The organism is Streptomyces sp. NPDC043861 (assembly GCF_056435905.1).
On sequence record NZ_JBWKDP010000001.1, the window covers coordinates 57,672 to 173,014 of the forward strand.

At 70.5% G+C, this 115,343-nt stretch carries 82 protein-coding genes and 3 pseudogenes (1 of these 85 only partly in view); 49 read left to right on the plus strand and 36 right to left on the minus strand.

Annotation, left to right across the window (positions count from 1 at the left end; all coding sequences use genetic code 11):
• From AC068D_RS00200 to AC068D_RS00210, 3 genes are all read left to right on the plus strand, one after another.
• Positions 1–635, plus strand: partial view of an arginine deiminase gene (locus tag AC068D_RS00200; RefSeq protein WP_478820635.1) — the 3' portion only. 616 nt of this gene lie to the left of the window's left edge; 635 of the gene's 1,251 nt are visible here — the last part of the coding sequence; its start codon lies off the left edge, out of view; it ends in the stop codon at positions 633–635.
• A 61-nt stretch (positions 636–696) separates the two neighbouring features.
• Positions 697–1,722, plus strand: coding sequence for an ornithine carbamoyltransferase (gene argF / locus AC068D_RS00205; RefSeq protein WP_478820636.1), 1,026 nt, complete (start codon positions 697–699; stop codon positions 1,720–1,722).
• A 172-nt stretch (positions 1,723–1,894) separates the two neighbouring features.
• Complete coding sequence (locus AC068D_RS00210; RefSeq protein WP_478820637.1) at positions 1,895–3,349, plus strand: amino acid permease; 1,455 nt, start codon at positions 1,895–1,897, stop codon at positions 3,347–3,349.
• On the opposite strand, the gene AC068D_RS00215 is transcribed toward AC068D_RS00210, so the two are convergent.
• Positions 3,273–3,815, minus strand: coding sequence for an ATP-binding protein (locus tag AC068D_RS00215; RefSeq protein ID WP_478820638.1), 543 nt, complete (start codon positions 3,813–3,815; stop codon positions 3,273–3,275). The two genes, AC068D_RS00210 and AC068D_RS00215, sit on opposite strands and share 77 nt — an antisense overlap.
• A gap of 447 nt (positions 3,816–4,262) precedes the next feature.
• Between AC068D_RS00215 and AC068D_RS00220 the strand changes: the two genes are divergently transcribed.
• Both AC068D_RS00220 and AC068D_RS00225 read left to right on the plus strand, forming a co-directional pair.
• Positions 4,263–5,090 carry an enoyl-CoA hydratase family protein gene (locus AC068D_RS00220; RefSeq protein WP_478820639.1) on the plus strand — a complete coding sequence of 276 codons (828 nt, stop codon included), beginning with the start codon at positions 4,263–4,265 and terminating at the stop codon, positions 5,088–5,090.
• Positions 5,075–7,378 (plus strand): annotated as a pseudogene (locus AC068D_RS00225) (bifunctional salicylyl-CoA 5-hydroxylase/oxidoreductase); the annotation flags it as partial. The gene AC068D_RS00220 and the pseudogene AC068D_RS00225, both read left to right, overlap by 16 nt.
• A 130-nt stretch (positions 7,379–7,508) precedes the next feature.
• Here the strand turns inward: AC068D_RS00225 and AC068D_RS00230 are convergent.
• Both AC068D_RS00230 and AC068D_RS00235 read right to left on the minus strand, forming a co-directional pair.
• On the minus strand, positions 7,509–8,324 hold the full coding sequence (locus tag AC068D_RS00230; protein WP_478820640.1) for a PaaX family transcriptional regulator: 816 nt from the start codon (positions 8,322–8,324) through the stop codon (positions 7,509–7,511).
• Positions 8,325–8,328: 4 nt separating this feature from the next.
• A complete protein-coding gene (locus tag AC068D_RS00235) occupies positions 8,329–9,948 on the minus strand; it encodes an AMP-binding protein (RefSeq protein ID WP_478820641.1) in 1,620 nt (539 codons plus the stop codon).
• Positions 9,949–10,074: 126 nt separating this feature from the next.
• On the opposite strand from AC068D_RS00235, the gene AC068D_RS00240 reads away from it, so the two are divergent.
• Together AC068D_RS00240 and AC068D_RS00245 are read left to right on the plus strand one after the other, a co-directional pair.
• Entirely contained in the window at positions 10,075–11,250 is a 1,176-nt protein-coding gene (locus AC068D_RS00240; protein ID WP_478820642.1) for an acyl-CoA dehydrogenase family protein, read from the plus strand.
• Complete coding sequence (locus AC068D_RS00245; protein ID WP_478820643.1) at positions 11,247–11,645, plus strand: RidA family protein; 399 nt, start codon at positions 11,247–11,249, stop codon at positions 11,643–11,645. The genes AC068D_RS00240 and AC068D_RS00245 overlap by 4 nt, the downstream gene beginning before the upstream one ends.
• Positions 11,646–11,949: 304 nt before the next feature.
• Here AC068D_RS00245 and AC068D_RS00250 read toward each other — a convergent pair whose 3' ends face one another.
• Positions 11,950–13,329, minus strand: coding sequence for an aminopeptidase P family protein (locus AC068D_RS00250; RefSeq protein ID WP_478821365.1), 1,380 nt, complete (start codon positions 13,327–13,329; stop codon positions 11,950–11,952).
• A gap of 226 nt (positions 13,330–13,555) precedes the next feature.
• On the opposite strand from AC068D_RS00250, the gene AC068D_RS00255 reads away from it, so the two are divergent.
• From AC068D_RS00255 to AC068D_RS00300, 10 genes are all read left to right on the plus strand, one after another.
• Entirely contained in the window at positions 13,556–15,937 is a 2,382-nt protein-coding gene (locus tag AC068D_RS00255) for a collagenase (RefSeq protein WP_478820644.1), read from the plus strand.
• Between the two features lie 55 nt (positions 15,938–15,992).
• Positions 15,993–17,165 carry an NAD(P)/FAD-dependent oxidoreductase gene (locus AC068D_RS00260; protein WP_478820645.1) on the plus strand — a complete coding sequence of 391 codons (1,173 nt, stop codon included), beginning with the start codon at positions 15,993–15,995 and terminating at the stop codon, positions 17,163–17,165.
• On the plus strand, positions 17,162–17,476 hold the full coding sequence (locus AC068D_RS00265; protein ID WP_478820646.1) for a (2Fe-2S)-binding protein: 315 nt from the start codon (positions 17,162–17,164) through the stop codon (positions 17,474–17,476). Before AC068D_RS00260 ends, AC068D_RS00265 begins: the two co-directional genes overlap by 4 nt.
• Positions 17,457–18,983: an FAD/NAD(P)-dependent oxidoreductase gene (locus AC068D_RS00270; RefSeq protein ID WP_478820647.1), complete on the plus strand. Its 1,527-nt coding sequence runs from the start codon at positions 17,457–17,459 to the stop codon at positions 18,981–18,983. The genes AC068D_RS00265 and AC068D_RS00270 overlap by 20 nt, the downstream gene beginning before the upstream one ends.
• 192 nt (positions 18,984–19,175) lie before the next feature.
• Entirely contained in the window at positions 19,176–20,078 is a 903-nt protein-coding gene (locus AC068D_RS00275; RefSeq protein WP_478820648.1) for a dihydrodipicolinate synthase family protein, read from the plus strand.
• 27 nt (positions 20,079–20,105) lie between these two features.
• Positions 20,106–21,107: a proline racemase family protein gene (locus AC068D_RS00280; RefSeq protein WP_478820649.1), complete on the plus strand. Its 1,002-nt coding sequence runs from the start codon at positions 20,106–20,108 to the stop codon at positions 21,105–21,107.
• A gap of 98 nt (positions 21,108–21,205) precedes the next feature.
• The gene (locus AC068D_RS00285) at positions 21,206–22,222 is read left to right on the plus strand and encodes a proline racemase family protein (protein ID WP_478820650.1); all 1,017 of its coding nucleotides are present in this window, start codon (positions 21,206–21,208) and stop codon (positions 22,220–22,222) included.
• Entirely contained in the window at positions 22,219–23,178 is a 960-nt protein-coding gene (locus AC068D_RS00290) for an ornithine cyclodeaminase family protein (protein ID WP_478820651.1), read from the plus strand. Before AC068D_RS00285 ends, AC068D_RS00290 begins: the two co-directional genes overlap by 4 nt.
• Positions 23,179–23,218: 40 nt before the next feature.
• Positions 23,219–23,926, plus strand: coding sequence for a GntR family transcriptional regulator (locus AC068D_RS00295; protein ID WP_478820652.1), 708 nt, complete (start codon positions 23,219–23,221; stop codon positions 23,924–23,926).
• Between the two features lie 825 nt (positions 23,927–24,751).
• Positions 24,752–26,299, plus strand: a complete 1,548-nt coding sequence (locus AC068D_RS00300) for an MFS transporter (protein WP_478820653.1) — start codon at positions 24,752–24,754, stop codon at positions 26,297–26,299.
• A 49-nt stretch (positions 26,300–26,348) separates the two neighbouring features.
• On the opposite strand, the gene AC068D_RS00305 is transcribed toward AC068D_RS00300, so the two are convergent.
• Positions 26,349–26,744, minus strand: a complete 396-nt coding sequence (locus tag AC068D_RS00305; RefSeq protein WP_478820654.1) for an ATP-binding protein — start codon at positions 26,742–26,744, stop codon at positions 26,349–26,351.
• A 255-nt stretch (positions 26,745–26,999) separates the two neighbouring features.
• On the opposite strand from AC068D_RS00305, the gene AC068D_RS00310 reads away from it, so the two are divergent.
• Positions 27,000–28,187, plus strand: a complete 1,188-nt coding sequence (locus AC068D_RS00310; RefSeq protein ID WP_478820655.1) for a sensor histidine kinase — start codon at positions 27,000–27,002, stop codon at positions 28,185–28,187.
• A gap of 239 nt (positions 28,188–28,426) precedes the next feature.
• Here AC068D_RS00310 and AC068D_RS00315 read toward each other — a convergent pair whose 3' ends face one another.
• From AC068D_RS00315 to AC068D_RS00330, 4 genes are all read right to left on the minus strand, one after another.
• Positions 28,427–29,080: a response regulator gene (locus AC068D_RS00315; RefSeq protein WP_478820656.1), complete on the minus strand. Its 654-nt coding sequence runs from the start codon at positions 29,078–29,080 to the stop codon at positions 28,427–28,429.
• Between the two features lie 88 nt (positions 29,081–29,168).
• Positions 29,169–29,990 carry an FAD:protein FMN transferase gene (locus tag AC068D_RS00320; RefSeq protein ID WP_478821366.1) on the minus strand — a complete coding sequence of 274 codons (822 nt, stop codon included), beginning with the start codon at positions 29,988–29,990 and terminating at the stop codon, positions 29,169–29,171.
• A gap of 31 nt (positions 29,991–30,021) precedes the next feature.
• Entirely contained in the window at positions 30,022–30,468 is a 447-nt protein-coding gene (locus tag AC068D_RS00325) for an FMN-binding protein (RefSeq protein ID WP_478820657.1), read from the minus strand.
• A gap of 71 nt (positions 30,469–30,539) precedes the next feature.
• Positions 30,540–31,925: a ferredoxin reductase family protein gene (locus AC068D_RS00330; protein WP_478820658.1), complete on the minus strand. Its 1,386-nt coding sequence runs from the start codon at positions 31,923–31,925 to the stop codon at positions 30,540–30,542.
• 174 nt (positions 31,926–32,099) lie between these two features.
• Between AC068D_RS00330 and AC068D_RS00335 the strand changes: the two genes are divergently transcribed.
• From AC068D_RS00335 to AC068D_RS00345, 3 genes are all read left to right on the plus strand, one after another.
• On the plus strand, positions 32,100–32,849 hold the full coding sequence (locus AC068D_RS00335; RefSeq protein ID WP_478820659.1) for a response regulator transcription factor: 750 nt from the start codon (positions 32,100–32,102) through the stop codon (positions 32,847–32,849).
• Complete coding sequence (locus tag AC068D_RS00340) at positions 32,846–34,300, plus strand: sensor histidine kinase (protein WP_478820660.1); 1,455 nt, start codon at positions 32,846–32,848, stop codon at positions 34,298–34,300. Before AC068D_RS00335 ends, AC068D_RS00340 begins: the two co-directional genes overlap by 4 nt.
• A 588-nt stretch (positions 34,301–34,888) precedes the next feature.
• Complete coding sequence (locus AC068D_RS00345) at positions 34,889–41,317, plus strand: DUF7507 domain-containing protein (protein ID WP_478820661.1); 6,429 nt, start codon at positions 34,889–34,891, stop codon at positions 41,315–41,317.
• A gap of 163 nt (positions 41,318–41,480) precedes the next feature.
• Here the strand turns inward: AC068D_RS00345 and AC068D_RS00350 are convergent, their stop codons facing one another.
• The 3 genes from AC068D_RS00350 to AC068D_RS00360 form a co-directional block, all read right to left on the minus strand.
• Complete coding sequence (locus AC068D_RS00350; protein ID WP_478820662.1) at positions 41,481–41,747, minus strand: Imm32 family immunity protein; 267 nt, start codon at positions 41,745–41,747, stop codon at positions 41,481–41,483.
• Positions 41,748–42,091: 344 nt separating this feature from the next.
• Positions 42,092–43,621, minus strand: a complete 1,530-nt coding sequence (locus AC068D_RS00355; RefSeq protein WP_478820663.1) for a UDP-N-acetylglucosamine 1-carboxyvinyltransferase — start codon at positions 43,619–43,621, stop codon at positions 42,092–42,094.
• 587 nt (positions 43,622–44,208) lie between these two features.
• On the minus strand, positions 44,209–45,378 hold the full coding sequence (locus AC068D_RS00360; RefSeq protein WP_478820664.1) for a low temperature requirement protein A: 1,170 nt from the start codon (positions 45,376–45,378) through the stop codon (positions 44,209–44,211).
• Between the two features lie 304 nt (positions 45,379–45,682).
• Here AC068D_RS00360 and acnA point away from each other — a divergent pair, with 304 nt between their 5' ends.
• Positions 45,683–48,409 (plus strand): aconitate hydratase AcnA, encoded by a 2,727-nt coding sequence (gene acnA, locus AC068D_RS00365; RefSeq protein WP_478820665.1) that lies wholly within the window; start codon positions 45,683–45,685, stop codon positions 48,407–48,409.
• Between the two features lie 75 nt (positions 48,410–48,484).
• Here acnA and AC068D_RS00370 read toward each other — a convergent pair whose 3' ends face one another.
• The 3 genes from AC068D_RS00370 to AC068D_RS00380 form a co-directional block, all read right to left on the minus strand.
• Positions 48,485–49,417 (minus strand): FG-GAP repeat domain-containing protein, encoded by a 933-nt coding sequence (locus tag AC068D_RS00370; RefSeq protein WP_478820666.1) that lies wholly within the window; start codon positions 49,415–49,417, stop codon positions 48,485–48,487.
• A 202-nt stretch (positions 49,418–49,619) separates the two neighbouring features.
• A complete protein-coding gene (locus tag AC068D_RS00375) occupies positions 49,620–50,831 on the minus strand; it encodes an aromatic ring-hydroxylating oxygenase subunit alpha (protein WP_478820667.1) in 1,212 nt (403 codons plus the stop codon).
• 477 nt (positions 50,832–51,308) lie between these two features.
• Positions 51,309–55,136, minus strand: a complete 3,828-nt coding sequence (locus AC068D_RS00380; protein WP_478820668.1) for a GH92 family glycosyl hydrolase — start codon at positions 55,134–55,136, stop codon at positions 51,309–51,311.
• Between the two features lie 489 nt (positions 55,137–55,625).
• On the opposite strand from AC068D_RS00380, the gene ngcE reads away from it, so the two are divergent.
• The 9 genes from ngcE to AC068D_RS00425 all read left to right on the plus strand — a co-directional run bounded on the left by ngcE (position 55,626) and on the right by AC068D_RS00425 (position 67,853).
• Positions 55,626–57,074 carry an N-acetylglucosamine/diacetylchitobiose ABC transporter substrate-binding protein gene (gene ngcE, locus AC068D_RS00385; protein ID WP_478820669.1) on the plus strand — a complete coding sequence of 483 codons (1,449 nt, stop codon included), beginning with the start codon at positions 55,626–55,628 and terminating at the stop codon, positions 57,072–57,074.
• A 187-nt stretch (positions 57,075–57,261) separates the two neighbouring features.
• Entirely contained in the window at positions 57,262–58,185 is a 924-nt protein-coding gene (locus AC068D_RS00390) for a carbohydrate ABC transporter permease (protein ID WP_478820670.1), read from the plus strand.
• A 1-nt stretch (position 58,186) separates the two neighbouring features.
• Positions 58,187–59,110: a carbohydrate ABC transporter permease gene (locus AC068D_RS00395; protein WP_478820671.1), complete on the plus strand. Its 924-nt coding sequence runs from the start codon at positions 58,187–58,189 to the stop codon at positions 59,108–59,110.
• Positions 59,111–59,259: 149 nt separating this feature from the next.
• Complete coding sequence (locus AC068D_RS00400) at positions 59,260–60,459, plus strand: ROK family transcriptional regulator (protein ID WP_478820672.1); 1,200 nt, start codon at positions 59,260–59,262, stop codon at positions 60,457–60,459.
• 120 nt (positions 60,460–60,579) lie between these two features.
• The gene (locus tag AC068D_RS00405; protein ID WP_478820673.1) at positions 60,580–61,692 is read left to right on the plus strand and encodes a substrate-binding domain-containing protein; all 1,113 of its coding nucleotides are present in this window, start codon (positions 60,580–60,582) and stop codon (positions 61,690–61,692) included.
• 194 nt (positions 61,693–61,886) lie between these two features.
• Positions 61,887–62,675, plus strand: a complete 789-nt coding sequence (locus AC068D_RS00410; RefSeq protein ID WP_478663519.1) for an ATP-binding cassette domain-containing protein — start codon at positions 61,887–61,889, stop codon at positions 62,673–62,675.
• Entirely contained in the window at positions 62,672–63,967 is a 1,296-nt protein-coding gene (locus tag AC068D_RS00415) for a sugar ABC transporter permease (protein WP_478820674.1), read from the plus strand. The genes AC068D_RS00410 and AC068D_RS00415 overlap by 4 nt, the downstream gene beginning before the upstream one ends.
• Before the next feature lie 243 nt (positions 63,968–64,210).
• Positions 64,211–66,166: a 1-deoxy-D-xylulose-5-phosphate synthase gene (gene dxs, locus AC068D_RS00420; protein ID WP_478820675.1), complete on the plus strand. Its 1,956-nt coding sequence runs from the start codon at positions 64,211–64,213 to the stop codon at positions 66,164–66,166.
• A gap of 160 nt (positions 66,167–66,326) precedes the next feature.
• On the plus strand, positions 66,327–67,853 hold the full coding sequence (locus tag AC068D_RS00425; RefSeq protein WP_478820676.1) for an amino acid permease: 1,527 nt from the start codon (positions 66,327–66,329) through the stop codon (positions 67,851–67,853).
• A gap of 34 nt (positions 67,854–67,887) precedes the next feature.
• Here AC068D_RS00425 and AC068D_RS00430 read toward each other — a convergent pair whose 3' ends face one another.
• On the minus strand, positions 67,888–68,274 hold the full coding sequence (locus AC068D_RS00430; RefSeq protein ID WP_478820677.1) for a PIN domain-containing protein: 387 nt from the start codon (positions 68,272–68,274) through the stop codon (positions 67,888–67,890).
• Positions 68,275–68,388: 114 nt separating this feature from the next.
• On the opposite strand from AC068D_RS00430, the gene AC068D_RS00435 reads away from it, so the two are divergent.
• Positions 68,389–69,546, plus strand: coding sequence for a PLL family lectin (locus AC068D_RS00435; RefSeq protein WP_478820678.1), 1,158 nt, complete (start codon positions 68,389–68,391; stop codon positions 69,544–69,546).
• A gap of 95 nt (positions 69,547–69,641) precedes the next feature.
• On the opposite strand, the gene AC068D_RS00440 is transcribed toward AC068D_RS00435, so the two are convergent.
• Positions 69,642–70,601 (minus strand): hypothetical protein, encoded by a 960-nt coding sequence (locus AC068D_RS00440; protein WP_478820679.1) that lies wholly within the window; start codon positions 70,599–70,601, stop codon positions 69,642–69,644.
• Between the two features lie 62 nt (positions 70,602–70,663).
• On the opposite strand from AC068D_RS00440, the gene AC068D_RS00445 reads away from it, so the two are divergent.
• From AC068D_RS00445 to AC068D_RS00465, 5 genes are all read left to right on the plus strand, one after another.
• Complete coding sequence (locus AC068D_RS00445) at positions 70,664–71,872, plus strand: CapA family protein (RefSeq protein WP_478820680.1); 1,209 nt, start codon at positions 70,664–70,666, stop codon at positions 71,870–71,872.
• A gap of 240 nt (positions 71,873–72,112) precedes the next feature.
• Positions 72,113–74,341, plus strand: a complete 2,229-nt coding sequence (locus AC068D_RS00450) for a HAMP domain-containing protein (protein WP_478820681.1) — start codon at positions 72,113–72,115, stop codon at positions 74,339–74,341.
• A gap of 6 nt (positions 74,342–74,347) precedes the next feature.
• Positions 74,348–76,210, plus strand: coding sequence for a poly-gamma-glutamate synthase PgsB (gene pgsB / locus AC068D_RS00455; RefSeq protein WP_478820682.1), 1,863 nt, complete (start codon positions 74,348–74,350; stop codon positions 76,208–76,210).
• Positions 76,207–76,689, plus strand: coding sequence for a poly-gamma-glutamate biosynthesis protein PgsC/CapC (locus AC068D_RS00460; protein WP_474299714.1), 483 nt, complete (start codon positions 76,207–76,209; stop codon positions 76,687–76,689). Before pgsB ends, AC068D_RS00460 begins: the two co-directional genes overlap by 4 nt.
• Positions 76,690–76,711: 22 nt before the next feature.
• Positions 76,712–77,782 (plus strand): C40 family peptidase, encoded by a 1,071-nt coding sequence (locus AC068D_RS00465; RefSeq protein WP_478820683.1) that lies wholly within the window; start codon positions 76,712–76,714, stop codon positions 77,780–77,782.
• 269 nt (positions 77,783–78,051) lie between these two features.
• Here AC068D_RS00465 and AC068D_RS00470 read toward each other — a convergent pair whose 3' ends face one another.
• Both AC068D_RS00470 and AC068D_RS00475 read right to left on the minus strand, forming a co-directional pair.
• The gene (locus AC068D_RS00470) at positions 78,052–80,181 is read right to left on the minus strand and encodes a 3-hydroxyacyl-CoA dehydrogenase NAD-binding domain-containing protein (RefSeq protein ID WP_478820684.1); all 2,130 of its coding nucleotides are present in this window, start codon (positions 80,179–80,181) and stop codon (positions 78,052–78,054) included.
• A complete protein-coding gene (locus tag AC068D_RS00475) occupies positions 80,178–81,404 on the minus strand; it encodes a thiolase family protein (RefSeq protein ID WP_478820685.1) in 1,227 nt (408 codons plus the stop codon). The genes AC068D_RS00470 and AC068D_RS00475 overlap by 4 nt, the downstream gene beginning before the upstream one ends.
• A 71-nt stretch (positions 81,405–81,475) precedes the next feature.
• Here AC068D_RS00475 and AC068D_RS00480 point away from each other — a divergent pair, with 71 nt between their 5' ends.
• A complete protein-coding gene (locus AC068D_RS00480) occupies positions 81,476–83,041 on the plus strand; it encodes an MFS transporter (protein WP_478820686.1) in 1,566 nt (521 codons plus the stop codon).
• 309 nt (positions 83,042–83,350) lie between these two features.
• On the opposite strand, the gene AC068D_RS00485 is transcribed toward AC068D_RS00480, so the two are convergent.
• From AC068D_RS00485 to AC068D_RS00495, 3 genes are all read right to left on the minus strand, one after another.
• Positions 83,351–84,631 (minus strand): HRDC domain-containing protein, encoded by a 1,281-nt coding sequence (locus AC068D_RS00485; protein WP_478820687.1) that lies wholly within the window; start codon positions 84,629–84,631, stop codon positions 83,351–83,353.
• 79 nt (positions 84,632–84,710) lie between these two features.
• Positions 84,711–85,373: a response regulator transcription factor gene (locus tag AC068D_RS00490; protein WP_242330499.1), complete on the minus strand. Its 663-nt coding sequence runs from the start codon at positions 85,371–85,373 to the stop codon at positions 84,711–84,713.
• Positions 85,374–85,631: 258 nt separating this feature from the next.
• Positions 85,632–86,303 carry a DUF3000 domain-containing protein gene (locus AC068D_RS00495; RefSeq protein WP_478820688.1) on the minus strand — a complete coding sequence of 224 codons (672 nt, stop codon included), beginning with the start codon at positions 86,301–86,303 and terminating at the stop codon, positions 85,632–85,634.
• Between the two features lie 91 nt (positions 86,304–86,394).
• Here AC068D_RS00495 and hemE point away from each other — a divergent pair, with 91 nt between their 5' ends.
• Positions 86,395–87,507: a uroporphyrinogen decarboxylase gene (gene hemE, locus AC068D_RS00500; RefSeq protein ID WP_478820689.1), complete on the plus strand. Its 1,113-nt coding sequence runs from the start codon at positions 86,395–86,397 to the stop codon at positions 87,505–87,507.
• 447 nt (positions 87,508–87,954) lie between these two features.
• On the opposite strand, the gene AC068D_RS00505 is transcribed toward hemE, so the two are convergent.
• Together AC068D_RS00505 and AC068D_RS00510 are read right to left on the minus strand one after the other, a co-directional pair.
• A complete protein-coding gene (locus AC068D_RS00505; RefSeq protein WP_478820690.1) occupies positions 87,955–89,367 on the minus strand; it encodes an FAD-dependent oxidoreductase in 1,413 nt (470 codons plus the stop codon).
• Positions 89,368–89,395: 28 nt separating this feature from the next.
• Positions 89,396–90,457, minus strand: a complete 1,062-nt coding sequence (locus AC068D_RS00510) for a DUF4349 domain-containing protein (protein ID WP_478820691.1) — start codon at positions 90,455–90,457, stop codon at positions 89,396–89,398.
• Between the two features lie 49 nt (positions 90,458–90,506).
• Between AC068D_RS00510 and hemG the strand changes: the two genes are divergently transcribed.
• Complete coding sequence (gene hemG / locus AC068D_RS00515) at positions 90,507–91,940, plus strand: protoporphyrinogen oxidase (protein WP_478820692.1); 1,434 nt, start codon at positions 90,507–90,509, stop codon at positions 91,938–91,940.
• Positions 91,941–91,944: 4 nt separating this feature from the next.
• Complete coding sequence (gene hemQ / locus AC068D_RS00520) at positions 91,945–92,658, plus strand: hydrogen peroxide-dependent heme synthase (RefSeq protein WP_478820693.1); 714 nt, start codon at positions 91,945–91,947, stop codon at positions 92,656–92,658.
• Between the two features lie 249 nt (positions 92,659–92,907).
• Here the strand turns inward: hemQ and AC068D_RS00525 are convergent, their stop codons facing one another.
• The 6 genes and pseudogenes from AC068D_RS00525 to AC068D_RS00550 form a co-directional block, all read right to left on the minus strand.
• The gene (locus AC068D_RS00525) at positions 92,908–94,527 is read right to left on the minus strand and encodes an alpha/beta hydrolase (protein WP_478820694.1); all 1,620 of its coding nucleotides are present in this window, start codon (positions 94,525–94,527) and stop codon (positions 92,908–92,910) included.
• Positions 94,528–94,612: 85 nt separating this feature from the next.
• The gene (locus AC068D_RS00530; RefSeq protein WP_478820695.1) at positions 94,613–95,428 is read right to left on the minus strand and encodes a TIGR04222 domain-containing membrane protein; all 816 of its coding nucleotides are present in this window, start codon (positions 95,426–95,428) and stop codon (positions 94,613–94,615) included.
• A gap of 758 nt (positions 95,429–96,186) precedes the next feature.
• On the minus strand, positions 96,187–97,224 hold the full coding sequence (locus AC068D_RS00535) for a TIGR04222 domain-containing membrane protein (protein WP_478820696.1): 1,038 nt from the start codon (positions 97,222–97,224) through the stop codon (positions 96,187–96,189).
• Positions 97,221–98,528, minus strand: a complete 1,308-nt coding sequence (locus AC068D_RS00540; RefSeq protein WP_478820697.1) for an MbnB/TglH/ChrH family RiPP precursor modification enzyme — start codon at positions 98,526–98,528, stop codon at positions 97,221–97,223. Before AC068D_RS00540 ends, AC068D_RS00535 begins: the two co-directional genes overlap by 4 nt.
• A gap of 329 nt (positions 98,529–98,857) precedes the next feature.
• Positions 98,858–99,598 (minus strand): annotated as a pseudogene (locus tag AC068D_RS00545) (DUF4142 domain-containing protein); the annotation flags it as partial.
• Between the two features lie 131 nt (positions 99,599–99,729).
• On the minus strand, positions 99,730–100,446 hold the full coding sequence (locus AC068D_RS00550) for a peptidyl-tRNA hydrolase (RefSeq protein WP_478821367.1): 717 nt from the start codon (positions 100,444–100,446) through the stop codon (positions 99,730–99,732).
• Between the two features lie 81 nt (positions 100,447–100,527).
• Between AC068D_RS00550 and AC068D_RS00555 the strand changes: the two genes are divergently transcribed.
• Together AC068D_RS00555 and AC068D_RS00560 are read left to right on the plus strand one after the other, a co-directional pair.
• Complete coding sequence (locus AC068D_RS00555) at positions 100,528–101,205, plus strand: AIM24 family protein (RefSeq protein ID WP_478820698.1); 678 nt, start codon at positions 100,528–100,530, stop codon at positions 101,203–101,205.
• Positions 101,193–101,501: pseudogene (locus AC068D_RS00560) on the plus strand (ATP-binding cassette domain-containing protein); the annotation flags it as partial. The gene AC068D_RS00555 and the pseudogene AC068D_RS00560, both read left to right, overlap by 13 nt.
• A 370-nt stretch (positions 101,502–101,871) precedes the next feature.
• On the opposite strand, the gene AC068D_RS00565 reads toward AC068D_RS00560, so the two are convergent.
• Positions 101,872–102,813: a polysaccharide deacetylase family protein gene (locus AC068D_RS00565; protein ID WP_478820699.1), complete on the minus strand. Its 942-nt coding sequence runs from the start codon at positions 102,811–102,813 to the stop codon at positions 101,872–101,874.
• 164 nt (positions 102,814–102,977) lie between these two features.
• On the opposite strand from AC068D_RS00565, the gene AC068D_RS00570 reads away from it, so the two are divergent.
• Positions 102,978–104,399, plus strand: a complete 1,422-nt coding sequence (locus tag AC068D_RS00570) for a S1 family peptidase (RefSeq protein WP_478820700.1) — start codon at positions 102,978–102,980, stop codon at positions 104,397–104,399.
• 352 nt (positions 104,400–104,751) lie between these two features.
• Here AC068D_RS00570 and AC068D_RS00575 read toward each other — a convergent pair whose 3' ends face one another.
• The 4 genes from AC068D_RS00575 to zapE all read right to left on the minus strand — a co-directional run bounded on the left by AC068D_RS00575 (position 104,752) and on the right by zapE (position 108,856).
• Positions 104,752–105,621, minus strand: a complete 870-nt coding sequence (locus AC068D_RS00575) for a PPK2 family polyphosphate kinase (RefSeq protein ID WP_478820701.1) — start codon at positions 105,619–105,621, stop codon at positions 104,752–104,754.
• Between the two features lie 130 nt (positions 105,622–105,751).
• Positions 105,752–107,158, minus strand: coding sequence for an alkaline phosphatase PhoX (locus tag AC068D_RS00580; RefSeq protein WP_478820702.1), 1,407 nt, complete (start codon positions 107,156–107,158; stop codon positions 105,752–105,754).
• Between the two features lie 131 nt (positions 107,159–107,289).
• Positions 107,290–107,715, minus strand: a complete 426-nt coding sequence (locus AC068D_RS00585; RefSeq protein ID WP_478820703.1) for an OsmC family protein — start codon at positions 107,713–107,715, stop codon at positions 107,290–107,292.
• A 61-nt stretch (positions 107,716–107,776) separates the two neighbouring features.
• Positions 107,777–108,856, minus strand: a complete 1,080-nt coding sequence (gene zapE / locus AC068D_RS00590; protein ID WP_478820704.1) for a cell division protein ZapE — start codon at positions 108,854–108,856, stop codon at positions 107,777–107,779.
• Between the two features lie 78 nt (positions 108,857–108,934).
• Between zapE and AC068D_RS00595 the strand changes: the two genes are divergently transcribed.
• The 5 genes from AC068D_RS00595 (at position 108,935) to AC068D_RS00615 (ending at position 112,817) form a co-directional block, all read left to right on the plus strand.
• Positions 108,935–109,696, plus strand: coding sequence for a pyrimidine reductase family protein (locus AC068D_RS00595; protein WP_478820705.1), 762 nt, complete (start codon positions 108,935–108,937; stop codon positions 109,694–109,696).
• Between the two features lie 104 nt (positions 109,697–109,800).
• The gene (locus AC068D_RS00600; RefSeq protein WP_478820706.1) at positions 109,801–110,271 is read left to right on the plus strand and encodes an indole-3-glycerol phosphate synthase; all 471 of its coding nucleotides are present in this window, start codon (positions 109,801–109,803) and stop codon (positions 110,269–110,271) included.
• A gap of 42 nt (positions 110,272–110,313) precedes the next feature.
• Positions 110,314–111,708, plus strand: a complete 1,395-nt coding sequence (gene murC / locus AC068D_RS00605) for a UDP-N-acetylmuramate--L-alanine ligase (RefSeq protein ID WP_478820707.1) — start codon at positions 110,314–110,316, stop codon at positions 111,706–111,708.
• 45 nt (positions 111,709–111,753) lie between these two features.
• Positions 111,754–112,161: a peptide-methionine (R)-S-oxide reductase MsrB gene (msrB, locus tag AC068D_RS00610; protein WP_478820708.1), complete on the plus strand. Its 408-nt coding sequence runs from the start codon at positions 111,754–111,756 to the stop codon at positions 112,159–112,161.
• A 278-nt stretch (positions 112,162–112,439) separates the two neighbouring features.
• Positions 112,440–112,817, plus strand: coding sequence for a VOC family protein (locus tag AC068D_RS00615; RefSeq protein WP_478820709.1), 378 nt, complete (start codon positions 112,440–112,442; stop codon positions 112,815–112,817).
• 130 nt (positions 112,818–112,947) lie between these two features.
• Here AC068D_RS00615 and AC068D_RS00620 read toward each other — a convergent pair whose 3' ends face one another.
• Positions 112,948–114,618 (minus strand): alpha/beta hydrolase, encoded by a 1,671-nt coding sequence (locus AC068D_RS00620; protein WP_478820710.1) that lies wholly within the window; start codon positions 114,616–114,618, stop codon positions 112,948–112,950.
• Positions 114,619–115,343: the final 725 nt, after the last annotated feature.

Sequence of the window (115,343 nt, forward strand, 5' to 3'; positions counted from 1 at the left end):
ACTGGTCGGAGGGGCAGGACGACTACCCGTCCACCATCGAGGGCGGGGACGTCCTGGTCATCGGCAATGGCGCCGTGCTGATCGGGATGAGCGAGCGCACGACCCCGCAGGCCGTGGAAATGCTGGCGCGCGGGCTCTTCGCGGCCGGGTCCGCGCGGACCATCGTGGCGCTGGACATGCCCAAGGGGCGGGCGTTCATGCATCTCGACACGGTGATGACGATGGTGGACCACGACACGTTCACCCAGTACGCGGGCCTGGGCATGCTGCGCTCCTACACGATCGAACCGGCGGAGGGCGAGCACGGTGTGGGCCTGCGCGTCAGCGATCATCCGCCGGAGCACATGCACAGCGCCATCGCCGCCGCGCTCGGCCTTCAGGACATCAGGGTCCTCACGGCGAAGCAGGACGTGCACGCGGCGGAGCGCGAGCAGTGGGACGACGGCTGCAACGTCCTCGCCGTCGAGCCGGGGGTGGTCGTGGCCTACGACCGCAACGTCACGACCAACACCCATCTGCGCAAACAGGGCATCGAGGTCATCGAGATCCCGGGCAGCGAGCTGGGCAGGGGGCGCGGCGGCCCGCGCTGCATGAGCTGTCCCATCGAACGGGATGCGGTACCCCGGTCCGTATAGCAATACAGGTGTTCGTATAGACTTCCATGGTCCTCGTGTTCGCGACCCAGGAGCAGCCACCATGGCGACACCACTCGAAGGCCGCCACTTCCTCAAGGAGCTCGACTTCACCGCCGAGGAGTTCCTCGGCCTCGTCGAGCTGGCCGCCGAGCTCAAGGCCGCCAAACGTGCAGGCACGGAGGTCCAGCGGCTGCGCGGCAAGAACATTGCGCTGATCTTCGAGAAGACCTCGACGCGCACGCGCTGTGCCTTCGAGGTCGCCGCCGCCGACCAGGGTGCGTCGACGACCTGTCTGGATCCCTCCGGCTCCCAGATGGGTCACAAGGAGTCGGTCAAGGACACCGCCCGTGTGCTCGGGCGGATGTACGACGGAATCGAGTTCCGCGGGGACAGCCAGGAGACCGTCGAGGAACTCGCCGCGCATGCCGGCGTGCCGGTCTTCAACGGTCTGACGAACGACTGGCACCCCACCCAGATGCTCGCCGACGTGTTCACGATGACCGAGCACTGCGCCAAGAGCATCGACGGTGACGGGATCGCCCTCGCCTATCTCGGCGATGCCCGCTTCAACATGGGCAACTCCTACCTCGTCACCGGCGCACTGCTCGGCATGGACGTACGCATCGTCGCCCCCAGGGCCTACTGGCCCGCGGGGGACGTCGTCGACCAGGCGCACCGGCTGGCCGAGTCCAGCGGCGCCACGCTCACCCTCACCGAGGACATCGCCGAGGGCGTCCGGGGTGCCGACTTCGTCGCCACCGACGTATGGGTCTCCATGGGGGAGCCCAAGGAGGTGTGGGACGAGCGGATCAAGGCCCTCGCCCCGTATGCGGTGACCATGGACGTGCTGCGCGCCACCGGCAACGCGAACATCAAGTTCCTGCACTGCCTGCCGGCGTTCCACGACCTCGGCACCGAGGTCGGGCGGGGCATTCACGCGAGCCACGGCCTGACCGAGCTCGAGGTCACCGACGAGGTGTTCGAGTCCCCGTACTCGGTCGTATTCGACCAGGCGGAGAACCGGATGCACACCATCAAGGCCGTACTGGTCGCCACACTGGCGGGCAGCCCGCAGCCGAACGGATAGCTATACGGGAATTTGCGGGGTCATGCGGCATTCGGGTTACCATCTCCCCGATGATCGCCAGACCGGTGGGGTCCGGGCTCACAAAGCCCGGACCCCATTCTGCTGCGACGCCCCCGCTCACTGCTGCACCAACCTTGCAGCGCCCCGCACCACCCTGAAAGCGAACCACCCCATGCGCATCAAAAGCCCCGCCCAACTAGTCGCCGAATCCGGCGCCGACCGCGAGGGGCACGGCCTCAAGCGCACCATGGGGCTCTTCCAGCTCGTCTGCTTCGGCGTCGGCGCGATCGTCGGCACCGGCATCTTCGTCGGCCTGTCCGACAGCGTCGCCGAGGCGGGCCCCGCGGTCGTCGTCTCCTTCGCCCTCGCCGCGGTCACCTGCATCTTCACCGCCTTCTCGTTCGCCGAGCTGGGCAGCGCGATCCCGGTGTCCGGATCCTCGTACTCCTTCGCCTACGCCACCCTCGGCGAACGCGTCGCCTTCCTCACCGGCTGGTGCCTGCTGCTGGAATACGGCGTGTCCGTCTCCGCGGTCTCCGTCGGCTGGGGCCAGTACCTCAACGAACTGCTCGACAGCCTCACCGGACACCAGCTGCCCGCCGCGCTCTCCAGCCCGCCCGGCGACGGCGGCATCGTCAACATCCCGGCCGTCGTCGTGATGCTGCTCGCCGCGACGCTGCTGGTCCGCGGTATCCGGGAGTCCGCGCGTGCCACCGCGGCGATGGCCGTGATCAAGCTGGCCGTCCTGGTCCTGTTCTGCGCGGTCGCGTTCACGGCGTACCGCTCGGGCAACCTGTCGCCGTTCGCCCCGCAGGAGCTCATGGGCATCACCTCCGGTGCCTCGCTCGCCTTCTTCTCCTACATCGGCTTCGACGCGATCACCACGGCCGGCGAAGAGGTCAAGAACCCGCGCCGCAACATCCCGCTCGCGATCATGATCTGCATCGGTGTCGTCACCCTGCTCTACTGCACCGTCGCGCTCGCCGCCATCGGTGCCATGTCCGCCGACGACGTCGCCGACAAGCCGGCCGCCCTCTCCTTGATCGTCGACAAGGTCACCGGCTCGGCCGTCGGCGGCGGGATCATCGCCTTCGGCGCCGTCGTCGCCATCGCCTCCGTCGTCCTCGCCGTGATGTACGGACAGACCCGGATCCTGATGTCGATGTCACGCGACGGGCTGTTCCCGCGGGTCTTCCAGAAGGTCTCCCCGCGCACCTCCACCCCGGTCGCCAACACCTGGATCGTCGCCGCCGTCTTCGCCGTCCCGGCGGCCGTCGTGCCCCTCGACGTCGTGATGAACCTGACGACCATCGGCACCCTCGCCGTCATGGCCGTGGTCAACGTCGCCGTGATCGCGCTGCGCCGCCGCCACCCGGACACCACGTCGTCGTTCCGGGTGCCGCTCTTCCCGGTCAGCCCCGTCCTCGGCGTGCTCTTCTGCCTGTATCTGATGTGGGGAACGGGCTGGACGACATGGGTCCAGTTCGCGGTGTTCCTCGTCGCCGGTGCGCTCGTGTACGCGCTGTACGGGCGACGTAACTCGCGGCTCGCTACGACCGCGCCCCCGGCGAGCGCGGAGCAGGCACCCCGGGAACGGCAGCCGGAGCCGGAACCGCAGGAAGCGTGAACCAGACCGCCTTGCCGTGAGACGTGGGGCGGTGCCCACAGGCCGAGCTCAGGGCGCGGATGAGCAGCAGTCCGCGCCCGTGCTCCTGCCACGGGTCGGGCACGAAGTCCGCCGGCGGGCGGGTCAGGTCCCCCGGCGGTGCAGGGTCGTGATCGTGCACCTCGACCTGGCAGCCCGTCGGCAGGAGCTCCACGACCAGCTGGATCGGCTCGTCGCCCCTGGTGTGCTCCACCGCGTTCGCGACGAGCTCGGCCGTGAGCAGCTCCGCCGTGTCGCTGTCGGCCCGTGCCTCGAGCTCGGCGAACGCCCTGCGGATCAGGGCGCGCGCCAGGGGCACGGCCTCTGTGGTGTGGGGCAGCGCGAGCCGCCAGGCGGTGATCGTCGCGGCCGCCTCGGTGGCGGGGGCGTTGCGCAAGGCGGATTCCGTTCGCGGTGCTCCGTGCTTTCTGGTATCGGGGGCAACCATACGAAACGGAAATAGGCGATCAAGAGCCCCCCGCCCGTCCGGACGGGGACCTGTGGCCCACCTGATACGCGACCTTTGCCGACCCGCGACCGTGTGACGGTCCGTCGGCCGCCACGCAGCCATCCTGCGCATCCTCCGACGCCCCCGGGCCGGCCCTCCCACACCTCCGGAAGCGCCCTCCGGTGGCCCGCCCCGGCGGGCCGCCCGGCCCTCGCCCGCCGTCCGCCCAGGCCGCTCCGGCCCCGTCGCCCCGCGCATGAGACCCGCCCGACCGGCTGCTCCGCCGTGGCCGCGGCACCGTCCGTGCTCCCGCCACCAATCCGTCGCGCCGACCGCTCCCCATCTGCATATCGCCTCGTTCATATCGCGCTCTCGTGACGAGAGTCACGCAGAAGTGATAGCTTCGTGGGGCAGACTCCGGTCACCAGCCCGAGGGAGGCCGCGTCCATGAGCCCCTTTCCCAGCTCGGCGCCCCGTACCGAACAATGGCGCCATCTCCGCCTGACCAGGCAGGACGGCGTCGCCACCGTCACCCTCGACCGGCCCGAGAAACTCAACGCGCTCACCTTCGGCGCCTACGCCGACCTGCGCGACCTGCTGGCCGAACTGTCCCGGGAACGGTCCGTGCGCGCCCTCGTCCTCGGCGGCGAAGGGCGCGGCTTCTGCTCCGGCGGCGATGTCGACGAGATCATCGGCGCCACCCTCTCCATGGACACCGCCCAGCTCCTCGACTTCAACCGGATGACCGGACAGGTCGTACGAGCCCTGCGCGAATGCCCCTTCCCGGTGATCGCCGCCCTGCACGGCGTCGCCGCCGGCGCGGGCGCCGTCCTCGCCCTCGCCGCGGACTTCCGTATCGCCGACCCGACAGCCCGCTTCTCCTTCCTCTTCACCAAGGTCGGACTCTCCGGCGGCGACATGGGCGCTGCCTATCTGCTGCCGCGCGTCGTCGGCCTCGGCCACGCGACACGGCTCCTCATGCTCGGCGAACCGATCCGAGCCGTCGAGGCCGAACGGATCGGACTGATCAGCGAGCTCACCGCGGAGGGCGAGGCGGACAAGACGGCCGCGGCCCTCGCCCGACGCCTCGCCGACGGCCCCGCCCTCGCCCACGCCCAGACCAAGGCGCTGCTCACCGCCGAGCTGGACATGCCGCTCGCCGCCGCCGTCGAACTGGACGCCGCGACCCAGGCCCTGCTGATGAACGGCGAGGACTACGCCGAGTTCCACGCCGCCTTCACCGAGAAACGACCCCCGAAATGGCAAGGGCGCTGACCATGGACCCGGCCCGGCCCGCACTGCGCGTCGCCGTCATCGGCGGCGGCCCCGGCGGCCTGTACGCGGCCGCGCTGCTCAAGCGGCTCGACCCCGCCCGGGAGATCACGCTCTGGGAGCGGAACGGCCCGGACGACACCTTCGGCTTCGGCGTCGTCCTGTCCGACGAGACCCTCGGCGGCATCGAACACGCCGACCCCGCCGTCTACCGGGCGCTCCAGGACGAGTTCGTCCGCTGGGACGACATCGACATCGTCCACCGCGGCCACACCCTCACCTCGGGCGGACACGGCTTCGCCGCACTCGGCAGGCGCCGGCTCCTGGAGATCCTCCACGACCGGTGCGCCACGCTCGGCGTACAGTTGCGGCTGCGCACCGAAGCCCCACCGGCGGCCGAACTCGCCGCCACCCACGACCTCGTCATCGCCGCCGACGGTGTGCACAGCACCACCCGCAACGCCCACGCCGACGTCTTCACGCCCCGCATCACCACCCACCGCTGCCGGTACATCTGGCTCGCCGCCGACTTCGCCTTCGACGCGTTCCGCTTCGAGATCGCCGAGACCGAACACGGAGTGATGCAACTCCACGGCTACCCCTACTCACCCGACGCGTCGACCGTCATCGTCGAAATGCGCGAGGAGGTCTGGAGGGCCGCAGGGCTCGACGAATGCGACGAACAGCAATCCGCCGAGCGCTGCGCCAAGGTCTTCGCCGATGCGCTCGGCGGCCGCCCGCTGCGCGGCAACAACTCCGCCTGGACCGCATTCCGCACCGTCGTCAACGACCACTGGTCGCACGGCAACACCGTGCTCCTCGGCGACGCCGCCCACACCGCCCACTTCTCCATCGGCTCCGGCACCAAACTCGCCGTCGAGGACGCACTGGCCCTCGCCGCCTGCATCGAGGAACAGCCCACCCTCCCCGACGCACTCGCCGCCTACGAAGCCGAGCGCCGGCCCGTCGTCGAATCGACACAGCGGGCGGCAGCCGCCAGCCTGCGCTGGTTCGAGGAACTCGACACCTGTCTCGACCAGCCACCACGCCAGTTCGCGTTCAACCTCCTCACCCGCAGCCGCCGCGTCACCCACGACAACCTGCGGCTGCGCGACCCCGCCTTCACCGAATCCGTCGAAAAGGACTTCGGCTGCCCGCCGGACACCCCGCCGATGTTCACCCCCTTCAGTCTGCGCGGGCTGACCCTGCGCAATCGCGTCGTCGTCTCACCCATGGACATGTACTCCGCCGAGGACGGCGTCCCCGGAGACTTCCACCTCGTCCACCTCGGCGCCCGGGCACTCGGCGGAGCCGGCCTCGTCATGACCGAGATGGTCTGCGTCAGCGCCGAAGGCCGCATCACCCCCGGCTGCACCGGCCTCTACACCGACGAACAGGCCGCCTCCTGGCGCCGCATCACCGACTTCGTCCACACCCGCTCACCCGGGACCGCCATCGGCGTCCAACTCGGCCACTCCGGGCGCAAGGGCTCCACCCGCCTCATGTGGGAGGACATGGACGCCCCACTCCCCGACGGCAACTGGCCACTCGTCGCCGCCTCACCCCTCCCGTACCGGCCCGGCGTCAACCAGGTCCCCCACCAGCTCGACCGAGCCGGACTCACCACGATCCGCGAACAGTTCACCGCCGCCGCGCACCGCGCCGCACACAGCGGATTCGACCTGCTCGAACTCCACTGCGCCCACGGCTATCTGCTCTCCGGCTTCCTGTCCCCGCTCACCAACCAGCGCACCGACGCCTACGGCGGCTCCCTCGCGGCACGTATGCGCTACCCGCTCGAAGTCTTCGACGCCGTCCGCTCCGTGTGGCCCGACGACCGGCCGATGACCGTCCGGATCTCCGCCACCGACTGGGCGCCCGGCGGCACCACCGCCGAGGACGCCGTGGAGATCGCCCGGGCCTTCGCCGCACACGGCGCCGACGCCATCGACGTCTCCACCGGACAGGTCGTGACCGGCGAACGCCCCGAGTACGGGCGCTCCTACCAGACCCCCTACGCCGACCGGATCCGCAACGCCCTCCGCATCCCCGTCATCGCCGTCGGCGCCATCTCCTCCTGGGACGACGTCAACTCCCTGCTCCTCGCGGGCCGCGCCGACCTCTGCGCCCTGGGCCGGCCCCACCTCTACGACCCCCACTGGACGCTGCACGCCGCCGCCGACCAGACATACACCGGCACCGCCGCGCCCTGGCCACTGCCCTACGGAGCCGGCAGCCGCAAACCCCCCACCGGCCGCACCGACGCACCCAAGCCCCGCCTCACGCTCACCCGGCCCCGAAGCACCGGGGACACCGAACGCACCGGCGGCACCGAACGCACCGGCGACGCCGGTGTCGTTGCCACCGGGGGCGCAGCCACCTGAATCCGCGCCCCCGGCCCGCGACGGACCCGCCCGGCGCTCAGGCCCCGCCCCCGTACACGAACTCCGCCCCCGCGTCCCGCAGCCGCTTGTGCAGCCCTGCGAACACCGCCGCCGAACCACCGCCGGGCCAGCCGTCCGGCAACAGCTCCTCCGGCAGGCCGGGGTCGGCATACGGCAGACGCCGCCACGAGTCCAGCGCCAGCAGATAGTCGCGGTACGCCTCCTCCGGCGGGGTGTCGCCGCGGGACTCCCACAACCGCAGTACCGGCCCGTGCACATCCAGGAAGTCCTCGTGCCGCTTGGCCACAGCCGACAGATCCCACCAGCGCGCCGCCGCCTCCGCCGTCGCGGAGAAGCCCAGGTGCTCCGCCCGGAAGAGATCCACGTACGGGTCGAGCTGCAGACGGCGCAGCGTGTGACGGGTCTCCTCGTGGAAGCGGGCAGGGGCGATCCACACACCGGGCGCCGCCGTGCCGAACCCCAGGCCGGCGAGCCGGGAACGGAGCACATGCCGCTTGTGCCTCTCGGCCTCCGGAACGGAGAACACCGCGAGCACCCAGCCGTCGGAGAGCTTCGGCGCCGCATGACCGTAGATGCGCTCGTCGCCGTCGTCGAGGAGCTGCCGGGCGTCCCCCGACAGCGCGTAACCGGCCGCGCCGCCCACCGTGCGCTCGGCGACGAGCAGCCCACGCCGCTTGAGCCGCGAGACCGAGGAACGCACCGACGGTGCGTCCACGCCGAGCGCACCCAGCAGACGGATCAGCTCCGCCACCGCGAGGGAACCCGCGGTCTCGCGTCCGTACGCGCCGTACAGGGTGATGATCAGGGAACGGGGGGTGTGCTGCTCGACCACGTGATCACTCTAGGGCCCTCAGCCGGAAGCGCTGCAGTTTGCCCGTGGGCGTCCGCGGCAGCGCATCCAGGAAGACGATCACTCGCGGGCATTTGTACGGCACCAGACGTGCCGTGACGAAGGAGCGCAGCGCATCGGCCGTACCGTCCCCGCGCTCCACGCCCTCACGCAGCACGACATATGCCGCCACGACCTGGCCACGCAGCACATCCGGACGGCCCACCACCGCCGCCTCCACCACATCCGGGTGACCCAGCAGGGCGTCCTCGACCTCCGGCCCGGGGACGTTGTAGCCCGCCGAGATGATCATGTCATCGGCGCGGGCGACATACCGGAACCACCCGTCCGGCTCACGCACATAGGTGTCGCCCGTGAGGTTCCACCCGTCCCGCACATACTCGCGCTGCCGCGGATCCGACAGATACCGGCACCCCACCGGCCCACGCACCGCCAGCAGGCCCGGCTCGCCGTCCGGAACCGGAAGGCCCGTCGCCGCATCCACGACCCGCGCCTCCCAGCCGGGCACCGGAACCCCGGTCGTGCCCGGACGGATGTCCTCGTCCGCGGCCGAGATGAAGATGTGCAGCAACTCCGTGGCGCCGATGCCATTGATGATCCGCAACCCCGTCCGGTCGTGCCACGCACGCCAGGTCGCCGCCGGCAGGTTCTCCCCGGCCGACACACAGCGCCGCAACGACGAAACGTCGTGCCCGGCCAGCTCGTCCAGCATCAGCCGATAGGCCGTCGGCGCCGTGAACAGCACCGAGACCCGATGCTCGGCGATCGCGGGCAGCAACTGCCGCGGACCCGCCTGCTCCAGCAGCAGCGACGACGCACCCGCACGCATCGGGAAGATCACCAACCCGCCGAGCCCGAACGTGAACCCGAGCGGCGGGCTCCCCGCGAAGACGTCGTCCGGCGTGGGCCGCAGGACCTGCGCCGAGAAGGTGTCCGCGACGGCCAGCACATCCCGGTGGAAGTGCATGCACCCCTTCGGCCGCCCCGTCGTCCCGCTCGTGAACGCGATCAGCGCCACATCGTCCGCCGCGGTCTCCACGGCGGAGTACGAGGCCGGCTTGCCGGCCGCCAGCTGCAGCAGATCGTCCGGCGCGTCCCCGCCGTACGCCGTGATCCGCAGGCCCGGCACCTCAGCCTTCACCAGCGCATCGACCGCGCGGACATCGCACAGCGCATGCCCCACCCGCGCGATGTCGCACATCGTGGCGAGCTCCTGCGACCGCTGCTGGGCCAGAACGGTGACGGCAACCCCGCCCGCCTTCATCACCGCCAGCCAGCAGGCAGCCAGCCACGGTGTGGTCGGCCCGCGCAGCAGCACCCGGTTGCCGGGCACCACACCGAGGTCATCCGTCAGGACATGCGCGATCCGGTCCACCTGTCCGCGCAGCTCGTCGTACGTCCAGACGGCGCCGGTCGTGCCGTCGCGGAAGACGGCACGGCCGCCCCCGTACCGCTCGATCGTCGCGTCCAGCAGCTCCGCCCCGCAATTCAGTCGCCCGGGACGGCGCAGCCCGGGCGCGTCGAGAAGAAGTCGCGGCCACTGCTCCCCGGGCGGGAGATGCTCGCGCGCAAAAGTGTCGCGGTGGGCCGAAGGTGTCAGCTCCATGTTCGCCCCCTTGTCGAGGTGGGGTCGCGCATCGAGCGTATCGTGAAGGTGACGACAGTCAACGGTCCGCGATACGGTGCTTTTCCGGGGGTCGTCCCGGCCCCGGCCGCAGGAAGTGGGGCTCGGATGTCCGTATTCTCGCTCGAACCGGCACAAACCGCCTGGTGCGCGGAGCTGCGCACCCTCGCCGCCGAACAACTGCGCCCCCTCGCGGCGAAGGGAGAACCGGGTCGGGTCAACCGGGCCCTCCTCGCCGCCCTCGGGGAACTGGGGCTGCTGAAAAGACTGTTCGCCGACACGAGCGCCCTCGATCTGTGCCTTCTGCGGGAATCGCTCGCCCACGGCTGCACCGAGGCGGAAACCGCTCTGGCCCTCCAGGGCCTCGGCACCTACCCGGTCGTCCAGGCGGGCACCCCGCCGCAGCGGGAGCACTGGCTCCCCGAGGTCGCCGCCGGCCGCGCCGTCGCCGCCTTCGCACTCAGCGAGCCGGACGCGGGGTCCGACGCCGCAGCCCTCGCACTCCGCGCCGAACCGCACGGCGACGGCTGGCGGCTCACCGGCAGCAAGTGCTGGATCTCCAACGCACCCGAAGCGGACCTCTACACCGTCTTCGCCCGTACGGGTGAGGCGCCCGGTGCCCGCGGCGTCACCGCCTTCCTCGTCCCCGCCGACCGCCCCGGACTCACCGGCCACGCACTGGAGATGCTCTCCCCGCACCCGATCGGCACACTCGCCTTCGACGGCGTGCCCGTCACCCGCGCCGACGTCATCGGCGAGCCGGGCAACGGCTTCCGCGTCGCCATGAACACACTCAACCTGTTCCGTCCGAGCGTCGGCGCCTTCGCCGTCGGCATGGCACAGGCCGCACTCGACGCCACCCTCGCACACACCTCGCACCGCACCGCCTTCGGCGGCCCGCTGAAGAGCCTCCAGGCCGTCTCCCACCAGGCCGCCGAGATGGCGACCCGGACGGAGGCGGCGAGGCTGCTCGTCTACGCGGCGGCGTGCGCGTACGACTCCGGCGCGCCGGACGTACCGCAGCGCTCGGCCATGGCGAAACTGTTCGCGACCGAGACCGCGCAGTACGTCGTGGACGCCTCCGTGCAACTGCACGGCGCACGCGCTCTCCAACGAGGGCATCTGCTCGAACACCTCTACCGGGAGGTCCGCGCCCCACGGATCTACGAAGGCGCCAGCGAGGTCCAGCGAAGCATCATCGCCAAGGAGCTCTACACGCGGTCCGCCGCCCTTCACGACGCCCGGGCCGGCACGGAAACCCACGCCCGGAAGGACGCCCGATGAGCCTCGAACGCATCAACCCGCCCGAACTCTCCCCACCCAGCGGCTTCTCGCACGCCGTGGCGGCCACCGGCTCACGGCTGGTCCTGCTGGCCGGCCAGACCTCCCTCGACAGGGACGGCAAGGTCGTCGGAGCAGGGCTCGTCGAGCAGTTCGAGACCGCGCTCTCCAACCTCCTCGCCGCCCTCGCCGCAGCAGGCGGCACGCCTCACGACCTCGCCCGTGTCACCGTCTACGCGACCGATGTCGCCGACTACCGTGCCCACGCACACGAACTGGGCCGCGTCTGGCACCGGCTCGCCGGGCGCGACTACCCGGCGATGGCGGTCATCGGGGCCGTACGGCTGTGGGACGAGCAGGCACTGGTCGAACTGGACGGGATCGCCGTACTGCCGTGACCGGCCGGGGCGTCGCCCGAGGGGCCGCCCGGCCGGATCGGCCCCGCACGAAGCCGGGGCGGAACACCGGGCAGTCCGTCGCCGTCGCCGCCGCGCTCGCGCCCACCCCGGACGCGCCCGCGCCACGCACACCGAACCACCCCGACAGCCCGGCCGCTTCGCGGGGCTCGAGGGCCGGTGGGAACGGTGGCCCGGGGCCGCCGGACGGACCCCGGTGAACACCTCACCCTTCACCGCACCGCGGCAGCCCTGCGGACCACCGGAGGAGCCGCGCCCGTCGCCCCGTACGCATCGGGCCCCGCGCTCAGCCGTCCAGAAGCGCACCCATCCACTCCTCGACGGCGTCCGGCGTCCGCGGCAACGCCCCCGACATCAGGCGCGCGCCGTCCGCGGTGACCACCAGATCGTCCTCGATCCGCACACCGACACCGCGCAGCTCCGCCGGCAGGGTCTCGTCGTCGGGCTGGAGATAGAGACCCGGTTCGACGGTGAGGACCTGCCCCTCCTCCAGCACCCCGTCGAGATACGCCTCCGCACGGGCCTTGGCACAGTCGTGCACATCGAGGCCGAGCATATGGCCGCTGCTGCAGAGGGTGTAGCGCCGGTGGAGTTCACCGTCGGCGTTCTTCAGCACGCCCCACTCGGCCAGTCCGTCGGCGATCACCCGCATACAGGCACGGTGGAAGTCACGGAAGCGGGCACCCGGCCTGAGCGCAGCCATGCCCGCCTCCTGGGCGGCCAGGACGAGCTCGTACACCTGCCGCTGCACCGATGAGAAGCGTCCGGACAGCGGCAGGGTACGGGTGATGTCGGCGGTGTAGAGCGTGTCGGTCTCCACGCCCGCGTCGAGCAGCAGCAGTTCGGAGGGGTCGAGGCGGCCGTCGTTGCGTATCCAGTGCAGCACACAGGCATGGGCACCGGACGCGGCGATCGTCTCGTAGCCGGTCCCGTTGCCCTCCAGCCTGGCACGCAGCCCGAAGACGCCCTCGATCCAGCGTTCACCACGGGGGTGGGCGAGGGCGCGCGGCAGGGCCCGTACGACATCCTCGAAACCGGCGGCGGTGTGATCGACCGCGAGCTGCAACTGCCCGATCTCCCAGGCGTCCTTCACCAGGCGCAGCTCCGAGAGGACCCTGGCGAGTTCGGTGTCGGACGTGACGTCGCGGCCCGGTGGCAACCGGTCGAGCCGGTCCAGATGCGCGCATCGTACGCCGGTCAGCCGCTCGGCCTCGGCGAGATCGGGACGGCGACCCACCCAGAACTCGCCGTAGCGGCGGTCCCGGTAGAACTCCTCGTCGCCACCGGTGCCGCGGGGCGATCTCGGCCGCAGATACAGCACGGGCTCATGGCCGGCCGGCCCCGTGGGTTCCAGGACGAGGACATGACCGGGCTGGTCCTCGCCGGTCAGCCCGGTCAGCCAGGCATACGCGCTGTGGGGGCGGAAGCGGTGGTCGCAGTCGTTGGAGCGGACCCTCAACTCGCCCGCGGGAACCAGCAGTCGCTCACCGGGAAAGCGGGCGGAGAGGCGGGCACGACGAGCCGGGGTGACGGCATGGGCAGGGACGCGGACATCCGCGGGCAGGGGAGTGGCCGCCCAACCGGTGCGCATGAACGCCGCCAGTTCCGGTGAAACCGGCAGGTCATGACTGCCGGTGCTGAGCCCGGCCGGACCGGGCGGGGGCATGTCCCCTGGCAGGTGCTGGAGCGTGCGCTGAGGTGCGGGGGTCTCGGTCATCCGGGCTCCCTGGTAACGGACTTGGGCCGAAGTCTTGTCAGTGCAATTTCACATTACTATGTTACGGGTCACATCGCGCAGTGCTCGGTTCGGCCAATCCCCTTGTGCACCACGGCGCTTCGCGATCACCGCACCGCTGTCACACCTCCCACTCACCTCCCACACAGGAGCACCGGTGTCCCAGCCCAGATCCGTGCTGCCCGGAAACATCCGCAAGCCCCTGCTCGCAGGAGCCGTCGCCGTCACTCTGCTCGCCACCCTCGGACAGACCGCCCGTGCGACAGGAGCGGAGCAGCCCCCCACCGCAGCACCGGCCCCCGCCACCCTCACCGCCAGGCCGGGGCCGGCCTCCCCGCCGTCCCCGGACCACGGAGAGAACCCCTTCGACGAGGTCGACCGCCTGGCCCGGGCCCCCAAGCAGACCGCCCGACCCGCCTTTGCCCCCGGCGGCCTGACGGAAGGTCGTACCCCCGGCAGACAGGGACCCAGGAAGAGCGACCCCAAGCACAACGCCGCCCTGCGTGCAGCCGGAGTCCCCTGCACCCTGGACGGTGTCACCCGCCTCGGCCCGGAACAGCTCGCCGACTTCCTCGCAGACCCGGCAGTCACCGCCGACGGCTGCCTCAGCGGCCTCATCTGGACCTGGGACGCCCGGCTCGTGCCCATCATGTCGGACGCCCATGTCCAGGCCGTCGGCCGCCGGATCTCCTCGCTCGCCGCCCGCCACGACGGCCGGAACGGCACCCATCTGCTGGAGATGTTCACCTATCTCCACGCCGTCGCGTACCACGACTTCTCACGCCCCGAGATAGACATCACCGACGTCCCGACGACCGAGATACTGCGGCGGGCCGTCAACGACTTCGGCAGCGCGGCCCGCACCTTCCAGGTCACCAGGACCAACGCCGAGACCCTGCGCGAGGCGCTCTACACCGCCAGCGCACCCGGCCTGCGGCACAGCCAGCTCGGCCTCATCAAGAAGGTCCTGGCCACGATGGACCGGTACCATGCGGGCCAGTACGACAACGCCTCCTGGGGCGGCGCGGCCCTCGCCGCGCTCTCCGTCAACTACCTGGGCATCTACCCGGGCAACCGGGACACCGCGTTCCACAACGTGGTCACCCGGAACCCCTCCTACCGGGCCGCCTTCAGAGCCTTCGCCGGCCACACCCACCTCAAGGGCACCGTCAACGAGTGGGTCGTGCGCGACGCACTGAGCGAATACGGCCGCTTCGGCCAGGTCGACGCACTCAAGACGCAGATCGTGCCCGATCTCGGCGCCCTGCTCACCACCACCCGCACCAACTTCGGCCACGGCAGTCGCCCCTGGGCGTCGGTCGTCTCCTGGCTCGGCTTCTACGAGGCATGCAAGCCCTACGGCGTCTGCAAGGAGGACATCGAGAAGCAGATCTTCCCGAACACCTACACCTACGACAACGGGGCCATCAAGGTCCGCACCGCCCTCGACCGTGCCACCGTCGACCAGCTCTACTACGCGAGCAAGCAGGTCAAGGCGCAGTTCCACCGGGTCCTCGGGGCCGAACAGCCCCTCACGGGAGACACCAACACCTCGCTCAACATCGTGCTGTACGCCTCACGCGCCGACTACGAGATCTACCACCCCCTGCTCACCGGCATGGGCACCGAGAACGGCGGCATCTACATCGAGCGCGGAGCCACCTTCTACACCTACCAGCGCCGGGTCCCCCAGGACTCCTCGCTCACCCTCGAAGAGCTCTTCCGGCACGAGTACGTGCACTACCTCAACGGCCGTTGGGCCGTGCCCGGTTACTTCGGGGAAGGCCCCTGGTACAGCGACGACCGCACGACCGCGATGGACGAGGGAACGGCCGAGTTCTTCGACGGCTCGACGCGCGACAACGGCATCGCGGTCCGCAAGTCCCTGGTCCGGGGAATCATCAACGACACCTCCGGCGGCAAGCCCCGGATGACCGTCAACCAGCTCCTGCACGCCACGTACGACGGCGACGGATTCCGCTTCTACAACTACGCCGGAACCTTCTTCGAATTCCTGTGGACCGAGCGGCCCTCGCTGCTCCGCGAGATGTACGGCCATCTGCGTGCCGACGACCCGGCGGCCTTCGACGCCTGGCGCAACCGGCTGGGCACGGACCAGGCCCTGCAACGCGCGTACGACGGCTTCCTGGACACCCAGATCGCCAAGGTCGACGAGCTCTTCGTGCCCAACACGACCTACACGCCCAACGGGCAGCTCAAGGACGCCTCGGTCACGGCCGTCCGCTCGTCCTTCGCCGCCGCCACCCACGCCGACCCGGTCTGCGAGGAGAACGGCGATCCCGGCAAGCGGCGCTTCACCTGCACCGGGAGGATCACCGCCAACCTCGCCGACGCAACCAGCCCCGACCTCGTCTTCAAGGACATGTCCGAGACGGTCGACTACTTCATCCTCGACCGGGCCGGAGCCGCGTCCAACAACCTCGCCGACATGAACTGTTCCTTCGGCGCGGTCGAGATCTGGTCCAACGGCCGTGCAGGCAGCTCGACTTATCGCTGCGAGGGCCCGCTGCGCAGCTGACGGTGTTCCGCGTGGTCCCCTTCCCCGGCATGAAGCAATGTGACATATTACTGTCGTGCCCACCAGACACCCCCGTGGTCCCCTGGACGCCGTCATCGTCGGCGCCGGCGTCGTCGGAGCCGCTTGCGCCTACTACGCGAGCAGTGCCGGTCTGGCCGTCACCGTCGTCGACCGCGGATCCGTCGCGGGCGGCACCACCGGTGCCGGGGAAGGGAACCTTCTCGTCTCCGACAAGGAGCCGGGACCCGAGCTCGACCTCGCGCTGCTGTCCACCCGACTCTGGCGCGAACTCACCGAAGCACTCCCACCGGAGACCGAGTACGAGCCCAAGGGTGGTCTCGTCGTGGCGCCCGACGAGACCACCCTCACCGCACTGCGGGACTTCGCGGAAGGACAGCGCAAAGCCGGCGTCGAGACCCGCGAAATCCCCGCCGCCCGGCTCCACGACCTCGAACCCCACCTCGCACCCGGCCTCGCCGGCGGATTCCACTACCCGCAGGACGCGCAGATCCAGCCCGCCCGCGCCGCAGCCCAACTGCTTCACGCCGCCCGTGAGTCCGGAGCCACCGTCAGGCTCGGCGAGGAAGTCACCGGCATCCTCACCGCACCCGACGGCAGCATCAGAGGAGTACGCACCCCGCGCGGCGAACTCCTCGCCCCCGCCGTCGTCAACGCCGCCGGCCCCTGGGGCGGAGCCCTCGCCGCACTCGCCGGCACCCGACTTCCCGTCCTCCCGCGCCGCGGCTTCGTCCTCGTCACCGAGCCGCTGCCACGCGTCGTCCGCCACAAGGTGTACGCCGCCGACTACATCGCCGACGTCGCCAGCGACTCCGCCGCTCTCCAGTCCTCCGCGGTCGTCGAAGGCACCCCGTCGGGGCCGGTCCTCATCGGCGCCACCCGCGAACGCGTCGGCTTCGACCCCGCCCTGTCGACCGAGGCGCTGCGCCGGCTCGCCGCCCAGGCCGCCGCCCTCTTCCCCGTCCTCGCCGATGTGCGCGTGCTGCGCGCGTACCACGGCTTCCGCCCCTATCTGCCCGACCACCTCCCCGCGATCGGGCCGGACCCGCGGGTCCCCGGCCTGTACCACGCCTGCGGCCACGAGGGAGCGGGCATCGGACTCGCACCAGCGACCGGACACCTGATCGCCACGGCCCTGCACGGTGGACGACCCGCCCTGGACACCAGGCCCTTCGCACCCGACCGCTTCGAGGCAGGAGCAGCGCAGTGACCACAACCCCCGCGTCCCTGGCCGGAGCCCGGCCCGGGCCACCGTACGAGATCACCTTCGACGGACGCCCGGTCACCGCGCTGCCCGGACAGAGCGTCGCCGCCGCCCTCTGGGCCGCGGGCATCCTCTCCTGGCGCACCACCCGTCACACAGGCGCACCCCGCGGCGCCTTCTGCGGAATCGGCGTCTGCCACGACTGCCTCGCCACGATCAACGGCCGCCCGAACCAGCGCGCCTGCCTGATCCCCGCACGCCCCGGCGACGCGATCACCACCCAGGAGGGCACCGGCCATGACGACCTCGCCGTCTGAGGAGCCCGGGACGGCCTGCGAGCTCGCCGTCGTCGGAGCCGGTCCCGCCGGGCTCGCCGCAGCCGTCACCGCGGCCGGACTCGGACTGCGGGTGACACTGATCGACGCGGGGGAGCAGCCCGGAGGGCAGTTCTACCGTCACCCCGCACCAGGGCTCCACGCGAGCCGGCCCGAAGCCCTCCACCACAACTGGCAGGCGTACGCCCGCAGGGAACACGCACTGCGCACCTTCACGGCAACGGGACGCATCAGCCACCTGCCCGCGCACCACGTCTGGTCGGTCCGCCCCGAACGGGAGCCGGACCCAGCAGGGCCGGCCGGCACGTCCGGCTGGCGGCTCCACGCCGTCGCGGGACACGGCGGCGCCGACGAGCGCGCTGTCACCGTACGGGCCCGCGCGGTGCTGCTGGCCACCGGGGCGTACGAGCGCCAACTTCCCTTCCCCGGCTGGACCCTGCCGGGAGTCGTCGGCGCCGGGGGTGCGCAGGCGATGCTCAAGTCAGGCCTCGTGCTGCCCGGCCGCCGTGTCGTCGTCGCCGGCAGCGGCCCGCTGCTGCTCGCCGTCGCCGGGTCGCTCGCGGCCGCCGGTGCCACGGTGCCCGCCATGGTGGAAGCCGCGGCCTACACCGCGTACGCACGTCGACTGCCCGCCCTCATGGGCAATCCCGGCAAACTCGCCGAAGGCGCCGCGCACGGGGGCAGGCTGCTCAGGCATGGCGTGCGCATGCTCACCACACACGCAGTCACCGCCGCGCACGGCACGGAGCGCGTCGAGGCCGTCACCGTGACCCGCCTCGACCCCGACTGGCGGCCCGTACCCGGCACCGGGCGTCGCATCCCCTGCGACGCACTGGCCATCGGCCATGGGCTCGTTCCGCAACTGGAGCTCGCCACCGCCCTCGACTGCGCCACACGCCGCACGCCCGACGGCACCGTCGCCCTGGAAGTCGACCACGAGCAGCGCACCTCCGTCCCCGGCGTCTGGTCGGCGGGGGAGACCGGTGGAATCGGCGGGGCGGAACTCGCCCTGGCCGAAGGCGAACTGGCAGCCTTCTCCATCGCGCACACCCTGCACGGCGTACCCCGGCCACGGCGCCGGACAGCGGCCCTGGCCTCCCGCCGCGACCGGCTCCGGACCTTCGCCGATGCGATGGCGGCCGTCCACCGACCTGGCCGGGGGTGGACCGGATGGCTCGACGACGCCACCGAGGTGTGCCGCTGCGAGGAGGTGCCGGCCGGACGGATCAGAGAGGCGTCCGGCGAACTCGGAGCCCATGACGCCCGGACCGTGAAGCTGCTGACCCGGGCCGGAATGGGCTGGTGCCAGGGACGGATGTGCGGCCCCGCCGTCGCGCACCTGGCCGGGGAGGAACCCGCGCCGGACCGGCGGCCGCTGTCCTGCCCGGTGCCGCTGAAGCACCTCGCCGACCTTGCGGACCTCGCCGACCTTGCGGAGCCACAGGGTGCGCACGGACGCAGGCCTGGCCCGTCGGGCGAGGTGAGCTAGTGCAGTGACCGGAAGGTGCCGCCGGCCCGCTTCCAGGCCGGACCATTGCCGTCACCGCACCGGACAGAGCGTGCCGGCCGGCAGCACGCTCCCGTCGACGGCCCGTCAGACACCCGCACCGCCTGCCCGCTGTGGTCTTGTGGCCGCTTCGGGCCCACTAGTAAAATGTCACACCGTACTCTAGGAGTTGATATGGCACACGCACCCCGCACGCGCCCCTGGCACGGAGTCATGGTCGCCACTGCCCTGCCCCTGCGCGACGATCTCTCCATCGACTACGACGCCTACGCCGACCATGTCGCCGGGCTCATCGCCAACGGCTGCGACGGAGTGGTCCCCAACGGCTCCCTCGGCGAGTACCAGACCCTCACCGACGACGAGCGCGCCCGGGTCGTCCGCACGGCCGTCGAAGCGGCGGGCGACGGCGACCGGGTGATGCCCGGTGTCGCGGCGTACGGCAGCGCCGAATCCCGCCGTTGGGCCGACCAGGCCGCCGAGGCCGGCGCCGGATCCGTGCTGCTGCTGCCACCGAACGCCTACCGGGCGGACGAAGAGACGGTCGCCGCCCACTACACCGAAGTCGCGCGCGCCGGCCTCCCCGTCGTCGCCTACAACAACCCCTACGACACCAGGACCGACCTCACCCCCGCCCTGCTCGCCCGCCTCCACGGCGAGCACAGCATCGTCGCCGTCAAGGAGTTCAGCGGCGATGTCCGCCGCGCCTACGAGATCGCCGAACTCGCTCCCGGACTCGACCTGCTCATCGGCGCCGACGACGTACTGCTCGAACTCGCCCTCGCAGGCGCGGTCGGCTGGATCGCCGGCTATCCCAACGCCCTGCCCGAATCCTGCGTCACCCTCTACCGCGCTGCGGTCGAAAAGGACCTCGAGACCGCGCTGCCGCTGTACAAATCCCTGCATCCGCTGCTGCGCTGGGACTCCAAGACCGAGTTCGTCCAGGCCATCAAGCTCTCCATGGACCTGGCCGGCCACCCCGGCGGCCCGACCCGCCCGCCTCGCTCCCCGCTCGACGCGGAACGCGAGGCAGCCGTGCGCGCCGCCACCGAGAAGGCACTCGCCGAGGGCCACAGGTAGACCCGGACCGAGCGAGAAGAGGACCGCATGCGCACCCGCCACGTCTTCCACGCCGTCGACTCGCACACCGAAGGCATGCCGACCCGCGTCATCACCGGCGGCGTCGGCGTCATCCCCGGCGCCACGATGGCCGAACGCCGGCTGCACTTCGTCGAACACCTCGACCACATCCGCACACTGCTCATGTACGAACCGCGCGGCCACTCCGCCATGAGCGGAGCGATCCTGCAGCCGCCCACCCGTCCGGACGCCGACTACGGCGTGCTGTTCGTCGAGGTGTCCGGTCTGCTGCCGATGTGCGGCCACGGCACCATCGGAGTCGCCACCGTCCTCGTCGAGACAGGCATGGTCCCGGTGGCCGAGCCGGTTACCACCGTCAGGCTCGACACCCCGGCCGGGCTGGTGAGTGTGGACGTACATGTCGAGGACGGGGCGGCCCGCTCCGTCACCCTCACCAACGTCCCGGCCTTCTGCCTCGCACTGGACCGCAAGGTCGAGGTCCCCGGACACGGCACGGTCACCTATGACATGGCATACGGCGGCAACTTCTACGCCATCGTCTCCCTGGACGCCCTCGGCCTCCCCTTCGACCGTGCCCGCAAGGACGAACTGCTCACCGCCGGCCTTGCGGTCATGGACGCCATCAACGCCACCGACCGTCCCGTCCATCCGGTCACGCCCGCCATCGGCCGCGTCAAACACGTCTACCTCGCCGCCCCGGGCTCCGACTCCATGCACTCCCGGCACGCGATGGCCATCCATCCCGGCTGGTTCGACCGTTCCCCCTGCGGCACGGGTACCAGCGCCCGGATGGCCCAGCTCCACGCCAGAGGCGAACTCCCCATCGGCCGGGACTTCGTCAACGAGTCCTTCATCGGAACCGAGTTCACCGGCCGGCTGGTCGAGGAGACCACGGTCGGCGGACTGCCCGCCGTCGTCCCCACCGTCACCGGCCGCGCCTGGATCACCGGCACCGCGCAGTACTTCCTGGACCCGACCGACCCGTTTCCCGGAGGCTTCCTCCTGTGACCCCGCCGACACCACCGGACCCGCCCGCGCCGAAGGCCACTCCGGCCCCGCCGACGCAGCCCGCCGCAATCGCGGTACCCGCCCCGGGTACCGAGTCCGTGATCCGTAGCACCGACTACCACACCGCCGGCGAGCCCTTCCGGATCGTCGCCGACGGACTGCCCCCCGTCACCGGTGACACCGTGGCCGAACGCTGTGCCCACGCCATCGGAGCCGGAGGCTCCGCCACCGCGCCGCGCCCCGGTCCGCTCGACACGCTCAGACGCCTCCTCGTCCAGGAACCGCGCGGCCACTCGGGCATGTACGGCGGTTTCGTCGTGCCGCCCGATGACGACGGAGCCCACTTCGGGGTCCTGTTCTGGCACAAGGACGGCTACTCCACGGCCTGCGGCCACGGCACTGTCGCGCTCGGCGCATGGGCCGTGGACAGCGGCCGCGTCGGAGCGCCGGACGACGGATCCGTACAGATCCGCATCGATGTGCCGTCGGGACGCGTGACGGCGACGGTCCACCGCGAGCAGGGCCGCACCACCGCGGTCACCTTCCGCAATGTCCCGGCCCGTGTGACCGCCCGCAAGATCCCCGTCGCCACCAGCTTCGGCACCGCGGACGTCGATGTTGCACACGCCGGTGCCTGCTACGCCTCGGTGCCCGCAGCACAACTGGGCCTCGACGTCGACCGAGCCTCACTGCCCCGACTCGTACGCGCCGGACGGGAGATCCGCGCCGCGCTGGCCGGCCACCCCGCCACCTGGCATCCGGACGGCCCGCTGCTGTCCGGTGTCTACGGCGTGATCCTCCACGAAGAGCTCCCCGACACCGCCACCGGGCCCGCCCAGGCAGCTGTGACGGTCTTCGCCGACGGCCAGGTCGACCGCTCGCCGTGCGGCTCCGGTACCTCCGCGCGCCTGGCCCTGCTGGCGGAGGACGGCAGACTCGGCCCCGGCGACACACTGCACCATGAATCGGTCATCGGCACGGTCTTCACCGGCCGCGTGGTCTCCCGCACGGACGAGGGAACCGTCACGGAGGTCACCGGGACAGCCCACCGCACCGGCGAGCACACGTTCGTCCTCGACCCGCACGACACCCTCGCGACGGGCTTTCTGCTGTGAAACCGTCCAACGGCACACCGCTCCACCTCGACGCGCACGACATCGGCCGACTGCTGAAGCCCGCCGCGGCGGCCGACGCGCTGGAGCACGTACTCAGGGAGGGCCTCGACCCCGAGAACTGCCCGCCGCGCTCCCGGATCACCGTCCCCGCAGGCCAGTTGCTGCTGATGCCCGCCGCGGCCGGAGCCTACGCCGGAGTCAAGATCGCCGGGGTGGCTCCCGCCAACACGGGGCGCGGACTGCCCCGGATCACCGGGAGCTATCTGCTGCTCGACGGACCAACGCTCGTTCCGCTCGCGCTGCTGGACGGGGCGGCGCTGACCGCACTGCGCACCCCGGCCGTCTCCGCGGTCGCGCTGAGGCGACTGGCGGCGCGGGAGATCGGACACGCCGTCCTCTTCGGGGCAGGCCCCCAGGCGTACGGCCATCTCGATGCCGTGCTCGCGGAACGGCCGCTGACCCGGGTGACCGTGGTCGCCCGCCGCCCGGACCGGGCGGAGACGCTGGCCCGGTACGCGCGCACACGCGGTCTCGACGCATGCACCGGCACCCCTGGCGACGTATCGGACGCGGATCTCGTCATCTGCTGCACCACCGCACGCGAACCGCTCTTCGACGGGCGCCTGGTCCCGGATCACGCCACCGTGATCGCGATCGGCTCGCACGAGCCGGACGCGCGCGAGACCGACAGCGCGCTCGTCCGGCGCTCGGCGGTGTACGTCGAATCCCGGGCAGTCGCACAGCGCGAGGCGGGCGACCTGATCATCCCGGAGGCGGAAGGCGCTGCCGGGCCGGAGCACTTCGCGGGAACGCTCGCCGAACTGGTCACCGGACATGCCACAGTGAGTGCAGGGCGTCCCCGCCTGTTCAAGAGTGTGGGAATGGCCTGGGAGGACCTCGCGGTCGCCGCCGCTGTCCACAGGCGAGCGACGGCGGCGCCCGATGACGCAACGTGACATTGTACGCTGGCTCCTCGCGGATTCACGGAGGCATGCCATGGGTGACCTGAAGCAGTTCAGCCTGATCACAGCCCAGGAGCGGCTGCGCGACCAGGTCGCCCACGCCCTGCGCGCCGCCCTGGTCGCGGGCGAACTCCGTCCGGGCCATGTCTACTCCGCGCCCGGACTCGCCGCCGACTTCGGCATCTCCGCCACCCCGGTGCGCGAGGCCATGCTGGATCTCGCCCGCGAGGGACTGGTGGAACCCGTCCGCAACAAGGGCTTCCGGATCACGGAGGTCAGCGAGCGCGACCTCGACCAGTACACCGAGCTCCGCGCCCTGATCGAGGTGCCGACCATCGGCCGCGTCACACAGATCGCGACGGCCGAGCAACTGGAAGAACTCAGGCCGGTCGCAGAGGAGATCGTGGCCCACGCCCGCGAGCACAATCTGATCGGCTATCTGGACGCGGACCGCCGCTTCCATCTCGGCCTGCTCTCGCTGGCCGGCAACGACCGGCTGGTCGAGACCGTCGGTGATCTGCGCAAGCGCTCCCGGCTCTACGGCCTCACCCGACTCGACGAGCTGGGACAGCTGGTCGCCTCAGCGGAGGAGCACCATGAGCTGCTCGATCTGATGCTGGCCGGGGACGAGGCGGCCGCGGAGGAATGCATGGCCCGCCACCTCGGCCATGTGCGCTCCCTCTGGGCCCGGGCCAGGGACGAGCCGGTGGAGCCGCGGCGCAAGCGCAGTCTCCGCGGCTGACGGCTGACGGCTGACGGCTGACGGCTGACGGCTGACGGCTGACGGCTGACGGCTGGCGGTCTGACGGCTGGCGGTCGTCGCCGACGTTTTCGGCGCGGCCTGGCACGGCGACCGCATCGGGCGCGCGCCTGCGAGGGCACGAAGGTCGCGATCCTCTCCGCGGGCTCCCTCCGGCCTCGGCGGGCCGCTGTCCGCGTGACTCCCCGGCTCATGGACCCGAACGGATCGCCCGGCTCCGTACTCACCTCCCGCGAGGGTGACCAGGGACGACTGCCGCGCAGCGACCTCGCTGTGCGGAAAGCGGAGTTGCTCGAAGTGGCGGAAGCGTCGGGGAAGTTCCACCAGCCGGCACCGGTGGTCCGGCGATGAAGGACCGGACAAGGCCGTTTAGGGGCCACGGCGGGCGACCGGCCGAACTGCCGCCGCAGGGAAGGCTCATGGAGATCGACGACGGCTGCACCCTGAGCGCGGAGCACCGGCCGCACGGCTCACGATGTGACGCCGAGCGCACACCTCGCACACCTCGCACGCCTCGCGCAGACGTGCTCGACAGTGCCGGCGGCAGTGGGACCGGGGGCGGGAACCGGTGAAAGCACTTGCGGGACAACCGGCGGAAGAGCCGTGGGAGGAGCGGCGAAAGCGCTGCCACGGCCCCGCGGAAGGGCCTCACGGACCGGCGGAGGACGGTGGGACAACCGGCGGGACGGGCGGTGCGACCGACGGAGTGCGCCCCGCGTGATCGACTCGCGGGGCCCCTGGCCCCGGCCTACGGTCGAAAGGGTGGACGCCGCCGTCCACCGACCCTCCGCCGAGGGCACTTGTGCGATGACCAGCCCGCAATCGACCCCAGCACCGCGGACCACCGCCCCGGAGCGGGGCGACGGCGTGATGGCACTGCTGGTCATTGCCTCCTGCCAGCTGATGGTGGTGCTCGACATCACCATCGTGAACATCGCGCTGCCGCACATCCAGACGTCGCTCGGCTTCTCCACGACGAACCTCTCCTGGGTCGTCAGCGCGTACACACTCACCTTCGGCGGTCTTCTCCTGCTCGGCGGCCGGGCCGGAGACATACTCGGCCGCCGCCGGGTCTTCATCTTCGGAGTGCTGCTCTTCGTCGTCGCCTCACTGCTCGGCGGGCTCGCCCAGAACTCGGGCCAGCTGCTTGCCGCACGCGCCCTCCAGGGCGCCGGCGCCGCGATAGCCTCCCCGACCGCTCTCGCCCTGATCAGCACGACGTTCAGAGAAGGCCCGGACCGCAACCGGGCCTTCGGTGTCTTCGCCGCCGTCTCCGCGGGCGGCGGCGCCATCGGGCTCCTTGCGGGCGGCATGCTCGTCGAATGGCTCGACTGGCGCTGGGTGTTCTTCGTCAACGTGCCGATCGGACTGCTCATCGCCCTGGCCACGCCGCGCCGGATCAGGGAGTCCGAGCCACACCCCGGCAACTTCGACCTCACGGGCGCGCTCACCGCCACCGTCGGCATGGTCCTGCTCGTCTACGGATTCATCAGGGCCGCACAGCACGGCTGGCGGAACGGGCTCACCATCGCGTCATTCGTCGGAGCGGCCCTGGTCCTCACCCTCTTCGTCCTCGTCGAACGCCACTCCAGGCAGCCCATCACCCCGCTCCATATGTTCGCCGACCGCAACCGGCGCGGAACATACGCGATGATGCTGAGCCTTGCCGCAGCGATGTTCGGCATGTTCTTCTTCCTGACGCTCTTCGTGCAGAACGTGCTCGGCTTCAGTCCGCTGGCAGCCGGCCTCGCCTTCCTGCCGGTCAGCGCGACCATCGCGCTGAGCGCCGGTCTGACCTCACAACTCCTGCCCGCGTACGGGCCGAAGCCCTTCATGGTCGCCGGCGCCCTGCTGACCACGGCGGCCCTGGTCTGGCTCGCCCAGATCGATGTCCACTCCACATACCTGGGCAGCATCCTCGGGCCGATGCTGGTCTTCAGCCTGGGCATGGGGATGGAGTTCATCTCGCTCACGCTGACGGCGCTCTCCCACGTCGACGACCATGAATCGGGCGCGGCCTCGGGGCTCCTCAATGCCCATCAGCAGGTCGGCGGTTCCCTCGGACTGTCCATCCTGGTCACCGTGTTCGGTACCGCCGCCGGCAACGAGACCGAGCACCTGCTGCCGGGCTTCCTCACCCGGGCGACCCCGTCCGAGCTCCTGCGCTTCGAACACACGGGCAGGCTGCCCGCCCCCTTCGCCGATGCGGTCCTCACCGCAGGGGTGGCCGCGGCCTTCGTGGTGGCCGCGGTGTTCACCTCGGTCGCAGCGCTCATCGCGCTCCTGGTCATCCAGGTACGTCCCTGCGACATCGAACGCCTCAAAGGAGCGGCAGGGCGGGCCCAGCCTCCCTGAGTCCGTGCCGGGTCCTCCGGTACCGGACCCGCTCGTACGGGGGCGGGTGTCAGGCCGGGGCGAGCCGGAACCACACCCACTTGCCGTGGTCGCCGACCGTGGCCACACCCCAGGACCCGGCGAGCGCATCCAGCAGGTCCAGCCCGCGGCCCCGCTCCGGATGGTCGGCCACCGCGTCTGCGGACCTGGCCCCGCCGCCCATCACCGGCTCGGCGTCGAAGACCGCGCCGGTGATGGCACCGGCCGTCCCGTCACGGGCCACGGCGACCTCGATGGTGCCCCCGTTCGCGTGGCGCACGGCGTTCGACACCACCTCGGACAGCAGCAGGGCAGCGGTCTCTGCGATCGAGCAGTCCGCGGGGGCGATCTCCTCGAGGACGCGCCGGGCCTGCGCCGCGGCGCGCGGGTGCCTGGGCAGGATCGCGACCACGCGGTCTCCGATCATGAATGTGCTCCTACCTTCCACAATCCTTCCTTCCACCAGGGGGGTGCCGTCCAACGGCACCCGGACCTCTCCCAGCGTGGTGGCGCGGGAAGCCCCCGCGGCGTCTCCTTCAGCCGGATCTCCGCCTGCCGTTCGTCACATCCCGGCGTAACTTTCGTCGCGAGCGATCCCGGGGCGGAGGGTCGGCGTCAAGAGCGGCGAAGGCCATACAGTGGCCGCAGGGTGCGCGGGTTTGCGCAAGGTGGTGAGGGCTGAGTGACCGAGCGGAAGCCCTGGTCGGTACGGCAGCGGGACGCACTGCTCACCGCGGTCGTGATACTCCTCGGCGTCGTCGACACCTGGATCAAGCCGTCCAACGGCCTGCTCACCGGTCTGCCCACCGGCGTCGTGGCCGCTGTTTCCGGCGCGGTCGGTGCGGCGCTGTGGTGGCGCCGTCGCCGGCCGGGACCCGTGGCCGCCGTCGTCACGGTGGGCTACATGATCGCGTTCACCCCGGCGGCCCTGGCCGTGGCCATGTACACGGTGGGGGAGACGTACCGGAGCGTACGCACCCTGGTGTGGTTCGGGGCGGCGGGCTGCGCGGCCGGGGTCGTGGCCCTGTGGGCCGGCACGCCCGAGCCCGATCTGCGCGACTCGGCCTTCGCCCTCGCACTGATCCTCGGACCGCTCGTCGTGGGTTACACCGTCGCCATCCGCCGCGATCTCGCCGGCGAGGCGCAGGCCACGGTCGACGCCCTGGAGCGTGAGCGGCATCTGCTCGTCGAGCGGGCCAGGGCGGGGGAGCGGGCCCGCATCGCCAGAGAGCTCCACGACGTCGTCGCCCACCGCGTCGGGAACATCGTGCTCACCGCGGGCGCGCTGAAGGTCGGCCCCGAAGCACGCGTTCCCGCGGTCGCAGAGGCTGCGGAGCTGATCAGGGACGAGGGCCACCAGGCGCTGGAGGAGCTGCGCGAGGTCCTCGGCGTCCTCGCACCGGACCGCCCGGACCGCCCGGACCGCCCGGACCGCCCGGACCGCCCGGACCGGCCGGACGGCACAGCACCCCGGCCCGGAGCCGGCGGGCTCGACGAGCTCGTCGAGCGTTCCGGCAGACTCGGCCGTCCTGCGACGCTGCGGATCGCCGGGCATCCCGAGACCCTGCCCGCCCCCGTGCAGCGGGCCCTCCGGCGCATCGTTCAGGAAGGTCTCACCAACGCCGCCAAGCACGCCCCCGGCGCGCAGGTCGCGGTCGTGGTCGAGTGCCGGATCGACGGTGTGGAAGTGCAGGTCACCAATGGCCCGGCCACCGGTACCCGGGAAGCGGACCCGCTGCCGAGCGGCGGCAACGGGCTGATCGGCCTGGCCGAACGCATCGACATGCTCGACGGCACGTTCTCGGCCGGTCCGTACGACGGCGGGTACCGCATCGGAGCCTTCATCCCGCACAGGCCGGCGCAGAGCTGACCTCGAGGCCACCGTGGGTCGCCGGGGCATGCGTCCGCCGGGCCACGCGGCCACCGGGCTCAGGGGCCGCGCGAGCCGTCGGCGCGCCGAGCGGCCACCTGCGCCGAGCCCCACGTCCGCCGCCTCGCGCCGCTCGCCCGCCGAGCCGTCCTTACGGAGTCGTCAGGTCGTGGAGTCGTGGAGCCGTCGAGTCGTGGAGCCGCCGCATCGCAACAGGCCCGCCTTCGCCCGGCGCCCGGTCAGCTCTCCAGGCCCGCCCGGTAGGCCAGCCTGGCGGCCTGGACCCGGTTGGCCGCCCCGATTTTCGCCAGCAGCCGGCTGACCTGGCCTTTGACGGTTCCCTCGCTGATGTGCAGCGCGGAACCGATGTCCGCATTGGACAGCCCCCTCGCAATCAGCCTGAGCACCTCCCGGTCGCGGTCAGTCAACGACTCCAGCGCCTGCTTCTCCTCAACCGTGAGCTGTGAGGTCTGCCCGGCCAGCACATCCAGGACCCGGCCCGTCACCGCCGGGTCCAGGGCGGCCTTGCCCTCGGCCACCTGGCGGACGGCGCGCAGCAGTTCCTCCGGAGGCATGTCCTTCAGCAGAAAACCGCTGGCACCCGACCGTACGGCTTCGTCGACGTACTCGTCCGCGCTGAACGTCGTCAGGATCAGCACCCGGGGCGGCTGCGGCAGTGCCTTCATCTCCCTGGTCGCGGCCAGTCTGTCCATTCCCGGCATCCCGATGTCGAGCAGCGTGACATCCGGACGGAACCGACGGGCTGCGTCCACGGCACTGCGTCCGTCCCAGGCCTGCGCCACGACATGCATGTCGTCGCTGGACTCGATGATGTCGCTCAGCCCGCGACGCACGATCTCGCTGTCGTCGGCGATCAGTACGTGGATCACCATGGTCGTCCTCCGGCACCGGGCTCGCGCGGGCCCTGAGCGCTGTGCACCTGCCCGACGCCACATGGTTCAGCACTCGGCGCCACGTGGTTCAGGTATCTACGGAGAGTAGACCCCGGAGCCCTGCCCGGCCTCCGGGAGACCACTCCCGGAGGCCGTCCGGGCCGGCGATCGCCGGCCCCGACCCCAGCCCGGGGCTGTACGCGGTGAATCCGGGGGTCCACCAGGTGCGGGCGTCGGCGGTGACGGCGAATGCCTCGATCCCCTCCCGGGAGCGGACCCATGCACGGGCCGCGGCACCCATCGCGAAGGCGGCGGTGGCCAGGGCGTCGACCTCCGTGAGGTGACGGCCCACGAGGGTGATCGACGCGAGTTCCGTCGCGGGTCCACCACTGTTGGGGTCGACGATGTGGTGGCCGCGTTCGGTGGTTCCGGAGGTCGCGACGGCCAGGTCCCGGCCGCCGACCAGGGTGGCGAGTTCGCCGCGGTGGAAGGGGTGGGCTATCCCGAACCGCCAGGGCCGGTCAGGGGCTGCCTCCCCCCGGCACTGGATATCGCCTCCGCCGTTGACCAGGTGGTGACCGGCGCCCGCGGCGTACAGCATCCCCGAGACGCGCTCGACCGCCCAGCCCTTGACCATCGCGGAGGGGTCGAGGCGACCGCCGGGGTACGCGGTGAACCAGCCGCCGCTGACCCGGGCGGCGTCCTGGCACAGCCGAAGGACCTCCGCCACCTCCGGATCGCATGCGGGCAATGTCGTCTCGCCGCGGCCGAGGCGGCTGATCTGGCTGTCCGGGCAGTACGTGGAGAAGACCGCGTCGACGTGGTGCAGCCAGGCCACTGCGTCGGCGAGCGCCCCGGCGATCCCGGGCGTCACCTCGCCCCGGACGTCGAACGAGAACACGGTGCCCATGACGTGCTCGACGCGGCGCACACCGGCAGGCTCAGGCACGGGCCCGGTCCAGTGCGCTCTGCAGCGAGGAGATGTAGCCCTGGCTGGTGTACGTGGCGCCCGAGACGGCGTCGATCTGCGCGTTCTGCGCCGCCAGGGCCCGCTCCGTGAGGCGCGGTACGGCATCGGCGCTCGGACCGCCGTCATGGAGGCCCTGGAGGACCTGGACCGCGGTGAGCCGGCCGTCGGCCAGAGTGGCCCGCACCTGCACGGGGCCCTGCCGGGTCTTGACGGTGTCGCCGACGAAGGATCCCGATGCCCCGTCCTGCCGCTCCGGGGCTGAGGTACTGCCGCCCGGTGAGGCCGGGGCCTCGACGGAGGGAGCGGGCGCCGAGGGGGCGGCGGTGGCGGCTGCCGAGGTGTCGTCCTGGGGCTTGAGGGACAGCAGCAGGACGATGCCTGCGGCGGTGGCGGCGGTGGCAGCGGCGGCTCGGATCATGGAACTCACTCCTCGTGGTGGATCAGCTCTGGTGGTGGATCAGCTCGCGGTCGTGGTTCACGGGTCGTGGTTCAGAAGGCGAACGACTCGTGATGGATGCGGTGCCGTGGGACTCCGGCCCTGCCCAGTGCCGTCTTCGCGGCGGCGGTCATTCCCGGCGGGCCGCAGAGATAGACGTCGTGCGCAGGCAGCCCGGGGACGAGCCGGCCGATGGCGTCCCCCGTCAGCGGGACCGACGGCCCCTCCGGCCCGTCGACGACGTAGTGCACGCATGCGCCTCGTGCCGTGGCTATCGCGTCGAGCTCGTCCCGCAGCGCCAGGTCCTGGGGGCTGCGTGCGTAGTAGAGGAGAGTCACTTCTCCCGGCAGCGTCTCGAAGAGCGCGCGCAGTGGGGTGATGCCCACGCCACCGCCGAGCAGCAGCACCTTGTTGCTGCCCTGGCGTGCGGGGGTGAAGGCTCCGTACGGCCCTTCCGCCCACACCCGGGTGCCCGGCCTGATGCGGGCAAGCGCGGCGCTGTGACCGCCCGATGCCTTGACGGTGATCCGCAGATGGCGCTCGTCGACGGGGGCGGACAGCGAGTACGGATTGGCCGTCCACCACATCCCCGGGGCGAGGAAGCGCCACCGGAAGAACTGGCCGGGGTGCGCGCCCAGGGCCTGCAGATGCTTGCCGGTGATATAGACGGACACCACTCCGGGCACTTCCTGGTGTACCTCGGCCACATGGAGGCGGTGGCGCAGAGCACGCCTCAGCGGAGTGAGGAAGCGGTACCACAGCAGCAGCCCCGCCACCCCGAGGTACAGCCCGTACCAGGCCGTTCGCGCCGCCGGGTCGTCCATGAAGTCCGCGCCGTTCGACAGCTGGTGGAAGAAGGCCAGGAAGACCCCGAGGTACGTGAGGAAGTGCAGGTAGTACCAGGCCTCGTACGACATCCTGCGACGGGCGGCCCTGGCGGAGACGACTCCCACCACGACGAGCAGCAGCATGCCCACGGTGCCCATGAGCATGTCCTCGTACTCGAACACCAGCGTGGTCGTCTGGTCGATGACGCTCGTCTCCGACGTGACCGAGTATCCCCAGATGATCAGCAGGGTGTGCGCGACCGACAGGGAGACCGTGTACCGCCCGCCCATGGCGTGCCAGCGTGCCAGCCGGTCGCTTCCCACACTGCGGTCCAGGGCCGGCACCCGGGCCATCAGGGCGAGCAGGACGGCGCACGCATAGCCGGCGAGCAGCCCGGTGATCCGGCCCGCCCCCGTCAGCCACCCGTCCGGTCCGGTGACCGTTTCGGTGTTGCTCCACCACAGCCCGAGCACGGCGGCGGCGCCGGCCTGGATGACGAGCACGAGACCCGCGGCGGGGGAACGCCAGGGCCGCCAGGACCGGGGTGGCGCATGCTGTGACAGATGCCGATTGCCGCGGCTGCTGCCGCGGGTGTGCTGGACGGTGGCCATGGGTCTCCCCTCGGTGGATGTCGTGGGTCCCGGGGGCCGTGTGGTGCCGCGGCTCGGGGTGCGGCACACCGTGGCAGCGGAATCTCTGTGTTTCTTCTGAGACCCCGCGGAAGCGGTGTCCTGAGAGCGGACTCATAGGAAATTCAGAGGAAGGGCGGTGATACTGCCGGGGCCATGAGAAATCCGGACACCGCCTCGCCCTCGCCGGCCGGTCTGCACCGACCCGACGGTTCGCCCGTGCGCGTGCTCGTCGTGGACGACGAGCCCGATCTGGCCGGCATCCTCTCCGACGCCCTCCGCTACGAGGGCTGGGACGTCGGCACCGCCGGAACCGGTGAGGAGGCGGTCGCCATGGCCCGGGACTTCAGCCCGGACGCCGTGGTGCTGGACATGATGCTGCCCGACATCAACGGGCTCGATGTGCTCCGCCGGCTGCGAGCCCAGGCGCCCGGCGTATGTGTGCTCTTCCTCACGGCCCGCGACGCGGTGGAGGACCGCATCGCCGGTATCACCGCCGGCGGTGACGACTACGTCACCAAACCCTTCAGCCTCGAGGAAGTGCTCGCCCGGCTGCGCGGACTGCTGCGCCGGGCCGGGATGACCCGGGCGACCGACGGGACGACGCTGCTCGCCGTCGGCGACCTGGTGATGGACGAGGACGTCCGGGAGGTCTCACGCGGTGGCCGGCCGGTGGACCTGACACCGACCGAATTCGAGCTCCTTCGCTTTCTGATGCGCAATCCACGGCGAGTCCTGAGCAAGGCCCAGATCCTCGACCGTGTGTGGAGCTATGACTTCGGTGGACAAGCCCATGTGGTCGAGCTCTACATCAGCTATCTCCGCAAGAAGATCGACGCCGGGCACAGCCCCCTGATCCACACCGTGCGCGGGGTCGGCTATGTCCTCAAGCCGGACCCGTCATGACGCCCGCACCCCTCCTCGGGGCCCTGGCGGCCCGCAGCCTGCGGGCCCGGCTGACGATCGGACTGGTCGTACTGCTGGCGCTCTGCTGCGCCGCCGTGGGGCTGGCGACCACCACCGCACTCGAGGGCTTCCTCGTACGACGGCTGGACCAGCAGCTCATGGCCGTCGGCAACCACTTCCCCGCGAGCCTCGACCCCGAGAGGAAAATGCGCGGCGACGGCGGCCCCGACACCCGTGGGCAGGCCACCGGCACCTTCGGCGCCTGTGTGCTGCGCGGTGCGGTGACCCAGGCCGCCGTGGTCGGCGACCAGACCGAGAGCCCCGTGCCGCTCACCGGCGCCGACCGGCGTGAACTGGTGGCCGTACCCGGCGACGGCAGGGGACGCAGCATCCGGCTGTCCGCCCTTGACGACTACCGGGTCGTAGGCGTGCGAGGACCCGCGGGAGACGTACTGATCACGGGCCTGCCGCTGCAGCCGGTCGAGGACACCGTGCAGCGGCTTCGGCTGGTCGAGGCCATCGTGTTCGGGGCGGCGCTGCTGGTCACCGGGATCGTGGGAGCGGCCTGGGTGCGGCTTTCCCTGCGCCCCTTGCGCCGCGTGGCGGCCACGGCCTCCCGGGTGGCCCAACTGCCCCTCGCGGGAGGCGAAGTGGCCATGCCGCCGAGGGTCCCCGACAACGACCCCCGGACCGAGGTGGGCCAGGTCGGGGATGCATTCAACCGGATGCTCCGGCATGTCGAGGACTCGCTCGCACGCAGGCACGCGAGCGAGGAGCGGCTGCGGCGGTTCGCCGCCGATGCCAGCCACGAGCTGCGCACCCCCGTCGCATCGATACGCGGCCACGCGGAGCTGGCCCTGCGCCATCCGGAGCCGGTGCCCGACAAGGTGCGCCACTCGCTCGACCGGGTCCGGTGCGAGTCGGTGCGGATGGGCGAACTCGTGGACGACCTCCTGCTGCTCGCCAGACTGGACGCCGGCCGGCCCCTCGCGGACGAGGCGGTGGACCTGACGCGGCTGGTGCTGGACGCGGTGAGCGACGCCCGGGCAGCCGGGCGGGAACACCGATGGGTGCTGGAACTGCCCGAAGAACCCGTGGTCGTACAGGGTGATGAGCGGGGCCTGCAGCAGGTGCTGACCAATCTGCTCGCCAACGCCCGCACCCACACACCCCCGGGCACCACCGTCACCGTCAGGCTCGCGGAGCGGGACGGCGAGGTGGAGTTCCTTGTGGAGGACGACGGCCCCGGTGTGCCGGAGGAACTGCAGTCGGAGATCTTCGAGCGCTTCGTACGCTCCGACAACGGGCGTTCCAGGAGCGCGGGCGGCACCGGTCTCGGCCTGGCCATCACGCATGCGGTGACCTCGGTGCACGGTGGCCGCGTCGAGCTGCGCAGCCGCCCGGGCAGCACGGTGTTCCGGGTGACTCTGCCGCAGCGGTCCGGGCGATAGGGGAAATCCCGGCCCCGCCCTGACCCGCGCAGCGCTTCCCGTCGGTGCGGCCCCGCGGCCCGCGGCCCCGCGGCCCGCGGCCCCCCCGCCCCCGCGCTTCACGCCCCGCACCGCTGCCTCCGTCCGCCGATCGGCGTGGCACTCGCCCGCTCCGAGCCGAGCGCCATGGGCGTACCGCCGCATCCGCCCCCGCCCGCCCTCGCGCGGCCTGAGCCAGGCGCACCACACGCACGCCTACCGTCGCGCCCGCCGTTCGGCGCCGGACCTGCGTCGTCCAGCGCCGCGCCCGCTGTTCTGGCGCCGAGCCCGTGTCCAGCGCCGCGCCCGCTGTTCTGGCGCCGAGCCCGTGTCCAGCGCCGCGCCCGCCCTCGCGCGGCCTGAGCCAGGCGCACCACGCACTCGCCTACCGTCGCATCCGCGCAGCCCGTCCTGCCCGAGCCGCCGTTCAGGCCCTGGGGCATGGGCCGTTGGGATGATACTTCCTAGTTGGCTGATACGACTCGAATATTCAGGATTGTGGATCATTCCTCCTTATGGTGTGTTTTGCCCAGCCATTGAGAGTTCTGTGATCACTCCTGGGAGCCCCAGATGTCCGTAGCCAGACCCCCTGGGGTCTCCGACCGCGCGCTCGGGAAGCGGCGTATCACCACGTGGCCACGACGCTGCTGGTCAGCCGTTCTCGGCGCCCTGCTGGTTCTCGGGCCGCTGCCGGCGGTCCCCCTGCTGGCGGCGCGGAGCGCGGAGGCCGCCCAGTCGAGGTGCACACCGGACGAGGGTTACACGCACTGCGTGGCGTTCACCTACGCCGAGGTCGATCAGACGTTCACCGTTCCTCACGGTGTCAGGTCGGTCAGGGCCAAGCTCTGGGGTGCCGGCGGAGCCGGCGCCACCGGCCGTGCGCCGCAAGCCGGAGGGGCGGGCGGCTACTCGACCGGGCTGCTGGACGTGCTCCCCGGCAAGCGGCTCACGGTCGTCCCGGGCCGAGGGGGACAGCGGGAGCCCCATGCTTCCCCGGCGACCGCGCACCGCGGACGCGGCAGCGGCAGCCCGGCACTGCTCAACGACCCTCACCGGCCGGGCGGAACGGGCGGCGGGATGTCCGCCGTCTACTCGACCTCGCCACGGAGCGCGGCGAGCGCACTGATGGCCGCCGGAGGTGGCGGCGGTGCCGTCGCGCCCGGAGGCGGCTCATTGCGCGCCGGTGCCGAGCTGCGCACCGTGCAGAAGGCCGGTACCGGCGGCACCGGTCACGTCGACGGCAAGGGTGTCACGGCGGGATCGACGACCAGGGGCGCAGACGCCGTCAAGGGTGCGACCAGGCCGGGCCGCGCGCCGTACACCGGCGAGGCCCAGTACGCAGCCGGTGCAGCGATCGGCGGGAGCTCGTCGGCACAGACCACACAGCAGGTACAGGGCAACGGCGGCAACGGCGGCAACGGCCTTGTCGTGCTGGAGTGGAGGGCGGCGACGGAAACGGCTGCACGGACGGGCGCACAGCGTGCCGGCTCGGCCGAGCCTGCCGGTGGCGCATCGGCACGCAGCACAGCGAAGGACGCCAAGCCGGGCGGTACCCGGCCGGCCAACGGCAAGCCGACCGCCGCCAGGTCGGCCAGGTCGGCCGCACTCCCGCTCGACTGCACGGGAGACACGATCTACGCCCTGCAGAACGGCGCCAGTGCCACGGACCCCGGCACCCTTCTGGCCCTGGACGCAAGCACACTCCAGTCACAGACGCCGAGCGTCACGGCCACGGAGGTCAGCAAGATCCCCCAGGGGGGCATGACCAATGCCCTCGGAGTCCTCCCCGGCGGCACCGGCGCCTACGTGGTCAACCGCACGGGTTCGGCGTCGTCCATCGTCGTGCACGGATACGACGCGGCCTCCGGCACCTGGACCCAGTACACCGGCACCACTCCCGGCAATGGCGTCGTCGTCGTGGCGGGGGCCATCGACCCGGCCACCCGCATCTACTACTACGCGGCCCTCGGCACGGGCACGAGCACCACCCCCGGCAAGGTGACGGTCTTCGGGTTCGACACCACGACCAACCAGCGGATCCCGGGAGTGATCGCCACCTTCAACCTGCCCATCACCAGCCGGTTCAGCGCCAACGGCGACATCGCCTTCGACGCGGTCGGCAACCTCTACATCGTCACCTCGGCCAACAGCTCCAACAACGCGGCGATCGGGGTCGTACCCGGGCCGCTCCCGACGACGGGCTCCGCCACCGGTGTCGCGCGGCCCATCGATGTGCTCACCCGTATCGACAACCCCCAGCAGCACCAGTACAACGGAATCGCCTTCGACAACGAGGGCAAGCTGTTCATCGAGTTCAGCGCCCCCTCCCCGTCCACCAACACCTTCCTGCAGGCGATCAACCCGAACAACGGGGACGCCATCGGCCAGCCCAAGGTGCTGTCGAACACCGCCTTCGTCTCGGTGGACCTCGGTGCCTGCTCGACCAACCCGACGCTGACCCTGCGGAAGAACATCGTCGGGCGGTTCCAGAGCTCGACCACGTCGAACGACCAGTTCCAATTGTCGGTCACCGGCGGAGGCATCACCCAGGGCAACACCGCCACCACGATGGGCAGCAGCACCGGCGTGCAGCAGCCCGACGTGGGACCGATCGTCGGAGTGGCCAACACGACCTACACACTGGCCGAGACGGCGACGTCGGGCGGCAGCCTCGACAACTACACGACGGCCTACCAGTGCATCGACACGGCCAACGGCAACAGCCCGGTCGCCTCGGGCACCACCACCTCCTTCGAACTGCACTTCCCTGCCACTGCGCAGGGCGCGAACAGTCCTCGTGTCGTCTGCACGTTCACGAACACCCCGAAACCGGCGGCCCCGGCCCTGACACTGGTCAAATCGGCCGGTCCGGAGTCGGTGACCGCCGCCGGCCAGCTGCTCACCTACGACCACCTGGTCACCAACACCGGCAATGTCACGCTGACCAACGTGAACGTGACCGAGACCGTGTTCTCCGGATCCGGCCCGGACCCCGAGGTGTCGTGCCCGGGCAACTCCCTCGCCCCGGGCGGGTCGATGACGTGCACGGCCACGTACACCGTGACCCAGACCGACATGAACGCGGGCGAGATCGAGAACACGGCCACCGCGACGGGCACCCCGCCCACCGGTCCCGCGGTGACGGCGACATCCAGCGAGACCGTGACCGCAAGTCAGGACCCGGCGCTGACACTCGTGAAGACGGTGCAGGGCGACGGTGGCCAGTTCCGTTCCGGCGAGGTCCTGACCTACTCGTTCCTGGTGACGAACACGGGCAATGTGACGCTGTCCGGTGTGAGCGCGAGCGACATCGCGTTCTCGGGGACAGGACCGCGACCGGAGATCTCGTGTCCGGACACCTCCCTCGCACCGGGTGAATCGACGACGTGCACGGGGACGTACACGGTGACGCAGGCCGACGTGGACGAGGGCGAGATCAGGAACACGGCCGTCGCCACCGGCACCCCGCCGAGCGGCTCCGCGGTGGACTCGAACGAGTCGTCCGCGATCTTCACCCCACGGGTCACTCCCGCAGTGACACTCGTGAAGACGGCTTCGCCCTCCACCGTCACCGCGGCCGACCAGCACGTCGGCTACACGTTCCTGGTGACGAACACGGGCAATGTGACGTTGTCCGCGGTGGATGTGAACGAGACGGTGTTCTCGGGTTCGGGCCCGGGCCCGGAGGTGTCGTGTCCGGGCAATGTGCTCGCCCCGGGCCAGTCGATGACGTGCACGGGGACGTACACGGTGACGCAGGCCGACGTGGACGAGGGCGAGATCAGGAACACGGCCGTCGCCACGGGTACTCCGCCGACCGGTTCCGCGGTGACGGCGACGTCGAGCGAGACGGTGACCGCCGAACAGGACCCGTCCATCTCCCTGGTGAAGACGGCCGAGCCGGAGTCGGTGACTGCCGCGGACCAGCTGGTGACCTACGACTTCCTGGTGACGAACACGGGCAATGTGACATTGTCCGCGGTGGATGTGAACGAGACGGTGTTCTCGGGTTCTGATCCGGGCCCGGAGGTGTCGTGTCCGGGCAATGTGCTCGCCCCGGGCCAGTCGATGACGTGCACGGGGACGTACCCGGTGACGCAGGCCGATGTGAATGCGGGCGAGATCGAGAACACGGCCGTCGCCACGGGTACTCCGCCGACCGGTTCCGCGGTGACGGCGACGTCGAGCGAGACGGTGACCGCCGAACAGGACCCGTCCATCTCCCTGGTGAAGACCGTGGTCGGTGACGGAGGGGTGTTCCGCAGCGGCGAGGTGCTCACCTACTCGTTCCTGGTGACGAACACCGGAAATGTGACCCTCACCGGCATCGGGGTTAGCGACATCGCGTTCTCCGGAACGGGCCAGGCGCCGGTGGCGTCGTGCCCGGGCAACTCGCTCCCCCCGGGCGGGTCGATGACGTGCACCGGCACCTACACGGTCACGCAGGAGGACGTGGACGCGGGTTCGGTGACGAACACGGCCCGTGCGACCGGGACTCCGCCCGGCGGCTCCCCGGTCTCGAGCCAGTCGTCGGCCCTCTTCACCCCCCGGGTCAATCCCGCTCTGACACTGGTCAAAATCGCTTCACCCCAGACCGTGACGGCGGTCGGCCAGCTCGTGACCTACGAGTTCCTGATCACGAACACAGGCAATGTGACATTGTCCGCGGTGAACGTCGTGGAGACGGCGTTCTCCGGTTCGGGCCCCGACCCGCAGGTGTCGTGCCCGGGCGGTTCCCTCGCTCCGGGCCTGTCGAGGACATGCACGGCGACCTACGCCGTCACCCAGACCGACTTCGACGCGGGCACGGTGACGAACTCGGCCCGTGCGACGGGTACTCCGCCCGGAGGCCCGGCGGTGACGACGCCACCGTCGACGTCGACGGTGACCACGGTGCACAACCCGGCACTGACGCTGGTCAAGACGGCCTCACCGTCCGCGGTGACCGCCGCGGGTCAGCACGTCGGCTATACGTTCCTGGTGACGAACACGGGCAATGTGACATTGTCCGCGGTGGATGTGAACGAGACGACGTTCTCGGGGACCGGCCCGGAGCCGCAGGTGTCGTGTCCGGCGGGTGCACTCGCCCCCGGCCAGTCGAAGACGTGCACGGCGGCGTACACGGTCACCCAGGCCGATGTGAACGCCGGCGCGGTGACCAACGGCGCAACCGCCACGGGTACTCCGCCCACCGGACCGGCTGTGACGGCGACCGCGAGTGACACGGTGACGGCGGAGCAGGCTCCGGAGCTGTCGCTGGTCAAGACGGTGGCAGGTGACGGTGGCGAGTTCCGCAGCGGTGAGGTGCTGACGTACTCGTTCCTGGTGACGAACACCGGCAATGTGACGGTGTCCGGCGTGGACGTGCACGACCTTGCGTTCTCGGGGACCGGTCCGGGGCCGGAGGCGTCGTGTCCGGCGGGTGCACTCGCCCCCGGCCAGTCGAAGACGTGCACGGCGACGTACACCGTGACCCAGGCCGATGTGGAGGCGGGCGAGATCAGGAACACAGCCGTCGCCACGGCCACTCCGCCAGGCGGTTCCGTGGTGGAGTCGAACGAGTCGTCCGCGATCTTCACCCCGCGGGTCACTCCCGCACTCACGCTGGTGAAGAACGCTTCGCCGTCCGCGGTGACCGCTGCCGGCCAGAACATTGCCTACACGTTCCTGGTGACGAACACCGGCAACGTCAGGCTCACCGATGTGGAGGTGAACGAGACCGCGTTCTCGGGGTCGGGACCGGCGCCGAACGCCTCGTGCCCGGAGGGTGCGCTCGAACCGGGGCAGTCCAAGAGGTGCACGGGTACGTACACGGTGACCCAGACCGACGTGAACATCGGCGTGGTCACCAACACGGCCGTCGCCACGGGCACTCCGCCCACCGGACCGGCTGTGACGGCGACCGCGAGTGACACGGTGACGGCGGAGCAGGACCCGGCCCTCACGCTGGTGAAGACGGCTTCGCCCGCCACGGTGAGCGCGTCCGGCCAGCGCGTCGACTACCGCTTCCTGGTGACGAACACCGGCAATGTGACCTTGTCGGACGTGAACGTCACCGAACCGTCGTTCACCGGGTCGGGCCCGGAGCCGCAGGTGTCGTGTCCGGCGGGTGCACTCGCCCCCGGCGAGTCGAAGACGTGCACGGCGGCGTACACGTTCACCCAGGCCGATGTGAACGCCGGCGCGGTGACCAACGGCGCAACCGCCACGGGTACTCCGCCCACCGGCCCGCCGGTGACGGCGACCGCGACCGCGACGGTGACCGCGACCTCGGTCCTGGCGGTGGGACTGACACTGGTGAAGACGGCCTCGCCCACCGAGGTGACCCGCCCCGGCCGGCGTGTGGAGTACCGCTTCGTGGTGACGAACACCGGCGGCGTGCCCCTGTCGGACGTGGCGGTGCGCGAGACGGCGTTCACCGGCGCGGGCCCAGAGCCCGAGGTCTCGTGCCCGGGCAGTTCGCTGGCTCCCGGTGAGTCGATGACCTGTACGGCGGGCTACACGGTCGAGAAGGCCGACCTCCGTGCCGGCTCGGTGAAGAACACGGCCACCGCCACGGGCACGCCGCCGACCGGCCCCGCCGTGTCCGAGACCGCGAGCGCGACGGTGACGACCTCCTGGGACAGGCATCCGGGGCTGACGCTGAAGAAGAAGGCATGGCCCGCCAAGGTGACCCGTCCCGGCAAGCGGATCTCATACGAATTCGTCGTCAAGAACACCGGCACGGTGCCCCTGTCGGACGTGCAGGTGAGAGAGGAGAGGTTCACGGGCAGGGGGCCGAAGCCCGAGGTGTCCTGTCCGGGCAGTTCGCTGGCTCCCGGTGAGTCGATGACCTGTACGGCGGGCTACACGGTCAGGAAGGCCGACCTCCGTGCCGGCTCGGTGAAGAACACGGCCACCGCCACGGGCACACCGCCCACGGGCCAGGCGGTCACCTCTCGGCCGGCGAGTGCAAAGGTGACGACCAGGTCGCGCCACCACCACGGACACCGCCCCTGACCGGACCTCAGGCGCACATACGGGCCGGTCCCCGAGCTTCGGTTCGGGGACCGGCCCATGTGGTTGACACGGCGCTTGTGATCCGGCGCCCCCGGGCCGGGTCCGCGGCGCCGGAGAAGTCGCCTCAGGTGTTCGCCGACAACTCTGCTGTTGCCGCGCGCGATCAGGTCGAGAGCGTCGACGAAGAGGACACCCCGGCCCCCTCTGAGGCCCCGACCGCCGACTGCACATGGTCGTCCCGTTCCAGGACCAGGCTGATCGAGCCGTCCTCGAGACCGATACCGCCGTCAAGATGCTCGTGGTGTCCGTCCCGGAGGGCGGGATCGGCGAGCCCCAGGAGTCGCTCTGCAAGGTCTCGGAGCCCGGCTGCATTGGCTGCGATCGTGATCTCGTCGGTCGAGCCGTACACCGTGATCCTGGGTTCGTCCATGGTGTCACGCTGCAACGCGGTCGGTGTGCGGCGGCTTTGGGCGGGAGTTCGGGCACCTGGGACGGCAGGACAGCGTTTCGTGTCGTCCCGCGAGCACGGCATGCGCATGCTCCGGCACGTCTGTGTCCCGGTCGTCCTGGATAGCCGGGGCGGGGCAGCGACCTACTCGTGGAGCGCCGCGGTCACGGCGAGCCGCTTCACCCCGCACACCCACACGCACCTCATGCCCAACAGCCAGGCCGCGCGCGGAGGGCCGTCGACGGGGTCTTCCGCGGAGGCGGAGACACCGGCGACGGCCCACAGCCGGCACAGGCGAAGGGGATGCGTCCTGACCTGCGGCCTATTCAGATGTCCCGGAAGATCTCGATCTGCGCACCCACCGAGTTGAGGCGCTCCGCCAGTTCCTCGTAACCGCGGTTGATGACATACACGTTGCGCAGAACCGACGTGCCCTCGGCCGCCATCATCGCCAGCAGGACCACCACGGCCGGGCGCAGCGCCGGCGGGCACATCATCTCGGCGGCGCGCCAGCGCGTGGGGCCCTCGACGAGGACGCGGTGCGGGTCGAGCAGCTGGAGGCGGCCGCCGAGACGGTTGAGGTCGGTCAGATAGATGGCACGGTTGTCGTATACCCAGTCGTGGATGAGGGTCTTGCCCTGGGCGACGGCTGCGATCGCGGCGAAGAAGGGCACATTGTCGATGTTGAGGCCCGGGAACGGCATCGGGTGGATCTTGTCGATGGGCGCCTCCAGTTTGGAGGGGCGCACGGTCAGGTCCACCAGACGGGTGCGGCCGTTGTCCGCGTGGTACTCGGCCGTGCGGTCGTGGTCGAGGCCCATCTCCTCGAGCACGGCGAGCTCTATCTCCAGGAACTCGATCGGCACCCGGCGGATCGTCAGCTGGGACTCGGTGACGACGGCGGCGGCCAGGAGGCTCATCGCCTCCACCGGGTCCTCGGAGGGGGAGTAGTCGACGTCGACGTCGATGGTGGCCAGGCCGTGCACGGTGAGCGTGGTGGTGCCGATGCCCTCGACGCGAACGCCGAGCGCCTCCAGGAAGAAGCACAGGTCCTGGACCATGTAGTTGGAGGAGGCGTTGCGGATGACGGTGACCCCGTCGTGCCGGGCGGCGGCGAGCAGGGCGTTCTCGGTCACGGTGTCGCCGCGCTCGGTCAGCACGATCGGGCGGGTGGGGGCGGTCGACCGCTCGACGACCGCGTGGTAGAGACCCTCGGTCGCGGTGATGTCCAGTCCGAAGCGCCGCAGGGCGATCATGTGGGGTTCGATCGTGCGTGTGCCGAGGTCGCAGCCGCCGGCGTAGGGGAGCCGGAAGCGGTCCAGCCGGTGCAGCAGCGGTCCGAGGAACATGATGATCGACCGGGTACGGCGGGCGGCCTCGGCATCGATCGCGTCCATGTCGAGCGTGGCGGGCGGGACGATCTCCAGGTCGGTGCCGTCGTTGATCCAACGGGTACGGACGCCGATGGAGTTGAGGACCTCGAGCAGCCGGTAGACCTCTTCGATGCGGGCGACACGGCGCAGCACGGTGCGGCCCTTGTTGAGCAGGGAGGCACACAGGAGCGCGACGCAGGCGTTCTTGCTGGTCTTGACGTCGATGGCCCCGGAGAGCCGGCGTCCGCCGACGACGCGCAGGTGCATGGGTCCGGCGTAACCGAGCGACACGATCTCGCTGTCGAGCGCCTCACCGATGCGGGCGATCATCTCAAGACTGATGTTCTGGTTCCCGCGCTCGATGCGGTTGACGGCGCTCTGGCTGGTGCGGAGTGCCTCGGCCAGCTGTGTCTGTGTCCAGCCCCGATGCTGTCGGGCGTCACGGATGAGCTTGCCGATGCGTACGAGGTAGTCGTCTGCCATGGGGGCAGGCTATCTCGTATATGAGATGAGCCGTCCAATGGGGGTGGACCATCCGGGTGATGCCCTGTCTTGATGGTCCATCGGTAAGCAGATAGGGGCAAATCGGATAAATCAACCTTGTGTGTGCGGGTGCGTGCAGGGGGGTCCTGAGGTATGGGCACTCGCGGTCCGTCCTGCCGGCAGGGTTCTGCAGGTGTCATCGCCGTCCGCGACGACACTTGCAGCCGGATGTGCGGCAACACCTCCAACCGGATTCAGGGGCGGGGTGGTTGGGCAACCGCCGAGGAGCCCTCGTCGGGTCCCGGACCGGGAGGGCGTTCACCGGTTGCGGCGGAGGGGTCGACGCATGCGGGAACGGGGATGACGGAAGGGTCGGTTGGGCAGTCGGGGCCTTAACCGTGCCGCCCGCGGTCGAGGCGTGGTTGCGCGCGGTGGGCCGCCGCTCATCACGGTGGCGTGGCTGTCGTCGTGCCGGTTCCACGCTCTCGGCGCTCCGGCTGCCGGATGCCGGGTCGGGGGCTGTGCCGACCTCGCGACGTCGGCCTCGGCGGAGCCTGCCGAAGGCGAGCACCTGACCCGGACCGGCATCACAGTGTCCCCGTCACCTGCCTGTGGCGTGCCACCCCCCGTGCGTACAGCAGATGGACGATCGCCTCCGCCGCGAGGATCAGTACGACCGCCCAGGGTGGGAGCAGGTCCTTCAGACCGATGACGATCAAGGGGATACCGATGCCCGGTACGGCCCACAGCGCAACGCTCCCCACCGGTCTGCGGAAGCGCAGGGCGATGCAGGCGTGGGTGAGGTGGTAGAGCGCGAGCCCGCCGGCCAGTGCGATGACCGCTCCCCTGGTGAGGTGTGCGTGCCCCGATTCCTCCACGGCCGTGGCGAGCCCGGCCGCGATGCAGATCACTGAGGCGGTCACGAAGAAGTGCAGGAATCCGGCGACGTCCCGGGCGAGGAAGTACGCCTCGCGGCCCCTGGCCGCGCCCAGCATGATGTCGGCCGAGACGGACCCGAAATCGAAGTACGACCACCAGAGCGCCGCGAGCAGGACGAAGCCGATGAGTGCGGTGACGCCTGCGTCGGCCGTCCACGCCTTGTCCGTCGAGGTGATCAGGGCCAGGACCGACTCGCCCAGCACGATGATGACGAAGAGCCCCACCCGCTCCACGAGATGACCGGTGTGCAGCCGGCCGGGCATCCCGCGCCCGCGTGCGCTCAGCAGCAGAGCGATCTCGGCGATGATCAGCACGGCCCACATGAGGTACCGACCGGGGGACGGTACGAACGCGGAGACGGCCCACAGCACCCCGGACGCCAGGCAGTAGCTCAAGGGTCGCCACTTCGGTACCCGCAGCGGCTCGGGGTACCGGGTGGCGGGCCACCACAGTCCCAGCAGCACCAGCCGGGTGCCCGCGTACCCCAGTGCGTACGCGGGCCCGCGATCCCCGGTCGCCGCGGGCACGGCCGTGGCCATCAGGGCCAGGCAGGCCATCGCCGAGAGCATCAGCAGCCGGCGCCGTGCGCTGTCGTCCACGAAGAGATTCGCCGAGACCGTGAAGTTGATCCACATCCACCACGGCGGGAAGTAGAGCGCCAGGAACACGACGAAGTCCGCCAGGCCGGGATCTCCGTGCAGGGTGTGCGACAGCTGGGCGGCGAGGGCGACGAACACGAGGTCGAAGAAGAGCTCGAGCCAGCCCGCGTGCCGGTGCTCGGGTGGGACGCTCTCGGATGCTTCGGCGGTGGTGGTCATCGCCCCATCCTCGGGGCTGATCACGCCGTCCGGGCGGCAGCGGTGCCATCATTCCATGGGAAACGCCCTTTTTGCGGTGGTGTGCGGGCATGCGTATCACCGGCGAGGCGTCCGGGCATGACCGTTCAGCGGTCATGTACTAGAGTTATCTCGACATCGAGATATCTGTAGAAGGCGTACCGCAGCCCCTTCCGTTGGCCGCGCGCGGTAAGGCGAGCCTAACTAAGCCTTACCTTAGCGGATCGGTGGGAATCGCAGGCGGCAGGATGCGGTTCGTACGCGCACATTGATGAAGGAGACTGTCGTGTCGGCGAACAGCTTCGACGCCCGCAGCACGCTGCGCGTGGGCGACGAGTCTTACGAGATCTTCCGGCTGGACAAGGTCGAGGGCTCCGCGCGCCTCCCTTACAGCCTCAAGGTCCTGCTGGAGAACCTGCTCCGCACCGAGGACGGCGCGAACATCACCGCCGACCACATCCGGGCGCTCGGTGGCTGGGACTCGCAGGCGCAGCCGAGCCAGGAGATCCAGTTCACGCCGGCCCGCGTGATCATGCAGGACTTCACCGGCGTGCCCTGTGTCGTGGACCTCGCGACCATGCGTGAGGCCGTGAAGGAGCTCGGCGGCGACCCGGCGAAGATCAACCCGCTCGCCCCGGCCGAGCTGGTCATCGACCACTCCGTCATCGCCGACAAGTTCGGCACCGCGGACTCCTTCGCCCAGAACGTGGAGCTGGAGTACGGCCGCAACAAGGAGCGCTACCAGTTCCTGCGCTGGGGCCAGACCGCGTTCGACGAGTTCAAGGTCGTCCCGCCGGGCACCGGCATCGTCCACCAGGTGAACATCGAGCACCTGGCCCGCACGGTCATGATCAGGAACGGCCAGGCCTACCCCGACACCCTCGTCGGCACCGACTCCCACACCACCATGGTCAACGGCCTCGGCGTGCTGGGCTGGGGCGTCGGCGGTATCGAGGCCGAGGCGGCCATGCTCGGCCAGCCGGTCTCGATGCTGATCCCGCGCGTCGTCGGCTTCAAGCTCACCGGTGAGCTGCAGCCCGGCACCACCGCCACCGACCTCGTGCTCACGATCACCGAGATGCTCCGCAAGCACGGCGTCGTCGGCAAGTTCGTCGAGTTCTACGGTGAGGGCGTCTCCGCCACCTCCCTCGCGAACCGCGCCACCATCGGCAACATGTCGCCGGAGTTCGGCTCCACCGCCGCGATCTTCCCGATCGACGACGAGACGCTGAACTACCTGAAGCTGACCGGCCGCAGCGAGCAGCAGGTCGCCCTCGTCGAGGCGTACGCCAAGGAGCAGGGCCTCTGGCTGGACCCGGCCGCCGAGCCCGACTTCTCCGAGAAGCTGGAGCTCGACCTCTCCACGGTCGTCCCCTCCATCGCCGGTCCGAAGCGCCCGCAGGACCGCATCGTCCTCGCCAACGCTGCCCAGCAGTTCGCGCAGGACGTGCGCAACTACGTCGACGACGCCGACGAGGCGGGCAAGGAGTCCTTCCCGGCGTCCGACGCCCCGGCCGCGTCCAACGGTGTGCCGACCCGCCCGACGACCGTCACCGCCCCCGACGGGTCGACGTACGAGATCGACCACGGCGCCGTCACCGTCGCCGCGATCACCTCCTGCACCAACACCTCGAACCCGTACGTCATGGTCGCCGCCGCGCTCGTCGCGAAGAAGGCCGTGGAGAAGGGCCTGACCCGCAAGCCGTGGGTCAAGACCACCCTCGCCCCGGGCTCCAAGGTCGTCACCGACTACTTCGACAAGGCGGGCCTGACCCCTTACCTCGACAAGGTCGGCTTCAACCTCGTCGGCTACGGCTGCACCACCTGCATCGGCAACTCCGGCCCGCTGCCGGAGGAGGTCTCCAAGGCCGTCAACGAGCACGACCTGGCCGTGACCTCCGTGCTCTCCGGCAACCGCAACTTCGAGGGCCGGATCAACCCCGACGTCAAGATGAACTACCTGGCCTCCCCGCCGCTGGTCGTCGCGTACGCCCTCGCCGGTTCCATGAAGGTGGACATCACCCGTGAGGCGCTCGGCATCGACACCGAGGGCAACCCGGTCTACCTGAAGGACATCTGGCCCTCCGAGGCCGAGGTCAACGACGTCGTGGCCAACGCCATCGGCGAGGACATGTTCAACAAGTCCTACCAGGACGTCTTCGCGGGCGACGCCCAGTGGCAGGCGCTGCCGATCCCGACCGGCAACACCTTCGAGTGGGACACCGAGTCGACCTACGTCCGCAAGCCCCCGTACTTCGAGGGCATGACGATGGAGACCACCCCGGTCACCGACATCGCCGGCGCCCGCGTGCTGGCGAAGCTCGGCGACTCGGTCACCACCGACCACATCTCCCCGGCCGGTGCCATCAAGGCCGACACCCCGGCCGGCAAGTACCTCACCGAGCACGGTGTCGAGCGTCGTGACTTCAACTCCTACGGCTCGCGCCGAGGCAACCACGAGGTCATGATCCGCGGTACGTTCGCCAACATCCGCCTGCGCAACCAGATCGCGCCGGGCACCGAGGGCGGCTACACCCGCGACTTCACCCAGGCCGCGACCGCTGACGCGGCTCCGGTCTCCTTCATCTACGATGCCTCGCGCAACTACATCGAGCAGGGCATCCCGCTGGTCGTGCTGGCCGGCAAGGAGTACGGCTCCGGCTCGTCCCGCGACTGGGCCGCCAAGGGCACCGCGCTGCTCGGCGTGAAGGCCGTCATCGCCGAGTCCTACGAGCGCATCCACCGCTCGAACCTCATCGGCATGGGCGTGCTCCCGCTGCAGTTCCCGGAGGGCGCCACGGCCGAGACCCTCGGACTGACGGGTGAGGAGACCTTCTCCTTCACCGGTGTCACCGAACTCAACGAGGGCACCACGCCGCGTACCGTCAAGGTCTCCACCGACACCGGTGTGGAGTTCGACGCGGTCGTCCGCATCGACACCCCCGGTGAGGCGGACTACTACCGCAACGGCGGCATCATGCAGTACGTGCTGCGCAGCCTGATCCGCAAGTAAGGGCTCCGGTACGCCGAAGGGGCCGCACTCCCGAGCGGGAGTGCGGCCCCGACGCATGTGCCGGTGCACCCGGAGTCAGAACATCAGACGGTAGGTGTTCCAGCCGCTGCTGCCGATCTTGACGCGCGGCTTGAACGGGGCGGTGGCGCGGCCGGTGCCCTTGTAGAGCCAGAGCGCACCCGCGCTGTCGCGTGCGACCAGATCCGTCCTGCCGTCGATGTCGATGTCACCGACGGAGACGAGGTTGTTGAAGATGTTCCAGCCGCTGCCGACCTTGGTGCGCGCGGCGAACGGTGTGGCACGGTTGCCCGTGCCCTTGTACAGCCACAGCACACCCGAACCGTCACGCGCGACGATGTCGGCCTTGCCGTCACCGGTCAGATCGCCCTGGCCCGCGATCTGGGTGTAGATGTTCCAGCCGGAGCCGACCTTCGTACGGCCCGTCAGCTTGCCATTGCCGTAACCCAGATAGATCCACAGGACACCGGAGGTGTCACGGGCGATCAGGTCGTCGGCCTTGGCGCCCGCGAGACTGCCCGGCGAGAGAACCTTGTTGTAGACGCCCCACCCGCTGCCGACGGAGACCGGCTCCTGGTCGAAGGGCGCGTAGAACAGGTACCCGCCGTTGTTGACCTCCCAGATGCCGTCGGAGCGGCCGTCGGCGTCGTGGTCGACCTGGGTGGCGTGCTTGATGACGCCCCACCCGGAGCCCACCTGCACACGAGCGGCGAGGCCACCCGTGCCGTTCGGGGGGTAGCCGTAGAGCCCGCCCGCCCTGTCGACGCCGTGAAGGGCGTTGATGGGGGCGGCGGCGGTCGGTGCGGCCGCGCCGAATCCGCGCTGAGTGCCGGCCTGGGGCAGGTCGCTCCTGGCGCTCGAGGACGCCGTGGGAGCCGGCTGGTCGGCCGCGGCCGCACCGGCGCCGGTACCGACAAGAGCGGCGGCCAGTGCGGCGGCGGCGAGGCGGGTCAGTGCCCTGCCGGGCTTACGGCCAGAGAGTTCGGCCACGAATCACTCCAGAAGGAAGGGGACGGGAAGGACGTGGCCCGCCTCGTGGGACGAGGCGAGTCACAGATACCACAAGAGTGTTTCACAGCATCTCCATGTATCAACTTGTTTCCTGTGGAGGGAAGTTGAACACCGAGTGGCACTCCTGATCGGAATTGTCCGGTCCGATTCCGCTCCCGGAAGTGACGCGGGCCCACAGCCCTCAGGAACCCGTCGGCCCGTTCACCAGCCGCCCGGCCAGATACCGCTGGAACTGCCACAGCGGGCGCTCCAGATGGGAGAACCGGCCACCGGACGGCCCCGGACCGGTGGCCAGCCCCCGCTGCACACCCCGGATGGCGATCAGGTCCTCGCCCTGGACCTGCTCCAGCTGCTCCCGGGACATCCGCAGGAACTCCTCGTAGCCTGCCGTCTCCTTCGCCGCGGCCGTGACGAACACGGTGGCCAGTGCGTCATGTGTGTCCGGTCCGGTCGGCAGCCAGCGGAAACAGGTGACGCTGGTCGGCAGAAACGCCATCACCAGCTGCGGAAAGACACCCGCGATCAGCATTCCGGACAGCTCCGCCTCGTCAAGTCCCGGAATGAGCAACGCGGACAGTGCCTCGAATGCCTCCTCGCCCATGGCCTCGAGGGCCGCCGGGGCGAACGGCATGAATGCGGTGAACCAGTTGCCGTCGCACTCGTCGAGCACCGTGTCCTTGCCGGGCAGCAGCGGCTCCAGCGTGCCCGCGTGCGTGCCCATGTGGTGGTAGCTCTCCGCGCCGTTCTCCACGGCCACCTTCCAGTTCGCCGGGACGCCTTCCCAACGGGCCGTGTACGCCACGACCAGATCGGCGAGACCGTACGGCGCCAGCTTCTCGTCGAGACCTGTGAGCCGGGGGGCGAGCGGTTCCGCCTCCGGGTCGGCGTTGACCATGATGAGGCCGTGCCACACCTCGAGCCGGTGGCGCGGCAGCCGGCACGCGTCGCGGTCGAACTCCACCTTGTTCATCAGCGGCGCCCCGTGCAGCCGGCCCGCGTACTCACCGTTCAGCTTGTAGGTCCAGGTGTGGTACGGGCAGGTCAGCCGTTTGAGACTGCCGCGTTCCGGTGCGGTCTCGGCCGGGAGGACGTCCATGAACCGGTGCCGGCACACCCGGGACAGGGCATGCAGCTCACCGTCCTCGTCCCGGGTGATGACCAGGGGCTCGCCGAGCAGATCGACCCGCAGATAGTCCCCCGGCCGGGCCACTTGATCGACGTGTCCGGCACAGAGCCACTCACCGGCGAAGATTCGTTCACGCTCCAGCTCGTGGAAGGCGGGGGAGGTGTAGGCAGCGGCCGGCAGGGTCTCGCCGCGTTCCAGTGGCAGCTTCGCGACCCGGGCCAGTTCGCCGAGGAGCGGGGCGATGCCGGTGTCCGAGAGGGTTGACATGGTGCGACCGCCTTCCGTCGTCAGGGATGGGGGGAGGTGCTCCCCGAACGCTAGGTCGCGAGCCCTGCCCGGCGTATCGACTCCAGGACCGATCCTTCCGGCACGATCCGGTACACCCTTCGGATGACCGGCCCCGTGAGGACCGCTGCGCCCGGGAGTCCCTCCGGCCTCGTCCGCGCCCTTCCCCGGCCCGTTTCCCCGTCCCTGCCCGGAGCATCGTCCGGGTGTCCCCCCGGCCGTCGGCAGGGCCGCAGCCTCCCGGCTGCGGCCCCGCTTCCGTGCGTACCGTCCCCATCGTCCGGACGGGCCCCCGGCTGGGGCCTCTCGTTTGGATCCTGCCGGGGCTCGCGTGCCCCGGCACGCACGCTCGCCGCGTTGTCGTCGGTCGCCCACGCTCCGCGTGGGCTCCTTCCTCCGCCCGGCGATCGCACGCACCGGACCCCGCTCACCGATCCAGCCCGATCCGAACGAAAGACCCTAGGAGATCAGTTCGATCTCCGCGAGTGCCGCCGGTCCGGACGGCACCAGCCGGTACCGCTCGTAGGCCCCCGGCCGTGCCACCGTGAACACGCGGGTCTGCTTGTCCCACGCGAAGGACTCCCCGGACCGCCTGTCGACATCGGTCCACGTCGAACCGGAGCGAGCCCCCTGCAGCACCCAGCCCGCCGGCGCCTTGTCCTTGGCCGACGAGGTCAGCGTGTACTGGACCGCACGGGTCCCGGACGCGACCGGAAGCTCCACGGGGACCGCAGCCTCCAACGCAGCCCCGGTGCCCGAGGTGTTGTCGAAGAGCGTGCCGGGGCCGCTGATCGCGTCGCGCCGGGGCGCCGGAACCTTGTCGTCCTTCGTGACGGAGACCGGAGCGGCATTCCTGCCGGTACCCCACTGCGAGGGCTTCGCACCCATGTCGAACTCCAGCGTGCCGCCGCGCGCGAGCAGCGCGTGCGGCAGCGCGGTGGAGTTCCACGACTTCCCGTTGACCCGCAGGCCCTGGACGTAGATGTTGCGCGCACTGTTCCGGGGGGCCTCGATGACCAGTTCGCGGCCGTTCTCCAGATGCACGGTGGCCTTCGTGAAGAGCGGAGAACCGATCGTGTACTCCCCGCTGCCCATCACCAGCGGATAGAAGCCGAGTGCCGAGAAGAGGTACCAGGCGGACTGCTCACCGTTGTCCTCGTCGCCGTGATAGCCCTGCCCGATCCCGCTGCCGGTGTAGAGGCGGGACAGCACCTCGCGCACCTTCTCCTGTGTCTTCCAGGGCTGTGAGGCAGCGTTGTACATGTAGGTCACATGGTGGGCGACCTGGTTCGAGTGCCCGTACATGCCCATCCGTACATCCCGGGCCTCCGTCATCTCATGGATGACGCTGCCGTAGGAGCCGGCGAATTCGGGCGACGCCGTCTCCGGGGTGGAGAAATAGGTGTCCAGCTTCTTGCCGAGTCCCCGGCGGCCACCGTAGAGATTGGCCAGACCACGGCTGTCCTGGGGAGCGGTGAACGCATAACCCCAGCCGTTCGTCTCGGTGTAGTCGTAGCCCCAGACCCGGGGGTCGTACTGCTGCGAGGCAACGCGCCAGTCGCCCTTCAGGTTCCGGCCCTGGAAGAATCCGGCCCTGGAGTCGAAGAGCGTCACGTAATTGCGGGCCCTGTTCAGGAAGTACGCCGACTCCGCCCGGTAGCGGGGCTTCTTCGTCTTCTCGAAGAGGGCGTCGGCCATCCGGGACAGGCCGTAGTCGTTCAGATAGCCCTCCAGGGACCAGGACAGGCCCTCGTGCGTCTCGGTCGAGGCATAGCCGAGGAAGGGAGAGGTCTCCATGCCCTTGCGGCCCACGCCCTTGCCCGGCGGTGCCACGGTCGCGTTCTTCAGCGCCGCCTCGTAGGCGGCCTCCGCGTCGAAGCCCCGCACACCCTTGACGTACGCGTCGGCGAAGGCGACGTCGGACGAGGTGCCGGTCATCAGATCGGCGTAGCCGGGGGACGACCAGCGGGAGATCCAACCGCCGTCCCTGTACTGCTGGACGAAACCGTCGACCAGCTCCCCCGCCTTGCGCGGGGTGAGGAAGGAGTACGCCGGCCAGGTGGTCCGATAGGTGTCCCAGAAGCCGTTGTTGACGTACACCTTGCCGTCGACGATCTTCGCGCCGGTGTGCGTCGGGGTGTCGGGCCCGGTCTGCGGCGAGAACGGGCTGGCGTACCTGTCCTTCCCGTCGACCTTCTCGAAGCCGGAGTTCGGGTACAGGTACAGCCGATAGAGCGAGGAGTACAGGGTCACCAGCTGGTCGTGCGTGGCTCCCTCGACCTCGACGCGGCCGAGGATGTCGTCCCAGGCGGCCCGGGCCCGGTCCTTGACCCGGCCGAAGCCCGCGGACGCCGGGATCTCGTCGGCCAGGTTCTTCTTGGCCTGGTCGACGCCGATCAGCGATGTCGCGATGCGCAGGGTCACCGTACGGTCCTCGCCGGCGTCGAAGCGGAGATGACCCTTGACGCCCTGCGCCGCGGACGAGGTGACGGGCGCGTCGAAGACGCCGTACACGAACATCCGGGTGGCGCCCGTCGACAGACCGCTCTTGACGTCGGAGTATCCGGTGAAGGAGCTGGTCGCCGGGTCGAGCGTGAGCCCGGCCTGGTCGGTGACGTTGTCGAAGAGCACCGACGCGTGCTCACCGGGATAGGTGAACCGCATCATCGCGGCATGGTCCGTCGGGGCGATCTCCGCCTTCAGTCCGTTCTCGAACGTCACCCCGTAGTAGTGCGGACGCGCCGTCTCCTTCTCATGACGGAAGGGCAGCGCACGGGCGGTACGGGAGGTGTCAGGGATGCCCTCGGCGATGGACGGCATCAGCTGGAACGTCTGCCGGTCGCCCATCCAGGGGCTCGGCTCGTGGCTGGCGCTGAAGGCCTGCACGGTGGGCAGATTGTCCGCGTTGTTGGCGCGCGCGTACTCGTACAGCCAGCTGAGGGAACCCGCGTTGGTGACAGGGGTCCAGAAGTTGAAGCCGTGCGGGACCGCGGTGGCCGGGAAGGTGTTTCCGCGCGAGAACGAGCCGCTCGAGTTCGTCCCGCGCACGGTGGACGCGTAGTCGGACAGGTGGGCGAGCCTCTTCTCGGGTGCCTTGGGCGCGATCCGGATGTCGTCGATCCAGCCCTGGAACTTCGCCGGGCCCCGGGGGGAGTCGTACGCCACCAGGATCCGGTCCACGGTCTTGCCGGCCGCGACCGGGCCGATCCGGGAAGCGACCTGGTTCCACTGGTTGACGTAGAGCCGCTTGGCGGCGCCCTGGCCCTGCGGTGTCAACAGCCCACCGTGCGAGTCCTCCGCCCGGAGGTCGCTCAGATAGGTGCCGTCGGTGAACGCGAGATCGACGGCCACGTTGGTGGCGGGATAGAGGAGATCGGTCTCGGGCAGTGAAGGGAAGATCCGGTACGACAGCTCCGTGTCGCGCCGCACGGCCGTGTTCACATCGAAGATCTTGTTGTACGAATAGGCGCGGCCGGCCGGCTTGTGCGTACCCGCGTACTTCAGTGCGCGCCTGCCGGTGAAGCCGGCGTTCGCCTTCGCGGTCGGCGAACCGCCCGGCCCCCGGTCGACCAGGCTGCGCATGTCGTCCGGTGCCGGGGTGCCGGTGCTGCCGTCGGAGAACTGGACATCGGCCAACTGGGTGGCGTCAAGGGCCCCGTTGTTCGCGGTGATCTCCAGCCGGTAGTGCGGGTATGCGGCGGCGTCCGCCGTGCCGATGTCGTAGGTCCTCGTCTGGAACCGCTTCTCGAAGGACTGGTCCGCACGGGTGTCCAGGACCTTCCAGTCCTTGCCGTCCGCCGACCCCTTGAGCGTCCAGTCCCCGGGGTCACGTGCCTCGAAGTCGTTCGCCGACGTCAGGGCATACGAGACGACCTTGACCGGGGCGTCCATGTCGAATTCGATCCAGGCGGTCGGCTTGAAGGCCAGCCATTTGGTGGACGGCTGGAGGTCGACCAGATTTTCCTTCACCTCACCCGCGCCGGTGTGTTCCTCGCTGGCCCGGAGTTCGATGACCTTGTCCGTCACATTGCCCGGTATTCCGGTGGCGAAGCCGCCGTCGACGCCCGATGCCCGCTTCTGTCCGTCCGGCCCCGTTTCCACGGTGTTGCGCCAGTCGGGCTGGGCCTCGTCGGCTTCGAAAGAGGTGGTGAACTCCGGTGCCGTGGGGGCAGGTTGGGCGGGCAGCGCGACGGCGGCCGACTGGCCGGTCACCACCAGCAGGGAAGCGGCCGCCACCAGGGCGGCCGCGCGAGCATGTCCGATCCGAGGGCTGGGTCTGGGCTGCATACCGAGCCTTTCCTCCCGCCGAAGCGTGCTGGACAACGTTGTCATGCGCATTGCGCAGGGTCCAGTAGGGAGTAAGTGCCGCATGGTGTCAAGGGTGTTGACGGTGTGGTGCGCTCGGTATCAGCCGTTTCGATGAGATTCTGGCTGCGCAATGTGCTTGTGCGGTGCTCTCGCGCCCGCGAGGTCTCAACTCGGGAAAGACTGGCGTCCAACCTTGCTTTCGATCTTGCTCACTTGGCGGGAAGTGGACTATACCTGTCGGCGTCCGCCTCGCCGGAAAGCGTGACGGCGGGCCAGGGGGACCGGGAGACGGCGAGCGGCCGAGCGCATCGGACCGCCCGCACAGAACTCCGTTCCCGCTGCATCTCGCTCCACCCCTGCACGAACCAGCTTCACCAATTGACCGCGGTGGCGGGGCCCTTCGCCTCAGGCGAGAAGGACGGGCGACCCGTTCACCGCCTGAGTCCTGGAGAAGGCGAGGACTTGAGCATGGGATCCACCTCCGCCCACACGAACACCGGTCTCGGCCGTCGTGATCTGATCAAGCGATCCGCGGCGCTCGGCCTGGTCACCGTTCCCACGATGAGCTTTCTGTCGGCCTGCGCCAGCGGCAGTGGGGGCGCGGACGAGAAGGTCGAGAAGGGCAAGGTCACCAAGCAGAACCCGCTCGGCGTCAACGAGACGGCCCCGCTCGAGGTCGTGATCTTCGACGGCGGCTTCGGTCAGCAGTACGCGATCGACGCCGAGAAGAAGTACAACGCGGCGTTCCCCAAGGCCCCGAAGGTCAAGCACAAGGCCACTCAGAAGATCCAGTCCGAGCTCCAGCCGCGCTTCAACGGCGGTACCCCGCCGGATCTCATCGACAACTCCGGCGCCGAACAGATGGACATGGGTGTCCTCGTCGGCAAGAAGCAGCTGGCCGACCTCACCCCGCTGCTCGACGCCCCCTCCGTGGACGACCCGAACAAGAAGGTCCGCGACACGCTCCGCCCGGGCATCGTCGAGATGGGCCAGTTCGACGGCAACCCGGTGTGGATCTTCTACTACGCCTACACGGTGTACGGAGTCTGGTACTCGCAGACCGCACTCGACAAGCTCGACGCGCAGTACCCCGAGACCTGGGACGAGATGCTCGCGCTCTGCGAGAAGGCCAAGAAGAAGGGCATCGCAGGCTGGACGTACGCCGGCAAGCACCCGTACTACGTCCCCTTCTCGCTCTATCCGTTCATCGCCAAGATCGGCGGCGTGGAGGTCCTGGACGCCATCGACAACCTGGAGCCGAACGCCTGGAAGCACCCGGCGGTCAAGGCGGCGTTCGAGGCGTACTACGAGCTCTACAGGAAGGGCTACATCCTCAAGGGCACGCCGGGCCTGGACCACATCCAGTCCCAGACCGCCTGGACCAAGGGCAAGGCGCTGTTCATCCCCAATGGTTCATGGGTGGAGAACGAGGCGGCGAGCACCATGCCGCCCGACTTCAACCTGGCGGTCTCCGCCCCCTCCGGGCTCGACAAGTCCGACAAGATGCCGTTCGGCACCATCTGGGCCTCCGGTGGTGAGCCCTTCATCGTCCCGGCGAAGGCGAAGAACATCGAGGGCGGCATGGAGCAGCTGCGCCTCATGCTCAGCGAGGAGTCCTCCAAGAACTTCACTAAGCAGGTCAAGTCGCTCACCGCGTACAACGGCGGAACCGACGGCATCGAGCTGACCCCCGGTCTGAAGTCCGGTGTCGCCGCACTGGACAAGGCCGGAACGAACGTCGTCAACCCCCGGCTCCAGGACTGGTACGTCAAGCTGCAGAAGGAGCAGATCGGTGTAGCCGGGCTGGGAGAGATGATGGCCGGACGGCTCACTCCCGCCGAGGCCGTCAAGAAGATCCAGGGCTTCGCCGACAAGGCTGCCCAGGACTCGTCCATCAAGCACTACAAGCACCAGTGAGCCGTTCCGGGGTTCCCGCGCCGGGCGCAGGGGCGGGGGTCCCTCGACCGGCCGTCCTCCGGCCTCCGGGCGGGGGACCTGCCCCCGCCGCCGGGGAGGGGTCCCTCCCCCTGCCCCCGGCGGAGGGACCTCCGGGGACACCTCAGCACCGGCGGCGGCATGCTCCGGAAGATCGGGGTCGGTAACCATGCAACACGGCAAGTACCGGTTCATCGTGGGGTTCCTCTCGGCCCCCCTGGCGTTGTACGCGGTCTTCGTCATCTGGCCGTTCGTCCAGTCCATCTACTACTCCTTCACGGACTGGACCGGCCTGAGCCCGGACTTCCGGATGGTCGGTTTCGACAACTACGTGCGACTCCTCGACGACGACATCTTCTGGAAGTCGCTCCAGCACAGCCTGTTGTTCGCGCTGCTGCTGCCGCTGGTGACGATCGGGCTCGCGCTGTTCTTCGCCTTCATGATCAATGTCGGGGGACGGCACCGCAGGGGGGCCGCGGTCTCCGGAGTGCGCGGCTCCTCCTTCTACAAGATCGCCTACTTCTTCCCGCAGGTGCTCTCGATCGCGATCGTCGCCCTGCTGTTCCAGTTCGCGTACAACCCGGAGAGCGGAGCCATCAACTCCGCGCTCAAGGCCATCGGCCTCGACGACGTCCAGCCGCTGTGGCTCGGCGACCCCGATCTCGCCCTGTGGTGTGTGATGGCGGTCCTGGTCTGGTCGACGGTCGGCTTCTTCGTCGTCCTCTTCTCCGCGGGCATGGCCTCCATCCCCAAGGACTTCTACGAAGCGGCGCTGCTGGACGGCGCGAGCCGGTTCACCACCTTCTTCAGGATCACGCTGCCGCTGCTCTGGGACACCATCCAGTCCGGATGGGTCTACATGGGCATCCTGGCGCTCGGCGCCGAGTCCTTCGCGGTGGTGCAGATCATGACCACCGGACCTGGCGGTCCCGACTACTCGACCACCGTGATGGTGCTGTACGTCTACCAGTCGGCGTTCCGTGACGGCGCGGCGGCGTACGCGACGACCATCGGTGTCGCCCTGCTGGTCGTCACGCTGGCCTTTGCGGCCGTCGTGATGAAGCTGGGCCGGCGCGAGCGGCTGGAGTACTGAGATGAAGATCACCGAGACCACGTCGCCCGCCGGCACCACGGAGGAGCTGCCACGCGTCGCGAAGACCGGTCCGCCGCCCCGGAGGGGGGACAAGCGCAGGCAGGGCACCGTCCTCAATGTCTTCTCGCACGGAATGCTGGTCCTGTGGGCCTTCATGGTCGTCATGCCGTTGCTCTGGGCGGTGATGACCTCCTTCAAGGACGACAACGCGATCTTCAGCTCGCCCTGGTCCCTGCCGGACACCCTGCACTTCGAGAACTGGTCGCGGGCCTGGAGCCAGGCTCATATGAGCGACTACTTCCTGAACACCGTGCTCGTCGTGGCCGGGTCGCTCGCCGGGACCCTGCTCCTCGGCTCCATGGCGGCGTACGTCCTCGCCCGCTTCGACTTCCCCGGGAACCGCTTCATCTACTTCCTCTTCGTCGGAGGAATGAGCTTCCCGATCATGCTGGCGCTGGTCCCGCTGTTCTACGTCATGAACAACATCCAGCTCCTGAACACGATCCACGGTCTGATCCTGGTCTACATCGCCTACTCGCTGCCGTTCACCGTGTTCTTCCTCACCGCCTTCTTCCGCACGCTGCCCACCTCGGTGGCGGAGGCGGCGCTGATCGACGGGGCCTCGCACACCCGGACCTTCTTCCAGGTCATGCTGCCGATGGCCAAGCCCGGACTGATCAGCGTCGGGATCTTCAACTTTCTGGGGCAGTGGAACCAGTACATGCTGCCGACGGTGCTGAACACCGAGCAGGAGAACAAGGTGCTGTCGCAGGGCCTGGTGCAGCTGGCCGTGAGCCAGGGCTACAAGGGGGACTGGTCGGGACTCTTCGCCGGGCTGGTGATGGCGATGCTGCCCGTGCTGGCGGCGTACGTCGTCTTCCAGCGTCAGGTCGTGGCGGGGCTCACCGCAGGAGCCCTGAAATAGCGCCCGTCCAGTCCGTGCGACCGTGGGACACCGCCCGTCGGCCTTGCCGACGGGCGGTTCCGTGCCTCCTCAGGTCTTGACGGGGGGCGGCCCCAAAGGCTCCCCTTAGAGTTCACATGTTGGAGTAATGAGCGGGAGTGTGTGAGTCGATGGAGACTCCGGGATCGCAGACATCTCTGCATCGGGCCAATCTTGAGCGGGTTGTACGTGCCGTGCGCATAGCGGGCTCGCTCACGCAGGCCGAGATCGCGAGGTCCACCGGCCTCTCCGCCGCGACGGTCTCCAACATCGTTCGTGAACTGAAGGACGGGGGGACCGTCGAGGTCACTCCGACCTCGGCGGGCGGCCGCCGGGCCCGCAGCGTCTCCCTCAGTGGCGACGCCGGCATCGTCATAGGCGTTGACTTCGGCCATACGCATCTGCGGGTCGCCATCGGCAACCTCGCCCACCAGGTGCTCGCGGAGGAGTCCGAGCCGCTGGATGTCGACGCCTCGTCCGCCGAGGGCTTCGGCCGGGCGGAAGAGCTGGTCAATCGGCTGATCGAGACCACAGGCATCGGCCCGGACAAGATCATCGGCGTCGGTCTCGGTGTGCCCGGGCCGATAGACGTCGAGTCCGGGACGCTGGGCTCCACCGCGATCCTCCCGGGCTGGACCGGGATCAATCCCAGCGACGAGCTCTCGCGCCGCCTCGGTGTGCCCGTGTACGTCGACAACGACGCCAACCTGGGCGCGCTGGGCGAGCTGGTCTGGGGGAGCGGGCGGGGCGTCAAGGACCTCGCCTACATCAAGGTCGCCAGCGGTGTCGGTGCCGGTCTGGTCATAGACGGCCAGATCTACCGGGGACCGGGCGGTACGGCGGGCGAGATCGGGCACATCACCCTGGACGAGTCGGGGCCCGTGTGCCGCTGCGGCAACCGCGGCTGTCTGGAGACCTTCGCGGCGGCCCGTTACGTCCTGCCGCTGCTGCAGCCCAGCCATGGCCCGGATCTGACCATGGAGCGGGTCGTCCAGCTCGCGCGCGAGGGGGATCCCGGCTGCCGGCGGGTGATCGCCGATGTCGGTCGCCACGTCGGCAGTGGCGTGGCGAATCTGTGCAATCTGCTCAATCCCAGCCGGGTGGTGCTGGGCGGAAATCTGGCCGAAGCGGGAGAATTGGTGCTTGCACCGATCCGTGAGTCGGTCTCCCGGTACGCGATTCCGAGCGCCGCCCGCCAGCTCACCGTCCTGCCGGGTGCCCTGGGCGAGCGGGCCGAGGTGCTGGGAGCGCTGGCGCTCGTACTCAGCGAAATGGGCGATTCGACACTTCTGGACAGCTCGGTACCCGCCGGGGCGCCTGCCTTCACTTAGATAACGAATGGCACCGTTGTCATCTCGTTAAGGATTTACTCCTTGACGCTGGCCTGGCGGCCGAGTTGACTTCCAGCCACCTCGGCCGCAAGGACGCGGCCTCGTCAGGGAGGTTTCTGAATGAACACGCAGATGCGTCGTGCCGCCGTGGCTGTGGCCGCCACCGCGATGGCCGTGTCCCTTGCCGCCTGTGGCAGCGCCAAGGAGTCCGGGGACAACGGCTCCAAGACCGGTGCCGCCAAGGGTGACGACCTCACCATCGGTCTCCTGCTCCCCGAGAACCAGACCGCGCGCTACGAGAAGTTCGACAAGCCGCTCATCGAGAAGAAGATCAGCGAGCTCACGAACGGCAAGGCGAAGGTCGTCTACGCCAACGCCAAGCAGGACGCGACGCTGCAGACCCAGCAGGTCGACACCATGATCACCAACAAGGTCGACGCCCTGATCGTGGACGCCGTCGACTCCAAGGCGATCGCGGGCGGCGTGAAGAAGGCGAAGGAGTCCGGCATCCCGGTCGTCGCCTTCGACCGCCTCGCCGAGGGTCCGATCGACGCCTACACCTCCTTCGACAACGAAGAGGTCGGCCACGTCCAGGGCAAGGCACTCCTCGAGGCCCTGGGGGACAAGGCCAAGAGCGGTCAGATCGTGATGATGAACGGTGCGATCACCGACCCGAACGCCGCCCTCTTCAAGAAGGGCGCGCTCGAGGAGCTCAAGGGCAAGGTGAACATCGGCAAGGAGTACGACACCAAGGAGTGGAAGCCGGAGAACGCCAACGCCAACATGGAGGCCGCGATCTCGGCCCTCGGCAAGGACAAGATCGTCGGCGTCTACTCCGCGAACGACGGCATGGCGGGCGGCATCATCACCGCGCTGAAGGCCGGCGGCTTCAGTAAGCTCCCGCCGGTCACCGGCCAGGACGCCGAGCTCGCCGGTGTGCAGCGCATCGTCGCGGGTGAGCAGTTCATGAGCGTGTACAAGCCGTACGCGCCGGAGGCGGCAGCCGCCGCCGAGATGGCCGTGGCCCTCGCCAAGGGCGAGAAGCTCGGCAAGATCGAGACGGCCCGGGTCGACAGCCCCACGAACAAGGCCATCCCTGCGGTGCTCGTCCCGGTCGTCTCGCTGACCAAGGACAACATCAAGGACACGATCCTCAAGGACGGTATCTACACCGTCGCCGAGATCTGCACCCCGAAGTACAAGGCCGCCTGCGACGCGCTCGGCCTGAAGTAGGTCTCCTGACCCACAGGGGGACGGTCCGTCCCCCGGGTTCCGGGAACCGCCCGAAGCCTGTCCGGTGCCCTGCCCCTTTCCAGCCCCCGCTATCGGGGCGGGGCACCGGACAGAAACGCTTCTCCACTGCTTCTGCTCAACCACCGCGCCACCTCCCGGGCGCGGGATCCCCCGCCGGTCAGGCGGCGAAGGAGTTGGTTCACGTGTCCGCTACGCCCGTGCTGGCGTTGCGCGGGGTCTCCAAGCGGTTCGGTGCCGTTCAGGCGCTCACCGACGTAGAGCTTGAGGTCCACGGCGGCGAGGTGGTCGCTCTCGTAGGCGACAACGGCGCCGGAAAGTCCACGCTGGTCAAGACGATTGCAGGCGTGCACCCCATCGATGAGGGCGTCATCGAGTGGGAAGGCAGGGCCGTTTCGATCGGCAAGCCGCACGACGCCCAGAACCTGGGCATCGCGACGGTCTACCAGGACCTCGCGCTGTGCGACAACATCGACGTCGTCGGCAACCTCTACCTCGGCCGCGAGCTGCGCAAGCGCGGTGTCCTCGACGAGGTGGAGATGGAGCGCCGCTCCCGGGAGCTGCTGAGCACGCTGTCGATCCGCATCCCCAGCGTCCGCATCCCGATCGCCTCGCTCTCGGGTGGCCAGCGTCAGACGGTCGCCATCGCCCGTTCGATGCTCGGCGAGCCCAAGCTCGTCATCCTCGACGAGCCCACCGCAGCCCTCGGCGTCGAGCAGACCGCCCAGGTGCTCGACCTAGTGGAGCGGCTGCGCGAGCGTGGCCACGCGGTCATCCTCATCAGCCACAACATGGCCGATGTGAAGGCCGTCGCGGACAAGGTGGCCGTGCTCCGGCTCGGCCGGAACAACGGCGTCTTCGACGTCAAGTCCACCTCGCAGGAAGAGATCATCTCCGCCATCACCGGCGCCACGGACAACGCCGTGACCCGTCGTGCGGCGCGCACCTCGGAGGCGCAGAAGTGAGCACCCACAAGACCTCCGCCCCGCTCGGCGGCGGACACGAGGTAGTGAACCCGGACGCCGCTCACGACGCCGTCACCGCGGTCGATCCCCGGCTGCTGGTGCGCGAACAGGGCTTCGGCGGCTACATCTCGGAGTTCAAGCGCAAGATGCACGCCGGTGACCTGGGCTCGATCCCGGTCGTCATCGGTCTGATCCTGATCTGCGCGATCTTCCAGAGCCTGAACTCACAGTTCCTGTCCGCGCAGAACCTCAGCAACATCGCCGTCACGATGGTCGCCACCGGCATGATGGCCGTCGGCATCATCTTCGTGCTGCTGCTCGGTGAGATCGACCTGTCGGTCGGCTCGGTCAGCGGTGTGTCCGGTGCCATCGTCGCCGTACTGACCGTGACCCACGGGATGAACGAGTGGCTCGCCGTCCTCGTCGCGATCGCCAGCGGTGCGGCCATCGGCGCCGTCCACGGCTTCTTCTTCGCCAGGATCGGGGCGCCCGCCTTCGCGGTCACCCTGGCCGGACTGCTCTTCTGGCTGGGCTTCATGCTCCAGCTCCTCGGTGACCAGGGCACCATCAACCTGGACAGCGAAGGTGTCGTCGGCAAGCTGACGACGTACTACTTCTCGGACATCGCGGCCGCCTACGGCCTCGCCGCGGTCGCGGTGGCGGTGTACTTCATCTCGGCGTTCGTCGACAGCCGGCGCCGTGAGGCGGCCGGAATCCCGTCCCGGCCGCTCGGGGACATCGTCTTCCGCACCGTCCTGCTCGCCGTCGTGTCCTTCGCGGCCGCGTTCATGTTCAACCAGTACAAGGGCCTCCCCCTCGCGCTGGTGCTGTTCCTGGCCGTGCTGGTGATCACGGACTTCGTGCTCCGCCGCACCGCCTACGGTCGCAAGATCTTCGCTCTCGGCGGCAGTGTCGAGGCCTCCCGCCGTGCCGGTATCAACGTCACGGCCGTCCGGGTCTCGGTCTTCGCCATCGCCGGCACGTTCGCCGCCATCGGCGGTCTGTTCTGGGCCTCCAAGATCGCGGCGGCCAACCAGAGCGCCGGCGCCGGTGACCTCCTGATGAACGTCATCGCGGCGGCCGTCATCGGCGGCACCAGCCTCTTCGGTGGCCGTGGCCGCACCTGGAACGCGCTGCTCGGCGTCATGGTGATCGTCTCGATCCAGTACGGGCTCGCGCTCGAGGGCATCGCCACGCCGATCCAGTACATGATCACCGGTGGTGTGCTCCTCGCCACCGTCGTGATCGACTCGGTCACGCGCAAGACGCAGAAGACCGCGGGCCGCGCGTAGTTGCGACCCCTTGCAGTGCCCGGCACCGGAACCGGTGCCGGGCACTTCCGCGTGTTCACCCTCGGACGCGGGTGGCGATACGCGGATATAGGCGACCCCGTCCGCCTGCGGGCTGAGCCGTTCGTGGGCAGGCCCACCGAATGAAGGGACGCGCAACGCACCGCCCGATGACCGCCGCCGCGAGCGGAACATTAGACTCGACAGATCGGCAAGCTCGACCAGCTCATACGCAAGGAGGCACGGGTGGCGTTGCTTACCCGTATCAGGGGACCGCGCGATCTGGACCGGCTCAGCCCGGAGCAGCTCGATCAGCTGGCAGCAGAGATCCGGACATTTCTGGTGGACGCCGTGTCCAAGACCGGCGGACATCTCGGGCCCAATCTCGGCGTGGTCGAGCTGACCATCGCCCTCCACCGGGTCTTCGACTCCCCGAAGGACAAGGTCCTCTGGGACACCGGCCACCAGAGCTATGTGCACAAGCTTCTGACCGGCCGCCAGGATTTCTCCAGGCTCAAGATGAAGGGCGGCCTCTCCGGCTACCCGGCGCGTGCCGAGTCCGAGCACGACGTCATCGAGAACTCCCACGCATCCACGGTGCTCGGCTGGGCCGACGGTCTCGCCAAGGCCAACGAGGTCCTGCGCAAGGACGACCATGTGGTCGCGGTCATCGGTGACGGCGCCCTCACCGGAGGCATGGCCTGGGAGGCCCTGAACAACATCGCGGACGCCAAGGACCGCCCGCTCGTCATCGTCGTGAACGACAACGAGCGCTCCTACGCCCCGACCATCGGAGGCCTCGCCAACCATCTGGCGACGCTGCGCACCACGGACGGCTACGAGCGGTTCCTCGCGCGCGGCAAGGAGATCCTCGAGCGGACCCCGGTGCTCGGCAGGCCGCTCTACGAGACACTGCACGGCGCCAAGAAGGGCCTGAAGGACTTCATCGCCCCCCAGGGCATGTTCGAGGACCTCGGCCTCAAGTACGTCGGTCCGATCGACGGGCACGACATCGAGGCCCTGGAGTCCGCCCTGACCCGCGCCAAGCGGTTCGGCGGCCCGGTCATCGTCCACTGCCTCACCGAGAAGGGCCGGGGCTACCAGCCCGCCCTCCAGGACGAGGCCGACCGGTTCCACGCCGTCGGCAAGATCCACCCCGACACCGGTCTGCCGATCGCCAGCTCCGGGCTCGACTGGACCTCCGTCTTCGGCGAGGAGATGGTGGCGCTCGGCAAGGAGCGCAAGGACATCGTCGCGATCACCGCCGCGATGCTGCAGCCCGTCGGCCTGGACAAGTTCGCCAAGGCCTTCCCGGACCGGGTGTACGACGTCGGCATCGCCGAGCAGCACGGCGCCGTCTCCGCCGCCGGTCTCGCGACCGGGGGAGTGCACCCCGTCTTCGCGGTGTACGCCACCTTCCTCAACCGTGCCTTCGACCAGGTGCTGATGGACGTGGCCCTGCACAAGTGCGGAGTGACGTTCGTGCTGGACCGTGCGGGCATCACCGGCACCGACGGTGCCTCCCACAACGGCATGTGGGACATGTCGATCCTCCAGGTCGTACCCGGCCTGCGGATCGCCGCCCCGCGCGACGCCGACCAGGTCCGCGCCCAGCTGCGCGAGGCCGTCGAGGTCAAGGACGCCCCGACCGTGGTGCGCTTCTCCAAGGGCGCGGTCGGCCCTGCGGTCAAGGCCATCGGCCGCATCGGCGGCATGGACGTGCTGCGCGAGCCGGGCGCCGCCCCCCATGGCCCCTCGGGCATGGCAGGTGCCTCCAGGCCCGACGTGCTGCTGGTCTCCGTCGGTGCGCTCGCCCCGATGTGCCTCGAGATCGCGGACCTCCTCGACAAGCAGGGCATCTCCACGACCGTCGTCGACCCCCGCTGGGTCAAGCCGGTCGACGAGGCGCTCGCCCCGCTCGCCGAGCGGCACCGCGTCGTCGTCACAGTCGAGGACAACAGCCGTGTCGGCGGCGTCGGCTCCGCCGTCTCCCAGGCACTGCGCGACGCGGGAGTCGACGTGCCGCTGCGCGACTTCGGCATCCCGCCGCGCTTCCTCGACCACGCCTCCCGCAAGGAGGTCATGGCGGAGATCGGCCTGACCGCTCCGGACATCGCCCGCCAGGTCACCGGCCTCGTGTCCAAGCTCGACGGCCGCCTCGACGACGATCCGGCGGCTGCCCCCGAGCCGGCACGCGACTGACAGCCGGCCGAGGGCCTGCCCGAACGCGCGCATTGGGCCGGTCGGACCACTTCGAACAGGGTCCGACCGGTCCATTCGTGTGAAAACACCCGGCTGGGCGGGCGAGGCCCCGCACCCCTCCCGATCATGGGCTTACGGCCATGTGTACGGAGGTACGCCGGTGAGTACGGACCAGCAGTCACGCGATTCCGGGTTGTTCCGGACCAAAACGGTCGAGCAGTCGATCCGGGACACCGAAGAACCCGAGCACGCGCTGAAGAAATCCCTCTCCGCCTGGGATCTGACCGTCTTCGGCGTCGGCGTCATCATCGGCACCGGCATCTTCGTCCTCACCGGGAAGGTGGCCAAGGAGAACGCGGGGCCCGCCACCGCGCTCGCCTTCGTCGCCGCGGGCGTCGTCTGTGCGCTGGCAGCCCTCTGCTATGCCGAGTTCGCCTCCACCGTGCCGGTGGCCGGCTCGGCGTACACCTTCGCGTACGCCTCGCTCGGTGAACTGGTGGCCTGGATCATCGGCTGGGACCTGGTCCTCGAGTTCGCGCTCGGCACGGCGGTGGTCGCCGTCGGCTGGTCCGGCTATGTGCGCTCCCTCATCGACAACGCCGGCTGGCATCTACCAGCGGTGCTGGAAGGGCCGGACGTGCCGGGAGGCGTCTTCGACATCCTGGCGTTCCTGCTGGTCCTGGTGCTGACCGCGATCCTGGTCGTCGGTATGAAGCTGTCCGCACGGATCACGGCGATCGTCGTGGCCATCAAGGTGACCGTGGTCATGATCGTGATCATTGCGGGACTCTTCTTCATCGTGGGCGACAACTACTCGCCGTTCATCCCCCCGGCCCAGAGCCCGCCCGGTGGGGTGTCCGGCTGGGACGCCCCGCTGATCCAGCTGCTGTCCGGGTACGAACCCACCAACTTCGGCGTCATGGGCATCTTCACCGCCGCATCCGTCGTGTTCTTCGCCTTCATCGGCTTCGACGTGGTGGCGACCGCCGCCGAGGAGACCAAGCTGCCGCAGCGGGACATGCCCCGGGGCATTCTCGGCTCGCTCTTGATCTGCACCGTGCTCTACGTGGCGGTCGCGCTCGTCGTGACCGGTATGCAGCACTACTCCGAGCTGTCCGTCAGCGCTCCGCTCGCCGACGCGTTCAAGGCCGTCGGGCATCCGTTCTACGCAGGTGTGATCAGTTTCGGTGCCGCCGTCGGCCTCACCACCGTGTGCCTGATCCTGCTCCTCGGCCAGACCCGGGTGTTCTTCGCGATGAGCCGCGACGGGCTGCTGCCGCGGTTCTTCTCGATCACCCACCCGCGGTTCCGCACCCCCTACCGCCCGACCATCCTGCTCGGCGTGGTCATCGCCATCGTCGCCGGTTTCACCAGCATCAATGAGCTCGCGACGCTGGTGAACATCGGCACGCTCTTCGCCTTCGTCATCGTCGCCGTCGGTGTGATCGTCCTGCGTCGCAGCCGGCCCGATCTGCACCGGGCCTTCCGGACCCCGTGGGTTCCGTTCCTCCCGATCGTCTCGATCGCCGCGACGGTGTGGCTGATGCTCAACCTGCCGGGTGAGACCTGGTTCCGGTTCGCCGTCTGGATGGTGGTCGGAGTCGGCGTCTACTTCCTCTACGGACGCTCCCACAGCCGCCTCGGCCGGGCCCAGGCGCAGGTCCAGCCCCAGGACAAGCAGCTGTAGCAAGGCGCTCGCGGCCCGCCGACGGCGCGGTGCCTCACGCCCGGTGGCCGGGAGACCGGCGTACCGTGCGGGGGCCCGCGCACTCGGCCCCGAGCGCCGTCACCCGCTCGCGCAGCCCGCGGTCCGCCGTCACCACGACCCGGCTGCGCCCGGGAGCGGCCCGGACGAGATCCACGATGTGGTCGTCGCCGCTGCCGGGAGCCTCCTCCACCCGCACCCGGGGCAGTGACTCCATGCCCCGGGCCCGCCCCTCCACCACCAGCACGACGTCGGCCGGACCCGGATGCCCCTCAATGCCCTCCCGGGCGACCTGGACGAGTGCGTCGCGCAGCCGCTCGGTGGCACCGAACCGGTCCCGCCACCAGCCGTCCGGGACCGAGCCGACCACGTTCGCAGCATCGACGATCAAGAGAATCGGCATGTCAGGAGGGTGCCACAGAGCTGTCCTGCACCGCGGGGAACGAAGCCTTCTGCAGGTGTTATCGTCACCTGAATCAAGCGCTTGAACGGCGCTCAGGGAAGGTGGCAACGGGCGATGGCACTGCGGTCTGCGCGGAGGGCGAAGCGGCGGACGGACGAGGCCCAGGGGCCCGGGAAGCAGTCGCGGAGCACGGGCCGAGCAGCGCTGTCACTGCCCGCGGACCCTTCCCTTCCGCCGACCACGGGCTGGCTGCTGCGCGGCAAGGATGGCAGGCTCTCCGCCTACACACCGAGCGCCGACGGTGTCCTGCGCTGGACCGAGACGCAGCCGGGCGGGCCCGACTGGGAGGGCCCCAGGCACTTCCCCGTCTCAGGAGTGACCCCCTCGCTGGGCGTTGCCCAGGGCAACGACGGCTATGTGCAGCTCGTCGGACTGCGGCACACGCACACGGCCGACGGTGAGCTCGTCACGGATCTGGCGCAGACCATCCAGTACCAGTCGGGACGCCCCATGCGGGACTGGAGCGGATTCGGGACCCCGTACCCGAAGGACAAGGAGCTCGCCGACCGCATCGGTATCCCGTCGGCGGCCGTGGACAACAACGGTCTGCTCCATGTGTTCATACGCAATGCCTGCGGCGGGGTGTGCGGGCGCACCCAGCACGCGAACGGCCGCTGGGGCAAGTGGGCCGACCTCAAGGGCCGCGACGTCGAGGGTGTGCCGACCGTGACCCTGACGGACGCGGGGCTCATGGAGGTCGTGGCCGTGACCGCGGACCAGGTGCTGCGGTGGGTGCAGAAGGAACCCGGAGCGCTGTTCGACCGGGCCGACGACATCGTGGCGTCCGCCGTTGCGGGCTCCGTGAGTGCCGAGCGCACCGGCCGTGGGCGGCTGACCCACTTCTGGCGCGACGCCGCCACCGGCACCGTGCAGGCCTGGCGCGAGGGCATGGACCGTCCGGCCGCCCTCGGCGGTGGCGGCGGCACCGGACCGGTGGCGCTGCTGCGCACACCCGTCGACGGGCACGACTGCACGATCATGGCGCAGCTCGGCCGGGACGGACGCCCGGAGCTCGCCGCGTACCCGACCGAGGACGAATCCGCAGGTGCGGTCTGGACCGCGACGGGCGAGCCGTGCGTCGGCGTACCCGCCCTCGCCATCGACGGGACCGGCCGGGTGGTGCTCGCCGGGTTCGGAGCCGACGGAACGCTGCGGGTGACACGGCAGAAGGCCGAGTCGGGCCTGGCGATGGAAGCCTGGAAGACCGTCTGACCCGGCCCGCCGGCCGGGTGGAATCCGGACACGGGGTGCGGGGCCGTTCGGCACGGCCGGGAGCTGAAACCCGTCGGCTCGACGGGCCGTGCGGCTCAGCCGGTCTGCCGGCGGGCTGAATCCGAGGACCAGACGTGGGTGACGGTGCGGACCGCTCCCGCCGCCTCCTGGGCCCGAGTCCGGGACATCCGGACGGAGTTGCTGAACTCGACGTGCAGGAACGGGACACCTTCCCGCGCCGCCTTGCTTCCCTGGACATTGCTCCGGCCCTCGAGCGGGCAGTCGCGGGCCCAGGCCCGGCACACGTCGAAATCGCGGGCGCGAAGGGCATCGGCGAGGGCACGGCCCTCCGTGCGGCCGTCGTTGCCGTTGCCGGTGGAAGCGATGACGTCGCGTCCGGGCGCCGATTCATCGGCGAACCCGTGCACCTGGATGCCGGGCAGCCCCCGTTCGGTCAGCTCGTCGCAGACGGCGTCGAAGACGCTGTCGGTGCGGTGCGCCACGTCCGCCGCGTCACCGCGCCCGGCCCGCCGATGTGCCCCCGCGATCACCAGCACGCCGCCCTCCGTACCCCGCAGGACGTTCACGCCGAGCACTTCGGTGCGCCGGTCGGCAGCGGGATGGGGCACCTGTACGGACCAGTGGGCAGATGTGGTGAGATCCACATACACGCGTCCCCAGCCCCGTGGAGAAGGGCCGTCCTCGGTGCGGTCGGCGACTTCCGCGTAGCGTCGTCCGGTGGCTGAGTCGGTGAGGGTGCGGATCTCGAGGTCGACGTCGGACAGCCGTTCACCAGCCTCTTTGCGCCGGCCGTCGAGGAGCAGTCCGACTCCTCGCGCGATGCTGCGCCGGTCGTCGGCCGTGGGACGCCGGTACCCCGTGTGCTCGTCGAACCGGGACGTGTAGTCCGTGATCCGTTGCTCCAGGTTCACTTCCGCGTCGGGGTGCCCGTTGGTGGCGTCACCCCCGCGCCCCGTACTCTCTGTGGAGCCGGTGCCCCGGGTGAGACCCGCGAGGAGTCCGGCGATCACGGCTGCAGTCGCGACAATGATCATTGTCGCAATCGTTACCGTCTTTGTCCGCTTAGTGGTCATAGCTATATAAAGATATCCAGGTGATGAAACGCTTTTCGCGCCGGTCGCTGACGACCTGTGCCGCCACGGTCGCGCTCCTCGTGGGCGCCACAGCCTGCGGACCCTTCGGATCCGGTGACGACAAGGCGGCAGCAGACAGCGGCAGCCCCACCTTCACGGTCGCCGCCGCCGGCGACATCCTCATCCACCCCCAGCTCACCGAGCAGGCGCGCAAGGATGCCAAGCAGACCGGGAAGGGCGCCAAGGGTCTCGACTTCGACCCGCTGATGGCCGGGATCAAGCCCGTGATCAGCAAGGCGGACCTCGGAATCTGCCATTTCGAGCCGGTCGTGGGCAAGGCCGAGGGGCCGTTCCAGAGCTTTCCGGCCTTCCTCGTTCCGCCGCAGATCACCACGGCCGTCAAGAACGTGGGCTACGACACCTGCTCCACCGCCTCGAACCACACGCTCGACCACGGTTACGACGGTGTCGTGCGCACCCTGGACGCGCTCGACGCGGCAGGCCTCAAGCACACCGGTTCGTACCGGAACGCGGCAGAAGCGGCCAAGACGCTCATCGTGGACGTCAAGGGAGTCAAGGTCGCGCAGATCTCGTACGCCTTCGGATTCAACGGCTTCGAGGTCCCCAAGGACAAGCCCTGGCTGACCAACCAGACCGACTTCAAGGCCATCGCGGCTGCCGAGAAGCGGGCGCGTGCAGCCGGCGCCGAGGTCGTGCTCCTCAGCATCCACTGGGGCCGCGAGCACTGGCCGAACCCGAGCCGCTCCCAGCTCCAGCTCGGCCGCAAGATCGCCGAGGACACCGGCATCGACCTCGTCATCGGCCATCACGCCCACGTCGCACAGCCGATGGAGAAGGTCGACGGGACCTGGATCGCCTACGGCCTCGGCAATCAGGTCGCCCGGCACGACGTGCCCAGCGGACTGACCGAGGAAGGTGTCATCGGCTGGTTCGAGTTCACCAAGCGCGGCGGCAAGTGGGACGTCCAGGCCAAGTACGTGCCGACGTTCGTGGACATCCCGCCCGACCCGGACGAGTCGGGCAAGCTGCCCGAAGGTGCGGTCAAGGACCACCGTCTGGTCGACATCGCCGCCGCCCTGCGGGAGGGCAAGGGGCTGAGCAAGGAGCAGGTCGCCCGCTACCGCCTGGCGTTCGAGCGCACGGAAGGGACGATGCTCAACCGCGGCGCGGCGAAGGACGGTCTCGAGCCGCTGGAGCGGCTTCCCGACTGATACTCGCCGGCCCGCCCGTGGCCTTGATCACATCGCCCGGATTCGTACAACTGATTGGCCATGCTGCCCGTCTGACCTGTGCGGCCGCACTGGAGTGCGCCTCGTCGCACATCTGCACGCCCGTGTTGCGTCGGCAGTGCGCCCCACACCCAGGGGCACCCATGGCTTTCAAGGGAGAGGAGCCCCGCCTTGGCCGCTTCGACCACGAAGCGGCGGCATAAGGTCCGCCGAAGAGCCGACATGTCCTTGTTGGGTGGCATACGTCCACCCATCGCCGTACTGTCGGTTCTGCTCCTTGCCCTGGCGGGCGTTACCGCCCTCTCCCTCGGCCGCGTCGCCGACGACCGTGTGCCGGAAGCCGTTCTGACGTCCCAGCAGCACTTCGCCGAGGACGGCGCCATCGGCCTCCGCGCCTCGATCGACGAGAGCGTCACCGACCTGACGCGGACCGCGGGGCTCTTCAATGCGGCTGACCCCGTGCCCGCGGACGCCGTCCTCGACAAGCTCGGCAACGTCTACCAGAAGTGGCTGGGCACGGCCATCGTCGAGATCAAGTCCGGCAAGCTCCTCGCCGCACGGGGCGAGAACGTGCCACTGACCGCGATCGACCGCTCCAAACTCACCGGGGAGAACGGCCTCGCACCCCGCATGGTCCGGCTCCAGAACGGTGAGACCCGACTGCTCGCCTTCGCCGTGCTGCACTGGCCGGGACAGCCGCAGAAACTGCTCATCGCCTCCAGCGGACTCAAATTCCCCGGCATCAGCCTCGGTGGATTCCGCTCCATCGCCGTCCTCGACCAGCACGGCCAGGTACTGAGCCAGGACGGCATCCCCCAGCCCGAGCAGGTGCTGACCGACCTCCAGCGGGAGGAAGTCGCCGAGTCCAAGAAGCAGCTGAAGTCCTTCGCCAAGGCTGCGACCGAGAAGGCCGGGGAGCATCCCGTCAAGGCCAAGGAACCCGGTTCCGGGGGCTTCCTCGGCGTCAGCGGCAGTCTTACCGGCGACCGCTACCTCGGCGACCGGTCCGTCGCCGGCTACGCGACCCTCGCCGCCCCCCAGGCCGGTGAGGCCACCGTCGCCACCAGTCTCGGCCTCACGGTCCTCGCCATGGTCAAGGTCGCCGAGGACCCCACCGTGGCCGGCAGCCCGGGGTTCGGCCTGGCCGCCGCCGGCGCACTGCTTCTCATCGGCGGTATCACCGTGGCGGTCCTGATCGGCACCGTGCAGAGACCGCTGATCCGCCTCTTCCTGGAGAGCCGCCGTCTCACTCGCGGCGATCTCACCCGGCCGGTCACCGAGCCGCGGTTCGGCGAGGCGGCACGCATCGGTGCCGCGCTCGAGCGGCTGCGCCGCCAGCTCCTCGGGGAGCCCGCCGGGCCGCCGGCCGCACCCACGCGCCGCCGCTTCGGCGCCCGTACGCTGCTCGCCGTCTGCGGGGTGCTCCTGCTCGTCTGGTCGGGCCCGCTTCTGCTGCTGCTCAACCGGGCCGGTGACTCCGTCGTCGTCCCGCAGCAGATCGTCAACGACCAGCGCGAGCGCACCGACACCCTCACCGACCGGGTGCGCCGGGCGCTCAACGAGGGCCATGCCGACCTGGTGTCGGTCGCGGCCCTCGTCGGCGACCGCACCAAGCCGGAACAGATGACCGAGGTCCTCAAGCGGACCATGGCCGAGCATCTGCGCTACGAGTCGATGTACGTCGTCGAAGCCGACGGCCGCATCCTCGCGCAGGCCGGCAGCGAGCCCCACAGCCCCGCGGGCAAGGGCCCTTCCACCGCAGCGATCCGCGTCCTCGACGACCAGGGCAAGACACCGGTGATCATCGGCACCGCCGAGGTGGCCGGCCGGCAGGGGGCTGCCGTGGTGGGCGAGTTCCGGATCGACTTCCTCAACTCGCTCCTGAAGCGGCCGGGCCTGGGACAGGTCCGTGTCGTCGATACGGAGCGCCGGGTCGTCGCCGGCAACACTGGCTATGTCGCCTTCGAGGGCCTTTCCAACAGCCGTCTCGAAGGCCTGGTCAACGGCACCAACCAGAAGGTCGGCATGAGCCCGCGCCCCAGTGGCGTCCTCTTCCGGGACGGTGACGACATCCAGATCGCCGCCGCGGCGCCGTTCGTGGGCGGCGGTGCGGCGAAGTCGCTCGGCTGGACCGTCGTCAGCTGGCAGCCCGCGTCCGGTCTCGCGATCCCCGAGTACCACCGCCAGAACCTCACGGTGCTCGCGGGCCTGCTCGGCATCACCGCGGCAGCCGCGTGCCTGGGCTGGCTCCACATCGTCGTCGCACGGCCGCTGCGCGCCCTCGCCGACCAGGCGGAGGCACTCGCGGACGGGGACCGCCGCACCGTTCTCTACCCGCGCCACCACGACGAGGTCGGCGCCGTCGTCCGCAGCCTCGAGCTCATCCGGCAGCAGCTGCCGGGTCAGCAGCGCAGGCGCGACGCCGCGACGTCCCTCGCCGGAAGGAACTGACCCACCGTGCTCTTCCTCTACACCGTGCTGGTGGTGTGCAGTGCCGTCCTGCTGATCGCGGGGATCGTCGAACAGCGGCGGCACTTCGTCAACCTGGAGCACATACCGAGCCGGGTCCTCGTCAACGGCATCCGCGGCAAGTCCTCCATCACCCGGCTGTGCGCCGGCGCGCTGCGAGGCGGCGGGCTGACCACGGTCGCCAAGACGACCGGAACGGCCGCCCGCTTCATCCACCCCGACGCCACCGAGGAACCGGTCTACCGCAAGTTCGGCATCGCCAATGTCGTGGAGCAGATCGGCATCGTGCGCCGGGCCGCCGCCTACAACCCGGACGCGCTCGTGATGGAGTGCATGGCCGTCATGCCGGCCCTCCAGGAGATCAACCAGTCCAAGCTGATCCGCTCCACCATCGGCGTGCTCTGCAACGTCCGCGAGGACCACGTCGCCGAGATGGGCCCGACCCTCGACGACATCGCCCGCTCCCTGTCCCGCTCGATGCCGCACGGCGGTATCTGCGTCACGGCGGAGAAGGAGCGGTTCCACGTCCTCCAGGAGGAGGCGGACGCCCGGGACTGCAAGCTGATCTATGCCGACCCCGGGATGGTCACCGACGAGGAGCTGCGCGGCTTCAGCTGGTTCACGTTCAAGGAGAACGTCGCGATCGCGCTCGTTGTCGCCGAACTGCTGGGCGTGGACCGGGAGACCGCGCTCCAGGGCATGTACGACGCCCCGCCGGACCCGGGTGTCCTCTCCGTCGAGCGGTACGTCACGGAGGACGGCAAGAAGCTGCGCTTCGCCAATGTCTTCGCGGCCAACGACCCCGAGTCGACGCTGATGAACATCAACCAGCTCCTCGACCTCGGGGCCATCAGCCGCCCGCTGAACGTGGTCATCAACTGCCGTCCGGACCGCGTCGAACGCAACGGCCAGATGGGCCAGATCGTGCCGGACCTCCAGCCGGACAAGGTGTTCGTGATCGGCCACCCGGCCAAGAGCGCGATCGACGCGATCCCCGCCGAGTGGCGCGACCGTGCCGTCGACCTCGGCGGCGACGGGCGCGACGGCGAGGAGTTCATGCACGAGCTGCTCGGCCACCTCGGATCTGATTCCTCACTCGTCGCCATCGGCAACATCCATGGCCAGGGCGAGTTGCTCCTCGAACACCTCTCGGAGCTCCCGCCCGACGACAGCGTCGCGGCCGCCCCCTCGGAGCAGGCGGCCCCCTCGGCGGACGGCCCCGCGGGCCGTCCCGCGGGAGCCTTCCCGGAGCACTCCGACACGATGCAGCTGTACGCCCCGCACCTCGACCCGTACCAGCAGTACACGGAGGCGTACGAGAACCGATACGCCCACCGGCCGCAGGTGCCCGAGCAGCGCGACGGCGGGCCCTTCCCCGACGTGCGGCACGGTGTGCCGCCGCAGGGTGACGTGCCGCACCGGACGGCTCCGCACCATGTCCCGCCGCAGAGTGCCCAGCCCTACGGTGACCGGCCGCATGATGACCGGCCGCAGGGTGGCCAGCCCTACGGTGACCGGCCGCATGATGACCGGCCGCAGGGTGGCCAGCCCTACGGTGACCGGCCGCATGATGTCCCGCCCCATGGTGCCCAGCTCCACGGCGGCCAGTCCCATGGCGTACGGCCCCATGGTGACCAGCCCTATGGTGACCAGCCCTATGGTGACCGGCCCCACGGCGGCCAGTCACATGGCGACGTGCCTCATCAGGGCGGTCCCCGCGACGGTGCGCCGCAGCGCGTCGGACCTCGGCCGGACGCGCCCCGCGGCCTGTTCGAACCGCGCGTCCCCCCGACCTCCGTCCCACCCACCGACGAACCCCAGCAGTGGTACAGCTCAGGAGAGCCCCGTTGATCCCCTCCGTCCTCACTCCCGAGATCGCCGCGGTCGGCATCGCCCTCGGGCTGCTCTTCTCCCTGGTCTGCTATCTGACGACCAACCTCTCGCCCGGCGGAATGATCACCCCGGGCTGGCTCGCGCTCACCCTCGTCGAGGATCTCCAGCGCGCCGCGATGGTGGTCGGTGTCACGGTCCTCACCTATGTCTGCACCCTGGTCCTGCAGCGCTACGTCATCCTCTACGGAAAGCGCCTTTTCGCCGCGGTCGTACTCACCGGTGTGATGCTCCAGGCCACGGTGATGATCGTGCTCTCGCTCGAGTTCCCGCTGATGTACAGCAACCAGACCCTCGGATTCATCGTCCCCGGCCTGATCGCCTACCAGCTCGTGCGCCAGCCCAAGGGCCCCACGCTGCTCGCCACCGGTTCGGTGACGCTCATGGCCTACGTCGTCCTCACCGCCGGGATCCTGCTCGGCGTCATGCCTTCCGCCTGACCGCCCCACCGGAGCCGACCTCATGACCAAGAAGAAGACCAGTCCTGTCGTGCACGCGGCGGTCGTGATCTCCCTGCTCGCCGGCAGTGCGTATCTCACGGTCGAGCTGCGCAAGGAGGAGCAGGCCAAGGCGCCGGCGATCCAGGCCGTCACGGACACCCCGCTGCTCGAGTCGAGCACCGGCAAGGTCAGCGGCAAGCAGACCTGGGAGCGGCTGAAGAACCCGGACCGCTCGGTGCTCCGGGGCGAGGGCGGGCAGGTCCTCGCCACCTTCACCGACAACGCCCGGACCGCCACGCTCAGGGGTCCCAGCCGTACCTTCACCGAGGCCGCCAACACCAAGTCCCGCGTGGTGTCCGAGGACTGGGTGCGACTGATGCCGGAGCCCTGGCGCAAGGGCGCCGAGAAGGAGAAGTGGTTCAAGGACTGGTTCAAGCAGTACTTCGGCAGCGAGGAGGACGACGTCTTCGCGATGGCGTTCCAGTACGTCGAGGGCGCGCCGGTCAAGAAGGACGACGAGGGCATCGCCTACAGCGGTGACGCCAGCTTCGGTCCGCTCAATCCGAACGGCAGCGAGGGCAACGACCTGCGCGAGGAGCTGTCGGACTTCTACGACTACCTCGGCATCCCGTACACCTTCCGCGACGGGACCGGCCGGCAAGCCGAGTCCCGGCGCGCCCGCTCCGTGGACTGCTCGGGCTACATGCGGCTGGTGTGGGGCTACCGCGCCCGCTACCCGCTCGCCTCTTCGGACACCACAGGGGACGGTCTGCCGCGTACCGCGAACGGGATGGCCCGTGCCGACGCGGGCGCCGACATCATTCCCCTGAAGGGCGTGGGAGCCAAGGACCGGCCGAAGTCGATCGATGTGCTCCAGCCCGGTGACCTGGTCTTCTTCAAGCTGGACGCGAGGACCAAGGACCGGATCGACCACGTCGGAATGTATCTGGGCCACGACGGTGACGGCCACAAGATGTTCATCTCCAGCCGGGAGGAAGTGAACGGCCCGACGATCGGCGACAAGGGCGGCACCTCGCGGCTGGACGGCAACGGCTACTACGCGACCACCCTGCGAAGCGCGAAGCGCCTCTAGAGAGTGACGCGTGTGCAGCGCCCAGAGCGCGCGCACCGTGGCGGCGGCCGCATCCGGAACACGGGTGCGGCCGCCTCATGTCACCGGGAACAGACACTGCCGTCGTGGAAACGGGCCTGCACCTGCATGGTCAGGCCCTCACAGGGACACCGCACAGGTCCGGTCCACACATGACCGACCGACACAAGTCCCGCATCACAGTGGGGCCGGCACAGGAAACGGGCCGTACGGGATCTCTCCCGTACGGCCCGTCCGCCGTTCCGACTGCCTTACGCGGGCACGCTCGCGACACCCTGCGCCAGGAACCTCTTGCCGTTCACACGCTCGGAGACACCCTCGCGGTCCAGGTACGGCGTGATGCCGCCCAGGTGGAAGGGCCAGCCGGCGCCCGTGATCAGGCAGAGGTCGATGTCCTGCGCCTCGGCGACGACACCCTCCTCCAGCATCAGCCCGATCTCCTGCGCGACCGCGTCCAGGACGCGGGCCCGGACCTGCTCCTCCGTCAGGACGTTGTCGCCCTGCTTGAGGAGCGCGGCGACCTCGGGGTCGAGTTCCGGCTTCCCGCTGTCGTACACGTAGAACCCGCGCTTGCCGGCCTCGACGACCGCCTTGAGGTTCGGGGAGACCGTGAAGCGCTCCGGGAAGGCGCGGTTCAGGGTCTCGGAGACGTGCAGACCGATGGCCGGTCCGACGAGCTCCAGCAGGACCAGCGGCGACATCGGCAGGCCGAGCGGCTCGATGGCCTTCTCGGCGGTGGCCACCGGGGTGCCCTCGTCGATGACGTTCTGGATCTCGCCCATGAAGCGGGTCAGGATGCGGTTCACGACGAACGCCGGAGCGTCCTTGGTGAGGACCGCGGTCTTCTTCAGCTTCTTCGCGACACCGAAGGCGGTGGCGAGGGACGCGTCGTCCGTCTTCTCACCGCGCACGATCTCCAGCAGCGGCAGGATCGCGACCGGGTTGAAGAAGTGGAAGCCGACCACACGCTCGGGGTGCTGGAGCTTCGAGGCCATCTCGGAGACCGACAGCGAGGAGGTGTTGGTGGCGAGGACCGCGTGCGCCGGGGCGACGGCCTCGACCTCCGCGAACACCTTCTGCTTGACGGACATCTCCTCGAACACGGCCTCGATGATGAAGTCCGCGTCCGCGAAGCCCTCGGCCTTGTCGAGGACACCGGTGACCAGGGCCTTGAGGCGGTTGGCCTTGTCCTGGTTGATCCGGCCCTTGCCCAGCAGCTTCTCGATCTCGGAGTGGACGTAGCCCACACCCTTGTCGACGCGCTCCTGGTCGATGTCGGTGAGCACGACCGGCACCTCGAGGCGGCGCAGGAAGAGCAGCGCCAGCTGGGAGGCCATCAGACCGGCGCCCACGACGCCGACCTTGGTGACCGGGCGGGCCAGGCCCTTGTCCGGGGCACCGGCCGGGCGCTTGCCGCGCTTCTGCACCAGGTTGAAGGCGTAGATGCCGGAGCGCAGTTCGCCACCCATGATGAGGTCGGCGAGCGCGGTGTCCTCGGCGTCGAAGCCCTTCTGCAGGTCGCCGTCCTTGGCCGCCTCGATGATGTCGAGGGCGCGGTAGGCGGCCGGAGCCGCTCCGTGCACCTTGGAGTCGGCGATGAAGCGGCCGCGTGCCACGGCCTGGTCCCAGGCCTCCGCGCGGTCGATCGCGGCGCGCTCGACCACGATCTCGCCCTTGAGGACGGACGCGGTCCAGATCAGCGACTGCTCCAGGAAGTCCGCGCCCTCGAAGATCGCGTCGGCGATGCCGAGCTCGAAGACCTGCTTGCCCTTGAGCTGCTTGTTCTGGTTGAGCGAGTTCTCGATGATCACCGAGACTGCACGGTCTGCCCCGATCAGGTTCGGCAGGATCGTGCAGCCGCCCCAGCCGGGGACCAGACCGAGGAAGACCTCGGGCAGCGAGAAGGCCGGGAGGGCCTGCGAGACGGTGCGGTACGAGCAGTGCAGACCGACCTCGACACCGCCACCCATCGCCGCGCCGTTGTAGTACGCGAAGGTGGGGACCGCGAGGGACGACAGCCGCTTGAAGACGTCGTGGCCGCCCTTGCCGATGGCGAGCGCGTCCGAGTGCTGCTTCAGCAGCTCGACGCCCTTGAGGTCGGCGCCGACCGCGAAGATGAACGGCTTGCCGGTGATGCCGACGCCGACGATGTCGCCGTTCGCGGCCTCTGCCTCGACCTGGTCGATCGCGGTGTTCAGGTTCGCCAGCGACTGCGGGCCGAAGGTGGTCGGCTTGGTGTGGTCGAAGCCGTTGTCGAGCGTGATGAGGGCGAACGTGCCCGCGCCGCCCGGGAGGTCGAGGTGGCGTACGTGCGCCTGGGTGACGACCTCGTCCGGGAACAGCTCGGCGGCGCCCTTCAGGAGCTCAGCGGTGGTGCTCACTTGTTGCCTCCGGCGTCCTTGTGGTGCGGGTTCTCCCAGATCACGGTGGCGCCCATGCCGAAGCCGACGCACATCGTGGTGAGGCCGTAGCGGACCTCCGGCTGCGCCTCGAACTGCCGGGCCAGCTGCGTCATCAGACGCACGCCGGAGGAGGCGAGGGGGTGGCCGAAGGCGATGGCGCCGCCGTACTGGTTGACGCGGGCGTCGTCGTCGGCGATGCCGTAGTGCTCGAGGAAGGCCAGCACCTGGACGGCGAAGGCCTCGTTGATCTCGAACAGACCGATGTCCTCGATGGACAGACCCGCCTGGGCGAGGGCCTTCTCGGTCGCCGGGATCGGTCCGTAGCCCATGACCTCGGGCTCGACGCCGGCGAAGGCGTAGGAGACCAGGCGCATCTTGACCGGGAGGTTGTTCTCCCGGGCGAAGTCCTCGGAGGCGATGAGGGAGGCGGTGGCGCCGTCGTTCAGGCCCGCGGCGTTACCGGCGGTGACGCGGCCGTGGACACGGAAGGGCGTCTTCAGACCCGAGAGGTTCTCCAGGGTCGTGCCCGGGCGCATCGGCTCGTCGGCGGTGACCAGACCCCAGCCGGTCTCGCCGGCCTCGGGGTTGGTGCGGCGCACGGAGACCGGCACCAGGTCCTGCTGGATCTTGCCGTTGGCGTACGCCTTGGCGGCCTTCTCCTGCGAACGCACGGCGTACTCGTCGGCGCGCTGCTTGGTGATCGAGGGGTAGCGGTCGTGCAGGTTCTCGGCGGTCATGCCCATGAACAGGGCCGACTGGTCGACGAGCTTCTCCGACACGAAGCGCGGGTTCGGGTCGACACCCTCACCCATCGGGTGGCGGCCCATGTGCTCGACACCGCCGGCGATGGCGATGTCGTAGGCACCGAAGGCCACGCTGCCCGCGACCGCGGTCACGGCGGTCAGGGCGCCGGCGCACATGCGGTCGATGGAGTAACCGGGCACGGACTGCGGCAGACCCGCGAGGATGCCGGCGGTACGGCCGATGGTCAGACCCTGGTCACCGATCTGTGTGGTCGCGGCGATGGCGACCTCGTCGATCTTCTTGGGGTCGAGGTCCGGGTTGCGGCGCAGCAGCTCCCGGATCGCCTTCACGACGAGATCGTCGGCGCGGGTCTCGTGGTAAATGCCCTTCGGGCCCGCCTTGCCGAACGGGGTGCGGACGCCGTCGACGAAGACGACGTCCCTGACGGTACGAGGCACGATGGCTCTCCTCCAGGGTGCGGGGTGGCACTGCTGCGTGGCGCGCGGCTAAGCGTGCGCTTGCTGATCTCATGCTACTTGTGGGTAACCATGTTGCCCACCCCTCACGACGGGAGCGGCGAACGTCACACGCCACCCGGGGTCTGCTCCGGTGCCGGGTGGGTGCAAAGGGCCGCTGCCGCGGGTGCCTCCGTCGGTTCCGGGCTCCGGGATTCCGGCCGCAGGCCCGGTGGACCCGAGCGGGCACAGCGTTAGGGTCGAGGCGGTTTCGGTGTCGACGACGGGGGTGGGACGTGCCGAGCGACCGGAGGGCAACGGGAGGAACAGTCCCGCAGCAGCCCCGGAGCTTATGGAGGAACGGGAACTTCAATGTCTTCTGGCTCGGCCAGAGCCTGTCCGTTCTGGGTGGGTCCGTCTCCGTGCTCGCCCTGCCCCTGCTCGTCCTTGACGCCACGGGCTCCATCGTCCAGATGGGAGTCATCACGGTGATCGCCGGTGCCTGCGGCATCGGCACGGGCACCTTCGCCGGCTATCTGGTCGATCGGCTGGACCGACGGAAAACCATGATCGTCTGCGATCTGGTCAGAGCGGCCGTGCTCGGCATCGTCCCCCTGATCTGGCTGACGGAGCCCCGACTGTGGCTCCTCTACGCCCTCACCGCGGTCGTCGCAGGGCTCAAGACGGTCTTCGACGTCGCCTATGTGACCGCGGTCGCCAACCTGGTGGACGCCCAGCACCTGACGGCCGCCAACGGGCGACTGCAGGGCACGTATGCCGTCGGCTCCATCCTGGGGCCGGTTCTTGCCGGCTTCATCACCGCCGGAGTCGGGGCCTCCTGGGCGCTGACGGTGGATGGGGTCACCTTCCTGCTGTCCGCCGTGAGCCTGTGGTTCGTGCGGCTCCCGAGATCCCCTGCACGGGCGGACGACGGACCGGACGGTGCCCCGGGCCTCCTGCGCGACGCGTTCCTCGTGGGGTTCCGGTTCCTGTGGAGCCATCCCGCCATGCGTGCCCTGACCCTGCTGCTCACCCTGTTGACGTTCCTCACGCTGGGCACGATGGACCTGCTCATCTTCCGCGTTCAGCACGATCTGCGGCAGGACGCGGCCGTCCTGGGATACGTCGTCGCCGTCGGCGGAGCCGGCTCGATTCCGGCGGCGGTGCTCGCGGGTGTGCTGCGCCGAGCGCTCGGGTTCGGAGCGTGCTGGCTCGGCTCGGTGGTCCTGATGGGCCTCTCCGTCGCGGTGATCGGCAACAGCCGCAGTGTCACCGTCATCGCGGTGATGGCCGCCGGCTTCATGTTCGGCATCACGCTCGCCGCTGTGTGTTCGATGACGCTTCGGCAGGAGGTGACACCGGATCATCTCCTGGGCCGGGTCACCTCGGCCTTCTGGACCGCCCACAATGCCTCCGGGCCGGTGGGCGCGGCGGTGCTGACGGTCGCGGCGGCGCGATTCGGAGTCCCCTCCGTCAGCCTGGCGGGCGGACTGTTCTGCCTGCTGATCTTCGCCTTCGGCATCTTCACGCCGCTGCGCGCGGCACGACCGGAAGCCATGTCCGTACCGGGTTTCGAGGCGTACGCCAGGACCGCGGCGAAGCTGCCGGCCGGGAGACCGCACACGGAGTCGGACGCCTGACCAGACCGGGGGAGGCACGGCGTCGAGGCAGCCGGTGTCCGGCGGCACCGAGACCGTCGAAGTCCGGCCGATTCCAGCACCGTCCGCGTCGTCGGCCCCGGTTCGCGGTGCACCGGAATCCCGGCACGGTGGTTCGCGAACTCGGACAGTCCTCCGGAGCGGAGCAGGGGCCGCCTTCCCGGAGAGCTGCGGGACGTGCGTGTCGAGGAACTGGTCCCCGCGCCGGAAGCCCATCCGGCACCCGGGCGCCCCGGCCCCGGGACCACCGCGGACCGCACGGCGGGAGGTGCACGGCCTCCCGCCGGAGCACTACATGGCCGAGAGGGCCCGGGTCAGCAGGGGGGTCACCTGCTCGATCTGCCACGGACGCGCCCCGTACCCGGCCAGCGCATCCGCCACCGCATCCGGCGTCGCCTCCGTCGGCGGCTCCCAGCACACACGCCGCACCGTGTCCGGAGTGATCAGGTTCTCCTGGGGAAGGTTCAGCCGCTCCGCGAGTGCGGTCACCGAGGCCCGCGCCGCCGACAGTCGAGCCGCCGCGGCCGGGTCCTTGTCCGCCCAGGACCGCGGCGGCGGGGGACCCGTCACCGGCTGCCCGGGCTGTGGCAGCTCCGCGTCCGGGAGCGCGCGCGCACGGTCCACCGCGGCCTGCCACTGCTCCAGCTGGCGCCTGCCCATCCGGTGCCCGAAGCCGGGCAGCGCGGTCAGCGCCTGCACGTTCGCGGGCAGCGTCAGCGCCGCCTCCACGATCGCGGCGTCACTCAGCACCTTGCCCGGCGACACGTCCCGGCGCTGTGCCACCTTGTCGCGGGCCGTCCACAGTTCCCGGACGATCGCCATCTGCCGACGCCTGCGCACCTTGTGCATCCCCGAGGTCCGGCGCCAGGGATCCTTCCGCGGCGGCGCGGGCGGCGCGGAGGCGATCGCGTCGAACTCCTGGCGCGCCCACTCCAGCTTGTCCTGCCGGTCCAGTTCCTTCTCCAGCGCGTCCCGGAGATCGACCAGCAGCTCCACGTCCAGCGCCGCGTACCGCAGCCATGGCTCCGGCAGCGGGCGTGTCGACCAGTCGACGGCCGAGTGGCCCTTCTCCAGCGCGTAGCCGAGGACCGACTCGACCATGGCGCCCAGACCCACGCGCGGGAAGCCCGCGAGCCGCCCGGCGAGCTCGGTGTCGAAGAGCCGGGCCGGCACCATGCCTATTTCGCGCAGACACGGCAGGTCCTGCGTGGCGGCGTGCAGGATCCACTCGGTGCCGGCGAGCGCGTCGCCCAGCCCGGTCAGATCGGGGCAGCCGACGGGGTCGATCAGCGCGGTGCCCGCGCCTTCGCGGCGCAGCTGCACGAGATAGGCCCGCTGGCCGTACCGGTAGCCGGACGCCCGCTCGGCATCCACGGCGACGGGTCCGCTGCCGGCCGCGAACGCGGCGACGACGGCTTCGAGGGCCTCGGGCGTGGAGACAACCGGAGGAATGCCCTCGCGCGGCTCCAGCAGCGGGATCGGCAGCCCTTCGACTGCGAGGCCGTCGTCCGGGGGGCCGCCCCCGGTGGTTCGCAGGTCTGGCTCTGCTGCGGTCTCTTGGGCGTCGGTCACCTGTCAAGGGTATCTGTGAACGGAAGCCGCCCGTCGACGGAACGTTCCGTCGACGGGCGATCCTCCTCAGCAGAAGGGGTCAGTGGATGATGCCGGTGCGCAGGGCCACGGCCACCATCCCGGCCCTGTCGCCCGTGCCGAGCTTGCGTGCGATTCGGGCGAGGTGGCTCTTCACCGTGAGCGCCGACAGGCCCATCGAGACTCCGATCGCCTTGTTCGACTGGCCCTCGGCGACGAGCCTGAGCACCTCCACCTCACGGCCGGACAGCTCGCGGTAGCCGCCCGGGTGGCTCGGGGCGCCGGGTGGACGGCGGTGCAGCCGGGCGGCGGCGGAACCGATGGGGGCAGCGCCGGGCCTGGTCGGGTGGCCGAGGTTCGTACGCGTACCGGTGACCACGTAGCCCTTGACCCCTCCCGCCAGGGCGTTGCGGACCGCACCGATGTCGTCGGCCGCGGAGAGTGCGAGGCCGTTGGGCCAGCCCGCGGCGCGGGTCTCGGACAGCAGGGTCAGCCCGGAGCCGTCGGGCAGGTGGACGTCGGCCACGCAGATGTCGCGCGGGTTGCCGACACGGGGACGGGCCTCCGCGATGGACGAGGCCTCGATGACGTCACGTACTCCGAGGGCCCACAGATGGCGGGTGACGGTGGATCGGACGCGCGGGTCGGCCACGACGACCATGGCCGTCGGCTTGTTCGGGCGGTAGGCGACCAGGCTTGCGGGCTGCTCGAGGAGAACGGACACCAGGCCTCCTGGAAGGTGCGGGACGGAGCCGGCTCGGGGATGAAGCCGGGGCGAACCGGTCTGGAAGGGTCACCACCTCTTCGGCAGCAAACCCGCCCGCCTTTAGAGAAAGATCACGATTTGGTGAGTAACAATTCCGGCAATTCGGACGCGTGATCGATCATCCTATGAATGCGCCTGCCGTCTCGGAGGGCCCTGGTGGGCCGGGTGCCGGGGTGGCCGGGGTGACCCGGGTCGGCCCGGGCGGGCCACTGGTGGCTAGCGCGCCTGAGGCCCCCGGCGCTGCGGCAGGGAGACCACACCCGGGGAGGAGTCCTGCCCGATGGGCGTCGACGGCGGCAGCCCTGCGATCTGGCACAGCAGGTCGCACCAGGCCGCGAAATGGGCCGCAGTGTCCGGCACACCGTCCCGGCCCTCGCGTGGTGTCCACGACGCCCGGATCTCGATCTGTGTCGCAGGGAGGCGGTCCCCGAGTCCTCCGAAGTAGTGAGACCCCGCCCGGGTGACGGTACCGCTCGCCTCCCCGTACGAGAGCCCCCGCGCCTCCAGTGCCCCGGTCAGCCACGACCAGCAGACCTCGGGCAGCAGCGGGTCCGACGCCATCTCCGGCTCCAGCTCCGCCCGCACCAGCGTGACAAGCCGGAACGTGCCCTTCCATGCCTCGTGCCCGGACGGGTCGTGGAGCAGTACGAGCCGGCCGTCCGCGAGATCCTCGCCGTCGTCGACGACCGCGGCCTCCAAGGCGTGGGCGTGCGGCGCAAGCCGCTGCGGCGGGCGGGTGGGATCCACCTCGATCTCCGGCCGCAGGCGGGCGGAGCCCAGCGCGTCCACCGCCAGCCGGAACGCGAGCGGGACGGAGTTCCGCTCCGCGCTGTCCGTGCCTTCAGCGCCGTCGGATGGATCGGAAAACTGTCCCTGAGCCGCAGCCATGCGGGGAAGAGTAAGCGGAACGCGGGCCGCGTGCAGGGAGGGACACCCGGCCCGGCCGAGCTCCTTGCCCGCACATGCGAAGATTCTGGGCGTGAGTGCCAACGACCTTCCCCCGGCTCGAGGCTTCGCCCGAGTCGGGGACGCCCCCTCCTCGGGCCAGCAGACGAAGACCCCCGCCACCCAGGACTCCGCCTTCCTCAGGGCGTGCAGGCGCGAGCCGGTGCCGCACACGCCGGTCTGGTTCATGCGGCAGGCCGGGCGGTCGCTTCCCGAGTACCTGAAGGTGCGCGAAGGCATCCCGATGCTCGAGTCGTGCATGCGGCCGGAACTGGTCACCGAGATCACTCTCCAGCCGGTGCGCCGCCACAAGGTCGACGCCGCGATCTACTTCAGCGACATCGTGGTACCGCTGAAGGCCATCGGCATCGACCTCGACATCAAGCCCGGCGTCGGCCCGGTCGTCGCCGAGCCCATCCGCCGTCGCGAGGACCTCGCACGGCTGCGCGACCTGACGCCGGACGACGTCTCGTACGTCACCGAGGCCATCGGCATGCTCACCTCCGAGCTCGGTGCCACCCCCCTGATCGGCTTCGCGGGTGCGCCCTTCACCCTCGCCAGCTACCTCGTCGAGGGCGGCCCGTCCCGCAACCACGAGCACACCAAGGCCCTCATGTACGGGGACCCGCAGCTGTGGGCCGACCTGCTGGACCGGCTCGCGGACATCACCTCGGCCTTCCTGAAGGTGCAGATCGAGGCCGGTGCCTCCGCGGTGCAGCTCTTCGACTCGTGGGTCGGCGCACTGGCCCCCGTCGACTACCGGCGCTCGGTCATGCCCGCATCCGCGAAGGTGTTCCGGGCGGTCCAGGACTACGGTGTGCCGCGCATCCACTTCGGCGTCGGCACCGGCGAGCTCCTCGGCCTCATGGGCGAGGTCGGCGCGGACGTCGTCGGCGTCGACTGGCGTGTCCCGCTCGACGAGGCCGCCCGCCGCGTCGGCCCCGGCAAGGCACTCCAGGGCAATCTGGACCCGGCGGTCCTCTTCTCGTCCCCGGAGGCGGTCGAGACCAAGACCCGCGAGGTCCTCGACGCCGCCACCGGTCTGGAGGGCCACATCTTCAACCTGGGCCACGGCGTCCTGCCCACCACCGACCCGGATGCGCTGACCCGCCTGGTGGAGTACGTCCACACCGAGACCGCGCGCTGAGCGCGGCGCCGCCGCACTGCCTCAGCCGGCGCTGACCGAAGCGATGCGACCGGCTCCGTCGAGGGCGAGGTCCACGACCGTGCTGCCCGGGAGTTCCGGTGCCGGATCGTCGCCCCGGCCCGGCCCGGCGCGGTTCCGGACCGTGGTGAGCGAAGTGACCCGCCACCACGGGCTGCGCCGGGCCGATCCCCGCACGAGGTGGAGGGACCGGCGTTCGGGGCGATGGGCGTGCTGGGCGCCGCCGGCTGCCGGGGAGCGCAAGCCGCCCCGGGCACGGGGCTGTTCCTGGCCCCGGACGACCCCGGGCGACACGCGCCGGCCCGGTCCCGGCACACGTCCGCGCATCCTGCTGACCGGTGCGGTCCGACCGGCGGCGAAGCCTTCCCGGCAGACCTTCCGGTCACCGCACGGGGGCGGGTGCCCCGGCACGCTCACCGGGGGGCCCGGTCAGGCCTCCGCCTCGCGCACCGCCGCGGTCGCCTTGCGCGCGGCCACCAGAACCGGATCCCAGACCGGTGAGAACGGCGGCGCGTAACCGAGGTCGAGCGCCGTCATCTGCTCGACCGTCATCCCGGCCGTGAGGGCGACGGCCGCGATGTCCACGCGCTTCGCCGCCCCCTCGCGGCCGACGATCTGGACGCCCAGCAGCCGGCCCGTGCGGCGCTCGGCGAGCATCTTGACCGTCATCGGGGCCGCTCCCGGGTAGTAGCCCGCGCGACTCGTCGAGTCGACCGAGACGGTCACGAAACGGAGCCCCACCTCGAGGGCGTCCTTCTCGCGCAGCCCGGTGCGGGCGATCTCCAGGTCGCACACCTTGCTCACGGCGGTGCCCACGACACCGGGGAAGGTCGCGTAACCGCCGCCCACGTTCGCGCCGATGACCTGGCCGTGCTTGTTCGCGTGCGTACCGAGCGGCACATGGCGCTCGCGGCCCGAGACCAGATCCAGCACCTCGACGCAATCGCCGCCCGCCCAGATGTTCTCGTGTCCGCGCACGCGCATCGCCAGATCGGTGAGCAGTCCTCCGTACACCCCGAGCGGCAGCCCCGCCGCATCCGCGAGTGCGGTCTGCGGCTCCACCCCGATGCCGAGCACGACGACATCGGCCGGGTACTCGGCGTCCTCCGTGGCGACCGCGCGCACCCTCTCCCGCGGCCCTCCGGGCGCGGAAGGTGCCCCCACGCCCGGTCCGGTGAGGATCTCGGCGACCGCGCAGCCGTTGACGGTCGTGATGCCCAGTCCGTCCATCGCGTCGTGCACCAGCCGGCCCATGTCGGGGTCGAGCGTGGCCATGGGCTGCTCGCCGCGGTTGACGACGGTTACCTCGAAGCCGCGCTTCAGCAGCGCCTCGGCCATCTCCACGCCGATGTAGCCCGCGCCGACGACGACCGCCCGGCGCCCCGGTCCTGCGGCGAGCGTGTCCAGCAGGGCCTGGCCGTCCTCGAGTGTCTGGACCCCGTGCACACCCGGGGCGTCGATCCCGGGCAGCGACGGGCGCACCGGCCGGGCTCCTGTCGCGACGACGAGCTTGTCGAAGCCCGTCCACGACTCGGCACCCGACTCCAGGTCCCGGGCCCTGACCCGTTGTCCGCCGAGGTCGATCTCCACGACCTCCGTACGCATCCGCAGGTCGATGCCGCGGGCCCGGTGCTCCTCGGGCGTGCGCGCGATCAGGCCGTCCCGCTCGGACACGTCGCCGCCGACCCAGTACGGAACGCCGCATGCGGAGTAGGAGGCGAAGCGGGAGCGTTCGAACGCGACGATCTCCAGCTTCTCCGGGCTTCTGAGCCTGCGGGCCTGCGATGCGGCGGACATGCCCGCCGCATCGCCGCCGATGACCACGAGTCGTTCCTGTGCCATACGGAACACGCTACGTGGGGACGGGCGTTCAGTCCCGCTCGGGCGCCACCTCCGGGTCGGCCGCCGGAGCGGGCGCCGGGACCGATGCCGTGACGGGCGCCGGGGCGGCCTTGCGCCGCAGGGGCCGGATCAGCCACCGCCACACCGCGTACAGCGCCGCGATCACGGCCACGAAGGGCGCCACCGCACCGAGGACCAGGCCGATCCACCGCAGAGTCGCCACCAGTGCCTCCCAGCCGCCCTTCAGGGCGTCCAGGAATCCGGGGTCGTCCTCCTCGAACGGCTCCTCCCGTGTCTGCTCGGACAGCTCCACGGTGATCGTCGCCATCGTCGTACGGTCCTTCAGCGACGCCTGCCGGGCCAGCAGCGACTCCAGCTCCGCCTGACGGGTGCTCAGCTCACCCTCCAGCGTGACCACATCGTCGAGCCTGGTCGCCCGGTCCATCAGTGCCCGGACGCGGTCGACACTCGCCCGCTGGGTCGCGATACGGCTTTCCACGTCGACCACCTGGTCGGTGACGTCCTTCGCGTCCGCCTTGCGCGACAGCAGCTTTCCCGTGCCCGAGAGCTCGGTGAGGACCGACGCATAGCGGTCCTGGGGCACCCGCAGCACGATGCGCGACATGACATGTGTGCCGTCGGTGCGTTCCGTGGCCTCGTTCGCGACATGTCCGCCGGCCGACTCCGCGGTCGTACGGACGGCGGCGAGCGCCTTGGCCGCGTCCTTGACCTCGACCGACAGCTCGGCGGTGCGGATGATGTGCGTCCCCGCCGATGCCGGTGCCTTCCCCTGCCGACCTTGTCCCGGACTCCCGGCCGACTTGTCGGTCGCCAATTCCGAGCCTGCCGCCGAGCCCTTCGCGGCTCCGTCCGCCGCGCCTTCCGGCTGTGATGCGGCCTTCTGGTCTCCGGCGCTGGTGTCCTCGGCCGCGCTGCAGCCCGCAAGTGCGAGCGCCACGGTGAGGAGCGCTGCCGCGGTCGTACGACGCCGTGCACGCATATCGGTCCCCCAGGGATGGTGGTGGATGGTGACCGTTCGACGTGCGGGGCGGGGGAGGGGGTTGCCGGTTTCCGGTTCCGAAGCGGTCACGGTCGGGACTCATTACGGCCAGGGGCAGGTGGTTTGAGAGAGTGGACCCATGAACGCGGACCCACGCAAGGCCCATGTCGTCGTCATCGGCGGCGGTATCGCCGGCCTTGCAGCCGCGCACCGGCTGCTCCCCGCCGGGGTCCGGGTGACCCTGCTGGAGGCGACCACCGCGCTCGGCGGCAAGCTCCAGGCCGGCGAGATCGCCGGTGCCCCCGTGGACCTCGGCGCCGAGTCGATGCTCGCCCGCCGCCCCGAAGGGGTGGATCTGGCGCGCGCCGTCGGACTCACCGACCGCCTGCAGGCTCCGGCCACGACCAGCGCGTCCGTGTGGACCCGTGACGCGCTGCGCCCCATGCCCAAGGGCCATGTGATGGGTGTGCCGGGCAGTGCCGATGCCCTCTCCGGGCTGCTCTCCGCGGCCGGCCTCGACCGTATCGGGCGCGAGCGGGAGCTGCCCCCGGCCGAGCTCGGCGACGACGTCGCCATCGGCGCGTTCGTCGCCGAGCGCCTCGGGCGTGAAGTCGTCGACCGGCTCGTCGAGCCGCTCCTCGGCGGCGTGTACGCGGGAGACGCCTACCGCATCTCCATGCGCGCCGCCGTCCCCCAGCTCTTCGACGCGGTACGGGCCGCCCACGGCTCGCTCCTCGACGGCGTCCGCGACATCCAGCGCCGGGCCGCGCAGCGGCAGGAGACGGGTCCCGTGTTCATGGGCATCGAGGGCGGCGTGGGCACCCTCCCGCTCGCGGTCGCCGATGCCGTACGTGCCGGGGGCGGGGAGATCCTCACCGAAACCCCGGTACTCGGCCTGTCCCGTACCGACGAGGGCTGGCGGATCCGGACCGACGAGCGGCAGCTCGACGCCGACGCCGTCGTCCTCGCCACCCCGGCCTGGTCCGCATCCGCACTGCTCGTGGACGAGTCCCCGACCGCATCGGCCGAGCTCGCCACCGTCGAGTACGCCTCGATGGCGCTGGTCACCCTCGCCTTCCGGGGAGCGGACCTGGCCGGACAGCTGCCCGCCGGCTCCGGTTTCCTCGTCCCTCCCGTCGACGGCCGTACGATCAAGGCGTCCACCTTCTCGTCGCAGAAGTGGAGCTGGGTCGCGGACGGCGCGCCCGGTCTGTTCCTGCTGCGCACCTCGGTCGGCCGCTACGGCGAGGAGGAGCACCTCCACCGCGAGGACTCCGAACTCGTCGACGTCTCGCTGCGCGATCTCGGCGAGGCGACGGGGCTCACGGCCCGGCCCGTGGCGAGCGAGGTCACCCGCTGGATCGGCGGTCTGCCGCAGTACCCGGTCGGGCATCCGGACCGGGTCGCCCGCATCCGGGACGCCGTCGCCGAGCTCCCCGGGCTCCGTGTCTGCGGGGCGGCGTACGACGGCGTGGGCATCCCCGCGTGCATCGGCAGCGGGCAGCGCGCGGCGGACGAGATCATCGCCACGGCCCCCCTGGTGCGGGGCACTGTCCGGGACGGGCGAGAATAGCCGTATGAGTGCGCCCGAAAAGATCCCGAACGCCGGTAAGAAGGCGAAGGACCTCAACGAGGTCATCCGCTACACCCTGTGGTCAGTCTTCAAGCTTCGAGACGTACTGCCCGAGGACCGTGCCGGTTTCGCCGACGAGGTCCAGGAACTGTTCGACCAGCTCGCCGCCAAGGACGTCACGGTCCGTGGCACCTACGACGTGTCGGGCCTGCGCGCCGACGCCGATCTGATGATCTGGTGGCACGCGGAGACCGCGGACCAGCTTCAGGAGGCGTACAACCTCTTCCGCCGCACCCGTCTGGGCCGCGCGCTGGAGCCGGTCTGGTCGAACATGGCGCTGCACAGGCCCGCCGAGTTCAACAAGTCGCACATTCCGGCGTTCCTCGCCGACGAGACACCGCGCAACTACGTCTCGGTGTACCCCTTCGTGCGCTCGTACGACTGGTATCTGCTCCCGGACGAGGACCGCCGCCGCATGCTCGCGGACCACGGCAAGATGGCCCGCGGCTACCCGGATGTGCGCGCGAACACGGTTGCCTCGTTCTCCCTCGGCGACTACGAGTGGATCCTCGCCTTCGAGGCCGACGAGCTGTACCGCATCGTCGACCTGATGCGCCACCTGCGCGCCTCCGAGGCCCGCCTGCACGTGCGCGAAGAGGTCCCGTTCTACACGGGGCGGCGCAGGAGCGTGGCGGAACTGGTGGCCGGTCTTGCGTGAGGGGTTCCGGCCGGGGGGCCGGGGGTTGTCCCCCGGGGGACGGTGCACGGGGCGGCGCAGGAGCGTGGCGGAACTGGTGGCCGGTCTTGCGTGAGGGGTTCCGGCCGGGGGTCCGGGGGTGGTCCCCCGGGGGACGGGGCACGGGGCGGCGCAGGAGCGTGACGGATCCGATGGCCGGTTCCGCCTGACGGGCCGCTCGTACGACCTGGAGGCGGGCCGCACCGGCCATGCCTCCCTTGACCCGGAAGATCAGACGGCCGGCGGCAGGAGTACGCGCTCCACCGCCTGCCGTTCCAGCGACACCGGGTCCGGCTGCGGGTGCGGCGCGCACGATGCGCGCCGCACCGGCGTCCTTCCCTCCAGGAGATACGCCTCCAGATGGCCGTTGACGCAGGCGTTGTCACCACCCGCGATGCCGTGGGAACCCGCGTCCCGCTCGGTCACCAGCACCGAGCCTCCCAGCCGGCGCTGGAGTTCCAGCGCCCCCGCATAGGGTGTTGCCCCGTCCCGCTCCGCCGCCAGGATCAGCAGTGGCGGCACCGCCCCGGGAGGGATGCGCACGTCGAGCGGCTGCTGCCGGGGCGCCGGCCAGTACGCGCACGGAAGATTCATCCATGCATTGGCCCAGGTCTCGAAGGGCGCCCGACGGGCCAGCGCACTGTGGTCGCGGTCCCAGACCCTCCAGTCCGTGGGCCAGGGCGCGTCGTTGCACTCGACCGCCGTGTAGACGGCATTGCCGTTCTCGTCCTCGGCCGCCTCGTCAGGGTCGGGCGCGGCCAGTGTGATCAGGGGCCGCGGGTTCCCCTGCAGAAACTCCGACAGCGCACCGGCCCGCCGTGGCCAGTAGTCGTCGAAGTAGCCGGCCTGCAGCAAGGTCCGCTGCAGCTCACCGGGCCCCACCGTGCCGCCGGCCGGCCGGCGGGCCAGTCGGGCGAGGGCCAGCTCGTAACTGCGCTGGACCGCCTCGGGTGTCGGACCGAGGCCGTACCTGGCATCGTGCCGGGCGACCCATGCGCGGAAGTCGGCCCACCTGCTCTCGAAGGCGAGTGACTGGTCCAGATTGCTCCGGTACCAGATCTTCGCCGGTGACGGGTCGACCGCCGAGTCGAGGACCATGCGCCGGACATGCCTCGGGAACAGCGCGGCGTGCAGCGCGCCGAGATACGTGCCGTACGAGGCACCGAGGTAGCTGAGCCGGTCCTCGTGGAGCGCGGCACGCAGCACCTCCAGGTCGCGGGCGTTGTTGAGCGAGTGGTAGTGCCGTAGCGCAGATCCCGCGTTGCGGGCACAGCCCCGGGCGTACGCCTTGGCCCGGGCGATCCGCTCCTGCTTGTACGAGGCCGACGGCTCGGCCGGGGCCGGGGTGGGGGTCCTGGAGAAGTCCGCCGGGTCCTGGCAGGAAAGCGGTGCGGAACGGCCGACCCCGCGTGGGGCGTAGCCGACGAGGTCATAGGCGGCCGCGATCCGCTCCCATGCGGGCGCCCGTGACGCCATCGGGAAGTGCATGCCGGAACCGCCGGGGCCGCCCGGGTTGTAGACGAGCGAGCCCTGACGCCGCTCGGACGGGCCGGAGGCCCGTACCCGGCTCACGGTGAGCCGGATCCGGCTGCCCAGGGGCCTGGCGTAGTCGAGAGGTACGGCGACGGTGCCGCATTCGACGTACGGCGGGAGGTCCTCGACCGCGGGGCAGGCGCCGAAGGAGATCCCGGTGGACTCCGCACGGGCGGCGGCGATCACCGTGCCCGCGCTCTCCGCAGTGATGGGGGGCAGGGCACGGCCGGCCGCGGTGGTGGCACCTTTGGCCGGGACGGAGACGAGGGCCGACAGAACCAGGGACCCGACCGCTCCGTACAGCGCCAGTGCTCTCATCGTGTTGTCCCTCCGTATCCACGGCAGTGGCACGAAGATCACCGCATGAGTGCGGCTTGTAAAGCACCGCTGTCCGGTGTCGGCGTCAATGACTCCTATGCGTCGTGCGCCGGTCGGTCAGGGCCGAGCGCAGGGCGGGATCGTCGAGGGCGCGTACACCGTGCACGGCGACGGCGGTCAGCAGCGCGTGCTCCGTGCCGTCCGAGCGCGGCTCCTCCGCGAGCAAGCGCAGGACCCTCCGGCCGGACGGGGTTGCCCAGCGGGTGTACGGGCGCACTTCGAAGCGGGCGATGCCGAGACAGCTGAGGGTGAGAACGAGGGGGAGCGCGAACCAGGCGGCGAGATGCCCTGGCAGGTCCTCTTCCTGAGGGAGCATCAGCAGCGTTGCAGCGGCGAGCGCGACCGTGAGCACGGACGCGGCCCGCACCGTCCGCAGGGCACGGGCCATGCCCGCCCTCGCTTCGTCGGGGACGGCGAGGCCTGCCGTCACCAGCCGGTCGGCCAGGGCGCGTACGGCGTCGCCGTCGGCCGCGGCCCGGCGTATCGCTTCGGTACGGGACTGGCCCGTGGGCCCGGCGGCACGGATCACCGAACGCTCCAGGTCGTCCGTGCCCTCGGGGTCGACGACGGTGGTCCAGCCGGTGTGCGCGAGGAGAAGGCGCCGCGTGCGGTGCATGTGGACGAGGGTCAGTTCGGCCACCCGACGAGGGCCGCCGGCCAGGAACGCCGCTTCGTACAGGCCCAACTCGTGCTCGTGCTCGTGGACGGGGCCCCGACGGCCGTGGTCCGCGGTGTCGTCGCCGGGTGCGTCGCCGGGTGCGTCGGCGGCGGCGAGGCAGAGCCGGACGCAGCTGACGGCGGCGGCGGTCCAGGCCATGGCGAGCAGAGGGAGCCAGAACATGGCCGAGTTGTACGCGAGATCACCGTCGGGGCGCCACGGGGGTTTCACGATCCGGACGGCGGGCCGTCATCGGGACGGGGGAGCGGGGGATGTCGCAATCGGTACGGAGTTCTGCGACGGCCGGTACGCGGAGCCGTCGTCCCCGACCGGCGGGCGGGGGTCTCCTCCCTCGGACGGCCGCCGCCCGGCCCGCGTACCGGCCGGGCTCACTCCCCGCCGGTCGTGCCGCGCACCCCGACCACCGGGCACGGCGAGTGCTGGGTCGCCTCGTCGGCGATGGCGTCGAGCCGGGCAGCTCCATGCCCGGCCCGGCCGCGACATCGCGCACGCGAGCATCGAGGTGGCCGTGGCCGGCGACGAGACGCTCGGCCACCGTGACGGCGCGGCTCGGCGCGCCCGACGGCCTGCCGGCGGCGGGGAGTTCCCACAGCCCCCGCGAGTCCGACGCGGACGATGGAGTCCGGGTCGGCGGAGGAGAGCGGACCCCCGCCGCGTGGGCTCGGAACCTGCCCTGAGGCCGGCCTGTCCCGTGCCCGTGCGGTAGGCGTACGACCAGAGGGGCGACGTGAGCACGGCGATGGTCGCCGCCGGTGCGACCACGGCCGGGCCGGAGCCGATGGTGTGCGGGGCGCGCCGGATGCGGGGACGCAAGGTGCCTCCTGCCTGCGGCCCGTACACCGCTGGGCGAAGCGAGCGCCCGGCCTGCGACACGCAGGCCGGGCGCTCCGTCGTGCTGTCCGGCGGACGGTTCCGTGCAATCAGCCGGAACTGCCCCCGCCGCAGCTGGATCCGCCCCCTCCGCCGCAACTGGATCCGCCGCTCGAACCGCCGCAACTCGAGCCGCCGCCGCCCGACGAGCTCCCGCAGCCGCCGCTGCAGCCACCGCTTCCGCCGCAGCTGCTGCCACCGGCACCGCCGCAGCCCCCGCCGCCGGACCCGCCGGAGTGCGACGCGGCGCACCAGACGACGACGGGGGCCGCGAGCAGCGCACCGGCCGACGTGTCGTGGGACGAGGGCCGCGCATGGCCGGTTCTGACCAGCCTGGCTGCCGCCACCAACTGCTCCCGCAGCAGCGGGTCGGGCAGCGCACGGAGCCCGTCCAGCGCCACGAGGTGGCCCGGGTGGGCGTCGTACGCATGGGACGTGCGGTAGTCGACGGCGGCGCGCTTGCCGGCCTGAGTGACCTTGCGGGCGGCGTTTGTGGTGCAGATGACCCCGATGATGAATCCGCCGAGGAAGGCGGGCAGGATCTTCACGACGAACGGAAAGGGAATGTCCGAGAATCCCTCGTGCGCGACGTACTGCAGGACCGTCAGGAGGATCGAGAGCGGAAGCAGGACGACGGCGCAGATGCTCTGTGCGATGGCCCAGCGCCGCCACTGACGCAGGGCCTCGGGCTCGGTCATCAGCCCGCGTGCCGCGAGCCCGTCGCCGATCTCCTGCACGGCGGGGCTGCGCATCACCGCCAACCGCAGGGTGTGGAGCGCCCCGTTCGGCGCGGCGGCGGTCTCCTGGAGCACGGCACGCTCGACCGGGTCGTGGGCCACGGCCCGCTGCACGGCGATGATTCCGGGGCCGCCGACGACGAGCCGCCCGTCCGCGACCATCGCGGCCAGAGCGGAGTCGACGACCCTTGCGGGGCCGCCGTTGAGGAAGGCGACCTCCATCAGGTCGTGCACGGGACCGCCGGGGCCGCGGCGGCGGCCGGCCGCGAGCCCGCGGATCAGCCCCGCCGACGAGACGGCCATGGCGAGATTCGCCAGTACGGCGAGCACATTGAACAGCACGGGGGTCACCTCCTGACGAGAGCGGCGCGGGCCGCGCGGACGATCCGGGTCGAACGGCGGGGCGGCCGGGCTCCGGCCCGGTCCTGCCACCAGTGGGTCAGTCGGCGCCGGGCCGCCATGTCCTCGGGCCTTCCGGTGATCAGCAGATGCTCGGCGAAGTCGAGCGCGTCCCTGCGGTACCCGCCGCGCATGGGCCGCCCCCTGGCGTACGCCAGGAACGCGGGCCTGTAGTCAGCGCCCAGGATCTCCATGAGCTCGGGCGCCACCTTGGCCACCACATCGGCCCGCTTGGCGGCGAGGGCCCGGCTCTGCACCCCGAGCCGCTGCGGATCGAAGCCCTCCGGCACCGGTGTCCCCGCGACGAGTGCGGACAGCAGCGCGGTCTGCGCCAGCCCCACTCGCTCACGTGCCCCGGACGGTGCCGCCTCCGCCTCCTTCTGCGCCCGGCGGCTGGGCGCCGCCGGCGCGGGGCCTGCTGCGGGTGCCTGCGCCAGTGTGCTGCGTATCGCGGTCAGTTCGTCCGCCAGCTCCCCTTCCGGCGGGAAGTCGTCGTCCCGCTCCAGCAGTACGCCCGGCGGGTCCGTACGGCGGCGCAGCTCCGCGAGGATGTCCAGGACCCGGTCGGGCACCGGGTGGGCGTGGGTGTCGTGCCAGACGCCGTCGCGTTCGATGCCGCCGGCGACATGGACGTAGGCGATCGCCTCGAGGGGGAGTTCGTCGAGGGCGGCCAGCGGGTCCTCGCCGCGGTTGATGTGGTTGGTGTGCAGGTTGGCGACGTCGATGAGGAGACGCACGCCCGTCCGCTCGACGAGTTCGGCCAGGAACCTGCCCTCGGTGAGCTCGTCGCCGGGCCAGGCGACCAGCGCCGCGATGTTCTCCAGGGCGAGCGGCACCGGCAGCGCGTCCTGGGCGATCCGCACGTTCTCGCACAGAACGTCCAGGGCGTCCCTGGTACGCGGGACGGGCAGCAGATGTCCGGCCTCCATCGGGGAAGAGGCCGTGAGCGGGCCGCCTGCGCGGACGAAGGCGATGTGCTCGGTGACCAGAGGGGCGCCCAGCGCCTCCACCCGCTCGGCGAGGGCGGTCAGACGGGCCGGGTCGGGACGCTCGGCGCCGCCGAGGCCCAGCGACACCCCGTGCGGGACGACCGTGACACCGCGTTCCAGCAGGCGCTTCAGGGGGTCGGCCAGATGCCCTGGGCACACGTTCTCCGCGACGACCTCGACCCAGTCGAGGCCTGGCAGTCGCTCAATGGTGTCCGCCAGCTCCGGGCGCCAGCCGATACCGGTGCCGAGCCTGACAGGCTTGTTCATGGGTCCCCTCCTCTGCGTGTGCAGGGGTCATGGCCCCGCTGGACCCTGCCGAATCCAGAGGAGGGGACGTTCAGAGCTTCATTTGAGGTTCCGGACGTCGTCCGGGCGGTTCCGGACTCCGGGCAGCCGGATCCCGGCGACGGGACCGGCGGCTACTGGGCGGGCTGTCCCCCGGGCTGCCGGCCGGACGGCTGCCCTGCGGGCTGCTGTCCCGACTGCTGTCCCTCGGGCTGCTGGCCGGACGGCTGTCCTGCGGGCTGCTGTCCCGACTGCTGTCCCTGCTGTCCCTCGGGCTGCTGGGCACCGGGCGCCGGGCGGTTGGTGTTGATGGCCGTCGGCGCACCCGGCTGTGTCGAGGGTTCGGACGTGAACGACCCGTTCCCGGAGGGGGACGCCGGGGCCGGAGCCGGCGGAAGGTTTCCGTCCGGCGGCGGCGGGCCCGTCGGGCTGGCCGTCGCACCGCCCGCGGCCTCGTTGGCGATCGCGTCGAAGTCCACCATGCCGGTGGCCTCCAGCATGGTGATGTGGTCCAGCACGGTCTGGTTGGCGTCGCTCGCCAGCTGACGTATCAGAGTGTTGCGGGTGGTGTGCCGGACCTGGGCGACCAGGGAGAAGACCTTTCCGTGCGCGTTGCGCAGCAGGTTCGCGAACTTGACCTCGTATTCCCGCCCACTGGCCGCCGACAGCTCCCGCAGCCAGCCCTGCTGCTGCTCGTTGGGCTGGTTCGGCAGCTCGACGCCTAGCTTCGCCGCCACATCGCGGGCCCTCACGTCCAGGTCGGTGTGGCCGACGACGAGGTGGTCGCCCGCGTCCTTGATCGCCTTGCTCGGCGCACGCTCGATCGCCTGCTGGCCCGCGGGCAGCTCCCAGAGCCCGGCCAGGCGCACCTTCACCAGGAAGTCGCGGTCGGTCGCGGTCAGCGGACCCCACTGCGTCGCCACGGACGATGCGTTGAGATTCGCCTGACCCGTGCCGGAGCGGTCGGCGTAGGACCATACCGGGAATGCAAGCGCGCCCACCGTTGCGACCAGAGCCGCGATGATGAGAGCTGTCCCGTTGATGCGCCGCAGCAAGTGTTCCTCCCCAGCAGTTGTGCGTATCGCAGAATCGACCGGCAACCGAACCGGCGGTTCAACCTACTTCGCAGTACCGGAAGGTACGCAGCGGGGTGGCGTTCCGTTCAATCGGCTCCGGCGCCGGTTCAGATCCGCTCCGGACGGCAGGCCACGACCGTGACCGAGCCCGGGGCGATCTCCGTGAAACCTGCGTCCCGCACGGTCGGCCGGCCGCTCGCGGCGAGGTCCGCCCACTGGCCGGGGCGCGCCGTACGCACCGCCAGGGGGAAACCCGCTTCGCGCCAGGCACTGCGCCCGGCCTCGTCCATGTCCCACCACAGCAGCTGGGCCCCGTGACCGACCTGTGCCATCTCCTTGCCGGTCGACATGCGCAGATCGGGGCTGAGCCAGATCAGGGCCGTCCCAGGACCGGTGGCCTCCGGCTCCTCGGCGTCCTCCAGCTCCGTGCCCGACACCTGGAGCTTCACCAGCTCCTTGGGCCAGCCGTCCAGCGGCACCGGTGGGAACACCCGTACCTCCGCGGACCCGCCCGTCACCGTGATGCCGGGCAGCGCCGACGCCTTGCGCCACTCCGCGCCCCGCGCCCGCCGCACCACCTTGCGGATGCGGGCGTCCTGCCAGTCCCGCATCGCCTGCGCCCACTCGCCCTCTCCTGCCGACCGCTCGTCGGAGAGCATCACGAGCACCGCGCGTGCCGCCGATTCCAGGGCGTCGGTGCGGGACGGAGGAGCGGCCTTCTCGACCCGGACCACGAGGGGAAGGACGAACTGCGGAGCTTCGTCGCGTGCGGTCCGCTCCTGGCGGAAGGGGCTCCCGGCCCGGTTCTCGGCGGGACTGTCGATGCTGTTCACCCTGTCCAGTCTGCCAGCCCCCGGGACCGCGGATGTTGGCGGAACAAGAGCCTCCGGGGGAGCATGCCCGTCATGAAATCCGATCTCTTCGCCACCGAGAACATGGCGCAGCAGGCCGTCGCTCCCGGCATGAGTCTGCAGAACGCCAAATCGATCAAGTATGCGGTCAATGGTGAGATGCACGCGCGACAGGGCTCGATGATCGCCTTTCGCGGGAACCTCCAGTTCGAACGCAAGGGCCAGGGCATAGGCGGCATGCTCAAGCGCGCCGTCACCGGCGAGGGACTGCCGTTGATGGCCGTTCGCGGCCAGGGGGAAGCCTGGTTCGCTCACGAGGCGGCGAACTGCTTCATCGTCGACATCGAACAGGGCGACGCGCTCACCATCAACGGCCGCAATGTGCTCTGCTTCGACTCCACCCTCACGTACGAGATCAGGACCGTGAAGGGGGCCGGAATGACCGGCGGCGGGCTCTTCAACAGTGTCTTCACCGGATACGGAAAGCTCGGCGTCATCTGCGAGGGCACCCCGATCGTCATACCCGTCACCGCGCAGCAGCCGGTGTACGTCGACACCGACGCGGTGGTGGGCTGGAGCGCCCAGCTCAACACGTCCCTCCACCGCTCGCAGTCCATCGGCTCGATGATCCGCGGCGGATCGGGCGAGGCCGTCCAGCTGATGCTGCAGGGCGAGGGCTTCGTGATCGTCAGGCCCAGTGAGGCCACCCCGCAGAAGACATCCTCCAGTTGAGGCTCCGCCGTGTCGGCCGGCGTTACGGGCTGGCCGGACCATGGGTGCTGCGCGGGATCGACCACGATCTGCCCGCGCACTCCCTGGTCCGGGTCCAGGGCGCCAACGGCAGTGGCAAGTCCACGCTGCTCCGCCTGCTCGCCGGGATCGACGCACCGACCGAGGGGCGCATCACGGGGCGGCCGCGCACGGCGTACGTACCCGAGCGCTTTCCGGTAGCCCTCCCCTTCACCGCGAACGGGTACCTCGTCCATCTCGGCAGGATCCACGGCCTGAGCCGGGTGGCGGCGGAGCGCGGCACGCGGGCCACCCCCGGCGCCTGAGGCCGGGGAGGAGCGCCCTCGTACCGCGGACGTACTCGGGTGACGCGGCCTCGCGCGTGGCGGGCGCCTCCCGGCGTTGGCCGGTGGAGCACCGCAACTGTGGTCGTGGGCCCGCCGGGGAGGACGGGACAGCCCTTGGGCTCCGTACGCATGGACGAGACGGCCCGGCATCGCGTGTCCTCGGTCCCGGCAGTGCGGTCCCGCCCGGTCGGGCCGAGGCCCTTCGCGGACTGTGTGCTGTGCGGGGAGCGGGCCGGGCACCCGAGTCCAACCGGGGCGCGACCCGCTGCCCGGCGGCGAAGGACGCGAGGCCGAGCGCACCGCCTGCGCCGGTTGACGTGGCTCAGTGGCTCCGGCCGGCCATCAGCTCGGAGACCTTCACAAGGCGATAGCCCCGCCTGCGCAGCTGCGGCACGATGCGCTCGACGGCCCTCTCCGTGACCGGCGCCCCGCTGCGGGTGCAGTGCATGACGACCAGGGAGCCCGGCTCCACCCCGGCAAGTACCTGCTCAGCGACCGCGTCGGGGTCCTTGGCGAAGGCGTCCCCGCTCACCACGTCCCACTGCACCGCGGTGAGCTTCGCGGGCGCGAGGGCCCGCAGTGCAGCGTCGTCGTAACAGCCCCCGGGAAAGCGGAAGTACGGCACGACATTCGTTGCGCCCGCCGCGCGGAACGCCGCGAATGCCCGGGCGACGTCGGCCGCCATCTCGTCCTCGGCGACCTTGGGCAGCCCGTAGCACGGGGACGCGAAGGCGTGGTGGCTGTAGGAGTGGTTGGCGATCTCGAAGAGCGGGTCGTTGCCGATGGACCAGGCCTGGCCGGGATACTCCTCGGCCCAGCGGCCGGTCATGAAGACGGTGGAGGGCACCTTCAGCCGACGGAGCGTGGCGATGAGGGCGGGATTGTCGAAGCGCTCGCCGCTCGCGGCCCGCTTCCCCTGATCCGCCGTCATGTCGGCGTCGAAGGTGAGCGCCACGGTCTTCTCGCCGGGCGAGGACTCCGGGGACGACCGCGCCCGCTCGAAGACGGGCGTCAGCCCGGCCGGGCCGGGAGCCATGGTGGGGGGCTTCGCGGCGGTGGTTTCCGGGGCGGCGCCGGCAGCCGTCGTGGCCGGGGAGGGGCTGGTGGAAGCGGCCGTGACGTCGCCGGCCCCGGTGACGGTGCGGGATCCGGCCCGGGGTCCGTCCCCACTGCTGACACCGCATCCGGCGAGCACGGCGCCCACGCACAGTGCCGCCGCCAATCTGCGCACATAAATGGTCACTCGCGGAAAATATAGGATCATCCGCTGATGTCTTGAACGCCTCGCCCTGACACACCGTCAAGAAGATTTCCTGACCGGGACGATGAACGGAACCACTCCCGCCATCCGTATGAAAGGTCGGACGCGTCCCCCGGTCACCCCCCCTCGGCGACCGAGTCCGTAATACCCCCGCAGGAGGCGAAGAGTTGAGTCACAGGCGAATACCCAAGCGGAATGCGATTCTCGCAGGAGCCGGGGCGGTGGGCATTGCCGCAGCGGCCGTACTGCTGCCGAATGCCAACGCTTCGCAGTCCGGCTCGGGGGAGCAGCCGGACGCTCCCAGAAAGATGAGCGCGGCATCCGCATCGGAGCTGCTCCAGCAGCTGGGCAAGCAGCTCGGTGAGTCCTACGGCGGCGCCTACTACGACGCAGGCAAGCAGCAGCTGGTCGTCAATGTCGTCGGCGACGACAACGATCTGAACGTCCAGGTCAGGAAGGCCGGCGCGGTGGCCAGGAGCGTGCAGAACAGCTCCACGGCGCTGAAGTCCGCCACACAGTCCCTCTCCCGGAAGGCCACCGTGCCCGGGACTGCCTGGGCCATCGACCCGCGGACGAACCAGGTCCTGGTCACGGCGGACCGTACCGTCACCGGCCAGCGCTGGGACAAGGTCGAGTCCGCCGTCGAGGCACTGGGCGACGGCGTGGCCCGCATCCAGAAGTCCAAGGGCGAGTTCAAGCCCTTCGTCGAGGGCGGCGACGCCATCTTCGGCGGCGGCTCGCGCTGCTCGCTGGGCTTCAACGTCACCACACAGGACGGACAGCCCGGATTCCTCACCGCGGGCCACTGCACCGCCGCGGCCCAGCAGTGGTCCGAGCAGCAGGGCGGCGCCCCGATCGGCACGGTGCAGGAGTCGGTCTTCCCCGGCGAGGGCGACTTCGGCCTCGTCACCTACGACGACCCGAACACCCAGGCGCCGAGCTCGGTCGACGTGGGCGACGGCCAGCAGGTGCAGATCCAGCAGGCGGCCGACGCGACCGTCGGCCAGCAGGTCTTCCGTATGGGCAGCACCACGGGTCTGCGGGACGGCCAGGTCACCGGTCTCAACGCCACCGTGAACTACCCGGAGGGCACGGTCACCGGTCTCATCCAGACCAATGTCTGCGCCGAGCCGGGCGACAGCGGCGGCGCCCTGTTCACCAGGGACGGGAACGCGGTCGGCCTCACCTCGGGCGGCAGCGGTGACTGCAACCAGGGCGGTGAGACCTTCTTCCAGCCCGTGACGACCGCACTCCAGGCGGTCGGCGCACAGATCGGCGCCGGCGACGGTGCGGGCGACAACGGTGGCGCCGCCGATGCCGGTGCGGGCGACAACGCGGGTGCGGCCGACGGCGGTGCGGCGGACGCCGGTGCTGGTGACGGCGGCGCCGAGGACGGTGGCGCTGTGAACGGCGGTGCCGGTGACGGTGGCGCCGAGGACGGCGGTGCGGCTGACGGCGGTGCGGCGGACGCCGGTGCCGGTGACGGTGGTGCAGGCGCCGCCGATGCGGGCGCGGGTGCGGACGGAGGTGCCGGTGACGGCGCCGACGCGGGTGTCGGTGACGGCGGAGCCGTACAGCAGCACGGCTGAGGCGAGAAGGAGCAGTGGCCCCGGGCATCGGCGGATGCTCGGGGCCGTCGTCGTGCCCGGGGCCGCTCCCGGCCGAGCCGTGTCGCCGTACGACACGGGGGCGACCCCTCGACCGGACCACCGCCTGTGCCGTCACCGCAGAGGGCGTAGGTCTTCGCCCGCCTCGCCCGCCGGGAGGGGTGGTTGGACCGCCGCGCCGTCGACGTGGACCGTCAGACCCGAGCGGCTCAGGAGCCGGGCGCGGGCCGGCCGCTCGCCCCGCCCTCCCGCCTGCACGAGATCCGGTCTCCACAGGCAGGGGAACAGGGGGAGCAGGATGGTCACGTCGTCCACGTTCTCGAGAGGACCCGGCTCAGCCCTCCCCGAGCAGCTGTCTGCGGCTCGCCACCGGGTCGAAGGCGCCCTCCGGGTACCGCGGGTCCAGCTCCTCCAGGTGCTCCAGCAGCAGTCTGCTGACCGCCCAGTTCCGGTACCACTTGCGGTCGGCCGGGACGAGGTACCAGGGCGCCGCGGCCGTCGAGCAGCGGGCCAGGGCCAGTTCGTACGCCTTCTGGTACGCGGGCCACAGCGCGCGTTCCTCGATGTCGCCCGGGCTGAACTTCCAGTGCTTGTCGGGGTTCTCCAGCCGGCGCAGCAGCCGGTTGCGCTGCTCCTCGTACGAGATGTGCAGAAAGACCTTGACCACGGTCACGTCGTCCGCGGCGAGCGACTCCTCGAAGCGGTTGATCTCGTCGTAGCGCCGGCGGATCCGTTCGCGCGGTGCCAGCTCCCGTACGCGGGCGATCAGCACGTCCTCGTAGTGCGAACGGTCGAAGATCCCGATCTCTCCCGAGCGAGGCAGCTCCCGCATGATCCGCCAGAGGAAGTGGTGGTCGCGTTCCTCGGGGGTCGGCGCCTTGAACGCCTTGATCCGGCAGCCCGAAGGGTTGAAGAAGCCGATCACATGCTTGACCGTGCCGCCCTTGCCGCTGGTGTCCATGCCCTGGAGGATCAGCAGCAGCCGTCGGCGGTCACCGCCCGTGCCCGCGGCGTAGAGCCGTTCCTGCAGGCCGGCGAGGGATTCGGCCATCGCCGCGGTGGCCTCGATGCCCGAGGCCTTGTCCCCGGGGCCGGCCGGGGTGGCGGCGGCGTCGTGGCGGGCGAGGTCGACTTCCGGGCCGGGAGGCACCCGGAGCACATGGCGGAGCCGGCCGGCGTTCCCGCCGTCGCTGTTCTTCGTCACCGTGTGCCCCTTCCGGTCCCGCACCTGTTTTGATCCTCCGCCGTCACGGCCGCTGCCGCCAGTGAGGCGCGGGGAGCTCCGGAGGCGGAGCCCGTCGCGCCGCCCGGGATTCCCGGACGGCGCGGGGAGATCAGTTCCAGGGCCCGGTGACCGCGAAGGTGGTGCCCGGTGTGTAGCAGTTGACGTACATCGTCGACTCGTCCGGGGAGAAGGTGACCCCCGCGAACTCGCCCCACTCGGGAGAGTCCGGTGCGCCAGCCGCCGTGGCAGGTGCGAGTGTCTGGCGGTTGCGCGCCATCGGATAGAGCTCGCCGCGCCGTGTCAGCCCGAAGACGTGCTGAGCGCCGTTCCCGTCCTCGCACACCATCAGTCCACCGCCCGGGGCCAGGCAGATGTTGTCCGGCGACTCGCCCGGCAGCCGGATGTCCGTGCTCGGGCCGAAGAGGATCACGAGCGTGAGGCGGCGCCGGTACGGCTCGTACTTCCACACCTGGCCGAAGTGGTCGGCTGCCGAACCCTCGGCGCTGTGCGCGAAGCTCGACACGAAGTAGACGGAGGTGCCGCCCCAGTAGCAGCCCTCGAGCTTCTGGGCGTGCGTGATGCCCTTCGGGCCGAAGTCCTGCAGCCGGACGGGGGTCTGCCGGGCCTGGGGATCCGGTACGGGTACCCATTCGACGCCCTCGAAGCGTGCACCGGTCTCCTGGATGGCGGAGAGGTCGGGCACTCCGGGAACGCGCATCGCCTCCAGCGTGCCGCCGGCCCGCAGGGAACCCGTCCCGCCGAGCGGTTTCGACGGCAGGAAGCGGTAGAAGAGCCCGAACGGCTTCTGGAAGGCGTCCTCCGTCTCGTACACGATGCCGCTGCGGGGATCGACGGCGATCGCCTCGTGCTGGAAGCGGCCCATCGCGGTGAGCGGCACCGCTCCGGTGCGGCGCGGGTCGGCACCGTCCACCTCGAAGATGAAGCCGTGGTCCTTGGTGCAGCCGTTGGTGCCGGCCTTGTCCTCGGTCTCCTCGCAGGTGAGCCAGGTGCCCCAGGGGGTGGGCCCGCCCGCGCAGTTGACGGCGGTACCCGCGAGGGCGACCCGCTCGTCGAGGACGTTGTTCCGGCCGTCGAGCGTGAGCGTCGTACAACCACCCTTCGCGGCCGGGTCGTAGGTGAGGCCGGCGACCGTGGGGACGGCTGTCGCGGCGTTGTGCCGGTTCTCGTGGTTGCGTACCAGATGGACCCGGCCCCGCCGGCCGGGCAGGGCGGCCATGCCGTCGTGATTGCCGGGCACCGGGCCCTCGCCGGAGCGGAGCGGTTCGCCCTCCCGGGACAGGACCCGGTAGCGGAAACCTTTCGGCAGATCGAGGAGTCCCGCAGGATCGGGGACGAGGGGGCCGTAGCCGGAGTGGCCGCGGGCGACGGCGGTGCCCGCGAAGAGTTCGGAGAAGGCCCCGGAAAAGGCGATCCCGGCGACGGTGGCACCGGTGCCTGCCAGGACTTGGCGTCGTGTCGCGGACGGCTGCTCGTCGGAGAATCGTTCTGCGGACATGAGGCAACTCCCTGTAGGAGCCCATGCCGCACTGCATGGGCGAGGACAGGAGATGTGACCCGCATGTGTGTACCACGCATCCGGCGATGCGTGAACCATGCGGGTCACAGTGCCTTGTGGGACGGCGGTTGCTACGCCAGCTTTGCGGTGAGCGTGATCGTCGTCCCCGTCAGCGCCTGGCTCACCGGGCAGTTCTTCTTGGCTTCCTCGGCGGCGGCCTGGAAACCCTCCTGGTCGAGCCCGGGAACCTGGCCCTCGACGGTCAGGTGGATGCCGGTGATGCCCTCACCGGGCTGGAACGTGACCTCGGCCTTGGTCTCGAGCCGGGTGGGCGGGGTGCCCGCGCCGTTGAGACCGTGGGAGAGCGCCATGGAGAAGCAGCTGGAGTGGGCGCCGGCGATCAGTTCCTCGGGGCTGGTCTTGCCGTTCGCCTGCTCGGCGCGCGACGGCCAGGAGACGGGGAAGTCGCCGATACCGGAGGAGTCGAACGTGACGACGCCCGAACCCTTCAGCAGTTCGCCCTCCCAGACGGTGTGCGCCTGACGCGTGGTAGCCATGATGGATCCCTTCCCAATGAACTCAGTGAATCGGTCCCAACCGGCCCCAACCTACTGGAATCTACTGGTCGACGAGTTCCTTCGCGTCCCGGGCGAGGGCGGTCAGCCGTGAGATGGCCCGGAAGTACTTCTTCCGGTATCCGCCCTTCAGCATCTCCTCACTGAACAGCCGGTCGAAGGGGAGGCCCGAGGCCAGCACCGGTACCTCCCGGTCGTACAGCCGGTCGGCGAGGACGACGAGCCGCAGAGCCGTCGACTGGTCGGGCACCGGTTGTACGTCCGCGAGGCAGACCGCGCGCAGTCCGTCCGTCAGTGCGCCGTACCGGCTGGGGTGGACCCGAGCGAGATGCTCGAGCAACCGGGGGAACGCGTCGAGCGAGGCGCCCTCGGTGGCATGGGCCGCCTTGCTGACCTGCTCGTCCGTGAACGGCGCCGGTGCCTGGGGCAGCCCGCGGTGGCGGTAGTCCTCGCCGTCGATGCGCAGCGGCCGGAAGTGCGCCGACAGTCCCTGGATCTCGCGCAGGAAGTCGGCGGCGGCGAACCGCCCCTCGCCGAGCTTGCCGGGCAGCGTGTTGGACGTGGCCGCGAGTGCGACACCCGCGTCCACCAGCTTGCCGAGCAGTGTCGACACCAGAACGGTGTCGCCCGGGTCGTCCAGCTCGAACTCGTCGATGCAGAGCAGCCGGTGCCCGCCGAGCGTCTTCACGGTCTGCTGGAAGCCGAGCGCGCCGACCAGATTCGTCAGCTCCACGAACGTGCCGAACGCCTTGAGGGCCGGCTCGGCGGGCGTGGCGTGCCAGAGGGAGGCCAGCAGATGGGTCTTGCCCACGCCGTAGCCGCCGTCCAGATAGATCCCGCGCGGCGCGGCCGGAGCCGCGGGCTTCTTCGCGAACCAGCGGCGCCGGCCGCTCCCGGTGGCGTGCGCGCCGCCCAGGCCTCCCGCGAAGGAGCTCAGCACCGTGACGGCCTCGGCCTGGCTGGCCTGCTTGGGGTCGGGCACGTAGGTGTCGAAGCGGACCGAGTCGAAGCGCGGCGGCGGCACCATCTCGGCGACCAGGCGGTCGGCGGGTACATGGGGCTCGCGGGCGCACAGGGACAGCGGAACGGCTTCGGTTATGGGACTGGTCGACACAGTCCCCAACTCTACGGGCCGCGCGGACCTCGATCTCCACGGGCCGTGCGGGACCCAACCGCTGCCCGCCGTGCCAGACTGCACGGTATGCGACGCCTGTTCCCTGTGACCGACCCGGCGGCCGACACGACCGACCGGGAGTGGGGCCTCGACGAGCTGGCCGACGCCTATGCATATCCCCGTGACGGGGTGTGGCTGCGCGCCAACATGGTCTCGTCCCTGGACGGCGCTGCGCAGCACGAGGGCCGCTCGCAGCCTCTCTCGTCCGACATGGACATGCGGATCTTCGGCACTCTCCGGGCGCTGGCCGATGTGGTGGTCGTCGGCGCCGAAACGGTACGCCAGGAGGGCTATCGTCCGGCCCGGGCCCGGGATGCCTTCGCGGAGCGCAGGGCGGCGGCCGGTCAGGGCCCGGCGCCCGCGATCGCCGTGGTCAGCGCAAGCCTCGACCTCGACTTCGGCCTGCCGCTCTTCACCTCCCCGCTGGTGCCCACCCTGGTCCTGACCGGGGCCGCGGCCGCCCCGGACCGGGTGGCCGCGGCGGAGAAGGCGGGCGCGGAGGTGATCATCGCGGGCGACGGTCCCGGTGTCGATCCCGCGCGGGCCGTACGGGCGCTGGGCGATCGGGGTCTGCGGCGGCTGCTCACCGAGGGCGGGCCGCGACTGCTCGGCCAGTTCGTCGCGGCCGGAGTCCTCGACGAGCTGTGTCTGACGGTGTCCCCGACCCTCACCGCGGGCGACGCGCAGCGGATCGCCGGCGGTCCGTCGAGAGAGGTGCCGGAGCGCTTCGCGCTGGCGTCGCTGCTGGAGGAGGCCGGGTTCCTTTTCACCCGCTACCGTCGGATCTGACAATCGGCGGACTTTGTCGTTCCGGTTAGCCGCGGGTGGGCACTATTACTCCCGGACCCCGTGCGAGCACGGGGAAGGATGGTTTCCGCAGAAGGGCTCCTGACGTGTTCACAAGCGTATTGATGATCGAGAAGCCCCTGACGTCCATCGACGTGGACTTCGTCACGACCCTGCACGGAGACGAGGCGATCTCGTTCATCGTGCTCATGCAGCCGCGCGGGGACCAGGCCGATCTCCTGCTGCGCGCCATCGACGACGTCGCCATGGGCGAGCTGAAGGAAGCCGTCCGTGAGGGCGGCGAGCCCGAGGGCAAGGAGGCCCGGAAGCCCGCGGAGCTCGCCCTGGAGCATTCGCTCGCGGCCCTGAGGTCGGCCGGCTGCGAGGCCGTCGGCCAGGTCGTCGAGGACCATCCGCTCGACAGACTGAAGACCGTGGTCGACGAGTCCGGCGCCGACGAAGTGATCGTGCTCACCGCTCCGCACTACGTGGAGGAGTTCTTCCACCGGGACTGGGCCTCCCGGGCCCGGCACAAGGTCGGCGTACCGGTGCTCAAGCTCTTCGCACACAGCGAATAGGCTGGGGGCCTCGTACGACGTCGCACCCTGGGAGACACACACATGGCATCCGGCATCCCCCACGCCATGGAACGGCCGCACTTCATCGGCATCGGCGGCGCCGGAATGTCCGGGATCGCGAAGATCCTCGCCCAGCGGGGTGCCAAGGTCGCGGGCAGTGACGCCAAGGAGTCCGCCACCGCCGAGGCGCTCCGGGCGCTCGGCGTGACCGTGCACATCGGGCACGCCTCCGGGCACCTCGCCGACGACGCCTCCTGCGTCGTCGTCTCCAGCGCGATCCGCGCCGACAATCCCGAGCTGGCCCGCGCCGCCGAGCTGGGCGTGCCCGTGGTCCACCGCTCCGACGCGCTCGCGGCCCTGATGCGCAGCGCGCGCACGATCGCCGTCGCCGGCACCCATGGCAAGACCACGACCACGTCGATGCTCGCCGTGGCACTGACCGAGCTGGGCCTCGACCCCTCGTACGCGATCGGCGGCGACCTCGCGGGGCCGGGGACGAACGCCCGCCACGGCGACGGCGAGATCTTCGTCGCCGAGGCCGACGAGAGCGACCGGAGCTTCCAGAAGTACGACCCCGACGTGGCGATCGTCCTCAATGTGGAGCTCGACCACCACGCCAACTACGCGTCGATGGACGAGATCTACGAGTCCTTCGAGGCCTTCGTCGCCAAGATCCCGCACGGCGGCACCCTGGTCGTCGGCGAGCACGCGGGCGCACGGGAACTGGCCTCGAGGGTCGCCGCACGCGAGGACCTGACCGTCGTGCGCGTGGGCGAGGGCGAGGACTCCGACGTACGGATCCTCGGCATCCGGCCGAGCGGCATGACCAGCGAGGTCACCGTCGCCCTGCCGGACCACGGCGAGATCACCTTCACCGTCTCCGTTCCCGGCCGCCACTACGCACACAACGCCGCCGCCGCCCTTGCCGCGGGCGTTCGCACGGGCATCGATCCCGCAGAGCTGGCCGCGGCCCTCACCGCGTACACCGGGGTCGGCCGTCGCCTCCAGCCCAAGGGCGAGGCCGCCGGTGTCCAGGTGATCGACTCGTACGCGCACCACCCCACCGAGATGACGGCCGACCTCGAGGCCATGCGCGCCGCCGCCGGATCCTCGCGGCTGCTCGTCGTCTTCCAGCCCCACCTCTTCTCCCGCACCCAGGAGCTCGCCACCGAGATGGGGCAGGCCCTGACCCTCGCCGACGAGTCCGTGGTGCTCGACATCTACCCGGCCCGGGAGGACCCGATCCCGGGTGTCACCAGCGCCCTGATCGTCGACGCCGCGATCGCGGCCGGCGCCCGGGTGACCCCCGTCCACGACAAGGCGGCCGTCCCCGGTGTGATCGCGGGAATGGCCGGCCCCGGGGATCTCGTTCTCACCATGGGCGCGGGCGATGTCACGGACCTGGGTCCGGAGATCCTGGCCCGGCTGTCGCACTGAGGCCGCCGCACCGCGGTCGTACGGAACCGAACCGAGGGAGAGCGCATGTCGTACGACGTCGAGAAGCCGGACGAGCAGTGGCGGGCGGAACTGACGCCCGCCGAGTACGCGGTGCTCCGCGAGGGGGGAACGGAGCCGGCGTTCCGCGGTGAGTACACGGACACCAAGACCGAGGGCGTCTACTCCTGCCGTGCGTGCGGTGCCGAGCTCTTCACCTCCTCGACCAAGTTCGCGTCGCACTGTGGCTGGCCGTCCTTCTACGACCCGAGGGACACCGATGCGGTCGAGCTGATCGAGGACCGCTCGCACGGCATGGTCCGCACCGAGGTGCGCTGTGCCCGCTGCGGCTCGCACCTCGGGCACGTCTTCGAGGGCGAGGGCTATCCGACCCCGACCGACCAGCGGTACTGCATCAACTCGATCTCGCTGCGGCTGACACCCGACGAGGGCTGAACCGGGTCCCGCGTCGCCTCGACGCATGGGGGGCGCCCGGCCCGCGCGCAGCGGTGGGCCTCGCTACTGCTGTTCGGGTGGCCGCGCCGAACGGTGGCCGCCTCGCCGGTGCACCCGGGCGCTCGGGTCTGCGGATCGGTCCGCCGAACCGCCCGCTCTCGTGTGGCAGTTCGTTCGCCGACGAACCGGGTCCGGTCCCGCGCGGAACAGCCCGGGACCCGCCCCCGCGGCGCGGGCTCGGGGGCCGGCGCACTCCGGCGGCCGCATCGGATCTGCCCGTGATCGCCGACCTGCAGTGCGTGGTGCTGGACTGCTCCGATCCCGACGAGCTCGCCGAGTTCTACCAGGCGCTGCTCGGTGGGACCGTCAACCAGCCGGATCGGCGGTGGGCACTCGGAGACGACTGGGCGACCCTGCACACACCGTCCGGTCTCGTCCTCGCCTTCCAGCGGGCAGCGGACCATCGGCCGCCGCTGTGGCCCGACCCTGCCCGGCCCCAGCAGTTCCATCCGGACTTCGGCGTCACGGACCTGGACCTGGCCCAGGAACAGGTGCTGGCCCGGGGAGCGACCGTGCTGGACGCCGGTTCCGACGGGCGCAGCCGGCGCATCTGTGCCGACCCGGCCGGGCACCCGTTCTGCCTGGTCCGGCACTGACGGCAGTCGTCGGGATGCGGCCCCTGGACCCCGGTGTCCAGGTGTGCCTGTCCCGGTCCCGCAGCTTCGGCTTCGTGGCGGTGCGCGGCCGGGTGGACCCCGGTCCTCGTCCGGAACCGTCGCCGCTGCATCAGCGCGACCCCGCTGCGGCCGGCACCCGACGGGGGCCGGCGCCCGGCGGCGTGATGGCCCGCCCCTTCGCGGAGGTGCCCGCCAGTGCGCCGCCGCCGGTGTCGATGCCCCCCAGCGGCTTGCTGAACGGGGGCGTGTCCTGCTCGCAGGTGGCCCCGGACGGGGGCAGGACGCCGTCGATCAGATACCGGCTCTCGTGTTCGTCGACGCAGCTGCTTGTGTTGACGAGCGCGGTGTGCCCGTAACCGTTGAGGGTGAGCAGCCGCGCGTGGGCGAGCTCGCGGACCATGTCCAGCGCGCCCTGGTAGGGGGTGGCGGGGTCGAACTGGGTGTTGACCACGAGCACCGGGTGCGCGGTGGGGCGGTTCCACGGGCCGTTGTAGGGGTCGGCCGCTGTCGCCGGCCAGGCGGCGCAGGCCTCGGTCGCCCATGCCACGGGGCGGCCGATGTCACCGGCGCGGGCGTAACTGAACTCCTCGAGGGAGGGATAGCGCCGTGGGTCGCGGGGATTGGGACTCTCGGAGCACCGCACCGCCTCGATCTGCTCGAAACCCGGGTACGGCACGGGGCCCGGAGGGGGCGGGGATTCCTTCGGGGCACGGCGCTCCCACAGGTCCTGGAGCACGGTGGCCATGTCGGTCCACTGCGGGTGGACGAAGTAGAGGCTGTCGAGCAGGGTGCCCACGGTCCTGCCGTAGGTCCAGGTGCCCTGTGCCCGCTGCTGGAGGCGCTGCATGAGGCGGTCGAACTTGGCGCGGGTCGCGTCCGGGCTGCCTGCGGAGAACGCGCAACGGCCGGATCCGGCGTGCCCGCACAGGGTGAGGAACTGCCCGAGGGCGGCGGCCGAGCTCAGATCGGAGCCGGCGCGCTGGAACGTACTCAGGAGCGGTTCGCTCCTCGAGCCGTGGTTCACCCAGAGTTCGGGGTCCAGATTGCTGTCGAGGACCATGGCGCGGACCCTGTCGGGGAACAGGTTGGCGTATGTGGCACCGAGGAGCGTCCCGTAGGACACGCCCAGATAGCTGAGCTGCGGGTCGCCCACGGCCTCCCTGAGCCGGTCCAGATCGCGGGCCGTGTCGGCGGTGGACACGTGCCGGAGCAGCTCCGGGTCACTCTTCTCGCAGCGCCGTCCGAGTTCGGCGTACGCCTCGGTCCAGATCTCCCGTTCCTCGGCGCCGACGGGGAATGCGGCGGGTATGGGTTCCGTCCAGGCGTAGGCCTCCTCCGGACTGTCGAAGCAGCGCACGGCGGTGCTCCCACCCACCCCCCGCGGGTCCCAGCTGACGATGTCGAAGCGCTCGCGCAGCTCGCCGGGGAACTTGTCGTACAGCAACGGCAGTGCGGTCGTTCCGGCTCCGCCGGGGCCGCCGGGGTTGAAGAACAGGGTCCCGATGCGCCGTCCGGGTCCGGTCGCCTTCTTCTTGATGACGGCCAGTTCGATCGTGCGCTTCCCGGGCACGCGATGGTCGAGCGGCGCCTGCGCCGTGGCGCACTCGAATCCGGCGGCCGCAGGGCAGGGGCTCCAGTCCAAGGACGGCACGGTGTCCGGTGGGGTCGGTCCGCCGGCGGGTGCCGGGCCGGACGCGGAGTACATCGACGTGCAGATCACCGCGGCGACGGTGACCGCGGCACAACGCCCGCGGACCGCCTTGGATCCTGGTATGTGCATGTGCTGTTCCTTCTGCCGGCACGACACGGAGCCTCCGCCTGCCCAAGGGGCATCGCCCCGATCCCATGTCGTGCCGCACCGGTCCGCAACCGGCCTGCCGCCGAATGGCGGGCAGGGCAGCCGCGTGCGGTGACCCGTCGTCCGGCACTCTTCCGGCGCGTTGCTGATGGGGCGTCGGCATCCGGGCACCCGGTGAGCGCAAGTCCGCCGGAAGGTCCGTGGACCCGAGCTCTCGGCGGGCACACGCGGGCCGTCGGCCACCCCGGTCCCGGGCGTCGGACGGCAGCCCGGCCGACGCACCGTCGGCCCGGTCCGGCGGCGGAGGAACGATCGCGCGGTCGACTGCCTCTTCTCGCACCCTTCTTCCCGCTCCGGTCCTCTGCGGCGGTTCCCCGGGGCGATGCTCCACCGGTGCACGAAAGACGCAGAAGGCGCTGCCGCTGTGCCGTCGGCACTCCCGCCCCCCCCGGGGCTCCGCCACCGGGCCGCGGTCGGCTGACCCTCGTTCAGCGGCCGGCCGGACAGCCGCGTCCACCCGGTTCGGAACGGGACGGACCGAACGGCCCGCCCGGGGTGGCCACCGGGCACGGCAGTCCGGGCCGGTCCGGCAAGCACTCCCGGTCACAGCACCGGCCGGGTTGCTGTTCGCACAGCAGGTCCTCACGGACACGGGGAGGTCCCGCCTCTCGTCATCCACGAGGAAGGCCGAGGCTAGCCCCGGAGGC

Bases quoted from the DNA above. Each gene is read 5' to 3' on its own strand.
- AC068D_RS00280 (WP_478820649.1), top strand. From the start codon at position 20,106: ATGCGCACCCGCCACGTCTTCCACGCCGTCGACTCGCACACCGAAGGC.
- AC068D_RS00435 (WP_478820678.1), top strand. From the start codon at position 68,389: ATGGCACTGCGGTCTGCGCGGAGGGCGAAGCGGCGGACGGACGAGGCC.
- AC068D_RS00270 (WP_478820647.1), top strand. From the start codon at position 17,457: ATGACGACCTCGCCGTCTGAGGAGCCCGGGACGGCCTGCGAGCTCGCC.
- AC068D_RS00360 (WP_478820664.1), bottom strand. From the start codon at position 45,378: ATGACCACCACCGCCGAAGCATCCGAGAGCGTCCCACCCGAGCACCGG.
- AC068D_RS00330 (WP_478820658.1), bottom strand. From the start codon at position 31,925: ATGGCCACCGTCCAGCACACCCGCGGCAGCAGCCGCGGCAATCGGCAT.
- AC068D_RS00235 (WP_478820641.1), bottom strand. From the start codon at position 9,948: ATGGAGCTGACACCTTCGGCCCACCGCGACACTTTTGCGCGCGAGCAT.
- AC068D_RS00380 (WP_478820668.1), bottom strand. From the start codon at position 55,136: ATGCAGCCCAGACCCAGCCCTCGGATCGGACATGCTCGCGCGGCCGCC.
- AC068D_RS00540 (WP_478820697.1), bottom strand. From the start codon at position 98,528: ATGAACAAGCCTGTCAGGCTCGGCACCGGTATCGGCTGGCGCCCGGAG.
- AC068D_RS00320 (WP_478821366.1), bottom strand. From the start codon at position 29,990: ATGGGCACCGTGTTCTCGTTCGACGTCCGGGGCGAGGTGACGCCCGGG.
- AC068D_RS00505 (WP_478820690.1), bottom strand. From the start codon at position 89,367: ATGGCACAGGAACGACTCGTGGTCATCGGCGGCGATGCGGCGGGCATG.
- AC068D_RS00295 (WP_478820652.1), top strand. From the start codon at position 23,219: ATGGGTGACCTGAAGCAGTTCAGCCTGATCACAGCCCAGGAGCGGCTG.
- AC068D_RS00430 (WP_478820677.1), bottom strand. From the start codon at position 68,274: ATGCCGATTCTCTTGATCGTCGATGCTGCGAACGTGGTCGGCTCGGTC.
- AC068D_RS00620 (WP_478820710.1), bottom strand. From the start codon at position 114,618: ATGCACATACCAGGATCCAAGGCGGTCCGCGGGCGTTGTGCCGCGGTC.
- AC068D_RS00400 (WP_478820672.1), top strand. From the start codon at position 59,260: ATGGAGACTCCGGGATCGCAGACATCTCTGCATCGGGCCAATCTTGAG.
- AC068D_RS00355 (WP_478820663.1), bottom strand. From the start codon at position 43,621: ATGGCAGACGACTACCTCGTACGCATCGGCAAGCTCATCCGTGACGCC.
- AC068D_RS00450 (WP_478820681.1), top strand. From the start codon at position 72,113: ATGTCCTTGTTGGGTGGCATACGTCCACCCATCGCCGTACTGTCGGTT.
- AC068D_RS00315 (WP_478820656.1), bottom strand. From the start codon at position 29,080: ATGGTGATCCACGTACTGATCGCCGACGACAGCGAGATCGTGCGTCGC.
- AC068D_RS00300 (WP_478820653.1), top strand. From the start codon at position 24,752: ATGACCAGCCCGCAATCGACCCCAGCACCGCGGACCACCGCCCCGGAG.
- AC068D_RS00580 (WP_478820702.1), bottom strand. From the start codon at position 107,158: ATGTCCGCAGAACGATTCTCCGACGAGCAGCCGTCCGCGACACGACGC.
- msrB (WP_478820708.1), top strand. From the start codon at position 111,754: ATGTCGTACGACGTCGAGAAGCCGGACGAGCAGTGGCGGGCGGAACTG.
- hemG (WP_478820692.1), top strand. From the start codon at position 90,507: ATGAACGCGGACCCACGCAAGGCCCATGTCGTCGTCATCGGCGGCGGT.
- AC068D_RS00325 (WP_478820657.1), bottom strand. From the start codon at position 30,468: ATGATCCGAGCCGCCGCTGCCACCGCCGCCACCGCCGCAGGCATCGTC.
- AC068D_RS00405 (WP_478820673.1), top strand. From the start codon at position 60,580: ATGAACACGCAGATGCGTCGTGCCGCCGTGGCTGTGGCCGCCACCGCG.
- AC068D_RS00480 (WP_478820686.1), top strand. From the start codon at position 81,476: ATGCTACTTGTGGGTAACCATGTTGCCCACCCCTCACGACGGGAGCGG.
- AC068D_RS00350 (WP_478820662.1), bottom strand. From the start codon at position 41,747: ATGGACGAACCCAGGATCACGGTGTACGGCTCGACCGACGAGATCACG.
- AC068D_RS00585 (WP_478820703.1), bottom strand. From the start codon at position 107,715: ATGGCTACCACGCGTCAGGCGCACACCGTCTGGGAGGGCGAACTGCTG.
- AC068D_RS00240 (WP_478820642.1), top strand. From the start codon at position 10,075: ATGTCCGTATTCTCGCTCGAACCGGCACAAACCGCCTGGTGCGCGGAG.
- AC068D_RS00565 (WP_478820699.1), bottom strand. From the start codon at position 102,813: ATGATCCTATATTTTCCGCGAGTGACCATTTATGTGCGCAGATTGGCG.
- AC068D_RS00555 (WP_478820698.1), top strand. From the start codon at position 100,528: ATGAAATCCGATCTCTTCGCCACCGAGAACATGGCGCAGCAGGCCGTC.
- AC068D_RS00495 (WP_478820688.1), bottom strand. From the start codon at position 86,303: ATGGCTGCGGCTCAGGGACAGTTTTCCGATCCATCCGACGGCGCTGAA.
- AC068D_RS00345 (WP_478820661.1), top strand. From the start codon at position 34,889: ATGTCCGTAGCCAGACCCCCTGGGGTCTCCGACCGCGCGCTCGGGAAG.
- ngcE (WP_478820669.1), top strand. From the start codon at position 55,626: ATGGGATCCACCTCCGCCCACACGAACACCGGTCTCGGCCGTCGTGAT.
- AC068D_RS00395 (WP_478820671.1), top strand. From the start codon at position 58,187: ATGAAGATCACCGAGACCACGTCGCCCGCCGGCACCACGGAGGAGCTG.
- AC068D_RS00440 (WP_478820679.1), bottom strand. From the start codon at position 70,601: ATGATCATTGTCGCGACTGCAGCCGTGATCGCCGGACTCCTCGCGGGT.
- AC068D_RS00250 (WP_478821365.1), bottom strand. From the start codon at position 13,329: ATGCCCCCGCCCGGTCCGGCCGGGCTCAGCACCGGCAGTCATGACCTG.
- AC068D_RS00215 (WP_478820638.1), bottom strand. From the start codon at position 3,815: ATGGTTGCCCCCGATACCAGAAAGCACGGAGCACCGCGAACGGAATCC.
- AC068D_RS00525 (WP_478820694.1), bottom strand. From the start codon at position 94,527: ATGAGAGCACTGGCGCTGTACGGAGCGGTCGGGTCCCTGGTTCTGTCG.
- AC068D_RS00595 (WP_478820705.1), top strand. From the start codon at position 108,935: ATGCGACGCCTGTTCCCTGTGACCGACCCGGCGGCCGACACGACCGAC.
- AC068D_RS00375 (WP_478820667.1), bottom strand. From the start codon at position 50,831: ATGTCAACCCTCTCGGACACCGGCATCGCCCCGCTCCTCGGCGAACTG.
- AC068D_RS00220 (WP_478820639.1), top strand. From the start codon at position 4,263: ATGAGCCCCTTTCCCAGCTCGGCGCCCCGTACCGAACAATGGCGCCAT.
- AC068D_RS00210 (WP_478820637.1), top strand. From the start codon at position 1,895: ATGCGCATCAAAAGCCCCGCCCAACTAGTCGCCGAATCCGGCGCCGAC.
- AC068D_RS00465 (WP_478820683.1), top strand. From the start codon at position 76,712: ATGACCAAGAAGAAGACCAGTCCTGTCGTGCACGCGGCGGTCGTGATC.
- argF (WP_478820636.1), top strand. From the start codon at position 697: ATGGCGACACCACTCGAAGGCCGCCACTTCCTCAAGGAGCTCGACTTC.
- AC068D_RS00275 (WP_478820648.1), top strand. From the start codon at position 19,176: ATGGCACACGCACCCCGCACGCGCCCCTGGCACGGAGTCATGGTCGCC.
- AC068D_RS00340 (WP_478820660.1), top strand. From the start codon at position 32,846: ATGACGCCCGCACCCCTCCTCGGGGCCCTGGCGGCCCGCAGCCTGCGG.
- AC068D_RS00390 (WP_478820670.1), top strand. From the start codon at position 57,262: ATGCAACACGGCAAGTACCGGTTCATCGTGGGGTTCCTCTCGGCCCCC.
- AC068D_RS00305 (WP_478820654.1), bottom strand. From the start codon at position 26,744: ATGATCGGAGACCGCGTGGTCGCGATCCTGCCCAGGCACCCGCGCGCC.
- AC068D_RS00245 (WP_478820643.1), top strand. From the start codon at position 11,247: ATGAGCCTCGAACGCATCAACCCGCCCGAACTCTCCCCACCCAGCGGC.
- AC068D_RS00335 (WP_478820659.1), top strand. From the start codon at position 32,100: ATGAGAAATCCGGACACCGCCTCGCCCTCGCCGGCCGGTCTGCACCGA.
- AC068D_RS00445 (WP_478820680.1), top strand. From the start codon at position 70,664: ATGAAACGCTTTTCGCGCCGGTCGCTGACGACCTGTGCCGCCACGGTC.
- murC (WP_478820707.1), top strand. From the start codon at position 110,314: ATGGCATCCGGCATCCCCCACGCCATGGAACGGCCGCACTTCATCGGC.
- AC068D_RS00530 (WP_478820695.1), bottom strand. From the start codon at position 95,428: ATGTTCTGGCTCCCTCTGCTCGCCATGGCCTGGACCGCCGCCGCCGTC.
- hemQ (WP_478820693.1), top strand. From the start codon at position 91,945: ATGAGTGCGCCCGAAAAGATCCCGAACGCCGGTAAGAAGGCGAAGGAC.